78 protein-coding genes (1 of these 78 cut by a window edge) are annotated in these 89,762 nt (G+C 66.9%); 40 read left to right on the top strand and 38 right to left on the bottom strand.

Features of this window, described 5'->3' with window-relative positions; all coding sequences use genetic code 11:
- Nucleotides 1–420: 420 nt before the first annotated feature.
- The 5 genes from rpmH to RR42_RS20825 all read left to right on the top strand — a co-directional run bounded on the left by rpmH (nucleotide 421) and on the right by RR42_RS20825 (nucleotide 3,580).
- Nucleotides 421–555, top strand: a complete 135-nt coding sequence (rpmH, locus tag RR42_RS20840) for a 50S ribosomal protein L34 (RefSeq protein ID WP_017229861.1) — start codon at nucleotides 421–423, stop codon at nucleotides 553–555.
- A 118-nt stretch (nucleotides 556–673) separates the two neighbouring features.
- Nucleotides 674–1,135, top strand: coding sequence for a ribonuclease P protein component (gene rnpA / locus RR42_RS20835; protein ID WP_144409864.1), 462 nt, complete (start codon nucleotides 674–676; stop codon nucleotides 1,133–1,135).
- Nucleotides 1,136–1,148: 13 nt separating this feature from the next.
- Nucleotides 1,149–1,433 (top strand): membrane protein insertion efficiency factor YidD, encoded by a 285-nt coding sequence (gene yidD, locus RR42_RS38695; RefSeq protein ID WP_082054956.1) that lies wholly within the window; start codon nucleotides 1,149–1,151, stop codon nucleotides 1,431–1,433.
- 22 nt (nucleotides 1,434–1,455) lie between these two features.
- Complete coding sequence (gene yidC, locus RR42_RS20830; RefSeq protein WP_043351069.1) at nucleotides 1,456–3,126, top strand: membrane protein insertase YidC; 1,671 nt, start codon at nucleotides 1,456–1,458, stop codon at nucleotides 3,124–3,126.
- Between the two features lie 217 nt (nucleotides 3,127–3,343).
- Entirely contained in the window at nucleotides 3,344–3,580 is a 237-nt protein-coding gene (locus tag RR42_RS20825) for a type II toxin-antitoxin system ParD family antitoxin (RefSeq protein ID WP_043351067.1), read from the top strand.
- A 196-nt stretch (nucleotides 3,581–3,776) separates the two neighbouring features.
- On the opposite strand, the gene RR42_RS20820 is transcribed toward RR42_RS20825, so the two are convergent.
- Nucleotides 3,777–4,163, bottom strand: coding sequence for a VOC family protein (locus RR42_RS20820; RefSeq protein WP_043351066.1), 387 nt, complete (start codon nucleotides 4,161–4,163; stop codon nucleotides 3,777–3,779).
- Nucleotides 4,164–4,228: 65 nt separating this feature from the next.
- Nucleotides 4,229–4,666 carry a PaaI family thioesterase gene (locus tag RR42_RS20815; protein WP_043351064.1) on the bottom strand — a complete coding sequence of 146 codons (438 nt, stop codon included), beginning with the start codon at nucleotides 4,664–4,666 and terminating at the stop codon, nucleotides 4,229–4,231.
- Between the two features lie 255 nt (nucleotides 4,667–4,921).
- Between RR42_RS20815 and RR42_RS20810 the strand changes: the two genes are divergently transcribed.
- Together RR42_RS20810 and mnmE are read left to right on the top strand one after the other, a co-directional pair.
- A complete protein-coding gene (locus RR42_RS20810; RefSeq protein WP_082054955.1) occupies nucleotides 4,922–5,806 on the top strand; it encodes a CHAD domain-containing protein in 885 nt (294 codons plus the stop codon).
- Nucleotides 5,807–5,820: 14 nt separating this feature from the next.
- Nucleotides 5,821–7,275, top strand: a complete 1,455-nt coding sequence (gene mnmE, locus RR42_RS20805; protein ID WP_043352498.1) for a tRNA uridine-5-carboxymethylaminomethyl(34) synthesis GTPase MnmE — start codon at nucleotides 5,821–5,823, stop codon at nucleotides 7,273–7,275.
- On the opposite strand, the gene RR42_RS20800 is transcribed toward mnmE, so the two are convergent.
- On the bottom strand, nucleotides 7,250–8,155 hold the full coding sequence (locus RR42_RS20800; RefSeq protein WP_236701945.1) for an AraC family transcriptional regulator: 906 nt from the start codon (nucleotides 8,153–8,155) through the stop codon (nucleotides 7,250–7,252). The two genes, mnmE and RR42_RS20800, sit on opposite strands and share 26 nt — an antisense overlap.
- Before the next feature lie 428 nt (nucleotides 8,156–8,583).
- Between RR42_RS20800 and RR42_RS20795 the strand changes: the two genes are divergently transcribed.
- The gene (locus tag RR42_RS20795) at nucleotides 8,584–9,036 is read left to right on the top strand and encodes a PA2169 family four-helix-bundle protein (protein WP_043351062.1); all 453 of its coding nucleotides are present in this window, start codon (nucleotides 8,584–8,586) and stop codon (nucleotides 9,034–9,036) included.
- 100 nt (nucleotides 9,037–9,136) lie between these two features.
- Here RR42_RS20795 and RR42_RS20790 read toward each other — a convergent pair whose 3' ends face one another.
- A complete protein-coding gene (locus RR42_RS20790) occupies nucleotides 9,137–9,814 on the bottom strand; it encodes a methyltransferase family protein (protein ID WP_043351060.1) in 678 nt (225 codons plus the stop codon).
- Between the two features lie 243 nt (nucleotides 9,815–10,057).
- Between RR42_RS20790 and RR42_RS20785 the strand changes: the two genes are divergently transcribed.
- From RR42_RS20785 to RR42_RS20760, 6 genes are all read left to right on the top strand, one after another.
- A complete protein-coding gene (locus RR42_RS20785) occupies nucleotides 10,058–11,233 on the top strand; it encodes an acyltransferase family protein (protein ID WP_043351059.1) in 1,176 nt (391 codons plus the stop codon).
- Nucleotides 11,234–11,382: 149 nt separating this feature from the next.
- Nucleotides 11,383–12,600, top strand: coding sequence for an acyltransferase family protein (locus RR42_RS20780; RefSeq protein ID WP_063778423.1), 1,218 nt, complete (start codon nucleotides 11,383–11,385; stop codon nucleotides 12,598–12,600).
- A 118-nt stretch (nucleotides 12,601–12,718) separates the two neighbouring features.
- Nucleotides 12,719–13,132, top strand: a complete 414-nt coding sequence (locus RR42_RS20775; protein WP_043352493.1) for a hypothetical protein — start codon at nucleotides 12,719–12,721, stop codon at nucleotides 13,130–13,132.
- 309 nt (nucleotides 13,133–13,441) lie between these two features.
- Complete coding sequence (locus tag RR42_RS20770) at nucleotides 13,442–14,020, top strand: OB-fold putative lipoprotein (RefSeq protein ID WP_043351055.1); 579 nt, start codon at nucleotides 13,442–13,444, stop codon at nucleotides 14,018–14,020.
- Nucleotides 14,021–14,065: 45 nt separating this feature from the next.
- Nucleotides 14,066–14,269 carry a hypothetical protein gene (locus tag RR42_RS20765; RefSeq protein WP_043351053.1) on the top strand — a complete coding sequence of 68 codons (204 nt, stop codon included), beginning with the start codon at nucleotides 14,066–14,068 and terminating at the stop codon, nucleotides 14,267–14,269.
- Nucleotides 14,270–14,516: 247 nt separating this feature from the next.
- Nucleotides 14,517–15,044, top strand: a complete 528-nt coding sequence (locus tag RR42_RS20760) for an Sbal_3080 family lipoprotein (RefSeq protein WP_043351050.1) — start codon at nucleotides 14,517–14,519, stop codon at nucleotides 15,042–15,044.
- Nucleotides 15,045–15,186: 142 nt separating this feature from the next.
- Here the strand turns inward: RR42_RS20760 and RR42_RS20755 are convergent, their stop codons facing one another.
- The 3 genes from RR42_RS20755 to RR42_RS20745 form a co-directional block, all read right to left on the bottom strand.
- A complete protein-coding gene (locus tag RR42_RS20755; protein ID WP_043351048.1) occupies nucleotides 15,187–16,158 on the bottom strand; it encodes a M14 family metallopeptidase in 972 nt (323 codons plus the stop codon).
- Nucleotides 16,159–16,278: 120 nt separating this feature from the next.
- A complete protein-coding gene (locus RR42_RS20750) occupies nucleotides 16,279–17,247 on the bottom strand; it encodes a Bug family tripartite tricarboxylate transporter substrate binding protein (protein WP_043351046.1) in 969 nt (322 codons plus the stop codon).
- A 194-nt stretch (nucleotides 17,248–17,441) separates the two neighbouring features.
- Complete coding sequence (locus tag RR42_RS20745; RefSeq protein WP_043351044.1) at nucleotides 17,442–18,371, bottom strand: LysR family transcriptional regulator; 930 nt, start codon at nucleotides 18,369–18,371, stop codon at nucleotides 17,442–17,444.
- Nucleotides 18,372–18,541: 170 nt separating this feature from the next.
- Here RR42_RS20745 and RR42_RS20740 point away from each other — a divergent pair, with 170 nt between their 5' ends.
- On the top strand, nucleotides 18,542–19,447 hold the full coding sequence (locus RR42_RS20740) for a MerR family transcriptional regulator (protein ID WP_043351043.1): 906 nt from the start codon (nucleotides 18,542–18,544) through the stop codon (nucleotides 19,445–19,447).
- 34 nt (nucleotides 19,448–19,481) lie between these two features.
- Here the strand turns inward: RR42_RS20740 and RR42_RS20735 are convergent, their stop codons facing one another.
- The 6 genes from RR42_RS20735 to RR42_RS20710 form a co-directional block, all read right to left on the bottom strand.
- Complete coding sequence (locus tag RR42_RS20735; RefSeq protein WP_043351040.1) at nucleotides 19,482–19,646, bottom strand: rubredoxin; 165 nt, start codon at nucleotides 19,644–19,646, stop codon at nucleotides 19,482–19,484.
- Complete coding sequence (locus RR42_RS20730; protein WP_043351038.1) at nucleotides 19,643–20,515, bottom strand: metal-dependent hydrolase; 873 nt, start codon at nucleotides 20,513–20,515, stop codon at nucleotides 19,643–19,645. Before RR42_RS20730 ends, RR42_RS20735 begins: the two co-directional genes overlap by 4 nt.
- 61 nt (nucleotides 20,516–20,576) lie before the next feature.
- Nucleotides 20,577–21,539 (bottom strand): alpha/beta fold hydrolase, encoded by a 963-nt coding sequence (locus RR42_RS20725; protein ID WP_043351036.1) that lies wholly within the window; start codon nucleotides 21,537–21,539, stop codon nucleotides 20,577–20,579.
- Complete coding sequence (locus tag RR42_RS20720) at nucleotides 21,536–22,450, bottom strand: SDR family NAD(P)-dependent oxidoreductase (RefSeq protein WP_043351033.1); 915 nt, start codon at nucleotides 22,448–22,450, stop codon at nucleotides 21,536–21,538. Before RR42_RS20720 ends, RR42_RS20725 begins: the two co-directional genes overlap by 4 nt.
- Before the next feature lie 55 nt (nucleotides 22,451–22,505).
- Nucleotides 22,506–24,080, bottom strand: a complete 1,575-nt coding sequence (locus tag RR42_RS20715; protein ID WP_043351031.1) for a flavin-containing monooxygenase — start codon at nucleotides 24,078–24,080, stop codon at nucleotides 22,506–22,508.
- Nucleotides 24,081–24,353: 273 nt separating this feature from the next.
- Nucleotides 24,354–25,457: an AraC family transcriptional regulator gene (locus RR42_RS20710; RefSeq protein WP_043352491.1), complete on the bottom strand. Its 1,104-nt coding sequence runs from the start codon at nucleotides 25,455–25,457 to the stop codon at nucleotides 24,354–24,356.
- A 161-nt stretch (nucleotides 25,458–25,618) separates the two neighbouring features.
- On the opposite strand from RR42_RS20710, the gene RR42_RS20705 reads away from it, so the two are divergent.
- From RR42_RS20705 to RR42_RS20680, 6 genes are all read left to right on the top strand, one after another.
- Nucleotides 25,619–26,203 (top strand): hypothetical protein, encoded by a 585-nt coding sequence (locus tag RR42_RS20705; protein WP_043351028.1) that lies wholly within the window; start codon nucleotides 25,619–25,621, stop codon nucleotides 26,201–26,203.
- A 21-nt stretch (nucleotides 26,204–26,224) separates the two neighbouring features.
- Complete coding sequence (locus tag RR42_RS20700) at nucleotides 26,225–27,820, top strand: GMC family oxidoreductase (protein ID WP_043351026.1); 1,596 nt, start codon at nucleotides 26,225–26,227, stop codon at nucleotides 27,818–27,820.
- Between the two features lie 279 nt (nucleotides 27,821–28,099).
- On the top strand, nucleotides 28,100–29,035 hold the full coding sequence (locus RR42_RS20695; RefSeq protein WP_043351025.1) for a TetR/AcrR family transcriptional regulator: 936 nt from the start codon (nucleotides 28,100–28,102) through the stop codon (nucleotides 29,033–29,035).
- Between the two features lie 335 nt (nucleotides 29,036–29,370).
- Nucleotides 29,371–30,207: a DUF1571 domain-containing protein gene (locus RR42_RS20690; protein WP_419188890.1), complete on the top strand. Its 837-nt coding sequence runs from the start codon at nucleotides 29,371–29,373 to the stop codon at nucleotides 30,205–30,207.
- Nucleotides 30,208–30,597: 390 nt separating this feature from the next.
- Nucleotides 30,598–31,830 (top strand): DUF2957 domain-containing protein, encoded by a 1,233-nt coding sequence (locus tag RR42_RS20685; RefSeq protein ID WP_173430721.1) that lies wholly within the window; start codon nucleotides 30,598–30,600, stop codon nucleotides 31,828–31,830.
- A gap of 35 nt (nucleotides 31,831–31,865) precedes the next feature.
- Nucleotides 31,866–32,717 carry an OmpW family outer membrane protein gene (locus RR42_RS20680; RefSeq protein WP_043351021.1) on the top strand — a complete coding sequence of 284 codons (852 nt, stop codon included), beginning with the start codon at nucleotides 31,866–31,868 and terminating at the stop codon, nucleotides 32,715–32,717.
- Nucleotides 32,718–32,800: 83 nt separating this feature from the next.
- Here RR42_RS20680 and RR42_RS20675 read toward each other — a convergent pair whose 3' ends face one another.
- The gene (locus RR42_RS20675) at nucleotides 32,801–33,259 is read right to left on the bottom strand and encodes an Lrp/AsnC family transcriptional regulator (RefSeq protein ID WP_043351018.1); all 459 of its coding nucleotides are present in this window, start codon (nucleotides 33,257–33,259) and stop codon (nucleotides 32,801–32,803) included.
- Between the two features lie 155 nt (nucleotides 33,260–33,414).
- On the opposite strand from RR42_RS20675, the gene RR42_RS20670 reads away from it, so the two are divergent.
- Nucleotides 33,415–34,023, top strand: coding sequence for a glutathione S-transferase family protein (locus tag RR42_RS20670; RefSeq protein ID WP_043351015.1), 609 nt, complete (start codon nucleotides 33,415–33,417; stop codon nucleotides 34,021–34,023).
- A 24-nt stretch (nucleotides 34,024–34,047) separates the two neighbouring features.
- On the opposite strand, the gene RR42_RS20665 is transcribed toward RR42_RS20670, so the two are convergent.
- From RR42_RS20665 to RR42_RS20645, 5 genes are all read right to left on the bottom strand, one after another.
- The gene (locus tag RR42_RS20665) at nucleotides 34,048–34,779 is read right to left on the bottom strand and encodes an MBL fold metallo-hydrolase (RefSeq protein WP_043351011.1); all 732 of its coding nucleotides are present in this window, start codon (nucleotides 34,777–34,779) and stop codon (nucleotides 34,048–34,050) included.
- A gap of 163 nt (nucleotides 34,780–34,942) precedes the next feature.
- Entirely contained in the window at nucleotides 34,943–35,401 is a 459-nt protein-coding gene (locus RR42_RS20660) for a GNAT family N-acetyltransferase (protein ID WP_043351007.1), read from the bottom strand.
- Between the two features lie 210 nt (nucleotides 35,402–35,611).
- Nucleotides 35,612–37,087, bottom strand: coding sequence for an efflux transporter outer membrane subunit (locus RR42_RS20655; RefSeq protein WP_043351004.1), 1,476 nt, complete (start codon nucleotides 37,085–37,087; stop codon nucleotides 35,612–35,614).
- Between the two features lies 1 nt (nucleotide 37,088).
- Nucleotides 37,089–40,241 carry an efflux RND transporter permease subunit gene (locus RR42_RS20650; protein ID WP_043351000.1) on the bottom strand — a complete coding sequence of 1,051 codons (3,153 nt, stop codon included), beginning with the start codon at nucleotides 40,239–40,241 and terminating at the stop codon, nucleotides 37,089–37,091.
- A gap of 30 nt (nucleotides 40,242–40,271) precedes the next feature.
- Nucleotides 40,272–41,504 (bottom strand): efflux RND transporter periplasmic adaptor subunit, encoded by a 1,233-nt coding sequence (locus RR42_RS20645; RefSeq protein WP_043350998.1) that lies wholly within the window; start codon nucleotides 41,502–41,504, stop codon nucleotides 40,272–40,274.
- Between the two features lie 447 nt (nucleotides 41,505–41,951).
- On the opposite strand from RR42_RS20645, the gene RR42_RS20640 reads away from it, so the two are divergent.
- A complete protein-coding gene (locus RR42_RS20640; RefSeq protein ID WP_043350997.1) occupies nucleotides 41,952–42,707 on the top strand; it encodes a TetR family transcriptional regulator in 756 nt (251 codons plus the stop codon).
- Between the two features lie 27 nt (nucleotides 42,708–42,734).
- Here the strand turns inward: RR42_RS20640 and RR42_RS20635 are convergent, their stop codons facing one another.
- Nucleotides 42,735–43,892: an ABC transporter substrate-binding protein gene (locus tag RR42_RS20635; RefSeq protein ID WP_236701944.1), complete on the bottom strand. Its 1,158-nt coding sequence runs from the start codon at nucleotides 43,890–43,892 to the stop codon at nucleotides 42,735–42,737.
- A gap of 251 nt (nucleotides 43,893–44,143) precedes the next feature.
- Here RR42_RS20635 and RR42_RS20630 point away from each other — a divergent pair, with 251 nt between their 5' ends.
- The 6 genes from RR42_RS20630 (at nucleotide 44,144) to RR42_RS20605 (ending at nucleotide 51,099) form a co-directional block, all read left to right on the top strand.
- Nucleotides 44,144–44,818, top strand: coding sequence for a response regulator (locus RR42_RS20630; RefSeq protein ID WP_043352486.1), 675 nt, complete (start codon nucleotides 44,144–44,146; stop codon nucleotides 44,816–44,818).
- Nucleotides 44,818–46,287, top strand: coding sequence for a sensor histidine kinase (locus tag RR42_RS20625; protein WP_043350992.1), 1,470 nt, complete (start codon nucleotides 44,818–44,820; stop codon nucleotides 46,285–46,287). Before RR42_RS20630 ends, RR42_RS20625 begins: the two co-directional genes overlap by 1 nt.
- A gap of 399 nt (nucleotides 46,288–46,686) precedes the next feature.
- A complete protein-coding gene (locus RR42_RS20620; RefSeq protein WP_082054954.1) occupies nucleotides 46,687–47,655 on the top strand; it encodes a tripartite tricarboxylate transporter substrate binding protein in 969 nt (322 codons plus the stop codon).
- Nucleotides 47,656–47,897: 242 nt separating this feature from the next.
- A complete protein-coding gene (locus RR42_RS20615; protein WP_043350988.1) occupies nucleotides 47,898–48,371 on the top strand; it encodes a tripartite tricarboxylate transporter TctB family protein in 474 nt (157 codons plus the stop codon).
- Nucleotides 48,372–48,387: 16 nt separating this feature from the next.
- Complete coding sequence (locus RR42_RS20610; protein WP_006162311.1) at nucleotides 48,388–49,902, top strand: tripartite tricarboxylate transporter permease; 1,515 nt, start codon at nucleotides 48,388–48,390, stop codon at nucleotides 49,900–49,902.
- Nucleotides 49,903–50,040: 138 nt separating this feature from the next.
- A complete protein-coding gene (locus RR42_RS20605) occupies nucleotides 50,041–51,099 on the top strand; it encodes an AbrB family transcriptional regulator (protein WP_043350987.1) in 1,059 nt (352 codons plus the stop codon).
- Nucleotides 51,100–51,183: 84 nt separating this feature from the next.
- Here the strand turns inward: RR42_RS20605 and RR42_RS20600 are convergent, their stop codons facing one another.
- Nucleotides 51,184–52,275 carry a hypothetical protein gene (locus RR42_RS20600; RefSeq protein ID WP_043350983.1) on the bottom strand — a complete coding sequence of 364 codons (1,092 nt, stop codon included), beginning with the start codon at nucleotides 52,273–52,275 and terminating at the stop codon, nucleotides 51,184–51,186.
- A gap of 265 nt (nucleotides 52,276–52,540) precedes the next feature.
- On the opposite strand from RR42_RS20600, the gene RR42_RS20595 reads away from it, so the two are divergent.
- The 3 genes from RR42_RS20595 (at nucleotide 52,541) to RR42_RS20585 (ending at nucleotide 55,498) form a co-directional block, all read left to right on the top strand.
- Complete coding sequence (locus RR42_RS20595; RefSeq protein WP_082054953.1) at nucleotides 52,541–52,981, top strand: PaaI family thioesterase; 441 nt, start codon at nucleotides 52,541–52,543, stop codon at nucleotides 52,979–52,981.
- 55 nt (nucleotides 52,982–53,036) lie between these two features.
- Complete coding sequence (locus RR42_RS20590; protein WP_052494721.1) at nucleotides 53,037–53,966, top strand: patatin-like phospholipase family protein; 930 nt, start codon at nucleotides 53,037–53,039, stop codon at nucleotides 53,964–53,966.
- Nucleotides 53,967–54,046: 80 nt separating this feature from the next.
- A complete protein-coding gene (locus RR42_RS20585) occupies nucleotides 54,047–55,498 on the top strand; it encodes a dihydrolipoyl dehydrogenase family protein (protein WP_043350980.1) in 1,452 nt (483 codons plus the stop codon).
- A 14-nt stretch (nucleotides 55,499–55,512) separates the two neighbouring features.
- On the opposite strand, the gene RR42_RS20580 is transcribed toward RR42_RS20585, so the two are convergent.
- From RR42_RS20580 to RR42_RS20535, 10 genes are all read right to left on the bottom strand, one after another.
- Nucleotides 55,513–56,412 carry a ChaN family lipoprotein gene (locus tag RR42_RS20580; RefSeq protein ID WP_173430695.1) on the bottom strand — a complete coding sequence of 300 codons (900 nt, stop codon included), beginning with the start codon at nucleotides 56,410–56,412 and terminating at the stop codon, nucleotides 55,513–55,515.
- A 51-nt stretch (nucleotides 56,413–56,463) separates the two neighbouring features.
- Entirely contained in the window at nucleotides 56,464–56,784 is a 321-nt protein-coding gene (locus RR42_RS20575) for a DUF2149 domain-containing protein (protein WP_043350978.1), read from the bottom strand.
- Nucleotides 56,781–57,290 carry a MotA/TolQ/ExbB proton channel family protein gene (locus RR42_RS20570; RefSeq protein WP_043350974.1) on the bottom strand — a complete coding sequence of 170 codons (510 nt, stop codon included), beginning with the start codon at nucleotides 57,288–57,290 and terminating at the stop codon, nucleotides 56,781–56,783. Before RR42_RS20570 ends, RR42_RS20575 begins: the two co-directional genes overlap by 4 nt.
- A gap of 6 nt (nucleotides 57,291–57,296) precedes the next feature.
- The gene (gene cobN / locus RR42_RS20565; protein ID WP_082054952.1) at nucleotides 57,297–61,340 is read right to left on the bottom strand and encodes a cobaltochelatase subunit CobN; all 4,044 of its coding nucleotides are present in this window, start codon (nucleotides 61,338–61,340) and stop codon (nucleotides 57,297–57,299) included.
- 44 nt (nucleotides 61,341–61,384) lie between these two features.
- Nucleotides 61,385–63,670, bottom strand: a complete 2,286-nt coding sequence (locus tag RR42_RS20560; RefSeq protein WP_043350970.1) for a TonB-dependent hemoglobin/transferrin/lactoferrin family receptor — start codon at nucleotides 63,668–63,670, stop codon at nucleotides 61,385–61,387.
- 292 nt (nucleotides 63,671–63,962) lie between these two features.
- Nucleotides 63,963–67,160, bottom strand: a complete 3,198-nt coding sequence (locus RR42_RS20555) for an efflux RND transporter permease subunit (RefSeq protein WP_043350966.1) — start codon at nucleotides 67,158–67,160, stop codon at nucleotides 63,963–63,965.
- A gap of 18 nt (nucleotides 67,161–67,178) precedes the next feature.
- Nucleotides 67,179–68,438 carry an efflux RND transporter periplasmic adaptor subunit gene (locus tag RR42_RS20550; RefSeq protein WP_043350963.1) on the bottom strand — a complete coding sequence of 420 codons (1,260 nt, stop codon included), beginning with the start codon at nucleotides 68,436–68,438 and terminating at the stop codon, nucleotides 67,179–67,181.
- Nucleotides 68,439–68,635: 197 nt separating this feature from the next.
- Nucleotides 68,636–69,265, bottom strand: coding sequence for an MOSC domain-containing protein (locus RR42_RS20545; protein WP_043350960.1), 630 nt, complete (start codon nucleotides 69,263–69,265; stop codon nucleotides 68,636–68,638).
- A gap of 129 nt (nucleotides 69,266–69,394) precedes the next feature.
- Nucleotides 69,395–70,570: an MFS transporter gene (locus RR42_RS20540; RefSeq protein ID WP_043350957.1), complete on the bottom strand. Its 1,176-nt coding sequence runs from the start codon at nucleotides 70,568–70,570 to the stop codon at nucleotides 69,395–69,397.
- A 141-nt stretch (nucleotides 70,571–70,711) separates the two neighbouring features.
- A complete protein-coding gene (locus tag RR42_RS20535) occupies nucleotides 70,712–71,725 on the bottom strand; it encodes a D-2-hydroxyacid dehydrogenase family protein (protein ID WP_043350953.1) in 1,014 nt (337 codons plus the stop codon).
- 568 nt (nucleotides 71,726–72,293) lie between these two features.
- Here RR42_RS20535 and RR42_RS20530 point away from each other — a divergent pair.
- A complete protein-coding gene (locus RR42_RS20530) occupies nucleotides 72,294–74,150 on the top strand; it encodes a phosphoenolpyruvate carboxykinase (GTP) (protein WP_043350949.1) in 1,857 nt (618 codons plus the stop codon).
- Between the two features lie 70 nt (nucleotides 74,151–74,220).
- On the opposite strand, the gene RR42_RS20525 is transcribed toward RR42_RS20530, so the two are convergent.
- Both RR42_RS20525 and RR42_RS20520 read right to left on the bottom strand, forming a co-directional pair.
- Entirely contained in the window at nucleotides 74,221–74,889 is a 669-nt protein-coding gene (locus RR42_RS20525; RefSeq protein WP_043350946.1) for a response regulator, read from the bottom strand.
- Nucleotides 74,890–74,906: 17 nt separating this feature from the next.
- Entirely contained in the window at nucleotides 74,907–76,313 is a 1,407-nt protein-coding gene (locus tag RR42_RS20520) for a cache domain-containing protein (RefSeq protein ID WP_043350944.1), read from the bottom strand.
- A 391-nt stretch (nucleotides 76,314–76,704) separates the two neighbouring features.
- Here RR42_RS20520 and RR42_RS20515 point away from each other — a divergent pair, with 391 nt between their 5' ends.
- The 3 genes from RR42_RS20515 (at nucleotide 76,705) to RR42_RS20505 (ending at nucleotide 79,755) form a co-directional block, all read left to right on the top strand.
- Nucleotides 76,705–78,777: a carbon starvation CstA family protein gene (locus RR42_RS20515; RefSeq protein ID WP_043350941.1), complete on the top strand. Its 2,073-nt coding sequence runs from the start codon at nucleotides 76,705–76,707 to the stop codon at nucleotides 78,775–78,777.
- 81 nt (nucleotides 78,778–78,858) lie between these two features.
- Nucleotides 78,859–79,053: a YbdD/YjiX family protein gene (locus RR42_RS20510; RefSeq protein WP_043350938.1), complete on the top strand. Its 195-nt coding sequence runs from the start codon at nucleotides 78,859–78,861 to the stop codon at nucleotides 79,051–79,053.
- Nucleotides 79,054–79,284: 231 nt separating this feature from the next.
- Nucleotides 79,285–79,755: a hypothetical protein gene (locus RR42_RS20505; RefSeq protein ID WP_043350936.1), complete on the top strand. Its 471-nt coding sequence runs from the start codon at nucleotides 79,285–79,287 to the stop codon at nucleotides 79,753–79,755.
- A 339-nt stretch (nucleotides 79,756–80,094) separates the two neighbouring features.
- On the opposite strand, the gene RR42_RS20500 is transcribed toward RR42_RS20505, so the two are convergent.
- A complete protein-coding gene (locus tag RR42_RS20500; protein ID WP_043350935.1) occupies nucleotides 80,095–80,400 on the bottom strand; it encodes a hypothetical protein in 306 nt (101 codons plus the stop codon).
- A 192-nt stretch (nucleotides 80,401–80,592) separates the two neighbouring features.
- Between RR42_RS20500 and RR42_RS20495 the strand changes: the two genes are divergently transcribed.
- Nucleotides 80,593–81,495 (top strand): LysR family transcriptional regulator, encoded by a 903-nt coding sequence (locus RR42_RS20495; RefSeq protein ID WP_043350932.1) that lies wholly within the window; start codon nucleotides 80,593–80,595, stop codon nucleotides 81,493–81,495.
- Between the two features lie 76 nt (nucleotides 81,496–81,571).
- Here RR42_RS20495 and RR42_RS20490 read toward each other — a convergent pair whose 3' ends face one another.
- The 4 genes from RR42_RS20490 to RR42_RS20475 form a co-directional block, all read right to left on the bottom strand.
- The gene (locus RR42_RS20490; RefSeq protein ID WP_043350930.1) at nucleotides 81,572–84,286 is read right to left on the bottom strand and encodes a DNA topoisomerase III; all 2,715 of its coding nucleotides are present in this window, start codon (nucleotides 84,284–84,286) and stop codon (nucleotides 81,572–81,574) included.
- A gap of 269 nt (nucleotides 84,287–84,555) precedes the next feature.
- Nucleotides 84,556–84,960 (bottom strand): thioredoxin family protein, encoded by a 405-nt coding sequence (locus RR42_RS20485; RefSeq protein ID WP_043350927.1) that lies wholly within the window; start codon nucleotides 84,958–84,960, stop codon nucleotides 84,556–84,558.
- A gap of 98 nt (nucleotides 84,961–85,058) precedes the next feature.
- Complete coding sequence (dprA, locus tag RR42_RS20480; RefSeq protein WP_043350925.1) at nucleotides 85,059–86,204, bottom strand: DNA-processing protein DprA; 1,146 nt, start codon at nucleotides 86,202–86,204, stop codon at nucleotides 85,059–85,061.
- The gene (locus RR42_RS20475) at nucleotides 86,201–87,373 is read right to left on the bottom strand and encodes a LysM peptidoglycan-binding domain-containing protein (RefSeq protein ID WP_043350922.1); all 1,173 of its coding nucleotides are present in this window, start codon (nucleotides 87,371–87,373) and stop codon (nucleotides 86,201–86,203) included. Before RR42_RS20475 ends, dprA begins: the two co-directional genes overlap by 4 nt.
- 162 nt (nucleotides 87,374–87,535) lie before the next feature.
- Between RR42_RS20475 and def the strand changes: the two genes are divergently transcribed.
- The 3 genes from def to RR42_RS20460 form a co-directional block, all read left to right on the top strand.
- The gene (gene def, locus RR42_RS20470) at nucleotides 87,536–88,051 is read left to right on the top strand and encodes a peptide deformylase (RefSeq protein WP_043350920.1); all 516 of its coding nucleotides are present in this window, start codon (nucleotides 87,536–87,538) and stop codon (nucleotides 88,049–88,051) included.
- 112 nt (nucleotides 88,052–88,163) lie between these two features.
- The gene (gene fmt, locus RR42_RS20465; RefSeq protein ID WP_043350917.1) at nucleotides 88,164–89,177 is read left to right on the top strand and encodes a methionyl-tRNA formyltransferase; all 1,014 of its coding nucleotides are present in this window, start codon (nucleotides 88,164–88,166) and stop codon (nucleotides 89,175–89,177) included.
- A gap of 93 nt (nucleotides 89,178–89,270) precedes the next feature.
- On the top strand, nucleotides 89,271–89,762 hold the 5' portion of the coding sequence (locus RR42_RS20460; RefSeq protein ID WP_043350914.1) for a LysE family translocator. Its footprint extends 150 nt past the window's final position; only the first 492 of its 642 coding nucleotides appear in the window; its start codon is at nucleotides 89,271–89,273; the stop codon falls past the right edge of the window.

Below are 89,762 nucleotides of genomic sequence, written 5' to 3'. Positions count from 1 at the left end.
TTAAATGGCGGGTTCTGCGATGCCGCAGGGGATCACGTATGCGCATCGCCGGGTCTGACCTGTTCCGTGCAAAACCGGTGCGTATCCTTGGTATTTGACTAAGCTGAAACGCGCTGGAAACAGCTGGATTGGCCGGAACAGGCAGCGGGCCGGGCAGGCTGATGGGGTTGGATCGGATGGGTTGGGCTGGTTTACGGCTTTACGCGTCCGCTCCGGCAAGATTCCCTCCCACAACTGCGTCGCGCGGCGTCGATGTCCGATTCGTCGGTGCCATCGATTCGCGAGATACACGGCCGGCAGCAAGATCACCACAGCAGTCGGCAACACCGCAAACCGCGGCAGCCCCATGCGAACCATACGCGGCGGCGCCCGGCTTAACGCCGGAAGCCGGGCGAGCCCAGATCAACCAGAGAGTGCAACATGAAACGTACATACCAACCTTCCGTTACCCGCCGCAAGCGTACCCATGGTTTCCGCGTGCGCATGAAGACCCGCGGCGGCCGCTCCGTCATCAACGCGCGTCGCGCCAAGGGCCGCAAGCGCCTGGCAGTCTAAGGGCCTGGCGACCGGCCACGGCGGTGCAGCAGCTTGCGCCGCTTTGGCCACTCGCCTCGCCTTTTGGACGGCCGGTAGCCAGCAGCCAAGCACAGCTTTTCCGCTCGCTTTGCCTAGCGTGACTACCTTTGCCTACCCTAAAGCCGCGAGGCTCACAAAAACGGATGAGTTTTCATCCGTTTTTGCATTGCGTCCGCGCCGACGCAGCCAGCATTTCGTGCTGTACGTGGGCGAGAACGGCCTGCCGCAAGCCCGCCTGGGCGTGGTGGTTGGCAAGAAGTTCGCCGCGCGTGCCGCCGAGCGCAACCTGGTCAAGCGCATGGTGCGGGAACTGTTCCGCCAGCGGCAGGACAAACTCGCGGGCCGCGATGTGTTGCTGCGCCTGCAGGCCAAGTTTCCGCGCGCGGAGTTTGCCAGCCGCACCGCGATACGCCGGGTGTGCCTGGCTGAGCTGACCGGCTTGTTCGAGGTGGCGGTGAAGCCGCTTGCCCCGCGCCCTGCTGCCCCTTCCGGGGTGTCGCCGGCAAAGTCCGCCGAGGCTGCGCCCACTGAAGTCCCGCCCTCGGGCGCTCCTGCCTGACCGGCCCGCCGCCATGAAGCGAATCCTGCTTGCCCTGCTGCGCATCTACAAGATCGCCCTGAGCCCGTTTTTTGGCTCGCAGTGCCGCTTCCTGCCCACCTGTTCCGATTACGCCCGCGAAGCGATCCTGTGCCATGGCGCAGGGCGCGGCAGCTGGCTGGCCGCTTGCCGGCTATGCCGTTGCCATCCGTTCACGGATGGCGGGTATGATCCGGTGCCACCGGCATCGGCAACAAAGCAAGACCGGGCTCGCCCCGCGACTGGCCATCCAGTCACGATCCGGCTACCCCGCCCCTGATTTCCCCCGACCACAGCGAGACATGGATATCAAACGCACCATACTCTGGGTCATCTTCTCGATGGCCCTCGTGCTGCTCTACGACAACTGGCAGCGCGCCAACGGTCACCAGTCGATGTTCTTCCCGAGCGCGACGCAGCAGGCTCCGGCAACCGCAGGCGGCGCTTCGGCCCCGCAAGGCGACGTGCCCAAGGCCAATGCAACAGCCGGCACCGCCGCGGGCGCCGCGGCGTCCGTCCCGGTCGCCGCGGCCCAGCCGAGCGGCGAGAAGATCGTGGTCAGCACCGACGTGATGCGTGCCCAGATCGATACCGCCGGCGGTATCCTGACGCGCCTGGAACTGCTGAACCACAAAGACCATGACGGCAAGCCGGTCGTGCTGTTCGAGCGTGACCAGACCCGCACCTACATGGCCCGTTCCGGCCTGATCGGTGGCGACCTGCCCAACCACACCACGGTGTTTACCGCTTCGGCGGGCCCGCGCGACCTGGCTGGCTCGGACAAGGTGTCGGTGACGCTGACGGCGGAGAAGGACGGGGTCAAGCTGGACAAGACCTATACCTTCCACAAGGGCAGCTACGTTGTCGACACGAAATTTGCCGTGACCAACGACAGCGGCAAGCCGATCTCGCCGACGCTGTACATGGAACTGACGCGCGACGGCAGCAAGGTCGAGCAGTCGCAGTTCTATAGCACCTTCACCGGCCCGGCCATCTACACCGACGCCGACAAGTACCACAAGATCACCTTCGACGACATCGGCAAGGGCAAGGCTTCGGTCCCCGCGGCCGGTAGCAGCGGCTGGGTGGCGATGGTGCAGCATTACTTTGCCTCGGCGTGGATTCCGCAATCGGGCAAGGAGCACAGCTTCTACGTCGAGAAGATCGACAACAACCTGTTCCGCGTGGGCGTGCAGCAGCCGCTGGGCGCCATCGCCCCGGGCGCCACGGTATCCACCGATGCGCGCCTGTTCGCCGGCCCGCAGGAAGAGCGCATGCTCGAGAAGATCACCCCGGGCCTGGAACTGGTGAAGGACTACGGATGGCTGACCATCCTGGCCAAGCCGCTGTTCTGGCTGCTGGAGAAAATCCACGGCTTGCTGGGCAACTGGGGCTGGTCGATCATCGGGCTGACCGTGCTGATCAAGCTGGTGTTCTTCCCGCTGTCCGCGGCTAGCTACAAGTCCATGGGCAAGATGAAGGACCTGCAGCCCCGCATGACCGCGATGCGCGAGCGCCACAAGGGCGATCCGCAGAAGATGAACCAGGAGATGATGGCGCTGTACCGCACCGAGAAGGTCAACCCGCTGGGCGGCTGCCTGCCCATCGTGATCCAGATCCCGGTGTTCATTGCGCTGTACTGGGTGCTGCTGTCGTCGGTGGAAATGCGCGGTGCGCCTTGGCTGGGCTGGATCCATGACCTGTCGGTGCCGGATCCGTTCTACATCCTGCCGGTGCTGATGGCCGTGTCGATGTTCGTGCAGACCAAGCTGAACCCGACCCCGCCGGACCCCGTGCAGGCCAAGGTCATGATGATCATGCCGCTGGTGTTCTCGTTCATGTTCTTCTTCTTCCCGGCTGGCCTGGTGATGTACTGGGTCACCAACAACGTCTTGTCGATCGCGCAGCAATGGCAGATCAACCGGATGCTTGGCAAGAACAAGGCGAAGACCGCGGCGGTGGCCAAGGGCTGACGCTGAAGCCGGACCGGCGGGTGGCAAACCCGCGCCGGCCCGGCACATGAGGTCGCTCAAAGCGTCAATGGCGGCCTCACTGAAATCCCCCGCAAGTTCCGGCTTGCGGGGGATTTTGCTTTTCTGCGGCGTGCTTCGCCCAGGTGGCGTTGCCGTGGCGGCAAGACGCCACGGCAGAAAGTTGGCCAAATTTTGCCAAGCTCGCTAGCATGAAACCATGAGCACAATGAATATCTCTCTGCCTGACACGCTCAAGGCCTTTGTCGATGAGCAAGTCAACCAGCGCGGCTACGGCTCCAGCAGCGAGTACGTGCGCGAGCTGATCCGCAAGGATCAGGATCGCCAGCACCTTCGCAGCCTGCTTTTGGCGGGTGCCGATTCGGCGCCGACTGCGCCGGTCGATAGCGACTACTTCGACGCCCTGCGAGCGCGGGTGCGCAGCGCTCGGGGATGAGGGCCAGGTCTGTCGTCGCGAGAGCGCTTGCCAGACGGTAAGTGACCGCCGCGACCATCGGAGCGTCTCGTCAATACAGCCGCTTGCCCGCCGTCTCACACACCATCGCCAGTCCCGCCAGCGGCAGCTTGAGCACTGTTGCGGCGTAGCTGGCCACGAAGTGCGGCACGATGTGGCTGGCGCAGGCGCCCCCGTATCACTCAGGCGCGTGGCACACCGCTTCGATATTGTGGCCGTCCGGGTCCAGCACAAAGGCGCCGTAATAATTCGGGTGATAGTGCGGGCGCAAACCCGGCGCGCCGTTGTCCCGGCCGCCGGCCGCCAGCGCGGCCTTGTAGTAAGCATCCACCTGCGAGCGCGAGTCCGCGCGAAAGGCGATATGCAGCGGTGGCTGGTTGGGCGTGCCGTTGCTGATCCAGAACTCGGGCTTCTCGGGCGGGCCGAAGCCGGCCACGTCGGTGTGGCCGGTCACGCTGGCGGGCAACTCCATGTTCTTGATGAAACCGAGCGCGGCCAGCGCGGCGGTGTAGAAGGCCCGGCTCTTGGCAAAATCGCTGACGACAACGCCTGTGTGATCGATCATCTTGCAGTTTCTCCTTGGGTGTTTTTTGTAGTCCGGCGTTGGCTCTGTGTTGGCCCGGTGTTGGCTCAGGCCAGGTCGAGCACGCTCATGGTGGCGTTGAAGCGGCTGACCAGCACCGCCTCGCCGTGCACGCTGGCGAAGACATCGGCCTCCACCACAATGATGGCGCGGCCGGATTTCAATACGTCGGCGCGGCAGGTGAGGCGATCGCTGCGGGCGGCGCGCAGCAGGTTGATCTTGAATTCGGCGGTGACCACATGGCGCCCGGTGTCGAGCATGGTGCTGGCAGCCGCGCCGGCGGTGTGCTCGGCGATGGTGGCTTGCACGCCGGCATGGACGATGCCGCCATGCTGCAGGTGGCGGGGCGTGACCAGCAGTTCGCTCTCGCACCAGCCTGGCCCGCAATCCACCAGCCGGATGCCTACGTCGGCGACAAAGGCAGCCTGGCGAAAGCCGGCCTCGATGGTGTCGCGCAGCAAAAGGCGTTCTTGTTCGGTGGACATGGCGCTGCTCCTCGCACTGGTGGTGATCGGGTACGGCCTTGTGATGGCTGGCCGGCTGGCGTTGCCTGCACGCATTGCAACCCGAAGCGCGCAGGCTGTCAATGGAGTGCGGCGCAACCGGCACAATCGCCTACACTGGTTAGACGTGCCCTAGAACGTGCCCTGAATCGTGCCCGGAAACATGCCCTGAAGCCGGCCTGCGCAAGATCAGGCTGTTCCGGTAGCTTCCGGTAGTTATGCCCACGCCGATACGCCATGCGCGCCGCCAACCTTCCCATGCAGCTGCACCCGCGCATGCGCGCCATCGATGCCTTCATCGCGCTCGGCGATGCGGGCCTGGTGGCGGTTGCCGATCAGCTGGATGCCTTGCACCGGCGCGACCATCCTGATGATGTGCATGCGTTGCGCGTGGCGGTGCGGCGTCTGCGCGCCGTATGCTGGGCATTTGCCCCGGCCCTGCCCAAGGCCATCCGCGCGCGCTGGGATGGTTGCCTGCGCAAGCTGGCGCAGGCCGCCAGCGATGTGCGCGACTGGGACGTGTTCATCAGCGCGACCTTGCGCCCGGCGCTGGACTTGCAGCCCGAGGATCCGGTGCTGCTGGCGGTGCATGACACTGCGATGACGCGCCGCCACTACGCACGCGCCACCATGCTGGCGCAACTCACTGAACACCAGCACTGGCCACTGCCCGTGCTGCACCGCGACCTCACGCACCTGGGCGCGGGCGGCGCGCCGCGGGCGGGCGCCGCCGCGCAGGACCGGCTGGCAGTGTTTGCGCGCCGGCGCTTGCGCCGCGCGTGCAAGCGCGTGAAGTCGCTGGCGCGTGCCGCGCGCTCGCAAGACCTGGCGCGCGTGCATCGCTTTCGCCTTGGCAGCAAACGGCTGCGCTATGTGATCGAGGCGCTGGAGCCGGTACTGGCCAAGCGCTATGCCAAGCGCCTGCACGGCAAGCTGGTGAAGCGCCAAGGCAGCCTGGGTGACCTGATCGACGGCGCCGTGGCACGCCGCCTGATGATGGAGTGCCTGAACATGCCCGCTGCGGATGCAGCAGATGCAGCAGATGCAGCGCATGCGACGGATGTGCCGGATGCGCCAGGTACCACGGTTGCGCCAGATCGATCTGCGACAATATCGCCATGACTGCCACGACCGCCATGACCGCAACCCACTCCCTCCAGCCTCGCTCCGCTCGCACCACGCCCATCGCCGCCATTGCTACCGCGCCCGGGCGTGGCGGCATCGGCGTGGTGCGCGTGTCCGGCCCCGACGTGAGCGCGATTGCGCAGGCCGTGTGTGGCCAGGCGCTGAAAGCCCGCCACGCCACCTACCTGCCGTTCCTGGATGCGCACGGCAAAGCGATCGATCACGGCCTGGCGTTGTACTTCCCCGCGCCGCACTCGTACACCGGCGAGGAAGTGCTGGAGCTGCAGGGCCACGGCGGCCCGGTGGTGATGCAGATGCTGCTGGCGCGCTGCCTGGATGCCGGCCGCGAGATGGGCCTGCGCCTGGCCGAGCCCGGCGAGTTCACGCGCCGCGCCTTTCTGAACGACAAGCTCGACCTGGCCCAGGCGGAAGCCGTGGCCGACCTGATCGAGGCCAGCACCGAAGCCGCCGCGCGCTCGGCCGCGCGCTCCATGGAGGGCGTGTTCTCCGACGCCATCCGCGCGCTGGTGGAGCAGGTGATCCACCTGCGCATGCTGGTGGAAGCCACGCTGGATTTCCCCGAGGAAGAGATCGACTTCCTCGAAGCCTCCAACGCGCGCGGCCAGTTGGCCAATATCCGTGATGCGCTGGGCGGCGTGCTGGCGCAGGCCAAGCAGGGCTCGCTGCTGCGCGAGGGCTTGTCGGTGGTGCTGGCGGGCCAGCCCAATGTGGGCAAGTCGTCGCTGCTCAACGCGCTGGCCGGCGCGGAGCTCGCCATCGTCACGCCGATTCCCGGCACCACGCGCGACCGCGTGCGCGAGACCATCCAGATCGAAGGCATCCCGCTGCATATCATCGACACCGCCGGCCTGCGTGAAGACGCCACCGACGAAGTCGAGCGCATCGGCATCGAGCGCACCTGGCAAGCCGTGGGCCGCGCCGACCTGGTGCTGCACCTGGTGGACGCGGCCGACTACGTGGAACACGGCTTGTCGGAGATCGACGACGCCATCGACGACCGGCTCTGCGGCCACCTGCCGCCGGGCTCGCCGATCCTGCGCGTGGTCAACAAGATCGACCTGGCGCCCAAGGTAGGCGAGCATCACTTCGGCGCCGATCGCCCACACGTGGTGGCCGCCATCGGCCCGAACCCGGCCGAGGTATGGATCTCCGCGCGCACCGGCGCCGGCATCGACCTGCTGCGCGGCCAGTTGCTGCGGCTGGTGGGCTGGCAATCCGGCAACGAAGGCACCTTCCTCGCGCGCGAGCGGCACCTCACCGCGCTGCGCAACGCGCAATCGCACCTGGACCTGGCCGAAGAGCGCGCAGCGCAAGAGGCGCAGGCGCTGGACCTGTTCGCCGAAGAACTGCGCCTGGCGCAGGACCATCTGAACAGCATCACCGGCGAGTTCAGCAGTGATGATCTGCTGGGGACGATTTTTACGCGGTTTTGTATTGGCAAGTAAGCCTCGTTTGCGCCTGGTCCGGGCTTGCTTCGCTCCTGCGCCGGCCCGACTTCACCGGCAGGCAGATCCGCGTCTGCAACTGCGCGGGCGGCGTGGTGCGAGGATCGTTCACGTATTGCTCGAACATGGGAAAGTTCGCCGGCACGACCCTGCTGCTCGGCAGCCATTCCGAGAACATCCAGTTGTACGCCTTGCTCATCTCGTTGTAGGGGCCTGTGTAAGTCAGCATCGCGCAGCGGCCCGCCGGGATTTCGAATCGCTCCAGTTCCTCGCCCAGGTCGGCATCTGGCGCAACCGACAGGCCGGCCAGCGAGCGCAGTTGCGCGACTGGCACCTGTTCGGGATCGCTGAAGTACACGCCAAAGCCGATGGCGTCCGGGCTGGCAAGGCCCCGGCTGGCTGCCAGCATGAAGATGCGGGTGAACACCGGGCCGATTTCCTGATAGCTGCCACGATGGGGCAGCGTGGCCAGAACGGTGCCGGGAAAGGTTTCGATCGTGATGGGGTACATGCCTGGCTCCTGAGGATTGAAGGGACCGGAGCGGGCTGCGCGATACCGCCCCGGCGGGATGCCGAAGGCCGCGCCGAATGCCCGGTTGAACGCCGCGTCCGACTCGTAGCCGGCACGCAGCGCCACATCACGCAATGAAGCTTCGGTACCGGCCAGCGCGATCGCCGCACGGTGCATGCGCAGGCGTTGTACCGTGGCGTTCACCGTTTCTCCCATCATGGCGCGATAGACGCGATGGAAGTGATACGGCGACAGGCAGGCCAGGTCGGCCAGCTGGTACAGCTGCGGGTCGGCGTCGGGGTGGCTTGCCAGCCACCGCAGGACGGGTTCCATGCGTTGGGCGTACTGGATTCGGGTCTCGGGCTTCATGTGGTCTCCATGGCGTGCAATCTACCGGCAGCCGGTTTGCGGATTTTGCGGTTTTTTTTGTGGCTTGGCTGGCGCAAAGTGCAGGCAAGCGCATGCGGGTCGGTTCCGGCAAGCTGCGGCGCACAAACCGGTCAGCGCTCCCTCCAACGAGTCCGCACGCCCTCCTATACTGAAATCCCACCCCTATCTCGCCCGGCGCTGGTCCACGCGGCTGCCAGCGCGCGAGCCAATAGCACAAGTGCCGCGCGGCAAGCCAACCAGGCAAGGCAAGCACAGGAAGCAGGGGCCTGAATCCCGGACCGGCATCGACGCCAGGCGTGTAGCGTGCGGCGCGGATGTACGCGGGGGTTCACACGAAAACTCGCACGAAAACTCGCACGAGAATTCGCACGGGCTCCTGTCCATGCAAGACCGGCAAGGAGATCATCATGACCAACGCGCAAGGACAAATCGTCGGCACCCTGAACCACCTGATCGAGGTCGGCAAGGACGGCGAGCTCAGTTGCACGACCGGCGCCCGCGAGGTGCATAACCCCGAGATACGCGCGATCCTCACGGGCACGGCGGAATCGTGCCGCGCCTCGGTGATGGAGTTGCAGGCACTGGTGACATCGCTGGGCGCGGAGCCCCGGGATCGCGGCAGCATGGGCGGCACGCTGCATCGCGGCTGGATGGAAGTGTTGCACGTGATCGCGCCGCACAATGACGATGCGGTGCTGCAACTGTGCGAGCGCGATGAGGAAACGGCAAAGCGCGAGTACCAGTCGGCACTGACGAGGGACATGCCGCCCGAGATCCGCGCGGTGGTGCAGCGCCAGTACGAGGGCATACAGTGGCATCATGATCGCATCCACGCCATGCGCGGAATGCAGATTCATTGAGGCTGCGATGCGCTGATCGTCGGCAATCCCCTGCGATAAGTGGCAATGACCGCAGCAAAGACCGCAGCAAAAACCGGCTGCCTGCCTGACGCCTGGCGAGCTACCAGACGAACGGGACCAGCCGGTATCGCACCCGGGCCGCATAGGCCGCGTAGCCCTTGAGGCCGCGCTGCAGCTCGCGGTCTTCCATTGCCGTGCGAAACACGATGGCGCCAATGAGCACCAGCGATGCGGCCACGCCGTACCAGGAGCCGAGCATCAGCGCATTGGCCGGCAGGAACACCAGCATGGTGGCATAGAGCGGGTGGCGAACCACGGCGTAGGGGCCGCTCGACACCACCCGGTGCCCGCGCTCGGCCTGGATCCTGACCACGGCCGCGAGGAAGGTGTTTTCGTGAAACACGCGGTCGATCACGAGAAATGACAGCACCAGCAGCACCGCGCCCAGGCACTGCAGCCACAGCGGCATTGCGGACCAGCGAAAGCGCACCGCATCCAGGCCCATCAGCACCATCCAGGCGATCCACGCCGCGAGCACGCAGGGCAGCAGGATCTTGTCCCAGAACGGCTGGCCGCGTTGCAGCGGCATCTTCATGCGCTCGGCGAGCAGCGCCGGATCGTGCCGCGCCAGGCGTTGCGTGAGCCAATAGCCGCCGCCAAAAAACAGGATGAGATAGGCCCAGGCGGCTGGCCAGGCCAGCGTGCCCGCCGCGCCAAACAGCAGGGCCGCAAAGAGCAGGCCCTCCGCCGCCAGCGTCATTCCGACCTTGAATCCCATGGCGCCTGCCTCCTTGCCGCCGAACCGGTAGCCGCGCGTTTGTCATGCTTGCACGTTAGCACGCACTTGGTATGCCGGCGCACAGAGCGCGCCTGCGGGGCCAGCTAGATTCGTTGCGCATGCCCATTGGTTGCGCGCGCCGCGCGCGGCCACCGCGACGCCGCAGAGCGTTGTGGCGCGGCGGCAAGCGAGGGCGGCATGGCAGAGTACTGCGCCCCCCGACACCTTGAGGGGTAGGAAAAAATGAGCCGTCGCGTTCTAGAGCTGACCGGGCTTCGCAGCGTCGCGGTCATGCTGGTGGTCATCAGCCATGCGGAGCACATGGCCAAGGGGGGGTACACGGGATTGCTCGCGCCGCTGCGGTATTTCGCGAACGGCGGCGTCGGCGTGTTCATCTCGTTCGTGCTGAGCGGCTTCCTGATTACGGAGCTGCTGCAGGCGGAGTGGCGCGCCTGCGGCTCCATCAAGCTGATGCGTTTCTATGGCCGCCGCGCGCTGCGCATCTGGCCGGCTTTCTATGTCTACCTGATCGCGCTGGGCCTGTTCGGCATTGTCGGGCTGATCGATGTCGATGCGCGGCAGCTCCTGTTTGCGGCCGCGCACCTCTGGAATTACTCCGAGATGCTCGGGCTGGGCAACGTCAACATGGTGCATCCCGCCGGCGCGTGGCTGCTCGGCCATTTCTGGACGCTGGCGCTGGACGAGCAGTTCTACTGGCTGTGGCCGCCAGTGCTATTGCTGCTGCTGCGCGGCAGGAATCCGCGTTGGCTGGTGCTGGTGATCATGCTGATGCCGCTGGTGAGGGTGCTCTGCTATTTCACGACGCCTTCGCTGCGCGGGCAGCTGGGGCTGATGCTGCACACGGGCGTGGACCCGGTGCTGATGGGATGCTATATCGCGCTGGACCGCGAGCGGCTGAAGGCGCAACTGAACGCACGCTTTGCCGGCGCGTTCGCGTTGCCGGCGCTGATCCTGGCACTGCTGCTGGGCCTGCCGGTCATCGGCACCCTGGCCGGCGGCATCTGGACGGCGACCTATGGTCCGGTGGCGCTGGCGGCGGCGGCCGGCCTGCTGATCCTTGCCGTGGTAGAGCGGCCCGAGTTGTGGATATCGCGCCTGCTCAGGAGCAAGGCCTTTGTGTTCGTGGGCACGATCTCGTTCAGCTTGTATGTCTGGCAGCAGCTGTTTACCAGCACGGCGTCGCCGCTGGCGCTGCGCTTCCCCTTTTGCATCCTGGAGACGCTGGCAGCCGCGGCGCTGAGTTACTTGCTGGTCGAAGCGCCTTTCCTGCGGCTCAGGAGCTGGCTCGGCAGGCGAGCGCGGGCAACAGCCCTGGAGGCGGTGAGCGAGGAGGGCGGCGCGCCCGCGCACAGCGTCGAGGCGGAACCGCTCCAGGACTTGCCGCAGCAGGCCTTGTAAGTGGGCGTTGCACTGCTGGCCTGTGTTGGCCTGTGTTGGCTGCCACACCAACAGGGGGCAGGCCGCGCGGTACCTTTTGACATCGCACCACGGCAGCCCCGGGGGAGCCCGCCCGCGCCGGGCGTGGCCATCCCAGGCAGGGAGTGAACATGAACCGAGACGGTACACACCTTTGCGCGCTCGACGGTGTGCGGGGCCTGGCGGTCCTGATCGTCATGCTCTATCACTTTGCCCATGTGGGCCTGGTGTCGGACCTGCCGCTCGACCGCCTGTTCTACCAGTTGTCGATGACGGGGTGGATTGGCGTGGATATCTTCTTTGCACTGTCGGGATTCCTGATCACGGGCATCCTGCTGCGCACCAAGGGCGCGCCCAACTATCTGCGCGCGTTCTACGGGCGCCGCGTGCTGCGCATCTTTCCGCTGTACTACTTCTACCTGGCCGTCCTGTTTGTGCTGCTGTTCCCGCTGATCTCGCACCGCGTCGGCGCCAACGAGCAGGCCAAGCTGGAGGCGGTGCAGGCCAGCTGGCCGTGGTTCGTGCTGTATCTGTCCAACCTCAAGCAGGCGCTGGCCGGCACGTTCTTCGGCGCGGGCGCGGGGCATTTGTGGTCGCTTGCCATCGAGGAGCAGTTCTACGCCGTGTGGCCGTTGCTGGTGCTGCTGTTGCCGTTGGCCGCCATGCGCCGGCTCTGCCTGGTGCTGCTGGCGGGAACGCTGGCGCTGCGCGTCGGCATGGTCTTGCAAGGCTTCAGCGCGGATGCCATTTCGGTGTTCACGCCGGCCCGGCTGGATGGCCTGGTGGCCGGCGCGTTGCTGGCGATGGCGGTCCGGCGCGGATTGCACTTCAAGCCCTGGCTGGTGAAGGCGGCGCCGTTGGCGCTGCTGGTGCTGGCGGGCGGGCTCGCGGCCATGGGCTCCCGGCTGGAAGCCAGCCCGCTGATCTACACCGTGGGCTTCTCGGTGGTTGCCATGGTGGCGGTGGGCCTGATCTACGCGGCCTGCGCCACGGACCGGCACGCCGTGTTCAGCAACCGGTACCTGGTGTTCCTGGGCAAGTACAGCTACGCGCTTTACGTGTTCCACCCGATCATCCGCGTGGCGGCGGTCAAGGTGTTCGGCGAGCCGCGCCTGTTGTTCGGCAGCCAGATCCCCTGGCAGCTGGGCTTTTCGGCGGCGTGCCTGTGCGCCTCCATCGCAGCGGCCTTGCTGAGCTGGCACCTGATCGAAAAGCGCTTCCTGGGGCTAAAGGACATGCTGTTCCCCAACCGGGTTCCCACACCGGCGCCGCCCCCGCCATCCGCCGCCTTGCCGGCGCGCGACACGTTTGGCGCCGACCCCGCCAGGCGCGGACGGCCCATCATCTAGGCATGCTGATCCGCGGCGGGCGGCGGCCTGGCAGTGCCGGGCCGCCGGCCCACCGATGAATCGCATGCGGGCACGGCCAACCGCTACAATGGGCCGTTTCAGCGAACGAGCCCCTGCCATGACCGATCATCCCCGCTTTACCCTCAATCGCTCGCTCGTCGTACTGGTGCCGCAGCAGCCTTTCTTCGAATGGATCATGGCCGTGGATATCGACCCGGTAGCCACGCTGACCCTTGAGCATGTGCGCGAGGACCAGAGTGTGTTCCTGGTGCCGGACGATGTTTCGACCACGTCGGAAGCGCTGCAGTGGGTGGAACAGCGCTGGCGCGGCTTGTTCGAATTCATGCTGGGGGAGTGGTTCGACGAAAGCCTGTGGCCGCAAACGCTGACGCTGCAGCAGTTCCGTGACTGGTTCACCGTGCAGCACCACTCGATGGTGTTCGACATGGCGCCGGACACCCCGATCGAGCATGAAGACTGGGAAGACGAGGACGAAGACGACGACGAAACCGGGCTGCGGCACCTTCACTGAGCGCGGCTTGCCGGTTGCGCCTTGATGCGGCGCAGCCCGGCGGCCCCGCAGCAAGCCGGCTTTACGTCACGCCATCGCCATGAAGCGCATGCGCATGCCTCCCCCCGGATCCCCACGCGGCACCTCGCCCAGGCTGTGGACAAGTCTGTGGAGAAGACCGAACAACCCTGTGGGCAAAGCTGTGGGCAACTTTTTGGCAAGCCCCGCCCGAGCGCCCGGCCTGGCGCCGCCAGGCCTTGCCACAGGCGGGCTGGCAGCTGAGCCGAGCGTGCCGGCGCAATGGCCTATTTCTATTGCAGGAAACCCCGGATGTTGAACCGTACCCAGCAAATCCTTATCGGTGTTGTCGCCCTTGCCGTCCTTGGCATGTTGTGGCTCACCGGCAACCATGAAGCGCAGCAGGAAGAGCCGGCCCCCGAGCCGGTCACGGCAGCGTCCGCGGCGGTGCCGGAGCCCAACGCCGGCGCGCGCGGCGTGCCCAAGAACGGCACGCTGGACCCGATCAGCATCGACCCGAACCGCTCCACCGACATCCTGCCGCAATACCAGGCGGACACCCTTGTCGACGATTACCAGGAGAACGTTGGCACGGCCAACGACCGCTACCTGGGCAAGTATTTCATCGTGGAGGGCGTGGCCAGCGGCGCGAGGCGCGAGGGAAACGACACGGTCTTCCTGGATATCCGCTCCAATAGCCCGACCCTGGTGGTGCGCGCCAAGCTCCTGCCGATCCAGATCTGCGGCCCCGCCGGGCGCACCTGCGAGGTCGAGGCACGCGCAACCATGGTCCGGCGCGGACAGAAGGTGGCCGTGGAATGCACCGGCGCGGGCCAGGTGGAAGGCTCGCCCGTCCTCGAAGATTGCCTTGTGCGTGGCGGCGCCAACTGAGCGCGAGCACTGACTTACCCGGATTTACCCAGATCGATATCCAGCATGCAAACCCTGCTTTCCGTACTCGCCCTGACCATCCTGATCGTCACCGTGGTGGGGCTGGTCTCGCCACCGTTCATCAGCAACGCCTTCCTGAAGGGCCGCCCGGTGGGGCGCCTGCAGATCCTGCTGGTGGGCGTGTTCCTTGCCGCGATCTGCCTGATGGTGGTGGGCACGATGGCCAGCGGGGGGGTGGCAAAGGCCTGAAGCAGCCTGAGGCGCCTGACGAAGGCTGCCGATCGGGCCAGAGCCGCGCGTGCCTTCGAGGCGCAGGTGATGGCGCTACGCCGCCGCCAGGCCATTGTGCTCTGAGCCCACCCGCCGCAGAACCAGCGCTGGACCGATTTTCCTGCTCTGTTCCAACGATTGCCGCGGCCGCAATGGCCTAAAGTTGCCTGGCGCGCTTGCCGACAACCCGGTTCGGCACCCTTGCACCAGCGTTTCCAGGAACATCATGAAAAAAGCATTGCTAGCCGCCAGCCTAGGCTTGCTGGTCACCGGCTGCGCCACGTACCAGGCCGTCGTGCCGGTCGACCGCGGCGACCGTATCGCCTCCATGCAGCCCGCTGACGGCACGCTGTTTTGCGTGATCGCCAACCCGGGCAGCGGCGGCAATGCCTATGCGGAATACATCCGCGACTCGGTGCAGCAGCGCGGTTTTGAGTTCAAGATGCTGTCGCCCGGCTCGTCGGTGGCGTCGTGCCCCTATACCGCCACGGTCTACATGCAACGCCAGACCTACTGGCGCGATTTCCTGAGTACGGCGGAGATCATCGTCTATATCAACGGCGAGCGCGCCGGCAAGGCGAACTACGATGCCCTGCGCAGCGCCGGTGGCCTCAACCTGAGCAACCTGGTCCCGCCCGAGATGAAGATCGACGAGTTGTTCGAGCAATTGCTGCCCGGCATGCGGCCAAAGCCGTCCACGGCCGGCACGCCAGGTGCGCCGGGCGCCCCGCAATCGCCGGCTACGCCAGCCTGACCGCCTCCGCCGCCTTGGCGATGGCGTACCCATGACAGCGAGAAGTGCGGCGTTATTCCCTTGCGGGGCGCGCAGACACGCACGAATGGCGCCTCTTCAGGGGGCGCTTGCTTGTGCGTGCCTGCGCACTTGAATCAACCGCTCAGCCTACCACCTGCCCCAGGCGCACCACGGTCACGCCCGGGCGCAGTTGCCGCAGCGACGGCATCACCAGCACGCAATCCGGATACGGCGTGACCACCGGCTCGCCGTCGCGCCAGCCGATCACGGTGTCGGCTTCGGCGAAGGTTTCCAGCCCGGTGTATGGGCCGGCGAAGCGGAAGTCCATGCTGCTGGCGACCACGGGTTCGGTCACGCGTACCACCCGCTGCGGCGCCAAGGGCAGGAGCCAGCCAGCGGGCACGTCGGCCGCGTCGATCACGCCGGCATGGAGCAAGAAGCGCGCGGTGCTGTCCCGGGCCACGCCCACGGCAGCGGCTTCCCAGTGCTGGCCGCATTCGACCAGCAGCGCGTTCCTGGCGCTGGCGGGGTCGCCAAAGCCTTCGTAGTCGCGCATGCGCCGTCCTTCCGGATGGCCCTCGTCCACGATCACATTGGCGGGCGCGCCCACGGCGCGCGACAGGGCGATGCCCTTGTCGAGCGGGCCGGACACGATCAGCGGCAAGCTCTTCTCGTGCATGGAGTGCAGGTCGAGCAGCAGGTCCACGGTATCGATGACCGGGCGCATGGCCCGCGCGCGGCGCAGCTCGGACGAGTCACGGGTGGTGTCGTCGAGCACGGCGGCCGTCCACACGCGGTTGAAATCCTGGTCGACATAGCGCGACGCATCCGGGCGGGCCGCATCGAAGCTGTGGTACGCGTCGACGTTGGCGAAGGCCAGCGTCAGGCGGCCGCGGCGCGGGCGCAGGCCCAGGTCCAGCAGCGCCTTGACGGTGATGGCGCCGCACACCTCGTTGCCGTGGGTCAGCGCATTGACCATCACGTGCGGGCCGGGCACGCCGCTGTCGAAGGTGTGGACGTAAGCCACGCCGGCGTTGCCGGCGGCGTAGGCGGAGATATCGGGGAATTCGACTTCAACCGGGTAAGCGTCGAAGCTGGGGGCAGTGGTCGTCATGTCTTTTGGGTCGGCAAGATTGCCAGTGATAGCGACTGAGGAGCGAAAGTAGCAAGGGCGGGCGGCAACCGCCGGCGCCGCCGCTTGCGACAAGCAAATGGTACGCCTGCCGCCGTCCCCTTATTCGTGAATGCCGGCAGTCTGGACGATGCTCTTGTACTTCACCGTCTCGCGCTTGATAAAGCTGGCGAACTGGCCCGGGCCGCCCGGCGCCACTTCCACGCCGGCCTCGGCCAGCTTCTTCTTCACGTCGGGCATGGCCAGCACGGCCTGCATCTCGGTGTTCAGGCGGTCTACCACGGCGCGCGGCGTATTGGCCGGCGCCATCAGGCCAAACCACACACCCATGTCCACGCCCTTGAGCGTGCTGCTTTCCGCCAGCGCGGGTACGTTGGGCGCCACCTGGGCGCGGTGCCCTTCGGTCACGCCGTAGGCCTTGACCCGGCCAGCCTGGATATGCGGCAGCGCCGACGACAGCACCATCACGGCGAGGTCGATCTGGCCGCCGAGCAGGTCAGTGGACATGGCGGATGCACCCTTGTAGGGCACATGGGTGATGTTGACCTTGCCTTGCTGCTTGATCAGCTCGCCGGCCAGGTTCAGCGGCGTACCCACGCCGGACGAGGCATAGGCCAGCTTGCCCGGCTGCGCCTTGGCCAGCGCGATCAGCTCGTCGGCGTTCCTGGCCGGCAGCGCGGACTTGCCCACCAGCACCATCGGCTGGGTGCCGACGAAGGTGATCGGCGCCAGGTCGCGCTCGCCGTCGTAGCGCACGGCGGGGTTGGTCAGGCGCGCGATCGAGACCTCGCTGCCCGAGCCCATCAGCAGCGTGTAGCCGTCGGCGTCGGCCTTGACCACCTTGGACGCGCCAATGGTGCCGCCCGCGCCGCCCAGGTTCTCGATCACCACGCTCTGGCCCAGGCGCTTGCCCAGTTCCGGTGCGATGGTGCGCGCCACCAGGTCGACGCTGCCGCCCGCGGTGTAGCCCACCACCAGGGAAATCGGCTTGGTCGGCCAGCCCGAGGCGCTGGCGCCGCCGGCAAGCAGGCAGAAGGATGCGGCAGCAGCCGCACGCAGCAGTTTGTTCATGGCAGGTCTCTCCGTTTTTTGATTTGCGCCGTATGCAGACAGGCAAGGTATGCAGGCATGCGGCGATCTTAGAGAGCATGCGGGCGCAGCAACGTGCGGCTTTGGCAATGGCGCTTGCCGTTTTGGCAAGGGGTGGGGAATCAAGGGCTGGGATCGGGCCGGGGCCCGCGCCAAGGCGGACGCGGCGAGTGGCGCTAGCCCGCCACCGCCGCATGCCAGAAGGCCTCGCCCAGTGCCCGCATGGGCGCGCGCGGGCGATACAGCAGGATCTGCATCACGAGGTCCGACTCGCCGCCTACCTCCAGCCCGGCGCGCACCAGGCGCCCGGCGTGCAGGTCATCGGCGATCAGCCGCGCGGGCAACCACGCCAGGCCCATGCGCTGGCGCACCATTTCATGCACGGATTCGGCGAAGTCGCTGACCGCGATCACGTCGAGCCGGCTGGCCAGCCCGCGCCGCGCGATCTCGCCGTTGACCATGCGGCCCAGGGTCAGCGTCTGCGCGTAGGCGATCATCGGCACCGGGGCGCGCTGGCCGCGGGCGAGCAACTTGTACTGTGGCCCGCCGCCATCGGCCGCCGCGCTCACGCAAACCAGGCGCTCCTCGCCCACGAGGTGGTACTGGTAGCGCGCGCTGTCCAGCGTCACCGGCTGCTCCGGCGAGTTGTAGCAAAGCAGGAAATCCGCGTCGCCTTCGGTGAAGATCGCCAGCGCGTCGTGCGTGGCAAAGGTGGAAAGCCGCGTGCGAAAGCCCGCAGCCGCCTTGTCGTTGCGCAGCGCATGGCGCAGGCCGGCCAGCCACGCCGGCACCATCGAGCGCGCCAGCGTCTTGCCGGTGACGATCACCACGGTGCTGGCATCGGCCCGATGCGCCGCGCGCAGCGACATGCGCGTCTCGTCCAGCGTGCGCAGCGCGCTCTGCGCGGCCTCCAGGAACTGCCGCCCCTCATCGGTGAGCCGCACCGGGAACACGCTGCGATCGATCAGCGGCGCGCCCGCCCAGACTTCCAGCGCCTGCATGCGGCGCCCGAATGCCGGCGGCGTGACGTTGCGCAGCTCCGCCGCACGCGCGAGGCTGCCGGCCTGGGCCAGGCACACAAAATCCTCCAGCCAGCGGATATGCATAAGGACTCGCGCCAGGGCGCGCGCAGAAGTTGAATGGGGATGATCCGGGCAAATGCCGCCGTCGCGAAGAGCGGCGCTACGATTATTGTAGCTGTAGCTGTACGGGCCCCGGCGCGCGGCGCACGGCATGCGACACACGGCAGCCGCACGACTCGGGTAGAATTTTTGCCATGGCCTTCTTCAAGCGCAGCGCTGCGCCCACCTCCTCGCCGTCGTCCGCGTCGTCATCCGCGCCCACCGCCCACGATGCCGCCGGCTCCGGCTCCGGCAACGGCACGCCGCCGGAATACACCATCGACGAACTCGCGCGGGCGGCCGGCACCACGGTGCGCAATGTGCGCTCCTACCAGGACCGCGGCCTGATCGATCCGCCCGAGCGGCGCGGCCGTGTGGGCATCTACACGCAGACGCACCTGGGCCGGCTACGGCTGATCAACCACCTGCTGGCGCGCGGCTACACGCTGAACAATATCCAGGAGCTGCTCAAGGCCATCGTGGAAGGGCACGACCTGCGCTCCATCCTCGGGCTGGAATCCGCTATCGGCAGCCCGTGGACCGACGAAGCGCCGCGCCACTATTCCTACCTGGCGCTGGCCAGGCTGTTCGGCCGCGCGATATCGCGCCCGGCGCTGGCCAAGGCCATCGCGCTTGGCCTGCTGGAGCCGGACGGCATGGGCTACCTCGCACGCAGCCCGCGCATGCTGACTGCCGGCGTGGAGATCGCGCGCGCGGGATTTGCGCTGGAAGATGTGCTGTCCATCGTCGAGCACGCACGCGGGCACTTTGAAGCCGTATCGGACCGGATCGTGGCCATGGTGGTGCGCGAGCTGGACCGCTTCGGCGAAGGCAAGCTGCCACCGCCGCAGGACGTGCCGCGGCTGGTGGATATCCTGTGGCGCATCCGCCCGCTGGCCATGGTGGCGGTGGAAGCGGAGATGATGCGGGCCATGGAGCAGTCGGCCAACAAATACCTCGGCGACCGCGTGGCGGCCATCATCGAGCATTTGCACGACGCACCGGAAGACGGCGGCGCGGGCAACGCGCCAAAGGCTGGGCCGCGCAAGGCCAGGCGCTGATACAGGTACGCGCAGGCGTGAGCGGGCCAACTACCTAAAGCGCCACCATCTGGAAATCGCCCTTGCGCATGCCGCAATCGGGGCAGCTCCAGTCTTCCGGCACGGCACTCCAGGCCGTGCCGGGCGCGATGCCATGCTCCGGCATGCCAGCGGCTTCGTCGTAGACCAGCCCGCAAATCTCGCACTGCCAGATCTTCATGCCGCAGCCCTCACCGAAGGCGCCCGGCTGGACACGCCGGCCCGCGCGGAGGTGGCCTCGATCTGCGCGATCAGCGGCTCGATGCGCGCCAGTTGCGCACGGTTGTCGTGATCCCACGGATGAAACCCCGGCCGGAAATAATCGAACCACTCCGGCATCATCTTGCGCAGCACGCCGGGCTTGCCCCACAGGAAACGCACCACGCCGCCAAAGCCGCCGAGCTTGTTGCGGCACTCGCGATCGGCCATCACCAGCCGGATGTGGAACACGAACACCATCGCCCAGAACGTCACGGTGGTGGTGAGCATGGTGAAGGTGCGCAGCAGATAGCGATACAGCCCCGGCTTCATCACGGCATTCCACACGTCGTAGGCCACCGCCTTGTGCTCGGTCTCTTCCAGCGCGTGCCAGATCCACACCTGGTGATAGCCGGGCTCGGAGCCGCCCATCTGGTCCGGGTCGGCCAGCAGCCCGCCGGCAAGCATCGCGGTGTAGTGCTCGAGCGCGATGGTGTGCGCGAGCTGCCATGACTTGGGCAGTATCTTGCGCAGCACGTTGAGCAGTTTGCCAACGAACCGATCGAGCGGCTCGGCGGGCAGGCCCGCATCCGTCATCAGCCGGTTGTAGAGAATATGCTCGCGCGTGTGCATGGCCTCCTGGCCGATAAAACCTGCGATGGCGCGCTTGAGCTCGGGGTCGGTCACAGCGTCGCGATAGGCGCGCACGCTGTCCATGAAGAAGCGTTCGCCCGCCGGAAAGAAGATCGAGAGCGCGTTGACGAAGTGGGTGACATGGCGGCCCCGCACGTGCCAGTCAGCGATGCGGCTGGCGGGCAAGTGGGGATGCACATCGCGTCGGACTGGCATCATGATGAGTACTCCTGTCGATTCGTGGAATGCGTCGGGTGCGTCGGGTGTTGCAACAGCGGGCTCAGCGCGCGTCGAGAAAAGGCAGCAGGTCCGCCGCCACGCGTTGCGGATCCTCTTCCATCGGGATATGGCCCAGGCCCGCGTAGCGCTGCAGCCGCGCGCCCGGGATGCGCTCGGCAAAGGCTTGCGCATGTGCCGGCGGGATCCAGCGGTCACGCTCGCCCCACAGCACCAGCGTGGGCGAGCGGATGGCGTTGAGCGCTTGCGTGTCGAGCGCGTCGAAATCCAGCTTGGGCACCATGCGGCTTACCGCTTCGCGGCTGCCCTCGGCGTAGAAGAAATCGACATAGCGGCGGAAGGTGCCTTCGTCCACCCGCGAGGCATCGCCGTAGACATCGCGCGTGGCAGCGCGGATCACGCACTCCGGCAGCAGCCACGGCGCCGACCAGCGCACCGGCGCGTGGTTGAACAGCGCGATATAGAGCGGCAGCTTCATCGGGAAACCGGCGGCATCGATCAGCACCATCTTGTCGACGCGCCCGGGATGGCGCGCGGCCATGTCCCATGCGATCAGGCCGCCCAGCGAGTTGCCGATGACGCTGGCGCGCTGCAGGTAGATGGCGTCGCAGAAGGCGTCGATGAAGCGGCGGTACGTATCCACATCCATGGTGAGAATGCGCCCGCGCGCATCGCGCAACGGCCCGGTCAGGCCAAAGGGCGGCAGGTCCACGCGCAGCACGCGATAGTGTTGCGCGAGCGCAGGCAGCACGCCTTGCCAGGTGTGCAGCGAGGCGCCGAAGCCATGGATCAGCAGCAGCGGCTCGCCGCCGGGCACGCCTTCATCGGTGTAATGCACCAGCGTGCCCATGACCTGCACCCAGCGCGAGGCGGGCAGCGCATAGCGTCTGGCGAGCGTTTCACGCGACAGGCTGAACAGCCCGACGCGGCCCTGGCCGAACCAGCGCGTGAGCGCGCCAGGTGGCTGCGAGAGGCGGCTGTCCGCCGGCATGGCGACGCGGTTCATTGCGCATCTCCGCCATTGCCGCTGGCCTTGGCCGGCACCGTGCTGGGCACGCCCGCGGCGGGCTTGCCGAGCGGGCCTTTGCGGCGCGCGTCGAACACCACCAGCTTCTGGTAGGCCGCCGGCAGCAAGCGCGCCATCATGTCGGCGGCAACCGCATCCGGGCCAATCAGCACGCGGCGGCGGTTGTGGCGCACGCCGTTGAGGATCACGCGCGCGGCCTTGTCCGCCGTGGTGATGAAGTACTTCTCGAACTCGTCGCGGCCCTGCTGCTCGTCGTGCACCAGGAAGCCGGTGACGTTCGCGGAGATTCGGCTGGCCTGCGCGATATTGGTCTTGATGCCGCCCGGGTGCACGCAGGTCGCGGACACGCCGCATGCCTGCATGTCGAGCTCCTGGCGCAGTGATTCCGTAAAGCCGCGCACCGCATACTTGCTCGCGTTGTAGCCGCTCATGCCGGGCTGCGCGAAGATGCCGAAGATGCTCGACGTATTGATCACGTGGCCTTCGCCGCTGGCCTTCAGGTAGGGCAGGAACGCTTTGGTGCCATGCACCACGCCCCAGAAGTTGATGCCCATGATCCATTCGAGGTCATCGTAGCTCATGCCCTCGATGGTGCTCGACAGCGCCACGCCAGCGTTGTTGAAAATCAGGTTGATGCGCCCGTGCGCGCGCGCGGCCTGCTCGGCCCAGGCATACATCGCGGCACGGTCCGATACATCCACGCAGTGCTGCGTGAAAACCAGGCCCGGCGCTGCGCGCATGACCTCGGCCACCGTCTGCGCGAGGCCTTTTTCATTGCGGTCCGACAGCGCCAGCTGGCAGCCTTCGCGCGCTAGCGCGAGCGCCAGTGAGCGGCCCATGCCGGAGCCTGCGCCGGTAATGGCGGCCACCTTGTTCTTGAAATCCTTCATGCGGTGTCTCCTCGGTGTTCTTCTGGTCTGGTTCGCGGCCGGGCACGCAACGCGCTCACGCCTCGATGGCCCGGTTGGCTGCGCTGGCTGCGTTGGCTGTCAGCGCACGGACCTCGTAGTCGGCCATGCGAAAACGTGCGGTGGCGCGGCGGAACTGCCAGGTGAACCCGGGCCACAGCGTGGTGTTCTTGCCGGTCTTGGGGTCGAGGTACCAGCTCACGCAGCCGCCCTCCGACCACACCGCGCCCGCCAGCTTGCGCTGCAGCCCGGCGTTGTAGTCGCGCTGCGCGGGCGGGCGCACGTCGATGGCCTGCACACGCTGCTGGCCCATGGCCTTGAGCGCGCCGAGGATGTAGTTCACCTGTGACTCGATCATGAACACCATCGAGCTATGCCCCAGGCCGGTGTTGGGCCCCACCACCAGGAACAAGTTGGGGAAGCCGGCCACGGTGGTACCCAGGTACGCCTCGGCGCCATCGCGCCAGGCGTCGAGCAGGTCGGCGCCGCGCAGGCCGAGGATGGCGCCGCGCGGAATCGGGTCGGTGGCGTGAAAGCCGGTGCCAAAGATGATGCAGTCCGCCTGGCGGCGGGTGCCGTCGCGCATCACGATGGCGTCTTCCTCCACGTGGTCGATGCCGTGCGTCACCACATCCACATTGGCGCGCGCCAGCGCGGGGTAATAGTCGTTGGAGATCAGCACGCGCTTGCAGCCGATGGTGTAGTCCGGCGTGACGGTGGCACGCAGCGCGGGATCGGCGATCTGCCGCTTGATATGGCGGCGCGCGATGCGCGCCACCACCGTCATCAGCTTGGGATGCACCACGAAGCCAAGCACGCGCGACTCCAGCGCCCAGTAGATGCCGGTGCGCATGAGCTTTTGCGTGAGCGGCAGGCGGCCAAACAGCCAGCGCTCGGCGGCCGACACCTTGCGATCGGGCTTGGGCATGATCCACGGCGGCGTGCGCTGGAACAGGTCCAGGTGCGCCACCTGCGGCGCGATCCGCGGCACGAACTGGATGGCGCTGGCGCCAGTGCCGATCACCGCCACGCGCTTGCCCGCCAGCGCGTAGTCATGGTTCCAGTGCTGCGAGTGAAACGCCTCGCCGCGAAAGCGCGCCAGGCCTGGGATATCGGGATACGCCGGCCGGCTCAGGCCGCCCATGCCCGACACCAGCACGCGAGCCTGCACGCGTTTGCCATCGGCCATGTCGAGCTGCCACGTGCCGTTGGCGTCGTCCCACGCGGCGCGGCGCAGTTCGTGGTTCAGGCGCAGGTGGGGGCGCAGGCCGAACTGATCGGTGCAGCGCTCCAGGTAGGCGCGGATCTCCGGTTGCGGTGAAAACATGCGCGACCAGTTGGGGTTGGGCGCGAAGGAGAACGAGTACAGATGCGACTGCACATCGCAGGCGCAGCCCGGATAGTGGTTGTCGCGCCATGTGCCCCCCACCGAGGCGGCCTTCTCGAACAGCGCGAAGTCATGCAAGCCTGCCTGCTTGAGGCGGATCGCCATGCCCAGTCCGGCAAAGCCGGTGCCGATGATGGCGATATCGACGTGCTCGGTGGGGCCGGGGCCCTCCGGTGATGGCTGGGCTGTGGATAACTCCGGGGGCAGGTCTGCTGGCGCATTCATAAGCTGTCTCTCGTGTCGCGGGCGTGCACGGCGGCATGCCGTATTGCGTCGCAACATCATTGATTGTGACATTGATGAATGTCATCGTAGGTACGCCAGCGCCCCGGGTCAACACGGAGATTTGAATCGTTCTTCTAATTTTTAACGGATTTTAGTGGTGATTTGAGCGCATAAAACGGGGAAAAAGCGCGATTTCCCGCACCGGAGGGCGTACCCACCGCTGCGTTTGAAACCGACTCCCATCTGCCAGATATTGCCGAAAGGCGGCGGTGGCTATCCCGGCGCGCGGCCCAGCAACCGCTTGCGCCAGGCATTCGGGGTTTCCTGCGTCCAGCGTTTGAACGCATGGCTGAACGCGCTCTGCTCCGAAAAACCGAGCAGCATGGCCAGCTGGGCGAGGCTGATGGCGGGGTCGGCAAGGTGGTGCTCGGCCTGCGTGCGGCGCACCCCGTCGACCAGCGCGGAGTAGTTCAGCCCCTGCGCCTGCAGCCGCCGCTGCAGCGTGCGCACCGGCAAGCGCAGGTGCGCTGCCACCGCCGCGATCGGCACCTCGCCCCGATGCAGCGCTGCGCTGATAAAGGCACGCGCCTGCGCGATCTCGCCAGCGCCGTCCGCCTCCAGCGCGCGCAGCTGGGCCTGGGCGATGCGCGTCATCTGTGTCTGCATTTGCGCATCGGCCTGCATCGAAGGGCGCGCCAGCAGCGCGGGATCGATGTGCATGGCGTGGCGGCCGGCGTTGAATGCCACCGGGCAGCCGAAGACCTGCGCGTAATCGCCGGTGTGGCCACCGGGTGGCGGCGCGTGGGGAAACTCGATGCGCTCGGCGAAGAAGCCCTCGCCCAGCAGCCAGCGGGAAAAGCAGATCCACGTGGCCATGTGCAGTTCGTGCGCGTGGCGCGACAGCGGGCCGTGCTGCGCCTCCCACGTCATCCACGCGCCCTGCGGCGTTTCATGCAGGCGGGTGCGGCCGATATCGTTGGCCAGCACCTCGTAGCGGATGCCCTGCAGGATGGCCTCGCGCAAGGTGGGCGTAGTCAGCACCACATAGCCCATCTCGGCATAGTGGCGCGGCCGGAACGCCGCGCCCGCGTGCAGGCCCGCCAGCGGATCGCCGGCGGCGCGCTCCAGCGCATCGAGCAGCGTCAGGTAGTGCGCAACGCCGATGCGCGTGGCGGGGCCAGCCGCGCTGTCGAGCAAGGCGGGATCGAGCCCTGCGAGCACGAGCTGGTCGGCCGGCGTGATGCCGGCGGCCTCGCCGTAGTCGAGCACGGTGCGCAGGTAGGGCAGCGACACGGTGCCGGGCGTCTGCACACCATAAGCAGCGCTGGCGATGTCGGTGACAGCAGCGGCGGGGGGCGCCGCGTTGGCGCGTGGCATCAAATCACCTGTCATGCGGGATCAAGACCGGGGCCCGATCTTTATCCAAACTGCGGCGAGCGTCAATGCGGGGTATCGGCAACGCCGAATCGCAATGCCTGCGCGACGCCCGCGCAATGCACCCGCAAGCAGACGGATCAGCGCAAAAAAGGAGACACACCATGCACACCCCAGCCACCGAGCCGCCCGCGTGCGCGTTGTCGCGGCGCGGCTTTCTCAAGATTGGCTTTGGCTTGTCCGCTGCACTCGCATGTGCGGGCCTGGTCCCGGCATTGTCCGGCTGCTCGCCCGCGCACAAGCAACCCGCCACCGGCATGCGGTTCCTGCGCGACGGCGACGTGGCGTTGTTCACCGCCTTGCTGCCCGCCGTGGTGGCGGAGCTTGCCGAGCGCGAGCGCGGCCCGCGCGAGCTACAGCTCGGCCAGGCCGTGCGCAATGTCGACGCCACATGCGCCGCCATGGATGCCAACGCGCGCGCGGAACTGCGCAAGCTGCTCGACCTGCTCGCCATCGGGCCGTTGCGCTGGGCACTCGCCGGCGTGAGCCGGGACTGGAAGCAGGCCGACACGCAGCAGGTGCGCCACTTTCTCGCACGTTGGCGCGCCAGCCGCTTCGCCACCTTGAATGCCGGCGCCGTGGTGCTGGTCAAGCTCAGCAGCGTGGGCTACTACCTGCTGCCGGCGGCGTGGGCGGGCAGCGGCTATCCCGGCCCCAATCCCGCGGTCTTTCGTGCGCTGCACGCCTGAAATCCATTACGCGAGTCACTCATGGCCATTCCCGATATCTACAGTGCCGGCATCGCCGCCGGCTGGAACGTGGTGGACGGCGCCGCCCTGACCGCGCCGCTTTCGCTCGACGCCGACGTGGTCATTGCCGGCAGCGGCGCCGGCGGCGGCGTGGCCGCCGAGATCCTCAGCGAAGCCGGTCTGCGCGTGGTGCTGGTGGAGGAAGGCGCGCTGCGCACCTCCGACAGCTTCAAGGACATGGACGAGGGCCGCGCCTATCGCGAGCTGTACCAGGAGGGCGCGGCGCGCGCCACGTCCGATGGCGCCATCGCCATCCTGCAAGGGCGCTCGGTAGGCGGCAGCACGACGGTGAACTGGTCGTCGAGCTTTCGCACGCCAAGGCAAACGCTGGCGCACTGGGCCGCGCACCACGCGGTGAGCGGCCACAGCGCCGCGGACATGGCACCGTGGTTCGAGCGCATGGAGGCACGGCTGTCGGTGGCGCCGTGGGGCATGCCGCCGAACAACAACAACGATGTGCTCAAGCGCGGCTGCGACAAGCTGGGCTGGGAGTCGCACGTGATCCCGCGCAATGTGAAAGGCTGCTGGAACTCCGGCTATTGCGGGCTGGGCTGCCCGGTCAACGCCAAGCAATCGATGCTGGTCTCGACCATCCCCGCCGCGCTGGCCAAAGGCGCCACGCTGCTCCACCGCGTGCGGGTGCGCGCGCTGGAGCATGACGGCAAGACGGTCACCACGCTTGCTGGCGAAGCGCTGGGTGCCGATGGCCGCACGCCTTCGGGCATCGCGGTGACCGTGCGCGCGCGGCACTACGTGGCGGCCGGCGGCGCCATCAACACGCCGGCGCTGTTGCTGCGCTCGCGCGTGCCGGACCCCTATCAGCGGGTCGGCGTGCGCACCTTCATCCATCCGGTCAACCTGAGCGTGGCGGTGATGCCTGAACAGGTCGACCCGTACTACGGCGCGCCGCAATCGATCGCCTCCGATCACTTCCAGTGGAAGGATGGCGCCACCGGCCCGATGGGCTACAAGCTGGAAGTGCCGCCCTTGTTCCCCGGCATCAGCGCGGGCGTGTTCAATCAGGTGGGCGAGGCGCTGCGCGCCGACATGGCCGCGCTGCCGCATACCAACGCCATGCTGGCGCTGCTGCGCGATGGCTTTGTTGCACAGAGCGAAGGCGGGCGCGTGCGCCTTGCCGACGATGGCAGCCCGGTGCTCGACTACGACATCAGCGACTATGTCTGGGACGGCATGCGGCGCGCCTGGCTGAGCATGGCCGAGGCGCAGTTCGCCGCGGGCGCGCTGCGGGTGCGCCCGGCCCACCTGGACGCGCCGTACTACGACAGCTGGGCGCAAGCCAGGCAGGGCATCGCCACGCTGGCGCTGGCCAAGTTCCGCGCCGCGCTGTTTACCGCGCACCTGATGGGCGGCTGCGCCATGAGCGACGAGCCGCAGGGCGGGGTGGTCGACAGCCATGGCCGCCATCACCAGCTGGCCAACCTGTCGGTGCTGGACGGCTCCGTGTTTCCGACCAGCATAGGGGCGAATCCGCAACTGTCTGTTTTTGCACTCAGCGCGCAGAACGCCCAGGCGCTGGCAGGGCAGCTGGCCCGATGAGTGCCGCTCGCCGCTGCGCGCGGCCACGGGCCTTGGCCCGCCGGGCCCGCCCCCCCCTTTAGCAGGGAAGCAAAATCCGGCATGGCGCGCGCGGCATGCAGGCACAATCAAATCCGGTTAGAGGCAACGCTCCAAAAATGCACTTGTGAAACGCGCGCAGCGCTCGCTAGGCTCCGTACATCTGTTTCAAGCATCCGTTTGCCGTCAGAGCAGGGAGCTGCTGCAGTGTGTGGAGTTTTGCTGGGGTTGTACGGCATGACCATAAGAGAGACGCCCCCTATGAAGACCGGGAAAGGCACGGCAGGAGACACCAAGGCCCGCATTCTGGACGCCACCGAACGCTTGTTCATCGAGGTTGGCTACGAAGGCACCTCGCTACGGCAAGTGACATCGCGCGCGATCGTCAATCTGGCCGCGGTCAATTATCACTTCCGCAGTAAAGACATCATGATGCAGGCGGTCCTGGGCCGCCGGCTCGATCCGCTCAACACGCGCCGCCTGGCGCTGCTCGATGCCTGCGAGGCACGCTGGCCGGGCGCGCAGATCCGCTGCGAACACGTGATGGGTGCGCTCTTCGTGCCCGCGCTGCAAATGGCGCGCGAGCCCGAAGTGGGCGGCCCGTCGTTCCTGCGGCTGCTGGGGCGCGTGTATTCCGATACCTCGCCATTCATCCAGTCGTATCTGCTCAGCCATTACGCGCCGGTGTTCGGCCGCTTCTCCGATGCCTTCGCCCGCGCGCTGCCCGAGATCCCGCCGCAAGAACTGGGCTGGCGCCTGAACTTTGCGCTCAAGGCGCTGGCCGGTGTGCTGGCCGGCGACGAGCTTGGCAACCTGCTGCCGGCCTTCACGCAAGGCAAGGCGCTGAGCGACGCGCACGTGCTCGCCCAGTTGAGCGCGATGGTGGTGGCCGCGCTCAAGGCACCCGTGCCCGCCAGCCAGCAACTGTGCGCGCTGCAGGACGTGTTCCAGATCGGTGAGACCCAGCATGCCGAGGAGCATGCTGGGCAAGCCGCGCTCAGTGCGCTGGCGGCAGAACAGGCGCAACGCGCCGACACCCTTTCCGTTGCCGTGCGCAAGACACGCCGCGCGGCACGCAACGAGGGCGCGACACGCGCCGCCGTCACCAGCATGGCGGTGCGCGGCGCGCGCGAGCACCCCATCGTCTTCCCGAGCAATCCGCTCGACGACTGGATGCGTACCCGCTCCAGAACCTAGTGCGCGCTGGCGCCGGTCAACAGCCGGCGCGGGCCTGGCCGCCTCCAGGAACCCGAGTAGCGAGAGCCCCGCTTGCGCCAGGCATCCGGCCGTCCTTGGCCCGGCATTTCCGCAGCGATCCGCACTCAGGCCTTCCGTTCTCAACGACACCACGCGTGCGCCCGGCGCACGCGGTGGACCGCCGCCGCCCGCGTTCTGCGCGCGGGCCGACGCCACAACAGGAGATCTGCATCGTGAAAGCCTTGTATTCCCATGCGCTTGGCGCATCCGCATCTGCATCCGCATTGAGAAAACCATTGCCCTTGCTGCGCCACCTCGCAGCCGCCTTCGCCTTCATCTTCATCTTCGCGCTCGCGTTGCCGGCGCTCGCACAACCGCAGCCACAGGGCCTCGCCGGCACCGCCTATGACGGGCTCACGGCACAGCAGCAAGCCGCGCTGCTGTCCAGGCAGATCGCCAGCGGGGAACTGGCGAAGCTGCCCGACGAGCAGCTGCTTGCGGCCATCAACGCGCTGCAGCCCGAGGCCGCGCTGCTGTGGGCCAGGACCGAGATGAACCGCTACCCCGAGTACGAGTACTGGATGACGCGCCAGGAGCGCCTCAACGGCCAGTGGCAAGACCAGCCCGCGCGCATGATGATCCGCTACCGCCACGCACCGCGCCAGCTCTATGCGAAGTGGCTGCCGGGCGGCAGCCAGGCCGGCCAGGAAATCATCTACGACGAGACGCAGCGCAAGGATGAGATGTACGGCCACCTCGGCGGCATGCTGGGCTTCACCTCGATGTGGATCGCGCTCGACGGCACCATCGCGCGCGCGCAGTCCAACCACACGGTGCGCGACCTGGGCTTCCAGTACGTGGTGTCGATGCTCGAGCGCGATGCCAGGTCGCTGCGCGCCGCCGGGCTCACGGAGAAGTTCACGCGTGCGGACATCGTGCAGGAGCAGGGCACGCGCATGGTCGCGCTCACCTGGGACCTGCCGGCCGGTGCGCCACGCTACTACGCCAAGCGCGTGCAGCTGATGCTGGACCTGAAGAACCCTTGGCCACGCGTGGAAACCGCCTGGGATGCCGAGGGCAACATGGTCGAGAAGATTGTCTTCGAAAAGGCGGTGCGCAAGACCTTCGACGCGAGCGCCTTCGATGCGAAAAACGGCGACTACAAGTTCTGATGTTGCATCACCGTGCCCGACAGGCAGCGCCGCGCGCGTTTGAATCCGCTTGCGCGGGCACACGCACAGCAGTTTGAACAAACGGCGCGAGCGCTTGCGCAGCGGTGGCGAGGGCACGGCGCGCCATGTTTGGAACGCGCACTCTATTGACGCTCGCTTGCCTCGGCAGCGAGAGTCGCTGCACCGAAAAGGACGATGCGTTGCCACGCATAGCGGCACGCAAGAGAAAAAAGCGGCACCACGCGCGACACAGCGCTTCAGGAGACAAGCATCATGCATCAGCATCCTTTGCAGCACCGGCAGGATCGGCAGGATCGGCAGCGTACGCCGTGGAGGAATCATCATGGGCAGCGGCTCCTGCGCTACGGCGCGGCGCTGCTTGGTGCCGCGATGGTTGCCGCGTGCGGCGGCGGAGGCGATGGTGGTGGCAGCGGCAGCGGCGGTGGCGGTTCTGCCGCGAGCACCAGCTCCGCCCCGGCCGTACCGGTGCGGCTGTGTCCCGCGGCGCTCGACTACACCACCACCTTCACCGGTGGCACCGGCTCTGGGGAACTGGTCAAGGTGCAGATCGACACCACCAGGAAGACCTGGCAAGTGACCTTCCTCGACTCCTCGGTGCCGCGCACCACGGGCACGGTCCTGCCGACCCGCAGCGACACCACCGGCGGCCAGAACGTGATGACGGGCACGCTGTCGCAGGAAACAGGCCTGCCCACCGACAAGCTCAACCAGTGCGCGTTCCAGCTCAATGGCGCGAGCCTGGACCCGAATCGCCCGGCGCGGCTGTTCGTTGGCGACGGCGTGGCGGGCGGCACCATTCCCGGTGCGCGCATCCAGTTCAATGGTGTCCTGGGTGCGGGCGCGGTGCCGGACACCACCTTCCCGTATTTCCAGTTCATCGGCTTCGCGCAGACCGAAACCGACCTCACCAAGATCGCCGGCCAGTACAACGGCTACGGCTTTCACGAGGTGCCGTCGAAGAACTTCCAGACGGTGGCGCAGGACTACCGCATGGCGCTGGCGGCCGACGGCTCGTTCCAGGTGTGCGACAACAAGACGGGCGGCACCTGCTCGCAAAAGGGCAAGAGCTTTGTGCCGCAGGCCAACGGCAGCCTGATGTCGGCCAACTACAAGGGTGAGATCGATCCGCCCACGCTCGGCGCCACGCTGGGCCGCGCATACCTGATCGTGGGCAAGCTGCGCGGCCAGCTGGTCCCGGTGATGATCCGGGTGGGCTACGCCAACGGCTCGCTCACCAACGGCATGGCACTGGGCGCCGACGACGAGATCGGCATCGGCATGATGGCGCCGGCCATCGCCGTGACGCAGGGCACGGTCAACGGCGAGTACGTCGGCGTGGACAGCAACTTCGACTACCGCACCACCGCGCTGGTGGCGGCGGACGCGGCCATGCTCGACCCGTTCCACCCGTCGGACGCCTCGCTCGCCACGGCGCTCAAGCTGGACTTCTCGCAGCAGCTGGCCGGCGTGGTCACCACCACGCGCAAGGATGGCGCGGCGGGCAGCCCCACCGGCAAGTTCATCTTCACCGGCGGCGTGTTCGGTTTCCTCGAGTCGCGCAGCGCCGGCCCGTACTTCACCATCGGCGCCTTCGTGCAATGACGGCCATGCAATCCAACTTATCCCGGGAAGACAAGATGACGAAGAATGCCTTTCGTTTGGCAGCGCCATTGCTGATCGCCGCGCTGGCCTGGCTGGGCGGCATGCCCAGTGCCCATGCACAGAAAGCCGGCGACAACGTCGTCGCTGCCGGCTGGTTCCACATCAACACCAGCGGCAACAGCAGCCCGTTCACCACCAGCGTGATCGATGCGCCCATCAATGGCCCGCTGGGCTTGCCGTCGTCATTCACGGCGCCGGGCAGCAGCATCAGCACATCCAACGCGGACACGCTGGGGCTGACCTTCAGCCACTTCTTCACGGACCACATCGCGCTCACGGCGGTGGGCGGCATTCCGCCCAAGTTCAAGCTCTACGGCCACGGCAACCTGATCCCGCCGGGCCCTGCGGGCGCGCTGGGGCAGCAGCCGCTTGGCGACCCCGGCCTGAACCCGATCATCACCAGCGCACGCCAGTGGAGTCCGGCGACGATGGTGCAGTACCACTTCTTCGAGCCTACCGCGCGCGTGCGTCCTTTCCTTGGCATCGGTGTGTCGTACAACTTCTTCACCAACATCGAGCTCAACCCGGCGTTCGCCGCCTCGGTCAACAACAACCTGGGCGCCACGCTGGCCGCCGGCGCCGGCAAGCCTGGGCCGACTTCGGTGGAGGCCAAGGCGTCGAATTCGTTCGCGCCGGTGTTCAACATCGGCGGCTCCTTTGCGATCACGGATCAGTGGGGCCTGAGCGCATCGGTCACCTACATTCCGCTCAAGACGACGTCATCGATGATCATCAGGGCGTCCGACGGCACGGTGTTGTCCACCTCCAAGGCCACCATCAGCCCGAACCCGCTGATCATGTTCGTGGCGGCGACGTATAAATTCTGACGGGGTCAAAGCCGCTTGCGAGGACGAGGGCTGTCACTCCCTCTCTCACAACGAGTGGGAGAGGGGAGCAAACCAGCACTAGATCAAGGTATTCGAACTCTGACGGCCGGTACCGTCACGGTCTTGCGCACGGGGCTTGAGAGCACCAGCGATGTGGTCACCGAGCCGTGGGCCGCGAGCGTGTCGACCACGTGCTCCAGGTCGGCAGGATCGGCGATGGCGCAACGCACGATAAAGCAATGCGCACCGGTCACGCGATCGGCGCTCAGCACTTCGGGCATGCTCTCGAACAGCTTCACATATTTCTGGATATAGGCGTGCGTGGTCTCGATATGGATGATCGCCTGCAGGCCGACGCCCAGCGCGCGCAGGTTCACCCGCGCGCCGTAGCCTTCGATCACGCCCGCGTCCTCCAGCTTGCGCACGCGCTCGCTCATGGCCGGCTGCGACAAGCCAATGCGCTTGCCCAGCGCCGCCAGGCTCTGGCGGGCATCGGCCTGCAGCGCCTCCAGGATCAGTCGGTCTTTCTTGTCCAGCTCCATCCCAGTCTCCCATGGCACCTGTTGCGCGCCGCCGATGATTCATCGGTGCGCGGTGCCGATTTCCGATGCCTTGCCATTCATGGCGATGGCGTGCTGCGATTATGCTGGAACTCAGTGCGGCGCAATGCGCAGCCCGACATCCTTCCGGAGGCAATATGCAACTCATCGGCATGCTCGACTCACCCTATGTGCGCCGCGTGGCCATCTCGCTGCGGCTGCTGGACCTGCCATTCGAGCATCGGGCAGTCTCGGTGTTCAGCACGTTCGAGCAGTTTCGCGCGATCAATCCCGTGGTGAAGGCGCCCACCCTGGTTTGCGACAACGGCGTGGTGCTCATGGAGTCCGGCCTGATCCTGGACTACGCCGAGACGCTGGCCACGCGCAGCCTGATGCCCGCGCAGCCCGAGCCGCGCCAGCATGCCTTGCGCGTGATCGGCCTGGCGCTGGCGGCGTGCGAGAAGACGGTGCAGATCGTCTATGAGCGCAACCTGCGCCCGGCGGAAAAGCAGCATGAGCCGTGGATCGAGCGCGTACAGGGACAGTTGCATGCCGCCTGCGCGGCGCTGGAAACAGAACTGGCGGGGGCGGCGCTTGCCGCGGACGAGCGCTTGCTCACGCAGGCCGACGTAACCGCCGCCGTGGCGTGGAGCTTCACGCAGCTGATGCTGCCCGCCTGCGTCGAGGCGTCAGCGTATCCTGCGCTGGCGGCGTTCAGCGCCGCCGCCGAACGCCTTGCCGTGTTCAGGGACACGCCGCAGACCTGATCCACCGTCGCGCGCCAGCCGTGCTTAGTTCGCCAGAGCCTGGGCAAGCGCGCGCAGCAAGCCGGCGCCGTCGCCGCGCCAGGCGCTGCCATGCATGCAGGCCAGGGTGGTCGGCTGCAGCAGCGCCATGCGTTCCAGCATGGCCCCGGCGTTCGGCGTGTGGGAGAAGTAATCCATGCCGCGCCGGAACGCTTCGCTCGGCCCGAGGATGTCGGCTTCGGTCAGGGACGGGAGCTCGGCACCGCCCTGGCTGAACAAGTCGCCGCAGAGCAAGGTGCCGGTGCGCTCCTCCATCATGAGCCCGCACTCCCAGGCATGCGGCAAGTGCGGCGTATCGAACCAGCGCACGGTATGGTGGCCAAGCGGCACGGCTTGCCCGTCCGCCAGGCCCTGCGCGGGCCGGTCGGCCAGGTCGTTGACGGACACCATGGCGGCGACGGTGCCGCACAGCGGCGATGCGTGGGGTGCTGCCGCCAGCCATTCATTGAGCGAGCCGCACTCGTCGGCTTCCACGTGCGAAAAGGCAATATGACGCAGCCGGGCCGGTGCGATCACGCTGGCCACGGCTTCATGCACCAGCGGGAACATCTTGCGCAGCCCCGTATGGAACAACAGCGGCTCGTCGTCGACGATCAGGTACTGGTTGAAGGAGAAGCCGCCCGGGCCCCCGTCGATGTGGACCGGGGTATTGATCCGATAGATCCCGTGCGCGATTTCGTGGACGTTGGTGCCCGACCGGGCGTTGGTGACGGTCATCGTTGTCTCCTGGAAATCGTCTGGGCGCGTGGACCCGGCCGGCGGCGCCGGCCTGCTTCATTCTAGTCACTGCAACGCCACAGGCATGGCACCTTTTGCTTGGCCGGGCTGCGCATCGGGCGCTCGACCGCGCAAGATCGGGGGTGCCGGGACGGCTAGCCCGCTACGCGCGCAGGGCTTTCGCCATCTCGCTCGTGGCATGCCAGCCCAGCGCGACATACAGCGACCGGCCCATCTCGGTGGCGTGCAGGATCGCGTACTGCAGGTCGCGCCGGGCGAACTCGTCTTCCGCCAGCTGCATGAGGCGGCGCCCCAGCCCCTGCTTGCGATGCGTTGCCTCCACATACACGTTCAGCACGTAGCCACGCTTGTCCTGCATGGGATGGGCTGGATGCGGCGGCCAGTCGATCGCCATCAGGCCGATGCCACCCACCGGCTGGCCCTGGTCCACCAGCACGAAGCCGAAGTAGCTGCCATCGCGCAGGCGCGGCACAAGCCATGGCCGGAACTGCTGCGTCATGGCCTGCAGGACCTCCTCGCTGCGCCCGGCCTCGCGGAACATGGCCTCGCGATGACGGCAGACCAGCTCGACATCATCGGCACCAAGCGGGCGGATTTCCATGGCGGGCTTCCTTGGGGATTTGTGTGGATGGTGGGAGAGACATCTGCGCGGCGCGCACCGCCATCCTAACGCAGTGCATTGCGATTCGGAGAAATTCCCGCCTGCGCCATGGCACCAAGCCGTGCAATGAAAAAAGCGAAGCGCTGTTGGCGCTTCGCTTCGAGGCCATCCGGGCAGGCCGCACCGGATGGCAGGATGAACCCTTCTGCCTTACTGCGTGGTCACTGCCGGCTTGACGTCCGCCGAGGCCACCGGACCGGTCTCGCTCAGGCCGCCGCCAAGCGACCGGTACAGGTCGATGGCATTGTTCAGGCGCAGTTGCCGCGCCTGGATCAGGGCCTGGTCGGCTGCGAACAGCTGACGCTGCGAGTCGAGCTGGTCCAGCTGGCTGGCCACGCCATTCCTGAAGCGCATCGTCGACAACTCGTAGCGCGCCGCTTCGGCATTGCGCACCTGCTCCTGGCTGGTCACCTGCTCTTCCAGCGTGCCGCGCGCCACCAGTGCATCCGCCACTTCCGCGAAGGCCGTCTGGATGGTCTTCTCGTAGTTGGCGATCTGGATGTTCTTGCGCACGTTGGTCAGGTCCAGGTTGGACAGGTTCCGGCCGTAGTCGAAGATCGGCAGCACCAGCTGCGGTGCGAACGACCACGCGCCGGTACCGGAGTCGAACAGGCTCGAGAAGGTCGGGCTGATCGCGCCAGCATTGGCGGTGAGCGTGATGCGCGGGAAGAACGCCGCGCGCGCCGCGCCGATATTGGCGTTGGCGGAGCGCAGCAACTGCTCGGCCTGGCGGATGTCGGGACGCTGCTCGAGCAGGTCCGACGGCAGTCCTGCCGGGATGTCGCTGATGATGCGCTCGTCCGACAGGCGCATCGGGGCGGGCAGGTTCTCGATGGTGCCAAGCGGCTTGCCCACCAGCACCTCAAGCGCGTTCTGCGCCTGCGCACGCTGGCGCGCCAGCTGCGCGGCGGAAACGCGCGCCTGCGCCACCAGCGATTCGTTGTCGCGCAGGTCCAGCGCCGACGTGGCGCCCGCATCGAAGCGTTGCTTGGCCAGGCTCAGCGTGTACTCGCGCGTCTTCAGCGTGTTCTGCGCGAGCTCGTATTGCTCGGCGAAGGAGCGCTCGGACAGGTAGGCCTGCGCGACTTCGGAGACCAGCGAGATCTGCGCGGAACGGCGTGCTTCCTCGGTGGCGAAGTACTGCGACAGCGCCGCGTTGGACAGACTGCGCACGCGGCCGAAGAAGTCCAGCTCGAACGACGTCACGCCGACGCCCGCCTGGAAGTACTGGGAGACGTAGGGCTTGCCGGTGGCCGACTGCATGGCGGGGGTACGCGAGCGGTTGAAACCGCCGGTGGCGTTCACCGTGGGCAGCAGATCGGCGCGCTGCACCTGGTACAGCGCGCGCGCTTCCTCAATGCGCAGCGCGGCGGTACGCAGGTCGCGATTGTTCTCCAGCGAAGTCGCGATGAGCACTTGCAGGCGCGGGTCGCGGAAGAACTCGCGCCAGCCGATCTCGCTCGCCCGGCGGGTTTCGCCGGTCTTCACTTCGGCGGCCGCGTAGCCTTCCGGCGCGGCCGGGAAGCTGGTGGCCACCGGCGGGGCAGGGCGTTCATAAACGGGTGCCAGTGTGCAACCCGAGAGGACGCCCGCCACCAGCAACAGCGTGGTCAGTGTCTTTGTCATGTCAGATTCCTTCCTTGGGTTCGAGCCCTTGCTCGTTCAGCATCTGCTCGCGCTTGCTGCCCTTGAAGCGGCTACGGATCACCACGAAGAACACCGGCACCAGGAAAATCGCCAGCACCGTGGCGGTGATCATGCCGCCGATCACGCTGGTACCAATGGCGCGCTGGCCACCCGAGCCCGCACCGCTGGCGATCGCCAGCGGCAGCACGCCCAGGATAAAGGCCATCGAGGTCATCAGGATCGGGCGGAACCGCAGGTGCACGGCCTCGAGCGTAGCGTCGATGACGCTGCGGCCCTGGGCCTGCAGATCCTTGGCGAATTCCACGATCAGGATGGCGTTCTTCGCCGACAGGCCGATCGTCGCGATCAGGCCCACCTTGAAGTACACGTCGTTGGGCATGCCGCGCAGGGTCACGCCGAGCAGCGCGCCGAGCACGCCGAGCGGCACCACCAGCAGCACCGCGACCGGGATCGACCAGCTCTCGTAGAGGGCGGCCAGGCACAGGAACACGATAATCAGCGACAGCGTGTACAGCATCGGCTCTTGCGAACCGGCCAGGCGCTCTTCATAAGACTGGCCCGACCACTCGAAGCCGAAGCCCGGCGGCAGCTTGGCGAAGTTGTCTTCCATGATCTTCATGGCTTCGCCGGTACTGCGTCCCGGAGCGGCCTGGCCAGCGATCTTCACCGCCGGCAAGCCGTTGTAACGCTCCAGGCGCGGCGAGCCCATGATCCACTTGGAAGTGGCAAAGGCAGCGAACGCGACCATGTCGCCGTTGCTGTTCTTCACGCGCAGCTTGGTCAGGTCGTCGGGCAGCTTGCGGTCGTTGCCTTCCGCCTGGGCGATCACCTTGCGCACACGGCCTTCGTAGATGAAGTCGTTGACGTAGGAAGAGCCGAACGCGATGGCCAGCGTCGAGTTGATATTGGCCACCGAAACGCCCAGCGTGCGCGCCTTCTCGCGGTCGATGTCGATCTGCAGCTGCGGCGCGTCTTCCTGGCCTTCGGGGCGAACCCCCACCAGCGCAGGATTCTTCGCGGCCATGCCGAGCATCATGTTGCGCGCTTCCATCAGCTTGGCGTGACCCTGGCCGGTGCGGTCCTGCAGGCGGAAGTCGAAGCCCGAGGAGTTGCCCAGCTCGGAGATCGCCGGCGGGTTAAGCGGGAAGATGATGGCGTCCTTGATGAAGGACAGCGCACCAAACGCCCGGCCAACCAGTGCCTGCGCGGTCTCGTCCTTGCCGGCGCGATCCTTCCAGTCCTTCAGGCGCACGAACGCGATACCGCCGTTCTGGCCGCGGCCGAAGAAGGAAAAGCCCGCCACGGTGATCATCTGGTCCACCACCTTGGATTCCTTCTGCAGGTAGTAGTCCTCGATCTGCTTGAGCACGCCGATGGTACGTTCCTGGGTGGCGCCGTTGGGCAGCTGCACCACCGTGATCATGTAGCCCTGGTCTTCCTCGGGGAGGAAGGAGGAGGGCAGGCGCTTGAACAGCACCACCATGCCGACGACGATCAGGGCGTAGATGATCAGGTAGCGTCCGGCGCGCGCCAGGATGCGGCCCACCATGCTCTGGTAGCCGGTGGCGGCGCGCGCGAAGGTGCGGTTGAACCAGCCGAAGAAACCCTTCTTCTCGTGGTGGTGGCCCGCCTCGACCGGCTTGAGCAAGGTGGCGCACAGCGCCGGCGTGAGCGTCAAGGCCAGCAGCGCCGAGAACGCGATCGACGCGATCAGCGACAGCGAGAACTGGCGGTAGATGTTACCCACCGAGCCCGAGAAGAACGCCATCGGGATGAACACCGCGGTCAGCACCAGCGTAATGCCGACGATGGCGCCGGTGATCTGGCCCATGGCCTTGCGCGTGGCGTCGCGTGGCGAGAGTCCTTCCTCGCTCATGATCCGCTCGACGTTTTCCACCACCACGATCGCATCGTCCACCAGGATACCGATCGCCAGCACCATGCCGAACATCGTCAGCACGTTGATGGAGAAGCCGAAGGCCAGCAGCATGCCCGTGGTGCCCAGCAGGGCCACCGGCACCACCACCGTCGGGATGATGGTCGCGCGGATGTTCTGCAGGAACAGGTACATCACCAGGAACACCAGCACCACGGCTTCGACCAGGGTCTTGATCACTTCCTCGATCGAGATCTTGACGAAGGCCGACGTGTCGTAAGGCACGGTGTACTGGTAGTCGGCCGGGAAGAACTTGGAGAGCTCTTCCATCTTGGCGCGCACCGCGGTGGCGGTGGCCAGGGCGTTGCCGCTCGGGGCCAGCTTGATGGCGATGGCCGCCGACGCCTTGCCGTTGGTACGGGCCAGCGTGGAGTAGTCGGCGCCGCCGAGTTCGACGCGGCCGATGTCCTTGATGCGCACCGAGGAGCCGTCCGGGTTCGTGCGCAGCAGGATGTTGGCGAACTGCTCCGGCGTGGTGAGGCGGCTCTCGGTGGTAACGGTGGCGTTGAGCTCCGTGCCCTTGGGCGACGGCGTGCCACCCAGCTCGCCCACGGCGACCTGGACGTTCTGCTCCGAGATGGCGGCGGTGACGTCCTGCGGTGTGAGGTTGAAGCCGGTCAGCTTGGCCGGGTCCACCCAGATGCGCATGGCGTACTCGGTGCCGAACAGGTCGGCCTGGCCCACGCCCGGCACGCGACGGATCGAATCGATCACGCTGGACGAGATGTAGTTGCCCAGCTGGATGGCGTCGGCCTGCCCGGACTTGGACGTGACCGTCAGGAACATCATGTAGTTGTTCCCGGCCTTGTCCACGCGCACGCCCTGCTGGCGCACTTCCGCCGGCAGGCGCGCTTCCACGCGCTTGAGGCGGTTCTGCACCTCGACCGAGTTCAGGTCGATGTTGGAGCCCGGCTGGAAGGCGATCGTGATCGTCGACAGGCCGGTGGCTTCGCTGGTGGAGTTGTAGTAAAGCAGCCCGGGAATACCGTTGAGCTCTTGCTCGATCACCGTGGTGACCGAGTCTTCAAGCGTCTTGGCGGATGCGCCCGGATAGGTCGCCGTGACCGAGATCGTCGGCGGGGCGATGTTGGGGTACTGGGCGATCGGCAGTTGCACCACCGACAGCAAGCCCCCCAGCACGATGATCAGCGCGAGCACCCACGCGAACACCGGCCGGTCAATAAAAAACTTGGCCATAGCACTGGCTCCCTTCGAATTGCGCTGTGATTAGCCCTGCTTGGCGTCGGCCTTGTCAGCGGCCACCGCGGCAGGAGCCGAGGCTCCGCTGGCGACGGGCTGCGCGTCGGGAGCCGAGGCGGCGGCGGTCTTCGAGACAAACGGCACGGCCTTGGCGGGCGCGCCGACCTTGACCTTCTGCAAGCCCTCGACGATCACCTTCTCGCCACCCTTGAGGCCCTCGGTGACGATCCAGCTCTCGCCGATGGCCTGGGGCGCCTTGACCGGCACTGCCGCGACGTTGCCGTCGCTGCCCACCACCATCACCGATGCGCCTTGCGCATTGCGGATCAGCGCGCGTTGCGGCACGGTCAGCGCGTTTTCGTCCACGCCCTGCTCGATCTTGACGCGCACGAAGGTGCCCGACAGCAGCTCGCGCTTGGCGTTGGGGAACTGCGCGCGCAGCGTGATGGCGCCGGTGGTCGGGTCAACCGTCATGTCCGAGAACAGCAGCTTGCCGGTTTGCTCGTACTCGCGGCCGTCCTCGATGAACAGATGGACGCGGGCGCCACCGTCGACGCCCTTGACCTTGCCGCTCTCGATGGCGCGGCGCAGCTTCATCACTTCGCTCGCGGGCTGGGTGAAAGTCACCCGGATCGGGTCGACCTGCTCGACCGTGGTCAGCTTGGTGGCTTCGCCGCTGCCGACCAGCGCGCCTTCGGTCACCAGCGCGCGGCCCACGCGGCCGCTGATGGGCGCGGTGACGGCGGTGTAGCCGAGGTTGATCTGGGCGGTGGAGACGGCAGCCTTGGCCGAGGCGATATCGGCGGTGGCCTGGCCCGCGGCCGCCACGGCTTCGTCGTATTCCTGCTTGCTCACCGCATTGACGGCGACCAGCGGCTTGTAGCGCTCGGCCTTCTGGCGGGCTGCCACGGCGTTGGCTTCGGCGCGGGCAAGGCTGGCCTTGGCCGACTCGAGTTGTGCCTGGTAGGGCGCCGGGTCGATCTTGAACAGCAACTGGCCTGCCTTGACCTCGCCGCCTTCCGTGTAGTTGCGGGACAGCACGATGCCGGAAACCCGCGCCCGTACTTCGGCGGTGCGCACGCCTTCGAGGCGGCCCGGCAGTTCATTGATAACAGAAACGGTCGTAGGCGTGACGGTAACGACACCCACTTCCGGCGGCGGCATGGCGCCGCCCTGCGGCTTCTTTTCGCCGCAGGCGGACAGCGCAAGCGCCGACAACACGGCAGCGGCAACGCAAGTGATACGTTGGGACTTCCTCATCGATAACCCCATGATGGCAATTTGAGATCGGCCGCATGCGCTCCCGGTGTCGTATCCGGATACGGCGCGGCCCACCGCTGGCAGATGGCACAGAGGCGGGCAAAAAGAGTAATGCTAGCCACAATTTGCAACGCTGACGTGGCACATGCGACGAAAGGTTGCAAATTAGTAACGACATGCCGACATGGCAGCGTGAACCGTGCAGAGGTGCGCGCCGCCGTCTGCCAGCCCATCACGCCGATGGGCTGGCCGAAAGTCAGGCGAACGCGTATTATATATACATTCAAGCATGTATGTAAGAACTTGTTGCAACGCGGCGAAGGCCGCTCTATATAAACCACGTCCTAACGCGCCAGCGTGGCGCGCAAAGTGCAAGGCGGGCTTCACCGCCAGCACTCAGGGAGACAAAACCAGACCGGTCCTTCGTGGCCGGCAGCAGAGAACATCATGGTCCGACGCACCAAGGAAGAGGCGCTTGAAACACGCCATCGCATTCTCGACGCGGCCGAGGCGGTTTTTCACGCCCGTGGCGTTGCCCGCCCCTCGCTAGCCGATATTGCGGAGGCGGCCGGCGTGACGCGCGGCGCCATCTACTGGCATTTCAAGAACAAAAGCGATGTCTTCGCCGCGATGTCCGACCGCGTCCACCTGCCGCTAGAGGCCCTGTGCGAGCCGGGACGCATCGCCAGCCAGGAAGACCCGCTTGGCAGCATCCGCGACATCTGCGCCTTTGTGATGCGCCAGACCGTGGAAAACCCGCAGTGGCGGCGCGTGTTCGAGATCGTTTTCCACAAGTGCGAGATGGTGGCGGACAACGGCGCCATCTTCGAGCGGCAGCGCCAGTCGCACCAGGAGGGCACGGTGAAGATGCGCGAGCACCTGCGCATGGCTGTCGACCGCGGGCAATTGCCGGCCGACCTCGACCTGGACCTGGCCGTCAATGTGTTCCACGCCTCGATTGGCGGCATGCTGTCGCACTGGCTGTTCGCCCCCGAGGATTTCGATCTCGAGACCAATGCCGAGCGGGTGGCCGATGCCTTCATCGACACCCTCAAGTTCTCGCCGGCCTTGCGCCAGGGCTATGTGGCGCGTCCCGTGCCCAAGCTGGAGGAAGAAGTTGCCTCGATGTGCCAGGAAGCCAAGAAGAAGGCCGAGACCGGGCAGGCTGCGCAAGCACTCGCCACCAAAGCGCTGCCCGGCTGATCTCGCCGCGGGCGGCGCGCGAGCCGCTCAGCCGCGCACGGCCTCGCGCCAGCGCGCCAGGAAATTGCGCTTGCGCAGCGTGTCCTGCGCTGCTAGCAGGCCGGGGCCGACGCTGATCGGCTTGAGCGCGTAGCCCAGCCGCTCCGACAGCGCCGCGGCGGTGTGCTCGCTGTCGGTGTCGGTGCGGATCGTGTAGAGCTGCGAGGCGCTCTGCCCCAGCAACGTCTGGCCCGCCCGCGAGAGCAGGAAATCCAGCCATAGCCGGGACGCGTTGGGATGCGGCGCGCGGCGCGCGATGAAGGCCACGCGCGACATCACCAGCGTGTAGTCGCGCGGCGCGATGACATCGATCTGCGCCCCGCGCTCCATCAGCGACAACGCGTACGAACCCAGCAGGTTGTAGCCCAGCACGAATTCGCCGGAGGCGATGCGCTCGATCATGCTCGCGGTGGACGCGGACAACTGCACGCCGCAGCGCCCCAGCGCCTGGGCCAGATACCAGAACTCCCCCCCCATGCGCGCGTCCTGCTGCGCCAGCAGGTAACCCACCCCGGACTTTTCCACATCGTAGGTCACCACCCGCTGGCGCCAGCGCGGGGTGTTTTCCTGCAGCAGGCGCGCCAGTCCGGTGCGGCTGCGTGGCGTGCGCATGCCGGCAAAATGGCGCCGGTTGTAGACGATCACGGCGGGCTCGAAGGTGGTGCCCCAGGCTTCGTCACGCCAGGCGGCCCACGCCGGCAGGCCGGCCCGCTCGGGCGAGGGGTAGCGCAGGGCATGGCCATCGTTGACGAGCTTGATCTGCAGGTCCATTGCCGTGCTCCACAGCACATCGGCGTAGTCGGGGCCGCCCACCTGGCCCGCGCCCAGCGCGGCGCTCTCGGCCAGGAAGCGGCCGTTGAGCTCCAGCGTGTTGAGGTCCTGATAGCGCACCTTGATGCCAGGGTAGCGTGCCTCGAACGCGGCCAGCAGCGGCCGCGCGATCTCCACGTCGGTGGAGGCATGCACGTTGACCGAGCCTTCCTGCACGCCCCGCGCGATGATCTCGGCGTAGCTTGCCGGATAGCCCGCCGGCACCGGCGGCAAGGCCTGGGCACCCACGCCATGGCTCAGCCCCGCCAGCGTGGCCGCGGCGGCGCCGGCCAGGACACGCCGCCGGTGCCAGCTTGCTGGTGGTTCGGCAACCATGGGGGCAGGCGTGAAAGGCAAGGGAAAGGGCAAGGGGGACGGGGAGGGGGGCAGCTTGCGCAAGGCGGGACCCATCGGTGGTGACATCGGTGGCCAAAAGGGGCCATGGCGCACTCGCCGCGCGCAGCCCGGGGCGGAGGTATTATAAGCGCCCGCGGCGTGTCCTCGCGGGGGCGGCGGCCTTGCCAGCCATGGCGGCAGAGCCATCGCATGATTTCAAACGGACGCTTATCTGGCAGGGGAGGACCGCCGTGCGCTTATTGCTGGTGGAAGACGAGATTGAACTGGCGCGCTGGGTTGCGCGTGCCCTGGAGCAGGGCGGCTTCGTCATCGAGCATGTGGCCGATGGCCTGCAGGCCGAGGCGCGGCTGATGGCCGAGGAATACGACGTGGTGGTGCTGGACCTGCGCCTGCCCGGCAAGGACGGGCTGGCCGTGCTCAAATCCATGCGCGGGCGCGACGACCGCACCCCGGTGCTGATCCTGACCGCGCAAGACACGCTCGACGAGCGCGTGCGCGGCCTGAACCTTGGCGCCGACGATTACCTGCCCAAGCCCTTTGCCATTGCCGAGCTGGAAGCCCGCATCCTGGCGCTGATCCGGCGTAGCCGCGGCCGCGCCCATCCGCGCCTGCAGTGCGGCACGCTGGTGTTCGACGGCGAAACGCGCAGCTTTACGCTTGAAGGCGCGCCGCTCGCGCTGACCCCGCGCGAATCGACCCTGCTGGGCGCGCTGCTGGCCAAGAGCGGCCAGCCGCTGACCAAGGCACAACTGCTCGACAAGGTGTTCTCGCTCGATGCCGACGTCAGCCCCGATGCCATCGAAGTGCTGGTCTACCGGCTGCGCAAGAAGCTCTCGGGCCACGGCGTGACCATCGTCACGCTGCGTGGCTTCGGCTACCTGCTGGAACCGGAAGGACAGCCCTGATGCTGAGCCGCCTGCCACGGCACTGGTTGCGGCACTGGCTGCAAGGCAGCCTGCGCCGTCAGTTGCTGCTGCTGCTCGTGCCCGCGCTGGCGGCCATGATGGCGCTCGACACGTGGCTGACCTACGGCACGCTGCGCGATGCGGCCAACGCGGCGTACGACCGCTCGCTGTACGGCTCGGTGCGCGCCATCGACAACGCCATCGGCATGGCCGGCGAAAGCGTGCAGATCGCGCTGCCGGATGCCGCCATGGAGATGTTCGAGACCGCGGCGCAGACCCATGTCTTCTACCGCGTCTCGCTGGAACGCAACGGCAAGATCGAAACCGTCACCGGCTACGACGACCTGCCGCTGCCCAGGGGAGAGATCGCCAGCAACCAGCCTCGCTTCTACGACGCCGACTATCGCGGCGACCCGGTGCGCATCGCCGTGCTGGCGCACCCGGTGTATCGTCCCAACGCCCACATGCGCGTGCTCGTGCAGGTGGCGGAAACCGCCGAGCCGCGCTTTGCGCTGATCGCCACCGTGTGGCGCGGCGCGCTGGCGCGCGACGTGCTGCTGATCCTGATCAGCGCGGGCATCCTGGTGGCCGGCATCACCTATGTGCTGCGCCCGCTGGCGCGCGTGCGCGACGACGTGCAGGCGCGTTCCGCCGACGACCTCACGCCGCTGGCCTTCGACCATGTGCCCATGGAAGTCCGCCCGCTGGTTGACGCGGTCAACCTCCATGTGTCGCGCTCGGCCGCCATGACGCAGGCCCAGGCGCAGTTCATCGCCGACGCCGCGCACCAGCTGCGCACGCCGCTGGCCATCCTCAAGACGCAGGCCGAATTCGCCCAGCGCCAGCTTTGCGCCAGCGCCGACCCGGCGCGCGCGCGGGATGCCGCCGGGGAGGCGGTAGGCGGCATCGTCACGCAGCTGGAGCAGGCCGCGCGCCTGACCAACCAGTTGCTGGCGCTGGCGCGGGTACGGCAGCACCCAGGCAGCGACGCGCCTGGCGACGCCGAACCGCTGGAGCTGATCGATGCCGTGGCCGTGGCCGAGCAGGTGGCGCTGGACTACTTGCCGCTGGCGCGCGGCAAGCAGCAGGATTTTGGCTGGGAGCGGCCACAGGGGCTGGCGCTGCCCGTGCGGGCCGATGCCGCGCTGTTGCGCGAAGCCTTTGCCAATCTTGTCCACAACGCGATCCAGTATTCGCCGCGCGGCAGCCGCATCACGCTTTCCGCCGCGCGCGTCGGGGACGCCGCCTGCCTGGTGGTGGAGGACGACGGGCCGGGCATTCCTGCCGAGGAACGCGAGAAAGTATTTGCGCGGTTCTACCGGCGGGTTGGGAACGTGGAGCCGGGCTCCGGCCTGGGACTGGCCATTTCCCGCGAAATGGCGGCGCGCTTCGGAGGCACGGTAGCGCTGGGGACTGGGCTGCAGGGCAAAGGGGTCCGGGCGGTCCTGACGCTGCCGACCGGGGAATGACAGGACATCAGAGGGCATGACAGGACATGAGAGGGCGCTAAAAAGACCAAAAAGTCTAAAAGAGCAAATGTCCATACATCCATCCCCACGTAAACCCCACCCCATTGCCTGACAAATTGACAGCCTTTTGACAGTTTCTACCCCCTAGAATCGCGCCATGGCCGCTGTACCGGCCAGACCAAGTCAGAAAGCCAAGAACAAGTCCGGCATGCAAGCGCTGCCAGGGACAGGAGACAACGCCGAGCCACCCGGTCAACGCACGCAGCGCCGGCGCACCGCACGACTCTCCCGCCCCCGACAGCCAGCTTCACTGCCAGCCGGACACCTCCGGGTCGGTCCTCGCCAGCAACGCCGGCAACCGTTCACCGGCAATCCTCTGAAAAAGAACAGGAGACCGTAATGCGTCGTTCGATTCATCGCTTTGCCCACGTCGTCATGGCTTCGGCCGCGATCACCGCCACCGTGGCCGCCGCGCCCGCGTTCGCGCTCGACAGCGTGAAGTTCATGATCGGCGCCAACCCGGGCGGCGGTTTCGACCAGACCGGCCGCTCGCTGGGTGCGGCGCTGGTTTCCGCCGGCGTGGCCAAGACGGCCTCTTACGACAACAAGGGCGGCGCGGGCGGCACCATCGGCCTGACGCAGTTCGTCAATACCGACAAGGGCAACCCCAACGCAATGATCGTCACCGGCGCGGTGATGGTTGGCGCCATCGAAACCAACCATCCCCCGGTCACGCTGAAGAACGCTACCCCGATCGCTCGCCTGTTCGCCGACACCATGGTGATCACCGTGCCGGCGAACTCGCCGCTGAAGTCCATGAAGGACCTGACCGCGCAGCTCAGGGCCAACCCGGGCAGCGTGAGCTGGGGCGGTGGCTCCAAGGGTTCGATCGACCACATCCTGGCGGGCCTGGTGGCCAAGGAAAGCGGCGTGGACCCGAAGAAGATCAACTACGTGCCCTTCCAGGGCGGTGGTGAAGCCTCGGCCTCGATCCTGGGCGGCCACGTGACCGTCGGCCTGGCCGGCGTGTCCGAGTTCCTGCCCTTCATCAAGAGCGGCAAGATGCGCGCACTGGCCGTGACCTCCAAGGACCGCACCGCCGATATCCCGACGCTCAAGGAGCAGGGCATCAACGTGGAGATCTACAACTGGCGCGGCGTGTACGGCGCGCCGGGCATCACCGCCGAGCAACGCAAGGCGCTGGTGGATGCGGTGGTCAAGGCGACCGAGACCCCCCTGTGGAAGGAAACGCTGGCCAAGAATGACTGGACTCCGTTCCTGCTGACCGGCGACGAGTTCGGCAAGTTCGTGGACAGCGAGTCGGCCCGCCTGGGCGGTTCGCTGCGCGAGCTGGGCGTGGCGAAGTAAGCTGCCCCGCCCGAGCGTTTCACTGCTTGATCGTTTCAGCGTTTTACCTGTCGGCCCTGCCTGCGGCGCACCGTAACGCTCGGTGCGCATGCGGCAGGCGGGGGTCCGGTGTCCACCTGCGATACCCAAAAACCAAACTACACATCGCCGGACCCCCGCCTTGAGCGGGGACGACAAACCGCGGGACGCCAAGGGCCGGACAACACGGCCGCAGGCACCGCTTGAAGGAGCCACTTCCAATCATGAAACCCTCACACCTGGCGATCGGCATTGCCGTATTGCTGCTCTCCGCCTTCTACTTCGTCGGCCTGTCTGGCATCTCCGGCGACGAAGGCTATGCCGGCCTGTCGCCGCGCTTCATGCCCACGCTGGTTGCCATCGGCCTGGCCGCATGCGGCGCGGCGCTGACCTGGCAAGGCATTCGCGGCGGCTTTCGCAACATGCCGGAAGAAGACGCCGAACTGCCCGACGCCCCGCACAATTTCCGCGGCTTCCTGTGGGTGGCCGCCGGCCTGGTGGCCAATATGGCGCTGATCGGCACGCTGGGCTTTGTGCTGGCGTCGACCCTGCTGATGGTCTGCGTGGCACGTGGCTACGGCAGCAAGCGCTTTGTGCGCGATGCCCTGATCGGCCTGTGCATTACGTTGCCGATGTGGGCACTGTTTGAATTCCTGCTCGGCATCAATTTGCCGTTGCTGCCCGTCGCCGGGTTCTGAACGGAGCTGATGATCCATGGATACGCTTAATCTGCTGATGCATGGCTTTGCCATCGCCATCACGCCAATCAACCTGATGTGGGCCCTGGTGGGCTGCTTCCTGGGCACCGCCATCGGCGTGCTGCCGGGCATCGGCCCCGCGCTCACGGTAGCGATGCTGCTGCCGCTGACCGCCAAGGTGGAACCCACCGCTGCGCTGATCATGTTCGCCGGCATCTACTACGGCGCCATGTACGGCGGCTCCACCACCTCCATCCTGATGAACACGCCGGGCGAGTCGTCGACCATGGTCACGGCGATGGAAGGCAACCTGATGGCCAAGAGCGGCCGCGCCGGCCCGGCGCTGGCCACCGCGGCCATCGGCTCGTTCGCCGCCGGCACCATCGCCACCGTGCTGCTGTCGATGTTCGCGCCGGTCGCGGCCGACGTGGCGCTGCAGTTCGGGCCCGGCGAGTACTTCATGATCATGCTGCTGGCCTTCACCACGGTGTCGGCGGTGCTGGGCTCGTCCTTGCTGCGCGGCATGACCAGCCTGTTCCTGGGCCTGGGCATCGGCCTGATCGGCATGGACTCGCTGTCGGGCCAGACGCGTTACTCGATGAATGTGCAGGAGCTGTACGACGGCATCGACATCGTGGTGGTCGCGGTCGGCCTGTTCGCGGTGGGCGAGGCGCTGTTCAACGCCTTCTTCCCGCAGCCCGCTGGCGGCTTCAACAAGCTCAGCTCGGTCATGATGACCAAGTCGGACTGGAAGCGCTCGGTGCCGGCGTGGATCCGCGGCACCATCATCGGCTTCCCCTTCGGCCTGATCCCGGCTGGCGGCGCGGAGATCCCGACCTTCCTGTCGTATGCCACCGAGAAAAAACTGTCCAAGCACAAGGATGAGTTCGGCACGGTGGGCGCGATCGAAGGCGTGGCGGGCCCCGAGGCCGCCAACAACGCCGCCGTGACGGCCACGCTGGCCCCGCTGCTGACGCTGGGCATCCCCACCTCGAACACCACCGCGATCCTGCTGGCGGCGTTCCAGAACTACAACCTGCAGCCGGGCCCGATGCTGTTCCAGACCTCGGGCGACCTGGTGTGGGGCCTGCTGGCTTCGCTGTACATCGGCAACGTGATGCTGCTGGTGCTGAACCTGCCGGCGATCGGCCTGTGGGTGCGCATGCTGCGCATCCCCACGCCGCTGCTGTATGGCGGCATCCTGATCTTCGCGGGCCTGGGCGCCTACGGCATCCGCCAGTCGTGGTTCGACCTGCTGTTGCTGTTCATCATCGGCGTGCTGGGCATGGCCATGCGCCGCTTCGACTTCCCCACCGCGCCGGTGATCGTGGGCATGATCCTCGGGCCCATCGCCGAGAAGCAGCTGCGCAATGCGCTGTCGATCAGCCAGGGCGACTGGTCGATCTTCGTGACCCAGCCGATCTCGGCCACCATCCTGGCCATGACGGTGGCGGTGGTGCTGATCCCGCGCATCCTGGGCTGGCTGGCCCGGCGCTCGGCGCGTGGCAAGGTGGCTGACGCCACCGGTTGATTGGCGCAAAATGCGGGCAAGGCCCGGCACTCCAGGGTGCCGGGCCTTTTCATTTGTCGCGCCATCGCATGGGCGCCTTTGTCTCTACATTGCGCTCCACCACAAGAACATCGCGCCGGCGCGCCAGGCCGCTGCAACATGCCCTCTGTCCTTCACCGCTGGCGTCCGGTCCTCTTGACGCTGCTGCTCGGCCTGGCCGCCGCGCTCGTTTGCACGCTGCTGCACACCCCACTGCCATGGATGATCGGCCCGCTGCTGGCGGTCGCCATCGCGCGCATGCGCGGCGCCGACCTGCGCGCGCCCACGCAGGCGCGCAATGCCGGGCAGTGGGCCATTGGCACCTCGCTCGGGCTTTACTTCACGTCCGACGTGGTGGCGCGGCTGATCGAGTTCCTGCCGTATATCGTCGCAGGCTCGCTGTTTGCGCTGCTGCTCGGCTGCGGCGGCGCCTGGGTGCTGCGCAAGACCACCGGCGTGGCGTTCAAGACAGCGTACTTCTCCACCGCCATCGGCGGCGCGTCGGAGATGGCCAACCTGGCCGAGCGCAACGGCGCGCGCATCGACCAGGTGGCGGCCGCGCATTCGCTGCGCGTGCTGATGGTGGTGGTGGCCGTGCCCGCGCTCCTCCAGTACGGCGGCATCCACGGCCTTGACCCGTACGTGCCCGGGCCGCGCACGGTGGACTACCTGTGGCTGCCCGTGCTGATCGCGATCACGGTCAGCGTGGCGCTGGTGCTCAGGCACTTCAACCTGCCCAATCCCTTCGTGATCGGCACGCTGCTGGCGGCCGCCGTGCTGACCGCCTCGGGCTTCGAGCTGTCCGCCATCCCCACGTGGATGAGCCGCGCCGGCCAGCTGATGATCGGCGTGTCGCTGGGCGCGCGTTTCTCGCGCGACTTCCTCCATACGGCGCCGCGCTTTCTCGGCGGCGTGGCGGTGTACACGCTGGCGGCGCTGGTGCTCTCCGCGCTGTTCGGCTGGGGCCTGTCGGCACTGTCCGGCGTGCATCCCGCCACCGCCATCCTTGGCACCACGCCCGGCGGCATCGCCGAGATGTGCATCACGGCCAAGGTGCTGGAGCTTGGCGTGCCCCTGGTCACCGCCTTCCACGTGATCCGGATGGCCTTCGTGGTGCTGTGCACCGGCCCCCTGTATCATTGGCTCAAACATCGTGCCGCGCCGCAGGAGACGGAGTAAGAACTACTGACAAAGTGCAACGCATCGGTGCGACAGGGTGGCATAACGACGGCATCAGGAACCTTTTAACGGCTCAGAATCGAACTACGCTCGTTGTGCGACATGACACTCCTCTTCCGTGAATGTCCAGCCGCCTGGGCTTTTGCGTGCAACTGATACCGACTTCCCGTCTAGGTAGGCAACACGGGCAGCCTGTTCCACGCCCTCGCATCGACTGTCAGCCTTGTACTCAACGAGCAGCAGCACCGACCTCAATCCCCGTTCCACATCGGGAGCCCATTGCACCAAAGTCTGAGCAAGAAAGGCGATAAAGAACACGACCGTTCCGATCACGCTGACATAGCGCATGATATAGGTGGTCATTTCGGTTTGCTTTGTGTCGGCATGTGCAGCGGGTAGTCTCTTCCCATGCCATATCCGGTATATCAGTTGCTCTTTGGTCTGCGCATCCCAGAGCGGAGGCCACAGTGCTTGCAACACCTGTGCAGCAAACCAGATGGCCCACATCAGCATCATGTTCGCTGCACACCAAATCACTATCATTCCGCTCACAATCAGCACATACATCAAGGGCAACAAGCCAATCACGAGTAGGGCATGGAAGTCGGGAAACGATTTGGGGTCCAGATGCGTTATCGCGTGGATGACATGGCGCGCGCTGATGTTCGCCAAGCAAAGCGCGAGACTACCGGTGGTGGCGAGCATAACCTTACCTGCTACGCGAGCCCAGGCATACTTCGTGAACGACGCGGTCTTTTGCAGCAAGTCCAGCAAGGAACCGACACAAGCCATTACGGCGACCACAATGCTCAGGATACCGAAGGTACTCGCAAAACCCGGCAGCATCAAAATGCCAAACGCGACAATGCAGAGGAGCTGCGCCAGAATCTGGAGTGCCTCGACCTCTGGCGTGATGGCATTCACTCTTCGTACGGCCCGCATAAGCGCGCAAGCTCTGCGGAATATTGCGAAAGAGGCCTGTCGACGGAGCGCCCTGAGACGCCGTACGAACGTCCATCCGCAATAGATGAGGACGCCCACCATGATGAGAATTCCGCTTTGGCGCGGCCAGGCCTTCAGCACGCCAAAGAACGCACAGACTGCGCCCAGCACCATAAGCACGCGAATGACAGGGCGTCTGTAACTTCCCAGGAAGTTGGATTCGACTTCAGACATTGGATTTTCCAGAGCGGTTGAAAGTTGTCTGGCCACGGTGATCAAGCAGGACTCGTGACGAGGAGAAACGACTATGGCCAGTTGACACAGGGGCAGCCAGTTTTATCAGAATACGATGCCAATACAACCCCGCCTTCTGGTGTCCTGACTAGCCTTCGTGGTGCTGTGCACCGGCCCCCTGTATCATTGGCTCAAACATCGTGCCGCGCCGCAGGAGACGGAATAGCAACCCGGCCCGGCCTCATCCCAGACAAACGGGCGTGCCATGCCAGAGCCAACGCTAGAACCAACGCCGGAATCCGGCTTCACGCTTGCCGATATCGACCACACCCTGCAGCGGGTACTGGCACCATGGGTGCGCCAGCTCGGGTTGCGTGCCGAGCTCGTTGATGCACAGGGCGTAACGCTGCGCCTGCCTTTTGACGAATCATTTCGTCATGCGGGTGGCGTGGTGTGCGGCCAGGTGCTGATGTCCGCGGCCGATACCGCCATGATCGTGGCCGTCGCCAATGCACTTGGCGCCTTCAGGCCGATGACCACCGTCACGCTCACCACCAACTTCATGCGCCCGGTGATCGAGGGCGATGTGCTGGTGCGCGCCAAGGTGCTGCGCCTGGGCAGGACCGTGGTGTTCGGCGAGATCGAGCTGACCGGCACCGACGGCAAGCTGGCCGTGCAGGCCACCACCACTTACGCGCTGCTGTGAGCAGCGCATCACCCGATTGCACGCCAAATTGCACGCAATCTCCCAAGCTATCTCCATGCATGAGCCCCGCAGCCTGACGCCTGCCCCTATCCAGCCCGCCACCGCCTCGCCGTTCGACCAGGTGGTGTTTGCCGGCGGCGGCAACCGCTGCTGGTGGCAGGCGGGATGGTGGGATACGGTGGCGCCCGAGCTGGGGCTGCGCCCGCGCGTCATCGCGGGGATCTCGGCCGGGGCCGCCACGGCGTGCATGATTTATACGCACGACTCGCGCCAGGTGATGGCGTACTACGGCGAGGTGCTTGCCGGCAACCGGCGCAATGCGTACTGGGGCAACCTGCTGAGCAAGCAGCGCGTGTTTCCGCATTACGGCATCTACCGCACCGCGCTGCTGAACATCTTCGGCGAGGGCCGCCTGGCAAACCTGAAGACGGCGCCGGAGATCCGCATCGGCGTGGCCCACATCCCGCGCTGGAGCGGCCCGCGGCTGGCGGTGATGGCCGGGCTGGTCGCCTACAACATCGAGAAACACTGGCTCAAGACCTTGCACCCGCGCCTGGGCCGCAAGCTGGGGTTTCATCCCGAGTTCGTGCGCGCGCAGGACTGCGGCTCGCCCGAGCAGCTGGCGGACCTGCTGCTGCAATCGTCCTCGACCCCGCCCTTCACGCCGGTGCTGCGGCGCGACGGCCGGCCCGTGCTGGATGGCGGCATGGTCGACAATGTGCCGGTCGACGCGCTCGACGCAACGCCCGGCAACGTGCTGGTGCTGGTGACGCGGCTCTATCCGCGCCCGCGCCGCTTTGTCCTGCAACACGGCGCGCAGCGCCGGCTCTACCTACAACCTTCGCAACGGGTTCCGATCTCGAGCTGGGACTATACCCAGCCCGGCGCGATGATCGGTGCCTACGAACTCGGCCGGCGCGACGGGGAAACCTTTTTACGCGACTGGCCGTCTGTCATGAAGACGGAGCTTGGCACCGCCGGGTAGCGCTCCCGCGCGCCGGCCGTGCTCGCGGCTCCGTCATCACGATGTGCAATGCGGCCTTCGCGCCGCCACAGGAGGCATTGATGACGAAACGCCAGGCAAGATCCACGACCGAGCGTCAGAGCGCCCGCCGGGCCAGCACCGAGCAGGCTGTCGAGCATGTTCCCCGCCGTGGCAGGCGCAAGCCCGGCGCGCAGCGCGAAGCGGATTTCGTGGTGATCGGCGCCGGCTCGGGCGGCGTGGCGGCTGCGCGGCGCGCGGCCACGCTGGGCGCGCGCGTGGTGCTGGTGGAGCGCGACGCGATCGGCGGCACCTGCATCAACCGGGGCTGCGTGCCCAAGAAAATGCTCTCGTATGGCGCCAGCCTCGCGGCCGTCCTGTCAGGCTGCCTTTCGCACACCGGTGGCAAGGAAGACTGGAGCGATGCCATTGTGCGCGTCAACGCCGAAATGGCGCGGCTGCACGTGGCCTACACGCACCGGCTGCAGCAAGCCGGCGTGGAACTGCTGCGCGGCGACGCCACGGTAAGCGCCGCCGACCAGGTACAGGTGGGCGCCGAGACCATCCGCGCCAAACGCATCCTGATTGCCACCGGCGCACGGCCGCGCGCGTTGCCGGTGCCGGGTGGCGAGCTGGCCTGCACCTCGGACGACGTCTTCACCTGGCAAAGCCTGCCAGCCTCGCTGGTGGTGATCGGCAGCGGCTACGTGGCGGTGGAGCAAGCCTCGATCCTGTCACGCTATGGCGTCAAGGTGGAGATGCTGGTGCGCGAGGAACGCCTGCTGGCACGCTTTGACCACGAAGTGGCCGAGGCGCTGGCCGAGGCGCTCGCCGCCAAGGGCGTACGCCTGCATTTCAATGCCGAGGTGACGCTGCTGAACCAGGCCAACGGGGCCATCGACGTGTGCTACCGGCAGCATGGCAATGACCGCATCCAGACCGTGCGCGCGCAGGCAGCGCTGGCGGCGATCGGGCGCGACCCGCATTGGGATGGGCTCGGCCTGGAGGCGCTGGGCATCGCGAAAACGCAGAAGGGCGGCATCCAGGTGGACCGCTCATTGCGCACCAAGGTGCGCTCGATCCATGCCATTGGCGATGTCATCGACGGCCTGCACCTCACGCCGGTGGCCGGCGCCCAGGGCCGCTGGCTGGCCGACCGGCTGTTCGGCCGCCGCGGCGACCGCGCGGATTTCGACCTGGTGCCAACAGCGGTATTCTGCGAGCCGGCTATCGGCAGCGTGGGACTGACCGAGCATGCGGCCATCGCGGCAGCTGGCAAGCCGGAGCGCATCCACACCGTGGTACGCCGCTTCGTCTCGCTGGAGAATCGCTTTGCCGGCAGCGAGCAGGCCTCGATGGTCAAGCTGGTGGTGAATGCGCGCAGCGGGCGCGTGCTGGGCGCGCACATGATGGACAACGCCGCCCCCGAGATCATGCAGGCGTTTGCCGTGGCGGTGCGGCTCGGGGTGAAGCTGTCGCACCTGCAGACCACGGTGCAGCTGCATCCCACCGTGGCGGAGGAGCTGTTCGGCTAGGCGCGCGGCCGGATTCAGGCCGGCTCGGCCATCGCCGCCGGCTTGGCGCCCTCGCACGGATCGGGCCGCTTGTGCACCGGCACCAGCACCACGCGGTCATAGGCTCCGATCTCGTGGCCGCTGGCCTGCTCCAGGTAACCCACGCTGTAGATCGCGCCCGGCTCGGCGGCGAGCCAGCGCGGCGCGCCCACATCGCGCCGCACGTGGCCGTTGCCGGCAATCAGCACCGCGCCGCGGTCGGCGTATTCGCGCATGGCGGCCGCCATGACCGCATCGCGCGCGGCCTGCGCGTCCAGCATGCCGGGCAGCATGGCCTTGGGGAAATTGCCGCAGTGGCCACGGTCGAGCACCGCGGTCTGCTCGGTCACCACGTCCACGGGCAAGGGCGCGGCGAGGCCGAGGCGCTTGCGCTGCGTCGCATCGAACACGCCATCCAGCCCGCTGCGCACGATCTTGCCCGCATCCGCGCGCGACAGGTTGGCCGCCACCAGCGGCAGGTCGTAGCGCAAAGCCAGCGCCACCACCGGCGTGTAAAGCTCCCACTGCCAGCTCTTGCCACCCGCCTGCGCCACGACATACGCCGCATCGCCGGGCCGCTCGCGGCGGGCGCGATCGATATCGGCCTGGCGCTCGCGGTCGAACTGTTCCATCGCGATGGCCGGGCGCCAGCCGGCTGCCAGTGCGTCCGACAACGCCAGCAGGCGCCGCTTTTGCCCATCGGCGTTGTCGTGGACCTCGCCCAGCAGCACATAGGTCTTGCCGGTGAACTGATGCGCGACATCGCCAGCCACGGCGGCTGGCGGCGTGCCCGCGCAACCGGCGAGCGCAGCGAACATGGCGGCGGCGAGCGCCAGTCCGGCGGCGCGGGTAGGGACAAAGCTGGCTAGGCTGGCAACGCTGTGACGAATCTGCATGACTAAATATCCTGGTTGCGATGGCTCGCTCGTGCTCATTATTACGCAGTTTTACCGCGTGGCCGCGGCTTCCGGCACATACACCATCGAGCCATCCTGCAACCGGTACGCCACGCCTGCCTTGATGCCGTCGCCGCTGCCGACCTGGCCGCTGGCCTGGTAGCGCACGACCTTCTCGCCCTGCTTGGAGACGATCTCCATGTCGGGCTTGCCGGGATTGGTGATGATGGTGACGTCCGCGTGTGTAAACGGGTTCATCGGGTTCTGTGCGATGGCCACCAGCAACGCGGCGATCACCACCAGGAACACGTCGATCAGGTTGACCACCGACAGGATGGGATCATCGGCCTCGCTCTCCTCCAGGAACTTCATGCGTCCACCTCCCACTGCGGCTGATGCTTGCCCAGCCACACCAGTTCCTCGGCGAGCCAGCGGCGGCGCACGTTGACCACCCAGAAGGTGATGCTGGCAGCGATCAGCGCGAGAATCACCGCGGAAAACGCGATGGTGAGGTTCTCGCCCACGTTGGCGAGGTTGCCGCCGGACAAGCCCTTGAGCGCAGGCCCCATCGGGATCATGGTGGCCACCAGCCCTAGCATCGGCGCGACGCGCGTGGCAATGCGCGGCCACTCCAGCAGGCGGTGCGCGGTGACGTCAAGCGTGTCCGGGTCCTGGATGCGGTGGCGCAGGGCGAACGCCACCAGCACATAGCCGCGCCCTGTCTCGATGCCGTGACGGCGGCGTTGCCAGCCTTGCGTGGCGAACTCGCCGAGCGCCCAGAAGGCGTACAGGAACAGCAGCCCGATCAGAGCCAGCGTCGGAAACAGGAACAACTGGCCGACGTCGTACATCAGGGTTTCAAGCAGGGTAGGAGTCATGATGCCTCAGCGGGTTTCGGATTGTTTTTGGAAGACAAGCGCGGCGCCAGCGCGGCGGCGCGCGCTGAGGGCGCCGCCCAGCATGGCGCCGGCCAGTGCGATGCCGCCGGCAAGCCACGACAGCACGGGGACGAGAGCCGCCGCGGGAGGCCTTTTCTCGACCAGTTGCATGCCTTGCACCGGCACCGTTTGCGGCTGTGCCTTGGGCTCGGGTTGCGGCTTGGGTTGCGGCTTGGGTTGCGCCTGCGCTTGCTGCCGGGCAGGACGCGGCGCTGCCTGCGGGGCTGCTGCCTTCGGCGCGCCGGCGGGCGGTGCCGCGGGAGCCTGCGTGCCATAGCCCGCGGCGCCGGGCGCCGTGGCCCGCTGCTGCACGTAGCGATTGAAGCTGCGGTTGTCGCTGCGGATACCGTGCCGCTGCGACAGCGCCTGCCACCTGTCGGCCAGCGTCTTGAGCATCTCGGGATCGGCATTCCAGTAGCCCTTGCGCGCGGCTTCCAGCATGCGCTCGATTACCTGCGCCTGGGCCTGTGGCGCGTTCTTCTCGAACCATGCGTCCAGGCCGAGCTTGTGCTTATCCTTGACGTAGACCTCGGCGAACTCGGTCCACTGGTCGTCGCGCACAATCTCCGGCGCGACCGCGGTCCAGCCCCAGAAATTGTTCACGGTATCGAGCACGTTGAGCGCGCCGCCATAGCCTTCGGCCTTCATGCCTTCGATCCAGCCAGGATGGAAATAGCGCGTGCGCAGTTCGGTGGCAAGGAAGGACGCCGCCGTTTCCGTGCGCGCACTGTTCGCATCGCGCAGGTTGGAGATCAGCAGCTCCGGCGCCTTGCCCGTCAGGTGGCGCACGGCCAGGCCGATGCCACCGAGATACTGGAAAGGATCGTCGGTAGTCAGCATGCCGTACAGGTTGGAGCTGCGCGCCAGCAGCGCGCCCTCCACGCCCTTGAGATTCTCCGCGTAGAGATTCAGTTGTGGCAGTTTCTCGCCCCACGTCTTCTCGTCGGGCCCATAGCCGTATTGCATGCGCGCGAGATAGAGCTTGGCCAGCTTGGCGTCCGCTTCCTTGCCGCTGCCGAAGCTGTCGCTGGCCAGCGTGGCGTCGTTCAGTCCCGTGCCATAGTTGCCGGTCTCGCTGGCGAAGATGCGCGTGAGCGCCAGCGACTCGATGCGCTCCGGGGTCATGTCCGCAGCCTTGAGTTGCGCCAGCCGCGCGCTGACCGCGCGCGTGCTGGCGGCAACGGCGTTGTCGGGCTCGGGCTGCGCGGCGGCGAGCTTGACCGCTTCGGCCAGCCACTTGATCAGGTTGGGAAAGTGATCGCGATAGAGGCCGGTCGCGGACAGCACCGCGTCCACGCGCGGCCGCTTGAGCTCGGCGGCGGGAATCGCTTCCACGCCGACCACGCGGGCGCCGCCGTCCCACTTCGGGCGGATGCCCATGGCGGCCATCGCCTGCGCCTCCAGCATGCCCTGATGGCGCATGGTCTCCACGCTCCACAGCGAGAAGGCCAGCTTGGCGGGCCATTTGCCGTGGCGCTTGCGCCAGTCGGCAATCATGCTCTCGGCCGCGGCCTGGCCGGCCTGCCACGCTTCGCGGCTCGGTACCTTCGAGGGATCGAACCCATACAGGTTGCGCCCGGTCGGCAGTGCGTCGGGATTGCGCACCGGGTCGCCGCCGGTGCCCGCCAGCACGTAGCGACCCGCCAGCGCGGTGAGCATGGATTCGCTCTCCGGCGCGGCATCCAGGCTAGCGTACAGCGTGCGGGCACGCTGCATGTCTTCGCGCTGTCTGGCGTCGGCAAGGTTGGCCAGCGGCGCACCGTCGATCACGTACTTGCGCAGCATGGCGTACGGCGCCGATTGCGCGAGCTGTTTGTAGTCGAGCGCGAACAGTTCTTCCGGCTCGTCGGGAAACACGCGCTTGAGCCACGCTTGCCCGAGCATGGCCATCACCGTGTACAGCCGCAGCTCGGGATCCTGCGACTGGCCGAACGTATGCAGGCCGTAGGGCTGCAACGCACCGGCTAGCTCGTGCAGATGCGTGTGCAGCGCATCGAGGTATCCGGCAAACTGCGCGCTCGCACGGGCTTGCGGCCAGCCCATGTCGTCGAGCAGGTGCATGCGCGCGCTGCGCTTGAGGATGTCCTCGCGCAGCGTGTCCTTCACTGCGCCGTCGTCCTGTTGCAGGTAGTTGTGCAACTGGTCGTGCAGCGCCGACAGATCGGTGTGCAGGCCCGCCGGCTTGAACGGCGGCGTCTGGTGGCTGACGATGGTGGCGCGGCCGCGGCGCTTGGCCTGCAGCGCCTCGCCCACGTCATCGACGATGTAGGGATAGATCACCGGCACGCTGCCGAGCACCATGTAGGGCTGGTCGGTCACGGACAGGCCGCGCTCCTTGCCCGGCGTCCACTCCTGCGTGCCGTGGGTGCCGTAGTGCACCAGCGCCTCGCGCCCCTCGCGCGCCCACAGGTAGGCCGCCATGTAGAAATGGTTAAGCGGCGTCTTGGTGGCGTGATAGAGCGCTTTCTCGGCGGCTTCGTCGCGCTCGCCGCGTGGCGGCACCGGCATCAGCGCGACGTTGCCGAGCTGCAGGCGCGGGATGGCGAAGCCGGCCACGCCGTTGCGCCTGATCGCCATCGACGAGGCTTCGGGTTCGCCCCAGCGCGCGCTGACCTCGGCGCGAAACGCCGCAGGTTGCGCGTCGTACCAGCGGCGGTATTGCGCCATCGGCATCCACACCGCGCGATCCGCGTCGAGCAGCGCGGCGAGCTGTCCATCGCGATAGAAGGGGGCGAGCAATGCACCCAGATCGCGCTGCAGCGCGAGCGCATCGGCAGCGTCGGTACGGTAGCCGGCCGCATGCAATGCGGCCAGCGTGGACGACAGGCTGCGCGGCAGGTTGAGAAACGATGCCGACAGGTTCTTCTCGCCCGCCGGATAGTTGTAGAACAGGATCGCCACGCGCTTGTCGGCGTTCGGCGTGCGCTGCAGGCGCGTGAGCGCCAGCGCCTTGTCCGCCACGGCATCGAGCTGCGCCGGCAGGCTGACGATACTGCCGTCCTTGTGCGAGGTGGCGGCGGCCAGCATGGGATCGCTCACCCCGGCCAGCTCGGGCTGCACGAGGTAGAAGGGCGTGTCGGTAAGGCTGATGCCGTGCGGGTCGCGCTCCCAGTCCTGCGCGTCGCCCTTGCGATAGGGCATGACCTGCAGCACCGGGATGCCGAGCGTTTCGAACTCCGCCTTGCGGCCTGCCGCATTGAGCATGATCTGGCCGTTGATGAGCACGTCGACGATGCGCTTGCCGCCGGGCGCGGCCATGCGCAGCACGCCGTGCGCATCCATTACGCCGCTGTAGAACACCAGCGCGCGCGCGCCGCGCGCTTCGATGCGCGTGATCAGGTCGTCGATGAAGGCGCTGTCCAGCCCCGACACGTAGGCCTGGTGGATGGCGACGCCGATCACCGGCTCGCCCGCATGGCCGGACACCTTGAGCGCGTCGTCTGGCGATGCGGTGACCACGCTGGCGAGCCGCGGGTGGTAGTAGGCGGCCTTGGGGAAAACAACCGGCGCGGGAATGGCGTTGTCCGCATGCAGCTTGAACTGCTGCGCGGCCAGTGTGCGCATCATCGCGTCGAAGTTGGCGCGGCCGCCGTTGACGTAGTACGCCTGCAGCTTCGCGCCCAGCGCGCTATCCACGCCGTGCGCATCGAAGCGGTCAGTGGCAATCAGCAAGCGCGGCACGCGCGCATGGGTCCACAGCGGCCCGAGCTTGGCCAGCATCTCGGTGACGATATGGTCGCGCGGCGCATCCAGGATCAGCAGGCCGGCGCCGTCGATAAACGGCGCGATATCCTGCGCGCTCATGCGCTCCAGGTAGCGCGCGTCCAGCGTCATGCCGCGCGCGCGCGCCATGGCCTGCAGCGGCTCGAACTTGCCGGCGGGCACCGGCGAGGTGGTCAGCACCGCGATGCGCGGCGCTGCCGACGCTGGCTGCATGCCGAGCACCAGCCAGGTTATCCACAGCAGGCACAGCGCACGGAGAATCCGCATCGTGGTTTTATCTTGTGGGGACATGTCGGTCGATTCGCCTCCGGTCAGAACGACAGCTTCACGCTGGCGGCAAAGGTACGTCCCGGCTGCGTATAGAAGTCCAGGCCCGGCTCGCTGGCGGCCACGCTGCCTTGGCGCACATCGCCCCACAGCCAGTACTTCTTGTCGAACACGTTGTTCACCGACAGCACCAGGCTGGCGTAGCGGTTAAAGCGCCACCAGCCCTGGATATCGGCCACGCCATAGCCGCCCGGCTTGAAGTAGGCGAAGGAAGTGTCGTCGGTGCGCGTCACGGCGCGCGCGCCGCGCCAGCGCAGGCTTGCGCCCTGGCCCTGGCTGCTGCTGCCGCGCTCCCACGTCAGCGCGGCGCTGGCGCGCAGCGGCGAGACGCTGTTGAGGGGCTGGCCGGTCTGCTCGTTGTTGCCGTGCGCGTAGGCCACGGCGCTGTCCACGCGCCATTGCGGCAGGAAGCGGTAGCTGCCGCGCCACTCGGCGCCGTAGATGCGCACGCTGCTCTGGTTGCGGTACTGGTACGTCGCGCGCAGGCCGGCAAGGCAAGCGGGGTCCGACGGGCAGCGCAGCGCGACTTGCTCGATGAAGTCCTTGTAGCGGTTGTCGAACACCGCGACGCTGGTCTGCACGCGCTCATCCGTATAGCGCGCGCCGATTTCGAACGAGCGGCTCTTCTCCGGGTTCAGGTCGCCATTGGGCGCGGCGCCGTAGCCCTGGATGGTGTTGCGGAAGCTGCCGTTGATCTCCTGGTAGTTGGGCGCGCGGTATCCGAATACGTACTGGGCCCACAGGTTGATGCGGTCGGTGGCTTGCCACAGCGCGGAGAGCTTGGGCGACAGCGCCGAATCGCTCTTGCTGGTGGCGGGCTTGGAAGCCACGCTGTTGTAGAGCTTGTCGTCGTCCGGGCCGAGCGAGTAGTGGTCAAAGCGCAGGCCCGGCGTGAGCGTGAAGCGGCCGCCGGCGAACTGCAGTTCGTCCTGCACGAAGATGCCGGTCTGGCGCGCTTCGCCCTTGGGAAAATCGTGGATCGGGAAGTTGTCGCCGGCCAGCGATTTGGACACCACGCCGGTGGTGCGGTTGTAGGTGGTGCCGTCGCGCATCTCGCTGGTCTGGGTACGCAGGAAGTCCACGCCGGTGATCAGGCGGTGGCCAACGACGCCGGTGTTGAACGATTTGTCGGCCTGCACGTTGAAGCCGGTCTGCTGCTGGCGAAAACCGAACAGCAGGTTGACGTCACACAGGCTGGTGCCCGCGGTGGAGCCCGAGCAACCCGAACTGGTGCGGCTGCGTACCTGGTTGGTCACGGTGTTGGACTCGCTCTCCTGGTAGAACACCGCCGCGCTCAGGCGATCGATGACGCGGCTGGCCGGCTTCCATTCGTAGTCCAGGCTGACGCGGTTGCGCGACAGGTCCTCGGTGCCGTTGGCGGAGGTCACGCGCGGCAGCGCGGTGGATAGCCGGCGGATATCGGTGAAGGTGTCGTTGTCGCGATGCTCGTAAGTCAGCTTGAAGCGATGGCCCGCGGCGGGGTCGAGCACGATCTTGCCGAGCCAGGCGTTGGTCTCGCTGTTCTGCGGATTGGCCTTGGTGCGGCCGGTCGACGTGGTGTCGTTGCCACCCATGCTCCGCACTTCGTGCCCCTTGCGGTGCGCGTACATGAACAAGCCCTTGATGGTCTCGTTGCCGCCGGCCACGCCCGCGGTCTGGCCGAAGCTGCGGTCGATGCCGTTCCACGACAGGCCGGCTTCGCCTCCCACCGCGCGCCCGCGCATGATGTCCTCGGGATTCTTGGTGACGTACGACACCACGCCGCCGATGGCGTCCGAGCCGTACAGGCTGGAAGCCGGCCCGCGCAGCACCTCGACCCGCTTGAGGAAAGAGAACTCGGGCGCGTCGCGCGTGGCGCTGGACAGGTTGGATGGGCCGCCGCCGTTGTAGTAGTCGGGCAGGCGCACGCCGTCGACCATCAGCAGCACACGGTTGTCTTCGATGCCGCGGATATTGATGCTGCCGGCGCCAAAGCGGCGGCGGTCACGGGGCACGTCGATATCGGGCTCATCGGCGAACAGGGCGGCCTCGTCAGCGGGCTGGGCGCGTTCGATCCGGCTGGCGTCGATGGCGGTGATGGTGGAGGCGACGGCGTCGGCGCGCTCCTCGGTGCGAGTGGCGGTGACCACCACCTCGCTTAAGTGGCGGGCCGGATCGGCGGCCGGCTCGGCAGCCAGGACGGGGCCGCCAAGGGCAGCGCAAACGGCGGCGATGGGCGTGGCCCGGATAGAGGCAGAGGCGCGCAAGCGCGCCAGACAGCGGCGTTTCATGGAATTTCCCCAAAGAAAGCGGAACGCTGGCTGGCTAGTGCGAAAACTGTGGCTCGCTCGCGTGGTCAGGCGTGGCTCGGCGAACCCGGCCACGCATTATTGAGAATGCGAATTATTATCAATAAGTAACCATTTGTAAAGCATGGATCACCACAATCCATGCGCCTGCGTACAAAGCGCCGCGATTAGTGGCAATGCGGCAACGAAGCCGGAACGATGCCGAAACAAAAAGGGCGGTGCCAACCGATCCGGCACCGCCCCCGAGGCGTCGCGATTGGCTACGGCAGCACGCTCAGTGCGCAGCCTCCCCGCCCACCAGGGCCGGCAGGCGATTGCCTTGCTCGTCGATCTGCAGCGGGCCGGTGCCCGAGAACCGATCGAGCGCCAGATAGATCACCGGCGTGATGAACAGCGTGATCACCTGCGAGAACAGCAGGCCGCCCACCACCGCCAGGCCCAGCGGCTGGCGCAGCTCGGCGCCCGCGCCCAGGCCGAGCGCCAGCGGCAACGCGCCCATCACGGCGGCGAAGGTCGTCATCATGATCGGGCGGAAGCGCAGCAGGCAGGCCTGCCGGATCGCGCGCGCCGGGGCCATGCCCTGCTCGCGCTGCGCCGCCAGCGCGAAGTCGATCATCATGATGGCGTTTTTCTTGACGATCCCGATCAGCATCAGCACGCCGATGGTGGCGATCAGCGACAGCTCCACGTCGAAGAGGAAGAGCGTCAGCAGCGCGCCAACGGCTGCGGACGGCAGGCCGGCCAGGATGGTCAGCGGGTGGATGTAGCTCTCATACAGCACGCCCAGCAGCGTGTAGATCACCGCGAGCGCTGCCACCAGCAGCAGCACCTGCGTAGCCTGGGACGACTGGAACACCGCCGCATCGCCGCCCCAGCTCGTGAAGATCGAGCCAGGCATGGCGATCTCTTGCTTGTAGGCATCGATCTTGGCGGAGGCCGCGCCCAGCGCCGCGCCCGGCGCGAGGTTGAACGACACCGTCACCGAGGGTAGCTGGCCCTGGTGGTTCACGGCAATCGGCCCGACCCGGCGCTCGGTAGTGGCGAAGGCTGAGATCGGCACCATCTGCCCGGTCTTGCTGCGCACGTAGATCTTGGAGAACGCGGTCTCGTCGGCACGGTCGATATCGGCCGCCTGCAGGATCACGTAGTAGTTGTCGATCGGCGTGTAGATGGTGGACACCTGGCGCTCGCCAAAGGCGGAGTACAGCGCCTGGCGCACGTCCTGGATCTGCACGCCCAGCGCGTTGGCCTTGTCGCGGTCAATCGACAGCTGCGCTTCCAGGCCCGACTGCTGCGAATCGCTGGTGACATCGCGGAACAGCGTATCGGCGCGCATCTTGCCCATCAGCTTATCGGAGTACTCCTGCAGCTGGCCGGCCTTCACGCTTTGCAGCGTGTACTGGTAGCGGCTCTTGCTCTGGCGCCCGCCCAGGCGCAGGTTCTGCACCGGCGAGAAGTAGACGGCCAGGCCGGCGATGCCCGAGACGTCCTTGCGCAAAGACTCCACCACCTTGGCCATCTTGGGGCGCTCGCCCAGCGGCTTGAGCTCGATGAACATGCGGCCCGTGTTGATGGCGGGGGAGGGCCCGCCACCAATCGAGATCACGATGCTGCGCACCGCTGGGTTCTTGCGCATGCGCTCTGCCGCATCGCGCAGGCGGTCGGCCATGGCGTCGAAGGAAATATCCTGCGGGCCTTCGGCATTGACCTGGATCTGCCCGATGTCTTCTTCCGGGAAGAAGCCCTTGGGGATCATCACGAACAGCACCGCGGTCAGCACGAAGGTCAGGCCGGCCACCGCCAGTACCGACTTGCGGTGCGCCAGGCACCAGTCAAGCCCGCGCGCATAGCGGTGGAGCGTGAATTCGAACAGGTTCTCGAACCACTGGGTGGAGCGCAGCCCGATAGTCTGCTTCTGTACGATGGCCGGCGCGTGGCCGGCATCCGCGTGGTCGCCATAGGCATGTTGCGACTCGTCGATCGGCACGTTCTCGGCCGACAGGAAGCGCGCGCACAGCATCGGGATCAGCGTGAGCGACACCAGCGCCGATACCAGAATGGCCAGCGAGACCACCGCTGCGAACTCGTGGAACAGCAAGCCGATCACGCCCGGCATGAAGAAGATGGGGATGAACACCGCCACCAGCGAGATCGAGATCGAGAGGATGGTGAAACCCATCTCGCGCGAGCCGACCAGCGCGGCCTTGAGCGGCGGCACGCCCTCCTCGATATGGCGCACGATGTTTTCCAGCATCACGATGGCGTCGTCCACCACCAAGCCCACGGCGAGCGTGATGGCCAGCAGCGAGACATTGTCCAGGCTGTAGCCGAAGGCCTTCATCAGCGCCACCGTGCCGATCAGCGAGATCGGCAGCGACAAGGTGGGAATCAGCGTGGCGGCGGCGCGGCGCAGGAACAGGAAAATCACCATCACCACCAGCCCGACGGTCAGCGCCAGCGTGAACTGCACGTCGTGGATGGATTCGCGGATCGATTGCGAGCGGTCGTTGACCACCGCCACGTTGACCGAATCCGGCATCTGCTGGATCAGGCGCGGCAGCGCGTTCTTGATGGCGTCCACCACCGCCACCGTATTGGCATCCGGCTGGCGCAGCACGGCCAGCACGATCGAGCGCTCGTTGTTGAGCCAGCTGCCGGTCTTGATGGTCTCGACGCTGTCTTCCACTTCGGCCACGTCAGACAGCCGCACCAGCGCGCCGCTGGGCTGGCTGGCCACGATGATGTTGCGAAACGCGTCGGCGCTGGCAAGCTGGCGGTTGGCCTGGATGGTGAGCGTCTGGCGCGCGCCGTCCAGCGTGCCGACCGGTGTATTGGCGTTGGCACGGTTGAGCGCCGTGGCCAGCTCATCCAGCGTGAGGCCGCGCGCGGCAAGCGCGTCCGGGTGCGCGCGCACGCGCACGGCGAAACGCTTTTGCCCGAACACCTGCACCTGCGCCACGCCTGGCAAGGTGGCCAGGCTGGGCGAGATCAGGTTGTCGCCGAAGGCGTTGAGCTCGGCCAGGCTCATGGCCGGCGAGTTGATCGCCAGCAGCAGCACCGGCGCATCGGCCGGGTTGACCTTGCGGTACGACGGCGGCACCGTCATTTCGATCGGCAGCGCGCGCTGCGCGCGGAACAGGGCCGCTTGCACGTCCACGGCCGCGGCGTCGATGTCGCGGTCGTTGTTGAACTCGATGGTGATGCTGGAGTTGCCGAGCGTGTTCGACGAGCTGATCACCGACACGCCGGGAATGGTGGCGAACTGCTTTTCCAGCTGGGTCGCCACCGAGGCCGCCATGGTCTCGGGGCTGGCCCCGGGCAAGGTGGCCGTGACCTGGATCACCGGCGAGTTGAACGACGGCAACGCCGCGATCGGGATGGTGGGGTAGAGCGCGATGCCGGTGACGATCACTGCCAGGCATAGCAGGATCGTCATCACCGGGCGGCGGATACAAAGCTCGGACAGGGTCATGGTGTCAGTGCCCTGGGCTCAATGCCTGGCGTTGGCGTTGGTGTTGGCATCGGCGGCGGCGGCAGCGGCAGCGCTTGCCGCGCCGGCCTTGGCCGCGCGCGTCGCTTCCCGCACCATGCTGCCGGCGCGCAGGTTCTGCGCGCCTTCCACCACCACGCGTGTGCCGGGCGGCACGCCCTCGATCACGGCGGCGCTGGCGGTGGAGACCTGCACCTTCACCGGCATCGGCTTGACGCGGTTGTCCGCCTGCACGGCGTAGACAAAGCGGCCTTCCGGCCCCGTCACCACTGCCTGCGGCGGCACCGACAGCGCGTTCTTCAAGGTCTGCACCACGGCGTCCACGTTGGCATACGTCCCCGGCCACAGGCGCTGCTCGTCGTTGTCGAACTGCGCCTTGACGCGGATGCTGCCGTACTGCGGGTCCACCGTGTTATCCACAAAGCTGATCTTGCCGGTCACGGGGGTCTTGCTGCCGTCGTTGGGCAGCGCGGTCACGGCAACGGGGCCGGCGTGCAGGGCCTCGCGCAGCGCGGCGAGCTGGCGCTCGGGCAGGGTGAAGGTAACGGCAATCGGCTGCACCTGGGCGATGGTGACCATCGGCAGCGCGCTGTTGGGCAGCACCAGCGAGCCGGGGAACATGTTGATCACGCCGGTGCGCCCGCCGATGGTCGCGCGGATGGCGCCATAGCTGACCGCCACGCGGCTGGCCTCGATGGCGGCCTGGTCGGCGCGGATGGTCGCCTCGAAGCCATCGACCTTGGCCTGGGCCGTATCCACCGCGCTCCTGGAGATGAAATTGCGCTGCAGCAATTCATTGCTGCGCACCAGCGTGCGGCGGGCATCGGAGAGGTCGGCCTGGTCGCGCATCAACTGGGCTTGCGCCTTGGCGAGGTTGGCCTCGTCCATGCGGGTGTCCAGCGTGAAGAGCAGGTCGCCCGGCTTGACCGTCTGGCCTTCCTTGATATGCACTGTGCGCACGGTGCTGGACACTTGCGGGCGGATCTCGACCGTGGCGAGCGCGCTCACCGTGCCGTTGGCCGTCACCCGCAGCGGCACGTCGCCCTGCTGCACCGTGGCGGTGGCCACCACCACAACGGGCGGCGCCTTGGCCGCCGGCTTGGGCGCCGTCCAGGCACGCCAGCCGAACCATCCGCCAGCAGCCAGCGCGATCAAGACCGCGCCGAGCAACCAGGGCGAAACACCCTTGCCGGTACCCGTGGAAAAACTCCACTTAGCGTCGACGAAGCCCTTGGCCTGGTCGATCCCGTTCGTTTTCATGTGAGGACTCTCTTACAGTGCGCGCAAAATGCGCCCGCTCCCCGGTGGCCCGGCCTTCTGGGAAACCGGTGCCGCGCTGCGGAAAACCGCTAGTAGTACAGGATCAGGGGCGTTGAAGGCCAGTGCCCGCGCAATCCACGCCATTACAAACTATTACAGCGCGGAAGGAGCCTGCTTGTATCGAGAGCCAAACATTATCAGAAAAGCGGGGTCTGGCGGCCATTGCGTTGCCGGGTGTTGATGCTTTCTATCGACACATCGCGCGGTCCCGGCTCGATGACCACCGCGGCGCCGGCCTGGAGATCGCCGGGGGTGACCACGCTCAGGTAAATGCCGGAATAGCCGCTTTGCACCATATGCTTGATGGCATGGCGGTAGCCCATCACGGCGTTGAACTTGTAGCAGGGCTGGCGTGGCGACTCCACCCGGAGCACGACGTCGCCAATGCGCAGCAGGTCCCCCACCCACAGATCGGTCTCGAGCACGCCCTCCAGGGTCAGGTTTTCGCCCATGGCGCCGGGCACGAGCGGCTTCTCGGCCTCGGGCAGCCGCGCTTCCCGGCGGCGCGCGTTCCACCAGGCGTAGTGTTCGGCCGGGTAGGCGTAGAGCGCCTTGTCCAGGCCGCCGTGCACGCTCAGGTCAGCCTGTTCGTCGCCCGCCAACCCCAGCGGGCGCACCGCCACCGACAGTGGGTGCAGCAAGGTGCTGAGCGGATGCTTGCGGATCCCGGACATCACCACCGCCTCGGTGCCCACCGCCGCCACGAAGAGCGGGACCGCCTTGCCAACGCTGATGGCGATGAGGCGCATGCCGTTGGATATGCTCATGCCGTCTCCTTGATCCTGTGTCCCTCATCTTAGCGCCGGGGTTTTCCAAACAGAGGTATCAAGCGGCTGCAGCGTGTGCGGCGCCGCACGGCTGGCGGCTCTGTCCAGCGGGTTGGTGAGCCGGCTGGCTCAGGCCTGCTGCCGCGCCGTCTCGCGCAGGCACCAGCGCTGCCCCAGCACCCGAGCACGCTGCGACACCACCAGCGCCAGCAGCATCAGCGCTGCCGCCCCCCAGTGCAGGGAGTCGGCGCCAGCGGTCGCGTAGATCGCCGCACCGCCCATCGCGCCCAGGGCCTGGCCGAGGTAGATGGAAGACGAGTTCAGCGAAATCGATACCGCCGCGCGCTCCGGCGCCAGCGCTACCAGCCGCGCCTGCTGCGCGCTGTTGGTGGCAAAGCCGCCAACACCCCACAGCATGAAGATCAGCACCAGCGCCACCGGCCCCAGTGTCGCCAGCGGCCACAGCAGCATGGCCGCCAGCGAGGTCAGCATGGCGGCCTGAACGATGCGCGCGGGCGTGGCCCGGTCCATGCGCGACGCCGCCAGCACATTGCCGCTAACGCCGCAGGCGCCGTAAGCCAGGAACATCAGGCTGAGCGCGCCGCCGCTGATGCCATGCACGTCGCGCAGCAGCGGGGCAATATAAGTAAACAGCGTGAACATCCCGGCCGACTGGATCATGGTGGTGGCCACCACCAGCACCATCGGCGTGTGCCGCAGCACCGCGCCCCAGGCTGCCCGGCCCGCCGGTTCCACATACAGCCGCGGCGGCAAGGCCCGCCACACACCCACCGACGCGCCCAGCGCCAGCAAACCCACCAACCCCATGCTGAAGCGCCAGCCCAGCGTGCTGGCGATCCACGTCCCCATTGGCACGCCCACCACGCTGGCCACGCTCCAGCCCAGGAAGACAAAGCTGATGGCGCGCCCGCGCGTCTGCGCGTTGACCAGCAACGGCAGGGTGGCGGCGGCTTGCGGGGTGAAGATGGCCGCGCCGATCGCGCTCAGCAAGCGGATCGCCATCAGGCTGGCAAAGCTCGGCGCGAAGGCCGCGGCCAGGTGCATCGCGGCATAGACCAGCAATGAGCCCGCCAGCAGCTGCCGGCGGTCGATGCGCGAGCCTAGCGTGGCGAACAAGGGCGCGCCGACGCAGGTCGCCAGCGCGAACACGGAGATCAACTGGCCTGCGGTGCCGGCGCCAAGCTGGAAATCCCCGGCAATGTCATTGAGCATGCCGGTGACGATCATCGCGCCGGTACCGATGACAAAATTGCCAAGGCACAGCATCATGAGCCTGGGATCCATGGCGACGGGGGCGGAGAAGGCGGTGGGTAGGACGAGAAACGCGGCCAGAGGCCGCGCGGGAAGTCCGAGTGTAGCGGTTTTGCCCGGTTCGCGTTGAGCGTAGCGCACTCGCCTGCGGGGCGGGCGCCTGCGGGCTAGCGCTTAGCGCGACAGCGCCGGGGTCAGCGCCTTGGGATTGGCGATGCTGTCATGCTTGCCGCTCAGCACATCGAGGATGTTCTGGAAAGCGATGCGGAAGTACAGCTCATAGCTTTCGCGTTCGACATAGCCCAGGTGCGGCGTGCAGATACAGTTTTCCATGCGCAGCAGGGCATGGCCCTGCAGGATGGGCTCGGACTCGAACACATCCACCGCCGCCATGCCGGGGCGGCCGCGGTTGAGCGCGGCCAGCAGGGCGTTTTCCTCGACCAGCTCGGCGCGGCTGGTGTTGACGAACAGCGCGGTGGGCTTCATGCGGGAGAAGTCGGCCAGCTTGACCAGCCCGCGGGTCTCGTCACTCAGGCGCAGGTGCAGCGACAACACGTCGCTGTCGGTAAACAATTGCTCCTGCGACTCGGCCACGGCCAGGCCGTCCTCGCGCGCGGCTTTCTGCGAGTTCTCGCGTCCCCATACCAGCACATTCATGCCGAAGGCGCGGCCGTAGCCCGCCAGCAGCTTGCCGATCTTGCCGTAGCCCCAGATCCCGAGCGTCTGCCCGCGCAGCACCTGGCCCAGGCCGAAGTTGGGCGGCATGGTGGTGGACTTGAGCCCGGACTGCTGCCAGGCGCCATGCTTGAGGCTGGCCACGTACTGGGGAATGCGGCGCTGGGCCGCCATGATCAGGGCCCAGGTGAGTTCGGCCGGGGCCACGGGCGAGCCCGCGCCTTCAAGCACCGCCACGCCGCGCTCCGTACAAGCCTCGACATCCACATGGCCGCCAACGCGACCGGTCTGGCTGATGATCTTGAGTTTGGGGAGTTTTTCCAGCAGTTGCCGGTTGATGCGCGACCGTTCGCGGATAAGCACCACGGCTTCCACGTCGGACAGGCGTGCCGCCAGCTGGCCAACGCCCTTGACGGTGTTGTTGAACACCTTGACGTCATGGCCATCGAGCAGGCTGAAGCACGACAGCTTGCGAACGGCATCCTGATAATCGTCGAGTACGGCAATCTTCATCGGAAACTCTATTTTGGCTATCGCAAGGTGCGCACACCCACATTGCCGCGCACCCATCAACGTTATAGTTTTAGCATCTGCCGCCCGACACCGCACCGAGTGCCGCACGCAGCGGGAACAATCCCGCGCGACGCGAAAGTGAGCCGGCGGACAGACAAACGAGACAATACGGCATGGCCCGGAATCGCGCACAAACATTGCTGCGGAGCAAAAAACAGCGGCGAGCGGCGGTGGTATCCTTGCCGGTTCCGGTGCCGCCCCAGATTGTCGGTCGAGCCTTGCTCCCGTCACCCGGGCCACGCCGGACAAAGCCTGCCCGGCCCTGCCACAGGCGAAGCGCCACTGTAGCGCAGCAGCGGGGCTTGTCGCGACCTTTTGCGCAGTTCCGGTCGCTGCGCAGTTGTAACGGGATGTGACGATCCTGGCCTGAGCCGCCCTACCCGGCCCGGTGCGGAACCAGCGGCGAATTGCCGCGGTCTGCCCAGGTCATGGGGCGCTGCCAGCCGTCTTCCGACCGCGGCAACCGGCCTGGCTTTGCAAGATTTCCTTTACGCTTTGGAGTAGCAGTATGAACCACCCCGCCATGCAGGGCACGCCCGCACTCAACGTACCGGCCTGGGTCAAGCACCAGAAGCTGGTCGCCTGGGTGGCCGAGTTCGCGGCCCTCGCCAAACCCGACAATATCTACTGGTGCGACGGCTCGCAGGAAGAGTACGACCGCCTGTGCGAGCAGATGGTCGCCGCCGGCACCATGAAGCGCCTGAACCCGGCCAAGCGCAAGAACTCGTTCCTGGCGCTGTCCGACCCGTCCGACGTGGCGCGTGTGGAAGACCGCACCTTCATCTGCTCGCAGAAGAAGGAAGACGCCGGCGCCACCAACAACTGGACCGCACCGGCTGAAATGCGCCAGACGCTGTCCGGCCTGTTCGATGGCTGCATGCGCGGGCGCACGCTGTACGTGGTGCCGTTCTCGATGGGCCCGCTGGGCTCGCCGATCGCCCACATCGGCGTGGAACTGTCGGATTCGCCGTACGTTGCCGTCAATATGCGCATCATGACCCGCATGGGCCGCGCCGTGTTCGACGTGCTGGGCACCGATGGCGAGTTCGTGCCGTGCGTGCACACCGTGGGCAAGCCGCTGGCTGCCGGCGAGAAAGACGTGGCCTGGCCGTGCAACCCGACCAAGTACATCGTCCATTTCCCGGAAACGCGCGAAATCTGGTCGTATGGCTCGGGCTACGGCGGCAACGCCCTGCTGGGCAAGAAGTGCTTCGCGCTGCGCATTGCTTCCACCATGGGCCGCGACGAGGGCTGGCTGGCCGAGCACATGCTGATCCTGGGCGTGACCTCGCCGGAAGGCAAGAAGTACCACGTGGCCGCCGCGTTCCCGTCGGCCTGCGGCAAGACCAACTTCGCCATGCTGATCCCGCCCAAGGGCTTCGAAGGCTGGAAGGTCACCACCATCGGCGACGACATCGCCTGGATCAAGCCGGGCCAGGACGGCCGCCTGTACGCCATCAACCCGGAAGCCGGCTACTTCGGCGTGGCCCCGGGCACCAGCGAGAAGACCAACTTCAACGCGATGGCTACGCTGAAGGAAAACGTCATCTTCACCAACGTGGCACTGACCGATGACGGCGACGTGTGGTGGGAAGGCATGAGCAAGGAAGCCCCGGCGCGCCTGATCGACTGGCAGGGCAAGGACTGGACCCCGGCCATCGCCAAGGAAACCGGCGCCAAGGCTGCCCACCCGAACGCCCGCTTCACCGCCCCCGCAGTGCAGTGCCCGTCGATCGACGATAACTGGGACAACCCGGCTGGCGTCGCCATCGATGCGTTCATCTTCGGCGGCCGCCGCTCCACCACCGTGCCGCTGGTGACCGAGGCTCGCAACTGGACCGAAGGCGTCTACATGGCCGCCACCATGGGCTCGGAAACCACCGCCGCCGCCGCTGGCCAGCAAGGCGTGGTGCGCCGCGACCCGTTCGCCATGCTGCCGTTCTGCGGCTACAACATGAGCGACTACTTTGGCCACTGGCTGACGCTGGGCAAGAAGCTGGAAGCGTCCGGCGCCAAGCTGCCGGGCATCTACTGCGTCAACTGGTTCCGCAAGGATGAGGCCGGCAACTTCGTGTGGCCGGGCTTTGGCGAGAACATGCGCGTGCTGTCGTGGATGATCGACCGCGTCGAAGGCCGTGGCAAGGGCACCGACCACGTGTTCGGCACCTCGCCCGGCTTCGAGGACCTGAACTGGGAAGGCCTGGATTTCACCAAGCAGCAGTTCGAGCAGGTCACCTCGATCGATCGCGCCGCCTGGCAACAGGAGCTGGCGCTGCATGACGAGCTGTTCACGCAGCTCAAGCACAACCTGCCGCAAGCCCTGGTGGATGCCAAGTCCGCGCTGGCCAAGCGCCTGGCTGCCTAAATAACAGGCACATCCGCCGAAGCCGTCGAACAGGCCAAAGCCCACTCCATCAAACGGGGGTGGGCTTTTTTCATTGGGACCCGGCCGGTCCGCCCTCCGTGCTCCCTTGCTCCACAGCGAACTTCACCAGCTCCGCGCGGCCTTCGATGCCCAGCTTGCGCCGCAGGTTGAGCCGGTGGGTCTCGATGGTGCGCACCGACACGCCCAGCGCGGCGGCAATGTCCTTGTTGGCCTGGCCGCGGCCGATGCAGTTGAAGATGTCGCGCTCGCGCGGGGTGAGCGCATCGAGCGGCCCGGCGGCCGGGCTTTGCTCGGCCATGCTGCGGGCAATGCGGGCGCTGTAGAAGACGCGGCCTGCCAGCACCGCGGCAATGGCGGCCATCAGCTCGTCGGCGGGCGCATCCTTGAGCACATAGCCGCGCGCGCCGGCGCGAATCGCCTGGCGCACGTATTCGAGGTTATCGTGCATCGACACGATCAGCACGGCCAGCTCCGGATAGTCCTCATGCAGCGCGGCGGCCAGCGCGATGCCGCCCATGCCGCGCATGCCGATATCGGTGATGACCAGTTCAGGCATCTGCTCGGCGCTGGCCCGCGCCAGCCAGGCCAGCGCGGCCTCGCCGTCGTCGGCTTCGCCCACCACCGCAAGCTCGGGCTGCAGGGCAAGGCGCATGCGCATGCCGTCGCGCACCAGCGCATGGTCGTCGATCAGCAGGACGCGGGCGGGGGCGGAGGTCATGAGTGGGGGTTTCCTTGTCAATCTGGCGAATCCGGCGAATCCGGGTTGTGGCGTGTGGCCGACTGCGCCGGCACCACCGGCACCACCGCGCTCAACCGGGTCGAGCCCGGCCCGGAGACGATATCAAACTCGCCGCCCAGCGCGGCGATGCGCTCGCGCAGGTTGCGCAGGCCGATGCCGCGCTTCGGATCGAGCTGCATGCGCGCCACGTCAAAGCCGGCGCCGTCATCCTGCACGGTCAGCCGGGTAGCGCTGGCATCGAACGCCAGCACCAGCGTGACATGGCGCGCATGCGCATGCCGCTCCACATTGGTCAGCGCTTCCTGGGCGATGCGATAGAGGGCCGTGGCCTGCTCGTCGGCGAGTTCGCGCGGCTTGCCCGTGTGCGACACGGAAATCCGCAGCCCGCTGCCTTCCTGCATCTCGCGTGCCAGGTGCTCCAGCGCGGCGAGCAGGCCAAGGTCATCAAGCAGGGCAGGGCGCAGGTTGCGCGCCACCCGGCGCACCTCGTTGAAGACCGTATCCAGGCGGACCAGCGCCGTGCCGAGCACGGGCGCCACCGACTGGCCTTGATCCGGGGCCATGCGCAGGCGGTTGGCGGCTGTCTCCAGCAGCAGCTTGACCGACACCAGCAACTGGCTGATGCCGTCGTGCAGCTCGCGCGACAGCCGCGCGCGCTCCTCTTCCTGCGACTGCACCACACGCTGCGCCAGCTGCCGCAGCTTGGCGTCGGCCTCGCGGTGCTCGCTCACATTGAGCGCCAGGCCGCTGGCGGCCACCAGCAGGATGCTGATCGCGGCAATCACCCCGATCCACGCCATGGTTTCGCGGATATCGGTCTCCGCCCGCGCATCGAGCTGGCGCAGGGTGCGCTCCACGTCGTCGAGATAGATGCCGGTGCCCAGCATCCAGTTCCACTCCGGCACGGCGACCACGTAGCCCAGCTTGGGGGCCAGTTGCTGCGAGGACGGCTTTCTCCACATATAGCGCACCGACCCACCGCCGGAGCGGGCTGCGGCGATCAGCTTCTGGATGGTGAGCGCGCCCTGCGGGTCTCGCAGGCTCCATAGATCCTGTCCGACCAGCTCAGGCTGGCGCGGGTGCATCAGGTTGCGGCCTTGCAGGTCATAGAGAAAGAAGTAGCCGTCGGGGCCGTAGTCCAGGCGCGCCAGGGCCTGCATGGCGGCATCACGGGTGGCCGCATCGTTGTGGCCCGAGCGCACCATCGGCGCGATCGCGCTTTGCGCCAGTTCTACGTAGTGGCGCAGCTCGACCTCCTTGCTCTGCAGGTAGGCCGCCTCGACCAGGGCGCGCTCGTGACTTGCCAGCTGGGTGGCTTGGTAGCGCACGGCCAGCGCGATGCCGAACATGGCCACAGCGAGCGGCGCGACGGCCAACAACAGGATTTTCTGACGGAGTTTCATCGGGACCGGGTAAACACGGATGACGCGCAAGCGGCATGCGAGCGTCGATCTGCGTAGTAATACGCAGCATCGCTGCGTAGTTCCGCGCTTGTGCCGCCAGGGACGGGTGTCAATACTACACGCCGGACGCGCGCGCGCCGTGCAAGCGGCGTAATGCATGTGTCCTGCGCAGTGGGTGCGGCTAGCGTCATGCTGTTTGCATCGCCCGCCTGCGACGACCAGATCCGGATCTTGCGAGACTTACCGGGCGTCGACGGAGACATGGCAGGGACCATCCCGCCACCCACCCCTCCGCCCGCCGCCACCAGGGGACGCCGCCCAGGCGCCCCCCCTTGCTTCCGGCACCTGCCGCCGCCGGCATTCCTAAAAATGGTCTGAGGAGACCCTCATCATGAATCGCATCGGGCAACACCTGGTGTGGCTGGCCGTCGCCATCCTTGGCGCCTTCGCCTTTGCCACCGTTGCACTGTCTCGCGGCGAAGCCGTCAGTGCCTTGTGGATCGTGGTCGCCGCGATCTGTATCTATCTGATCGCCTACCGCTACTACAGCAAGTTCATCGCCGAGAAGGTGATGCAGCTCGACCCCAAGCGCATGACGCCGGCCTGGCGCCACAACGACGGGCTGGACTACGTGCCGACCAACAAGGCCGTGCTGTTCGGCCACCACTTCGCCGCCATTGCCGGCGCCGGCCCGCTGGTGGGTCCCGTGCTGGCCGCGCAGATGGGCTATATGCCCGGCATGCTGTGGATCCTGGCGGGCGTGGTGTTTGCCGGGGCGGTGCAGGACTTCATGGTGCTGTTCATCTCCACGCGCCGCGACGGCCGCTCGCTGGGTGACCTGATCAAGTCCGAGATGGGCACGGTGCCGGGCATGATCGCGCTGTTCGGCTGCTTCATGATCATGATCATCATCCTGGCGGTGCTGGCGCTGATCGTGGTGAAGGCGCTGGCGGGCTCGCCCTGGGGCACGTTCACGGTGGGGGTGACGATTCCTATCGCCCTTTTCATGGGCATCTACACGCGCTACATCCGCCCGGGCCGCATCGGCGAGGTGTCGGTGATCGGCTTCGTGCTGCTGATGCTGGCCATCATCGGTGGCCAGTACGTACATGAGAGCGCTGTGCTCGCGCCGCTGTTTACCTACGACGGCAAGGCACTGACGTGGATGCTGATCATCTACGGCTTTATCGCCGCCGTGCTGCCAGTGTGGCTGCTGTTGGCCCCGCGCGACTATCTCTCCACTTTTTTGAAGATCGGCACCATCATCGCGCTGGCCATCGGCATCCTGATCGTGGCGCCGGAGCTGAAGATGCCGGCGTTCACCCAGTTCGCCAAGGGCGGCGGCCCGGTGTGGTCGGGCAACCTGTTCCCGTTCCTCTTCATCACCATCGCCTGCGGCGCGGTGTCGGGCTTCCACGCGCTGATCTCCTCGGGCACCACGCCCAAGCTGCTTGAGAGCGAAGCGCATATGCGCTTTATCGGTTACGGCGCGATGCTGGCCGAATCGTTCGTGGCCATCATGGCGCTGGTCGCGGCCTCGGTGATCGAGCCGGGTGTGTACTTCGCCATGAACAGCCCGGCAGCCGTGATCGGCACCTCGCCGGAGTCGGTGGCACAGGTGGTGTCAGGCTGGGGCTTCGTGATCACGCCGGATGTGCTGATCCAGACCGCCAAGGACGTTGGCGAGAACTCCATCATCTCGCGCGCCGGCGGCGCACCGACGCTGGCGGTGGGGATTGCCCACATCCTGCATCAGGTGGTGGGCGGCCAGGCCATGATGGCCTTCTGGTACCACTTTGCCATCCTGTTCGAAGCGCTGTTCATCCTGACCGCGGTGGACGCGGGTACCCGCGCCGGGCGCTTCATGCTGCAGGACCTGCTGGGCAGCTTCGTGCCCTCGTTCCGCCGCACCGACTCGCTGCCGGCCAACCTGATCGCCACCGCGCTGACCGTATCGTTCTGGGGCTACTTCCTGTACCAGGGCGTGGTTGACCCGCTTGGCGGCATCAACACGCTGTGGCCGCTGTTCGGCATCTCCAACCAGATGCTGGCTGCGGTGGCGCTGGTGCTCGGCACTTGCGTGCTGGTCAAGATGAAGCGCGGGCAGTACGCCTGGGTCACCCTGGTGCCCACCATCTGGCTGCTGATCTGCACGCTGACCGCCGGCTGGCAAAAGCTGTTCGACGCCGATCCCAAGGTCAGCTTCCTGACCCACGCGGCCAAATTCAGCGACGCCATCGCCCAGGGCAAGGTGCTGGCCCCGGCCAAGTCGATGGAGCAGATGCACCGCATCGTCTTCAATGACTATCTGGATGCCGGGCTGTGCGCGCTGTTCATGTTCGTGGTGCTGTCGATCGTGTTCTACGGCTTCAAGACCGCGATGAAGGCACGCGCGGAGAACCGGCCAACCGACCGCGAAACGCCGTTCGAACCGATGCCGGCTTCGGCTTCGGCGCAGCATTGAGTGCGTGCGCTGGCCACCGGCCAGCGCCGACCCGATATCCGGATTGGATTTGGATTTGGATTTGGAAACAGGAGATCCATCATGCTCGAGCAACTTGGAACCATGGGACGCTATCTGGGCCAGTCCCTGCGCCTGATGGTGGGTTTGCCGGACTACCAGACCTATGTGGCGCACATGGAGGCCACCCACCCCGAGCGCGAGCCCATGACCTACGAGGCGTTCTTTCGCGAACGGCAGGAGGCCCGCTACGGCGGCGGGCAGGGAAAATGTTGTTGATCTGCACGTGGCACGCGGGGTTCGCTTAGGGCGGATGCGTGTGCGCGTAGCTGCACAACAGTCCTAACGCCGTAGTAACTCCGCGCTTCACGCCGTTAAAGAACGGGCCGCCAATTCTGGCGGCCCTTTTACGTTTCTGCAGCGGTTACAGGGTCTTACACGTGGTTACAGCAAGCTCGCGGCTACATCTCTACACTTGCGCCACAGTTGCTCAACCCAAGGAAGAAGAACATGTCTCGGCATCCCGTTCGCAGTTTCACCCTGGCCATCGCCCTGGCGGCATCCGCGCTGCCGGTGTTTGCGGGCGATATGAATAATGCCCTCGGCGGCGCACTCGGCGGTGTCGCTGGCGCGGCGGTTGGCGGCGCGCTTGGCGGCTCGACCGGTGCGGTGATCGGCGGCGCGGTTGGCGGCGGCGCAGGCGGCGCGGTTACGTCCAACCGCCGCGAGCGCACTGGCGCCATCATCGGCGGCGCGCTGGGCGGCGGCGCGGGCACGGCAGCGGGCAACGCCATGGGTGGGCGCACCGGCGGCCTGCTGGGTGCAGCGGTTGGCGGCGGTGCAGGCGCGGCGCTGGGCGGCAACGTCTCGCGCAGCAACTCCTACGCTGACGAACGCGGCCGCGGCTACCGCGACGACCGCTACTACCGCAGCGGCTACAAGCGCAAGCACGGCCGTGGCCACCACCATCACGACGACTGATCTGCCTGGCGCAGGCGGGGATCATCCCCCGCCCGCCGGCGGCCGGACTGCGATGCCGGCAACAAGAACGGGCCATGACTGGCCCGTTTTTTTGTGCCGTGATTTATGCCGCCGCGGCCCGAAAACCTCGCCGGGGGTATCATGCATCACTCGACACCCGTAAGCGTGTACAACAACGCGGTGCCCTAAAAGCAAACACGCCCGTACCGGCGCGGTACGGGCGTGTCCTCCAGTTAGTACGGAGAAGGCGCTTTCGCACCCTCCCCGTCGGCCTGTGGAGATCAGCCGAAAGGGGTGGAACCACTTTGGGACGTGGTTCCCGCCGACAGGGCGCCTGAATTACAGGGCGGCAGCGCCGTCGCTGAATACGTCGAACTTGCCGGCCTTAGCGCCGTCGGTGTACGGGTCGAACTTGCCAACGCGGGCACCGTCCGTGAACGCGTCGAACTTGCCGGCACGGGCGCCGTCGGTGAAGCTGTCGAACTTGCCGGCGCGGCCGCCGTTGCTGTAGACCGAGGTCTGGGTGGCGCGGGCGCCATCGGTGTATGGGTCGAACTTGCCGGCCTTGGCAAAGGCGGGGGCGGCAGTCAGGGCGGCTGCGAGCGTGGTGGCAGCGGCGATCAGGGCGAAACGTTGGCTTTTCATGATTGAATCCTTTCCACAGGCGGGACACCTGGTTTTCTCAGCAGCCTTCGCTGCAATGCGGCATCCGATGGCGTCATATTAGGCATTTCCCTGATATGAATAAAGATTGCCTCCGACAATGATTAGTTGTAGTTTTAACAATAAATGGCGCACTTTCCGTAAAAGTTCGCGGGCAAGACTGGAGACTATGTCATGGACCGGTTGCAATCGATGCGCGTCTTTTCCAAAGTGGTTGAACTGGGCAGCTTTGCTCGTGCGGCGCAACAATTGGAAATGTCCAATGCCGTGGTCACGCGCTACGTAGCCGACCTGGAGAGCCACCTTGGCACGCGGTTGCTGAACCGCACCACCCGCAGCCTGTCGCTGACCGACGCCGGGGAGACCTACCTGCAGCGTTGCCAGCAGATCCTGGAAGATGTGGAGGAGGCCGAATCGGTGGTGACGGCGCGCAGCCAGTCGCTCTCGGGCACATTGCGGCTGGTGGCGCCGGTGATGTTCGGCCTGCACCTGCTGCCCGCCACGCTGGCACGTTTCCAGGCCCTGTATCCCGAGGTGGTGTTCGACGTGCTGTTATCGGACCGTATCGTCGATATCGTCGAAGAGGGGCGCGACGTAGGCGTGGTGTTGTCCGACCTGGGGCTGGGCTCGCACCTGGTGGCGCGCCCGCTGATCTCGGCAGAGATCATCCTGTGCGCCTCGCCAGGCTACCTGCGCCAGCACCCGCCGCTGCGCCAGGCGCACGAACTGACCAACCACCGCTGCATCGCGATGCGCATCCCCACAGCTGAGCACGAATGGACGCTGTCGGGCCCGGAGGGCGAGGTAACGGTACCGATCCGCCCGGGCCTGCTGTGCAGCAATGCCGAGTTGGCGCACCAGGCGGCGCTGGCCGACATGGGTGTGGCGATGCTGTCTGCCTATCTGGCGCGGCCGAATATCGAAGCGGGGCGGTTGACGCACATCCTCCAGCAATACCGACTGCCGAAGCGCGATGTCAGCGTGGTCTATCCCAGCCGCAAGTTCCTGCCGACCAAGGTCCGCGCCTTTATCGATTTCCTGCTCGAAGAGGGCAAGATCCGCAGCGACAACCAATAAGGGGAACGCAGGATCGAGGGCTACTGAAGGGGGAAGGGAAGCGCGGAGCCAGCAGGACGCCGGCTCCGCGAGCAACTCACTCTTCCTCGGCGTCGGCCGTGGCTTCGTCGTCGGCGCGGGACTTGCCGGTAGCGCGCTTGGCCGCTGGCGTCTTGGCCGCGGCTTTCTTCGCTGCGGGGGCCTTCTTGGCAGCGGGAGCCTTCTTGGCCGCCACCTTCTTGGCCGGCGCCTTGGCCTTGCTCACCGTTTCGGCAGCCTGATCGTCGTCGCCAGCCTTGGCGGACGCGGTCTTGGCCGCAGCGCCCTTGGCCGCCGTCTTGGCGCCCGCCTTGGGCTCGCGTGCCTCGAACTCGAAGCCGATCTTGCCGTCCGGCTGCTTGGCCAGGAAGGCCTTGAAGTTGCGCCCCGTGCGCGATGACTTGAAACCGGTCAGCAGATCCGTGCGGCCCGCGCCCAGCAGCTTGCCGATCTGCTCGCGCGAGATCTCCTGCTGCAGGATGATCTTGCCCGTGGTGAAGTCGCAGCTCTTGGGCACGGCCACGCTGTTCTCGCACACGTACTTCATGCCGTGCTCGTAGACCGAGCCACCGCACTTGGGACAAGCGCCAACCGCTTCCTGGCCGGTGAAATCGACCGGCTCGCCGTCGTTGTCGTCGTCATTCTGGCCGAAGTCGAATTCCATCTTGTAGTGGCCTTCGTCGTCCTTGCCCAGCTTCAGGATGGCGGCAAACGGCCGGCCCATCTTGCTGCGGAAACCCTGCAGCGGACCGATTTCCTTCTTCAGCAGCAGTTCTTCGACTTCGTCGATCTCGAACTGTCGCCCACCCGGGATCTTGCTGATCGAGAACTCGCACGCGGTGCAGGCAAAGCGGCGGTAGTTCTCCTTGACCTGGCTGCCGCACTGCGGGCACGGCGTGGCCAGCGTGGCATAGTCGCCCGGGATGGTGTCGCTGTCGTATTCCTTGGCGCGCTTGACAATCTGCTGCGTCATCTGCGCGATCTCGCGCATGAACTCGTCGCGCTTCAGGCCGCCGCGCTCGATCTGCGACAGCTTGTGCTCCCATTCGCCGGTCAGCTCGGCCTGGGTCAGTTCCTGCACGCCCAGGCCACGCAGCAGCGTCATCAGCTGGAAGGCCTTGGCGGTGGGAATCAGCTCACGGCCTTCGCGCACCAGGTACTTCTCGGCGAGCAGGCCTTCGATGATGGCCGCGCGCGTGGCTGGCGTGCCCAGGCCCTTGCCGGCCATGGCCTCGCGCAGCGCGTCGTCGTCCACCAGCTTGCCGGCGCCTTCCATGGCGGACAGCAATGTGGCTTCGTTGTAGCGTGCGGGCGGCTTGGTGGTCAGCATCACGCCGTCGACCTTGTCGACCTTGACGCGCTCGTCCTTGGCCACCGCCACCAGGTTGGCATCGTCGCCCTGGGCTTCACGCCCGTAGACCACCAGCCAGCCAGGATTGACCAGGACCTTGCCTTCGGTCTTGAAATGATGGCCCGCCACCTCGGTGACGCGGGTGGTGACCTGGAACTCGGCCGCCGGGAAGAACACCGCGAGGAAGCGGCGCACCACCAGGTCATACAGCTTCTGCTCCGGCTCCGAGAGGTTCTTCGGGGCTTGCAGCGTCGGGATGATAGCGAAGTGATCGCTGATCTTGCTGTTGTCGAAGATCTTCTTGTTGGGCTTGATCCAGCCGCTGGCCAGCACCTTCTTGGCATGCGGCAGGTAGTTGGGCGAGCTCTCGGCCAGCATGTCCATGGTCTGCTTGACCGTGTCCATGTAGTCCTCGGGCAGCGCGCGCGCGTCGGTACGCGGGTAAGTCAGCACCTTGTGCTTTTCGTACAGCGCCTGGGCCAGGCCGAGGGTGTTCTTGGCCGAGAAGCCGAAGCGCGAGTTGGCCTCGCGCTGCAGCGTGGTCAGGTCGAACAGCGCCGGCGACTGCTGCGTGGACGGCTTTGACTCTTCGGTGACGGTGCCGGTCTTGTCACGGCAGGCCGCCACGATGCTCTTGGCCTCGGCCTCGCTCCACAGGCGCGACTCGCGCGCCTCGGGATCGAACTCGCTCTTCTTGAACGTGGGGTCGAACCAGCGGCCTTCGTACAGGCCGGCGGCGGCGATGAACTCGGCGCGCACTTCCCAGAAGTCGCGCGGGACGAACTTCTTGATCTTCTCTTCGCGCTCTACGACGATCGACAGCGTGGGGGTCTGCACCCGGCCAACCGTGGTCAGGAAGAATCCGCCGCCCTTGCTGTTGAACGCGGTCATCGCGCGCGTGCCGTTGATGCCCACCAGCCAGTCGGCTTCCGAGCGGCAGCGCGCGGCGTCCGCCAGCGGCAGCATGTCGGCGTCGTCGCGCAGGCGGGCAAAGCCGTCGCGGATCGCCTGCGGCGTCATCGACTGCAGCCACAGGCGCTGCACTGGCTGCTTGGCCTTGGCATGCTGCTGGATCAGGCGGAAGATCAGTTCCCCTTCGCGCCCCGCGTCGCAGGCGTTGACCAGGCCGGTGACGTCCTTGCGCTTGATCAGGCGGTTGAGCACCTTCAGGCGCGATTCGGTCTTGACGATCGGGCGCAGGTCGAAGTGCGGGGGAATCACCGGCAGGTTGGCGAAGCTCCACTTGCCTCGCTTGACTTCGTATTCATCCGGGGCGGCGATTTCAACCAGGTGGCCGACGGCCGACGAAAGAACGTAATCGTCACTTTCGAAGTATTCGTCATGCTTGGTAAAGCCCCCGAGGGCACGGGCTATATCGGCAGCAACCGATGGCTTTTCCGCGATGATGAGGGCTTTTGACATGGATCGGGTCCTTGCTGGCCGCACTCTGGCGGCCTGCGAATTATTGCCACTAAGGGCTCTGCACTATATGTAAACAGCGAGCTTGGGGCTTTGAGGCGCCAATAATAAGCGCGGTTCCAACGGCGGTGCAAGCAAGCTGCCTCCGCCGTCGCCGTCAAACGGGCGCTGCCGGCATGCGGGCCGGCCCTGAACAGCCGCCACCCACTTCGTTTTTTGACTGCAATCCGGCGCTCGTGCCGCTGGCTTGCGCCGGGCGCCGATGACCGGGGTTAGTCGTCGTTAGCGTGCGGCGCCAGCCACTCCAGCACGTTCGGCACCGCGGCGCCGGCCGCTGGCGCCATCGCCGCGCCGCGCGCCAGCATGCGTTCGAGCACTTCAATATGCGGCAGCAGCGTGCCGTAGAACTGCGGCGCGCCGCCCGCCACCGGCTGCACCAGCAGCGTCGGGAAGTTATCGATATCGAGGTCGCCCAGCTGGTCGGCGTGGGTCTCAACATCGATCCAGACGAAGCAATCGCCGGGAAACCGGGCGGCAAGCGCCGTGAAGGCCTCCCGGTAGGTCCCGCAGGTGCCGCACCAGGCTGCGCACAGGCAGGCTACCAGGCGGCCTTGCGGACGCGCTGCCAACACCTGGGCGATGACGCCCTGGTCCTGCTCCGGAAAGTAAACGGTCATGATGGGGGAAACATGAGCCTTTTCAGGCACGGGAAATCGTTTGATTGTAGCGGCCACCGGGAAAACCGTATTTCGGCCGGCGGTACCAGGATCGCTCGCTAGCTTACACGGCGATAGGCATTACCCGGCAGGCGCTCCACCGCGCCCGCCAGTTCCAGTGTCAGCAGGCTGGCCATCACTTGCTCGGGTGGCAGGGCTGTACGCGCGCACAGCGCGTCCAGCGTGACGGGGTCGTGGGTGAGCGTCAGGCCGAGGACATCGTCCAGCGCCGGCATGGGCGCAGGCGCCACCGGCCGGGCGGCATCCCCCCCTGCCATGCCAAATTCCTCGAGCACATCCTGCGCGGTTTCCACCAGCTTGGCGCCCTGGCGGATCAACAGGTGGCACCCATTGGACAGCGGCGCATGGATCGAGCCGGGAATGGCATAGACCTCCCGTCCCATCTCGGATGCCAGCCGCGCGGTAATGAGCGACCCCGAGCGCGCGGCCGCCTCCACCACCAGCACGCCGCGCGCGAGCGCCGCGATGATGCGGTTGCGCTGGGGAAAGTGGTGGCTGCGCCCGGGCATGCCGAGCGCGAACTCGCTGACGATGGCGCCATGCGCCGCGATGCGGTGGGCCAGGTCGCGATGCCGGGCGGGGTAGACCAGGTCAGCGCCGGTGCCGATCACCGCGACGGTACCGCCAGCACCTTCCAGAGCCCCCTCGTGCGCTGCGCCGTCGATGCCCAGCGCAAGCCCCGACACCACCGTCAGCCCGGCGCCGGACAACACGCGGGCAAAGCGCCGCGCATCCTCCATGCCCTGCACGGTGGCACTGCGCGCGCCGACCATGGCAATGGCCGGGCCGCCAAGCGCGCCCAGCCGGCCTTTGACGTACAGCACCAGCGGCGGGTCGGACAGATCCAGCAAGGGACGGGGATAGGCGGCATCGGCCAGCGTCACCACATGGTTGCCGGGCTCGGCGGCCCAGGCCACAGTGCGCTCGACCAGCGCCATGGTGGCAGCATCGGGCGGTGCCAGCAGCGCCCGGGCGTGCTTCTCGGGGATGACCGCCGCCAGTGCGCTGACGGTCTGGGCCAGCAATTGGTGCGGCAGCCCGAAGGTGGCCAGCAACTGGCGCAAGGCGCCTGTGCCCAGGCCACGGGCACCGGTCAGCCGCAGCCATGCCTCGATGTCGGCAGCGCTGCGGGTGGTGGTGGGCACCGGCGCCGGGTTGGCGCCGGTTGCTGCCAGCCCGGTCAACGCGGCGACGTCACGCGGTCGCCCACCTCGATTGCGTTCGAGGCATCGGTGACCAAGGCGTAGGCCACGCCCGGAAACACGCGGAACACGAAGGCCAGGCCATAGCGCTCGTCGGGCAACTGGATGGCGCGGTTGCCATCCGTGCGATCGCGCACCACCTGGCCGGCGCGCGACAGCGCAAGCACGTGGCCGGGCTCGAGGCCCGCGGCAGTGCCGATATTGAGCACCACCACCTGCTTGGCGCCGCCGAATTGCACGCCGCCGTAGACCGCCGCGATACGGCCATCGAGCATGACATCCGGCGCGCGGGGCACATAGCGCACCGGCTCGCGTGCCGGCTGGGGCATCAGCAAGGTGCCAGAGCCCATTTCCTGCTGGGCCGCCGTGACCTTGACGGTAGTTACCACGTCGAAGCCTTCCGGCGGACGCGACACACGAACATTGCCCTGATACTCGGCTTCATAGCCCAGCACGCGGCCGGTAACCGGGTCCTTGACCGGCTTGACCGGCTTGAAGGCCTGCCAGTCGCTGCCGACCACCGCCTCGGGCGGGGAAATGCCGCGCGCATAGGCTGTGTCGCCCATGCCCAGGTAGACCCGCGACTCGGGCAGGGCAATGATGCGCGCCGAGGTCTCCAGCGTGCCCTGGTCCACCACCAGCGGGCGGATCAGGAACGGCTCGATGTCCTTGGCGGGAATGCTGGCGATGGCGCCGCCGGGCCCGCCTTCGCTGCGCACGCTTGGCGTGAGCCGCACCGTGCCGCCGGCATCGGGGCTGGTCGAAAGCCAGGCGCGGCCGTCGCGCTGAATCAGGTACAGGACCTGGCCGGGATATATCAGGTGTGGATTGCGGATCTGCTGCTGGTTCATCCCCCACAGCTCGGGCCAGCGCCAGGGCTGGCGCAGGAAGCGCCCGGAGATCCCCCAAAGCGTGTCACCCCCTCGCACGACATACTGCTGGGGGGCGTCCGGTGCCAGGTCAGCGGCGGCAATGCCCTGCTGCGCGGTAACGGTGGCCTGGGCCCGCTGGGCCGGGGTGACGGTAAGATCGGCGGCATGTACTGGCGCCCCTGTGGCGGCGGTGATTCCGGCCGCACACAACATCCAACGGGCAAACGCGTACGGCCTGCGGCCCGGCGCCGCCTGGTGTTCTTTGGTAAGATCGCGCATTTTCTCGAACCGGCTGGCAGAACAGCCGGATTGACCCTGGAGAGCGTGCCTGTTGCGGCGCGCCTTGAATTTTTGTACTTGCGCCCCGATTCTGCATGTAAACACCCGTAGCCGCAACGCGCGGGTCACATGTGTGAGCGGCAGGCGTTGCGCCCCAGCATCATGGCTAAACTCGATATCCTGACCTACCCCGATCCCCGCCTGCATACCGTGGCAAAACCGGTTGCCGTGGTGGACGACCGCATTCGCAAGCTGGTAGCGGACATGGCCGAGACCATGTATGAAGCCCCCGGCATCGGCCTGGCCGCGACCCAGGTGGACGTGCACGAACAGGTGGTGGTGATCGATATCTCCGAGACCCGCGACGAACTGCAGGTCTTCATCAACCCGGAGATCGTCTGGTCCAGCAACACCCGCAAGGTGGCCGAAGAGGGCTGCCTGTCGGTGCCCGAAGTCTACGACCGGGTCGAGCGCCCGGACCATGTGCGCGTACGCGCACTGAACGAGAAGGGCGAGCCCTTCGAGATCGAAGCCGGCGACCTGCTGGCCGTGTGCATCCAGCACGAAATGGACCACCTCAAGGGCAAGGTCTTCGTCGAGTACCTGTCGCCACTCAAGCTTCAGCGCATCAAGTCCAAGCTGGTCAAGCTGCACAAGCGCGAACGCACCCGTATGTAAGGCAGCCGCGGCAGGCCGTGCGGCAGCACTGGTCTGCTATCGTATTGCCTTCCCGATGAATCAAGTTACCGGCCGCTGATGCGGCCGGTGCCGCTTTATGCCGGAGCGTGCCATGTCCCAAGCCGCAAGCCCATCCCAAGCGCTGCGCGTTGCCTTTGCCGGCACGCCCGAATTCGCCCGCGTGGCGCTCGAAGCCATCCACGCCGCCGGTTTCCCGGTGGTGGCGGTGCTCAGCCAGCCCGACCGGCCAGCTGGCCGCGGCTTGCAGCTGCAGGCCAGCCCGGTCAAGCAGTACGCGCTGGAGCAGGGCCTGGGCCCGGTGCTGCAGCCACGCTCGCTGCGCCGCAACGGCAAGTATCCCGAAGAGGCCGGCGCCGCCGTGGACGCGCTGGCGCAGATCGCCCCGGATGTCATGGTGGTGGCTGCGTACGGCCTGATCCTGCCAGCCGAGGTGCTGGCGTTGCCGCGCTACGGCTGCCTGAACATCCATGCCTCGCTGCTGCCGCGCTGGCGGGGCGCCGCGCCCATCCATCGCGCCATTGAGGCTGGCGATGCGCAGACCGGCATCACGCTGATGCAGATGGACGAAGGGCTGGATACGGGCGCGATGATCCAGGGCGAAACCGTGCCGATCGGCCCCGGCGACACCACCGGCACCCTGCACGATGCGCTGGCCGCGCTGGGCGGGCGCATGGTGGTGGAGGCGCTGCGCCGCCTCGCGGCGGGCCAGCCGCTCACCGGCACGCCGCAGCCGGCCGAGGGCGTGACCTATGCCGAGAAGATCGCCAAGGAAGAAGCCCCGCTGGACCTGCGCCGCCCGGCTGCGGCGCTGGCCGCCCAGGTGCGCGCCTTCAACCCGTTCCCCGGCGCCACCGTGCAGGTCGGCGAGACCGTCATCAAGTGCTGGCAGGCCCAGCCCCTGGCGTCCACGGCCAGCCACCCGCAGGCACCGGGCACCGTGCTCGCGGCGGATGCCGATGGCGTGGTGATCGCCTGCGGCGAGGGCGCGCTGCGCGTGACCGAGTTGCAAAAGCCGGGCGGGCGCCGCGTGCCGGCCCAGCAGTTCCTGCAGAGCATGCCGCTGCCGCCGGGTACCCGCTGCGCCGTGGCTGGCGGCACGGCATAATCGCCCTGCGCTTGCGGCAAAGCCGTGGTGGCTGACTTGCCGCAGCGCGCGCTGCGCGCCCCATTTCCGTAGCTCACCCACCGGCAGCCAACCATGCTCGGCATTACTGACCTTCCCTTGTTCGTCGGCGCGGTGTTCCTGCTCAATGTGACGCCTGGCCCGGATACCGCCTATATCGTCGGGCGCAGCGTGGCGCAGGGCAGGGCGGCAGGCGTGGTCTCGGCGCTCGGGGTCAGTGCCGGCTGCTGCGTGCACTCGCTGGCCATCGCCTTCGGCCTGACAGCGTTGCTGGCGGCATCGGCCACCGCCTTTACCCTGATCAAGTTTGCCGGCGCGGCCTATCTGGTGTGGCTTGGGCTGCGCCTGATCTGGCAGCGATCCGCGCCCCCCGGCGCGCACGCTGCCCCCGCTGCCCAGCCGGGCACGCGCGGCCTGCGCGCTTTGTTCATGCAGGGCTTTCTCACCAATGTGCTGAATCCAAAGGTGATCCTGTTCTTCATTTCCTTCTTCCCGCAGTTCGTGGATCGCAACGCCGAGCATCAGGCCCTGGCCTTCCTGGCCCTGGGCGGCGTCATGGTGGCGATG

Origin of the sequence: Cupriavidus basilensis, assembly GCF_000832305.1 — a bacterium.
Lineage (GTDB): Bacteria > Pseudomonadota > Gammaproteobacteria > Burkholderiales > Burkholderiaceae > Cupriavidus > Cupriavidus basilensis_F.
This window is presented reverse-complemented; position numbering and strand designations above follow the sequence as displayed.

Coding starts and splice junctions, on each gene's coding strand:
- RR42_RS20650 (WP_043351000.1), bottom strand. CDS start 40,241: ATGGCCAAGTTTTTTATTGACCGGCCGGTGTTCGCGTGGGTGCTCGCG.
- RR42_RS20545 (WP_043350960.1), bottom strand. CDS start 69,265: ATGAGCATATCCAACGGCATGCGCCTCATCGCCATCAGCGTTGGCAAG.
- RR42_RS20540 (WP_043350957.1), bottom strand. CDS start 70,570: ATGGATCCCAGGCTCATGATGCTGTGCCTTGGCAATTTTGTCATCGGT.
- RR42_RS20815 (WP_043351064.1), bottom strand. CDS start 4,666: ATGTCCACCGAACAAGAACGCCTTTTGCTGCGCGACACCATCGAGGCC.
- RR42_RS20500 (WP_043350935.1), bottom strand. CDS start 80,400: ATGAAAAGCCAACGTTTCGCCCTGATCGCCGCTGCCACCACGCTCGCA.
- RR42_RS20590 (WP_052494721.1), top strand. CDS start 53,037: ATGCATGAGCCCCGCAGCCTGACGCCTGCCCCTATCCAGCCCGCCACC.
- RR42_RS20760 (WP_043351050.1), top strand. CDS start 14,517: ATGAAAAAAGCATTGCTAGCCGCCAGCCTAGGCTTGCTGGTCACCGGC.
- RR42_RS20475 (WP_043350922.1), bottom strand. CDS start 87,373: ATGCGCGATCTTACCAAAGAACACCAGGCGGCGCCGGGCCGCAGGCCG.
- RR42_RS20595 (WP_082054953.1), top strand. CDS start 52,541: ATGCCAGAGCCAACGCTAGAACCAACGCCGGAATCCGGCTTCACGCTT.
- RR42_RS20705 (WP_043351028.1), top strand. CDS start 25,619: ATGCACACCCCAGCCACCGAGCCGCCCGCGTGCGCGTTGTCGCGGCGC.
- cobN (WP_082054952.1), bottom strand. CDS start 61,340: ATGCGGATTCTCCGTGCGCTGTGCCTGCTGTGGATAACCTGGCTGGTG.
- RR42_RS20685 (WP_173430721.1), top strand. CDS start 30,598: ATGGTTGCCGCGTGCGGCGGCGGAGGCGATGGTGGTGGCAGCGGCAGC.
- RR42_RS20515 (WP_043350941.1), top strand. CDS start 76,705: ATGAATCGCATCGGGCAACACCTGGTGTGGCTGGCCGTCGCCATCCTT.
- RR42_RS20725 (WP_043351036.1), bottom strand. CDS start 21,539: ATGAACCGCGTCGCCATGCCGGCGGACAGCCGCCTCTCGCAGCCACCT.
- RR42_RS20780 (WP_063778423.1), top strand. CDS start 11,383: ATGAACCGAGACGGTACACACCTTTGCGCGCTCGACGGTGTGCGGGGC.
- RR42_RS20610 (WP_006162311.1), top strand. CDS start 48,388: ATGGATACGCTTAATCTGCTGATGCATGGCTTTGCCATCGCCATCACG.
- RR42_RS20790 (WP_043351060.1), bottom strand. CDS start 9,814: ATGGGATTCAAGGTCGGAATGACGCTGGCGGCGGAGGGCCTGCTCTTT.
- RR42_RS20825 (WP_043351067.1), top strand. CDS start 3,344: ATGAGCACAATGAATATCTCTCTGCCTGACACGCTCAAGGCCTTTGTC.
- RR42_RS20600 (WP_043350983.1), bottom strand. CDS start 52,275: ATGTCTGAAGTCGAATCCAACTTCCTGGGAAGTTACAGACGCCCTGTC.
- RR42_RS20605 (WP_043350987.1), top strand. CDS start 50,041: ATGCCCTCTGTCCTTCACCGCTGGCGTCCGGTCCTCTTGACGCTGCTG.
- RR42_RS20510 (WP_043350938.1), top strand. CDS start 78,859: ATGCTCGAGCAACTTGGAACCATGGGACGCTATCTGGGCCAGTCCCTG.
- RR42_RS20700 (WP_043351026.1), top strand. CDS start 26,225: ATGGCCATTCCCGATATCTACAGTGCCGGCATCGCCGCCGGCTGGAAC.
- RR42_RS20755 (WP_043351048.1), bottom strand. CDS start 16,158: ATGACGACCACTGCCCCCAGCTTCGACGCTTACCCGGTTGAAGTCGAA.
- RR42_RS20720 (WP_043351033.1), bottom strand. CDS start 22,450: ATGAAGGATTTCAAGAACAAGGTGGCCGCCATTACCGGCGCAGGCTCC.
- RR42_RS20730 (WP_043351038.1), bottom strand. CDS start 20,515: ATGATGCCAGTCCGACGCGATGTGCATCCCCACTTGCCCGCCAGCCGC.
- RR42_RS20525 (WP_043350946.1), bottom strand. CDS start 74,889: ATGACCTCCGCCCCCGCCCGCGTCCTGCTGATCGACGACCATGCGCTG.
- RR42_RS20635 (WP_236701944.1), bottom strand. CDS start 43,892: ATGGTTGCCGAACCACCAGCAAGCTGGCACCGGCGGCGTGTCCTGGCC.
- RR42_RS20680 (WP_043351021.1), top strand. CDS start 31,866: ATGACGAAGAATGCCTTTCGTTTGGCAGCGCCATTGCTGATCGCCGCG.
- RR42_RS20750 (WP_043351046.1), bottom strand. CDS start 17,247: ATGAACAAACTGCTGCGTGCGGCTGCTGCCGCATCCTTCTGCCTGCTT.
- RR42_RS20695 (WP_043351025.1), top strand. CDS start 28,100: ATGAAGACCGGGAAAGGCACGGCAGGAGACACCAAGGCCCGCATTCTG.
- RR42_RS20550 (WP_043350963.1), bottom strand. CDS start 68,438: ATGAAAACGAACGGGATCGACCAGGCCAAGGGCTTCGTCGACGCTAAG.
- RR42_RS20485 (WP_043350927.1), bottom strand. CDS start 84,960: ATGACCGTTTACTTTCCGGAGCAGGACCAGGGCGTCATCGCCCAGGTG.
- RR42_RS20795 (WP_043351062.1), top strand. CDS start 8,584: ATGACCAACGCGCAAGGACAAATCGTCGGCACCCTGAACCACCTGATC.
- RR42_RS20660 (WP_043351007.1), bottom strand. CDS start 35,401: ATGGAAATCCGCCCGCTTGGTGCCGATGATGTCGAGCTGGTCTGCCGT.
- RR42_RS20585 (WP_043350980.1), top strand. CDS start 54,047: ATGACGAAACGCCAGGCAAGATCCACGACCGAGCGTCAGAGCGCCCGC.
- RR42_RS20800 (WP_236701945.1), bottom strand. CDS start 8,155: ATGAAGCCCGAGACCCGAATCCAGTACGCCCAACGCATGGAACCCGTC.
- RR42_RS20735 (WP_043351040.1), bottom strand. CDS start 19,646: ATGAAGATCTGGCAGTGCGAGATTTGCGGGCTGGTCTACGACGAAGCC.
- RR42_RS20560 (WP_043350970.1), bottom strand. CDS start 63,670: ATGAAACGCCGCTGTCTGGCGCGCTTGCGCGCCTCTGCCTCTATCCGG.
- RR42_RS20770 (WP_043351055.1), top strand. CDS start 13,442: ATGTTGAACCGTACCCAGCAAATCCTTATCGGTGTTGTCGCCCTTGCC.
- mnmE (WP_043352498.1), top strand. CDS start 5,821: ATGACCGCAACCCACTCCCTCCAGCCTCGCTCCGCTCGCACCACGCCC.
- RR42_RS20575 (WP_043350978.1), bottom strand. CDS start 56,784: ATGAAGTTCCTGGAGGAGAGCGAGGCCGATGATCCCATCCTGTCGGTG.
- def (WP_043350920.1), top strand. CDS start 87,536: ATGGCTAAACTCGATATCCTGACCTACCCCGATCCCCGCCTGCATACC.
- RR42_RS20765 (WP_043351053.1), top strand. CDS start 14,066: ATGCAAACCCTGCTTTCCGTACTCGCCCTGACCATCCTGATCGTCACC.
- yidC (WP_043351069.1), top strand. CDS start 1,456: ATGGATATCAAACGCACCATACTCTGGGTCATCTTCTCGATGGCCCTC.
- RR42_RS20555 (WP_043350966.1), bottom strand. CDS start 67,160: ATGACCCTGTCCGAGCTTTGTATCCGCCGCCCGGTGATGACGATCCTG.
- RR42_RS20625 (WP_043350992.1), top strand. CDS start 44,818: ATGCTGAGCCGCCTGCCACGGCACTGGTTGCGGCACTGGCTGCAAGGC.
- RR42_RS20820 (WP_043351066.1), bottom strand. CDS start 4,163: ATGATCGATCACACAGGCGTTGTCGTCAGCGATTTTGCCAAGAGCCGG.
- rpmH (WP_017229861.1), top strand. CDS start 421: ATGAAACGTACATACCAACCTTCCGTTACCCGCCGCAAGCGTACCCAT.
- RR42_RS20745 (WP_043351044.1), bottom strand. CDS start 18,371: ATGCATATCCGCTGGCTGGAGGATTTTGTGTGCCTGGCCCAGGCCGGC.
- RR42_RS20580 (WP_173430695.1), bottom strand. CDS start 56,412: ATGCAGATTCGTCACAGCGTTGCCAGCCTAGCCAGCTTTGTCCCTACC.
- RR42_RS20505 (WP_043350936.1), top strand. CDS start 79,285: ATGTCTCGGCATCCCGTTCGCAGTTTCACCCTGGCCATCGCCCTGGCG.
- RR42_RS20490 (WP_043350930.1), bottom strand. CDS start 84,286: ATGTCAAAAGCCCTCATCATCGCGGAAAAGCCATCGGTTGCTGCCGAT.
- RR42_RS20785 (WP_043351059.1), top strand. CDS start 10,058: ATGAGCCGTCGCGTTCTAGAGCTGACCGGGCTTCGCAGCGTCGCGGTC.
- RR42_RS20640 (WP_043350997.1), top strand. CDS start 41,952: ATGGTCCGACGCACCAAGGAAGAGGCGCTTGAAACACGCCATCGCATT.
- RR42_RS20570 (WP_043350974.1), bottom strand. CDS start 57,290: ATGACTCCTACCCTGCTTGAAACCCTGATGTACGACGTCGGCCAGTTG.
- RR42_RS20740 (WP_043351043.1), top strand. CDS start 18,542: ATGGCCTTCTTCAAGCGCAGCGCTGCGCCCACCTCCTCGCCGTCGTCC.
- RR42_RS20530 (WP_043350949.1), top strand. CDS start 72,294: ATGAACCACCCCGCCATGCAGGGCACGCCCGCACTCAACGTACCGGCC.
- RR42_RS20670 (WP_043351015.1), top strand. CDS start 33,415: ATGCAACTCATCGGCATGCTCGACTCACCCTATGTGCGCCGCGTGGCC.
- RR42_RS20645 (WP_043350998.1), bottom strand. CDS start 41,504: ATGAGGAAGTCCCAACGTATCACTTGCGTTGCCGCTGCCGTGTTGTCG.
- RR42_RS20710 (WP_043352491.1), bottom strand. CDS start 25,457: ATGCCACGCGCCAACGCGGCGCCCCCCGCCGCTGCTGTCACCGACATC.
- RR42_RS20775 (WP_043352493.1), top strand. CDS start 12,719: ATGACCGATCATCCCCGCTTTACCCTCAATCGCTCGCTCGTCGTACTG.
- RR42_RS20495 (WP_043350932.1), top strand. CDS start 80,593: ATGGACCGGTTGCAATCGATGCGCGTCTTTTCCAAAGTGGTTGAACTG.
- RR42_RS20535 (WP_043350953.1), bottom strand. CDS start 71,725: ATGAAGATTGCCGTACTCGACGATTATCAGGATGCCGTTCGCAAGCTG.
- RR42_RS20675 (WP_043351018.1), bottom strand. CDS start 33,259: ATGGAGCTGGACAAGAAAGACCGACTGATCCTGGAGGCGCTGCAGGCC.
- RR42_RS20615 (WP_043350988.1), top strand. CDS start 47,898: ATGAAACCCTCACACCTGGCGATCGGCATTGCCGTATTGCTGCTCTCC.
- RR42_RS20655 (WP_043351004.1), bottom strand. CDS start 37,087: ATGACAAAGACACTGACCACGCTGTTGCTGGTGGCGGGCGTCCTCTCG.
- RR42_RS20520 (WP_043350944.1), bottom strand. CDS start 76,313: ATGAAACTCCGTCAGAAAATCCTGTTGTTGGCCGTCGCGCCGCTCGCT.
- yidD (WP_082054956.1), top strand. CDS start 1,149: ATGAAGCGAATCCTGCTTGCCCTGCTGCGCATCTACAAGATCGCCCTG.
- RR42_RS20620 (WP_082054954.1), top strand. CDS start 46,687: ATGCGTCGTTCGATTCATCGCTTTGCCCACGTCGTCATGGCTTCGGCC.
- fmt (WP_043350917.1), top strand. CDS start 88,164: ATGTCCCAAGCCGCAAGCCCATCCCAAGCGCTGCGCGTTGCCTTTGCC.
- RR42_RS20665 (WP_043351011.1), bottom strand. CDS start 34,779: ATGACCGTCACCAACGCCCGGTCGGGCACCAACGTCCACGAAATCGCG.
- RR42_RS20715 (WP_043351031.1), bottom strand. CDS start 24,080: ATGAATGCGCCAGCAGACCTGCCCCCGGAGTTATCCACAGCCCAGCCA.
- RR42_RS20810 (WP_082054955.1), top strand. CDS start 4,922: ATGCGCGCCGCCAACCTTCCCATGCAGCTGCACCCGCGCATGCGCGCC.